Source organism: Rugamonas apoptosis (genome assembly GCF_014042355.1).
Taxonomy (GTDB): Bacteria; Pseudomonadota; Gammaproteobacteria; order Burkholderiales; family Burkholderiaceae_D; genus Rugamonas; species Rugamonas apoptosis.
In genome coordinates this window covers 1-113,151 of sequence record NZ_JACEZU010000016.1, presented here as the reverse complement: position 1 = coordinate 113,151, position 113,151 = coordinate 1, and the positions used below count along the sequence as shown (strand labels likewise).

Here is a 113,151-nt window from a genome sequence, read left to right as displayed (position 1 = left end):
GAACAGGACCGTGAAACAACTCTGCGCCGATGATAGTGCTGCAACCAGTGTGAAAGTAGGTTATCGTCAAGCTAGTTATCCGAAAAAACCCCGCCGACTCTTGTGTTGGCGGGGTTTTTTTTCGTCTTCAGCCATTGATTTGCCGAGCAAGGCGGGGTTGGCATGACGCTGATGTGATGCAATGCAACGTCTAGCCACAATTGCTGGGCAGGCCGGGCTGAGCGGTTGTATCATGCAGCAGGGCACCGTGGGTGTGCGTACTTTCTACAAAGGGTCATTTCATGTCAGCTGAAGCAAAAAAATTTCGTCTGGTAACCCGTAGCGACTTCGACGGGCTGGTATGCGCCGTGTTGTTGAAACACTTGGACATGATCGATGACATCCTGTTCGTGCATCCCAAGGATATGCAGGACGGGAAGATTGCCATCAGCGCCAACGATATCACCACCAATCTGCCTTTCGTGGCCGGCGTCCACCTGGCGTTCGACCACCACCTGTCCGAGACGATCCGCAACACAGGCGAGCGCCCCAATCATGTGATCCACCCCGAGGCGCCGTCGGCGGCGCGCGTGGTGTACGACTATTACGGCGGCACCAAGGCCTTCCCGGCCAGCTGGGGCGACATGATGGCGGCCGTGGACAAGGGCGACGCGGCCCGCTTCAACGAGCAGGAAGTGCTCAATCCGGAAGGCTGGGACTTGCTCAACTTCCTGATGGACGCGCGTACCGGCCTGGGCCGCTTCCGCGAGTTCCGCATCTCGAACTACAACCTGATGATGGACTTGATCGATTACTGCAAGAACCACACGATAGACCAGATCATGGCGCTGCCCGACGTCAAGGAGCGCAAGGACCTGTACTTCGAGCACAGCGAGAAGTGCAAGCAGCAAATCCGCCGCTGCGCCACCGTACATGGCAACCTGGTGGTGCTGGACTTGCGCAAGGAAGACGTGATTTACGCGGGCAACCGTTTCATCATCTACGCGCTGTTCCCGCAGACGAATATCTCGATCCACGTGCTGTGGGGCCTGAAGAACCAGAACACCGTGTTCGCCACCGGCAAGTCGATCCTGAACCGCACGTCCCGCACCAACATTGGCGCGCTGATGCTGGAATACGGTGGCGGCGGACATGAGAACGCCGGCACCTGCCAGGTCGACAACGAGCGGGCCGACGAGGTACTGGGCGCGCTGACGGCACGCATCAATAAGGACGGCTGAGCGGCCTGACCGCGCTCTAATGCAAAACGGCGCAGCCCGCGAGGACTGCGCCGTTTTCTATTTCCACTTGGAAAATGTCAAGCCCGATTAGAATTCTTTCTCAGGTAAGGCAATTTCATTGTTGACGCTGAACTGATAGTCCTTGAACACATGTTCCGCGCTCAGCAACTGGTACTCGCCGTTCGGCATCTTGTGGGTGGTGTCCTTCAGGCGGTAGGTGTAGTGGCCGCAGGTCCAGCAGTTGAAGTTGCGCATGTGGGTGCACAGACAAGTCTTGTCCATCACCACGATGTTCTTTTCGTCCGGATGGGCCGACACTTCACGGTTGTAGGCGTTGATGTAGGCGCAGTTGCCGGTCGCGTCCAGCAGGTAGCCGTACGATTCGCAGCCGGGACGGATGCCCGAGCCGATGGCTGGGGTGCTCTTGAGCATGCGCATCGGGTAGCCGGTGGGTGAGATGCCGTTGACGATGATGTCGTCCTCGGTGGCCTTGATGTATTCCTGCTTGACCTTGTCCGGCAAGCCGCATTCCTTGGCGATGGTGAAGCGGGTCGCCACTTGCACGCCCGCGCAGCCCGCTTCCAGGAAGCTGACGGCGTCCGAGCCGGTGAAGATGCCGCCGGCCGCGATCAGGGGAATGTCGAGCTGCTCGGTCTTCAGGTAAGCCAGGATCTCGGCCGTGATGGTGTGCAGGTCGTACTCGGCCCAGTCCATGCCGAAGCCCAGGTGGCCGCCGGCCAGCGGGCCTTCGACGATGATGTAGTCGGGCAGGCGGTCCAGCTTGGCGTTCTTGCGCAGGAAGATCTGCAGCGCGCGCACGGACGAGACGATGATGCCCAGCTTGGCGTCACGGAAACGGGGATGGTCGGCCATCAGCGCGAACGAGCCGAAGTGCAGGCCGGCCGACAGCGTGATCCCGTCCACGCCCGCGTCCAGCGCCGCGTTCAGGCGCACGCGTAAGGTTTCGCGCGGACCATTCATGGTCAGCTTTTCCATGCAGTTCACAAAGATCAGGCCGGGACCTTTCTTCGCTTCCATGGTCTTGCCCACGTGCAGGCGCTGGGCCTCGGCCAGGCGGCCCAGGTCGAACTGGACCACGGCCTTGTCCATGTTGTTAATGTTGAACTTGTACAGCTTGGTCTTTTCCTTGACGAAGCTGGTATCGAAGCGGCGGTCGGAGACGTCCTCCACCATCGCGTCCGAAATGTGGCCGATGCCACCGAGGCGGGCCGCCTCCAACGCCAGTTCCGAAGTCGAAATATCGACACCCATTCCGCCGACCATGATGGGCACATACTCGTTTTTGCCAAATCGCAGGCGGAAATCATCAACACGTTTCATTGCTATCCTTAGACTACCGAGGTTGGTCGCTGGGCTGGAGCGCCCAGGGCTGTTGCGGTCGCGCGGCAGTACCGGCATGGAGCTCCATCCATTCTACTCCATGCGTACTACAGCTTTGTGACGGCGCGCGCGGGCGCCGGAAGGCAGGGATCAGTCGCGGAAGTTATTGAACTCGAGCGGCATGTCGGGCACATCCTTGCGTAGCAGGGCCATGGCCGCTTGCAGGTCGTCGCGCTTGGCGCCCGTCACGCGTACCGCTTCACCCTGTATACTAGCCTGCACCTTCATCTTGCTGTCCTTGATGACACGCACGATTTTCTTCGCGGCATCAGATTCAATGCCATTCTTGATCTTGATCACTTGTTTGACCTTGTCGCCGCCGATTTTCTTGATGTCGCCTTCCTCCAGGAAGCGCACGTCTACCTTGCGTTTGGCCAGTTTGTTGGTGAGTACATCGCGCACCTGGCTCAGCTGGAACTCGGAATCGGCGAACGCCGTCAACTCGTTTTCCTTGTGCTCGACGCGCGCGTCGCTGCCCTTGAAGTCGAAACGGGTGGTGATTTCCTTGTTGGATTGCTCGACAGCGTTCTTCACTTCGATCATATCGGCTTCGGAGACTACATCAAACGACGGCATGGTTCATTCCTCAATGGTGTGGCGGGCCGCGGGCGGCCGCAAAGACTGATATTTTAACGGACAAAGTGGGGCGCGCCCCCATACAGGCGGTGGTTTTTTGTCCGTTTCGCTCTATAATCGATCAAATTCTTTGGTTTTCTTCATGCATCCACATCCCGCCCTCCAGCACCAGTTTCCCCTGCAGTCCCTCAACACCTTCCGCATCGCCGCCCGCGCCCAGGCTTACCTGCGCGTGGTCGCGCTGGACCAGTTGCGCGCCGCGCTGGCCGATCCGGCCCTGGCCGCGTTGCCGCGGCTGGTGCTGGGGGGCGGCAGCAACGTGTTGCTGACGGGCGATGTGGCCGGGCTGGTGCTGCACATCGCGCTGGCTGGACGGGAATTGCTGCACAGCGACGCCGGGCACCATTACGTGAAGGCGGCGGCCGGCGAGAACTGGCATGACTTCGTGCAGTGGACGCTGGAGCAGGGCATGGGCGGGCTGGAAAACCTGTCGCTGATTCCCGGTACGGTGGGCGCGGCGCCGATCCAGAATATCGGCGCCTATGGCGCGGAGACCAAAGACCTGTTCCACAGCCTGACGGTGTTCGACCCGGCCACGGGCCAGACCCGCAGCATGGACGCGGCCGCATGCCGCTTCGGCTACCGCGACAGCGTGTTCAAGCATGCGGCGGGGCGGGACTTGATCATCGTGGATGTGACGTTCGCGCTGCCGCGTGCGTGGCAGCCCAATCTGCGCTACGCGGAACTGGCCCAGGCCGTGGCGGAACAAGGCTGGGTGTCGCCCACGGCGCGCCAGGTGGCCGACACCGTGATCGCGATCCGGCGCCGCAAGTTGCCGGACCCGGCCGAGATCGGCAACGCCGGCAGTTTTTTCAAGAATCCCGTGGTCGACGCGGCGCAGTGCGCGGACTTGCTGGTCCGCTTTCCCACGCTGGTGCACCACCGCCAGCCCGACGGCAGCGAGAAGCTGGCGGCCGGCTGGTTGATCGATCAATGCGGCTGGAAAGGGCGCAGCCTGGGGGCGGCCGGCGTGTACGCCAAGCAGGCGCTGGTACTGGTCAACCATGGCGGCGCCACAGGGGCCGACGTGGTGCGGCTGGCGCAGGCGATCCAGGCCGACGTGCAGGCCCGCTATGGGGTGCGGCTGGAGCCGGAGCCCGTGTTCGTGTGACGCTGTGGCCCGGCGTGGGCCGGGCCAGCGACGATCAGCCGAAGTGGCAGACGTAGTCCAGCGTTTCCACCGTTTCGATATCGAAGTGGGTGTTGGCGCCCACCTGGAACTGCTGGCCAGCGCCATAGGTGACCCATTCCGTGGCGCCGGCCTGGCGCACCTTGCACACGCCGCCGATCACTTCCATGGTTTCGGGCGCGCCCGTGTTGAAGGTCAGGCTGGACGGGAAGATTACGCCGATGGTCTTCTTGCTGCCGTCGGCGAACAGCACCGTGTGCGATACGCACTTGCCATCGAAGTAGATATTGGATTTCTTGGTGACGCTGACCTGGTCGAATTGTGCACTCATGTTTCGGACTTCCTTAAACGTTGGGGGAGGTGCCTTGCAGGTCGGCCGCGCTCATGACACGGTTGCGGCCGGCGCGCTTGGCGGCGTACAGGGCCTGGTCGGCCAGCTCCAGCAAACCCTCGACGCTGCCCAGCGGCGACGGCACCACGCAGGCCACACCGGCCGACAGGGTGACGCGGCCGTATTGGGGCGCTTGCGGGCTGGGGATGGCCAGCTGTTCCAGGTGGCGGCGGCATGATTCGGCGACGGTCAGTGCGCCGGTCAAATCCGTTTCGGGCAGGATAATGGCGAATTCTTCGCCGCCGTAGCGCGCGACCAGGTCGGCCGGGCGCTTCAAATGTTCGGTCAGGACAGCGGCCACCTTCTTCAGGCACAAGTCGCCGGCGGGATGGCCATGGCTGTCGTTATAAATCTTGAAGTGGTCCACGTCGCACATCATCAGCGCCACGGGCTGGCGGTCGCGCTGGCTGCGCAGCCACTCCAGCGCCAGGGCCTCGTCGAAGCGGCGCCGGTTGGCGATGCCCGTCAAACCGTCCAGCGCGGCCAGCTTCTGCAGCTCGATATTGGCCGCGGCCAGTTGGCGCTGGCTCTCGCGCAGGAAGCGGAACGCCTGGTCGCGCTGCAGACGGCTGATATAGCCGCTGGCGTGGTAGCGCACACGGGCCTGCAATTCCAGCCGGTCCGGCAGCTTGACCATGTAATCGTTGGCGCCGGTGGTGAAGCTGTGAGCCTTCAGTTTCGGGTCTTCCTTGGCTGACAACACGATCACGGGAACATGGCGCAGCGTGTCGTCCTCGCGGTATTGGCGGATCAGGCTGAAACCGTCGGTGTCGGGCATCACCAGGTCTTGCAGGATCACGGTCGGCTGCAACTGGCGCGCCGTTTCCAGCGCGCGCGCGGCGCTGGTCTCGTGGTGGAATTCCACGTCGGGCTGGTCGCCCAGCATGCGCCGCACGGCTTCCGCGATGATCAGCTGGTCGTCCACCAGCAGCACCCGCACCTTGTAGGCGGTGAGCGCCGGGTCCTGGTCGGCGGGAGGATTTATCAGATCGGACATCGCATATCTCTGGGCTGAACGGGTTGCTGATCGTGGGTGGCGCTTATGGTTTGGCGCCGGTGGTGCTGCGCAACAGCGTGCCGATCCGGTCCAGCGGCAGCACCAGCTGGGCCGCCTCCAGTTCGGCCGCCGCACGCGGCATGCCATACACGGCGCTGCTGGCCTGGTCCTGGGCGATGGTGGCGTGGCCGGCACGGCGCAGGGCCAGCAAGCCTTCGGCGCCATCGCGCCCCATGCCGGTCAGCAGTACGCCAATCGCCGCGCCGCGCCAGTGCTGGGCCACGCAGTGGAAAAACACATCCACCGAGGGCCGGTAGGCATAGTCGCGTGGAGCTGCATCGTACCCCAAGCGTCCATTTTGATCCAGCGTTAAGTGGTCGTTGCTCTTGGCGATGAGCACCGCGCCGGGCTGCAGCTCGTCGCCGTCGGCAATCACCCGCACCGGCATGGCCAGCTGCTCGCCCAGCCATTTGGCGAAGTTGTCGGCGAAATTCTGGTCGATGTGCTGCACCACCACGATGGCGCAGTTGGGGGGCGCCGTCCACCCGGCCAGCATCGCGGCCACGGCCGCCGGGCCGCCCGTGGAGGCGCCGATGGCCACCAGCGTGGTGATGGCGGCCGGCGCGGCCGGCTGGCCGTTGCCGGTTTTCGGCTGCATGGCCTGGCTGCCGCCGCTGTGGCGGATCAGCTTGTCCATGGTGTGGATCTTGGCCAGCAGTTGGGCATCGCCGCCGGCGCCGCCCTGCAGCACGGGGGTGGCCGTGACATCCAGCGCACCCGCGCCCAGCGCGCGGAACACCTGGTTGACGTTGTCCTGTGGCTGGCCCGTCACCACCAGGATGGCGCACGGCGACTGCTCCATGATCTGGCGCGTGGCTTCCACACCGTCGAGCTCCGGCATGTTCAAGTCCATCAGGATCAGGTCGGGACGGTGGGCGGCGCACAGACGCACCGCCTCCAGGCCGGTACGGGCGATCCACAGCACCTGATGTTCGGCCGTGCTGGCCACCACGCGGCGCAGCGCCTCGGCCGCCATCGGCACGTCGTTGGCGATCCCGATTTTCATAGTGACGCCTCCCCGATCAGGTCGGAGACGGCGTCCAGCAGCGTCTCGTCGTGGAAGCTGCCCTTGGTCAGGTAATAGTCGGCGCCGGCCGACAGGCCGCGCGCGCGGTCTTCCGGCCGGTCCTTGTAGGACACGATCATCACCGGCAGCTTGTGCAGGTGGACGTCCTTCTTGATCAGCGTGACCAGCTCGATGCCGTCCATGCGCGGCATGTCGACGTCGGTGATGACCAGGTCGTATTCGCCGCTGCGCACCACGTTCCAGCCGTCGATGCCGTCGATGGCCACGTCCACCAGGAAGCCGCGTCCCAGCAGCAGCTTGCGTTCCATCTCGCGCACGGTGAGCGAATCGTCCACCACCAGGATGCGCTTCATGCGGCGCCGGCCCGCGTGGTCGGTCCGCGCCAGCTGGTGCAGGCCGCCTTCGTGCAGCAGCTTGTCGATCGATAGCAGCAGGTCCGGCACGTCCAGGATCAGCGCCGGCTCGCCGTCGTCGAGCAGGGCGGCGGCCGAGATGTCGCGCATCTTGCCGAAAATGGGATCGATGGCTTGCACGGCCAGGCTTTGTTCGCCACGGATGGCGTCCACCACCAGCGCGTAACGGCGCGCGCCGCCGCCGATGACCACCACCGGCAGGTCCTCGCCGCCCGCTTCCATTTCGCCCAGCTCCAGCACCTGCGCCGCCGACACCAGCCCCAGATGCTCGCCGCCGAAGTCGAAGAACTGCTTGTTTTCCAGTGTGTGGATGGCCGCCGGCGGCACCTTGAGCACGCGTTCGACCTTGACGATGGGAATAGCGTAGGCCTCGCCCTTGATGTCGGTCACCAGCGCGCGCACGATCGATTGCGTGAGCGGCAGCGTGATCGAGGTGTGGAAGCCCTGGCCCAGTTCCGATTCCAGCCTGACGGTGCCATTCTGCTCGCGGATGGTTTCGTGCACGATGTCCAGGCCGACGCCGCGGCCGGAGATCTCGTTGGCGCTTTCCTTGAGGCTGAAGGCGGGCAGGAACAGGAATTCCAGCAGTTCGGACGGCGACAGGGCGGCCGCCATCTGCGGCGCGGCCATCTTGCGGGCGATGACGGTGGCGCGGATCTTTTCCAGGTCCACGCCGCGCCCGTCGTCGTGGATTTCGATGCTGAGCATGCCGGCGCGGTGGCGCGCCTCCAGCACGATGGTGCCCAGGCCGGGCTTGCCGGCGGCGATGCGTTCGGCCGGCGTTTGCATGCCGTGGTCGACGGCGTTGCGCAGGATGTGGTTGAGCGGGCTTTCGATGCGGGCCAGGATGTCGCGGTCCACCAGCGTGTCCTCGCCGACGATTTCCAGGTGCACCTCCTTGCCCATGCCGCGCGCCAGGTCGCGCACCATGCGCGGGAACGCCTGCACACCGTCGCGGAACGGTCGCATGCGCAGCGTGAGCACTTCGTCCACCATGTTCTGCGACACGGCCAGCATGCGCCGCTCGTAGGCTTCGATGTCGGCGATGTGTTCGAGCAGGAATTGCTTGAGCGGGTGGGTCTTTTGCAGCGCCAGCAGCGACTTCTCCTTCAGGCTGGCGTCGGTGCTGTTGGCGATGGCTTCGTGCAGCTGTTCCACCAGCGAGAACAGGCTGCTCTGGTTGCGCTTGAAGCGCTGCAGGTCCTGGATGAAGGGATGCAGCTGGTGCGCGTTGATGCGGGCCTCGCTGGCCAGTGACAGCAGGCGGTCGAAATTCTGGGTTGCCTTGAGCGGGGCGGGCAGTCGCGGGGCGGCGTGGGTGGCGCCATCGTCGGACGCTGCCACGGCCGGGGAGAGCGGGGCGGCTGCGGCGGGAGCCTCCGTTGCGGGAGGCGCGATCACGGCCGCCGGTGCTTCCTGCGTCATCGGCGTCGTTGGCGCGTGCGGCGCCGTCGACGCGACGGTGGCGGCTGGTGCGATGGGCGCAGGCTCCGGCAGGAAGGCGAGGTTGGCGATCAGTTCCATGGTGGTCTGGATCGGCGCGCCGTTGGCGGCCAGCCAGGCGTCGGCGTTGCTGTCGTCGAGCCGCGCGATCTGCAGGATCAGGTCCACCCCGGCCAGCAGCGCGTCGACCCGGTTCGGTGTCAACTGCAACCGGCCCTGCTGGGCGGCCACGAAACTGTCCTCCATGCCGTGCGCCAGTTGCACCACCAGGTCCAGCCCCACGATGGCGGCCGCGCCCTTGATCGAGTGGGCCGCGCGCATCATCGCCTCCAGCGCGCCGGCGTCGCCCTTCAGGCGCTCCGTCGCCAGCAGGCCGTCCGTCAGGATCTGGGTCTGGCTGTCGGCCTCCATGCGGAACAGGTCGCGCATGGAGAACTGGCTCAAATCGCCATGCTGGTCCTGGCTCATCGTAAGGTCCTCGCAAGTTGGTGGCCGATCAGGGCCGCGTCCAGGCAGCCGATGTGCATCTCGGCGTGCGACAGCACACCGGACAGGTAACGCTGCAAGCCCTTGTTGATGGTGGCGGCCGGCGGCTGCACGCTGGCCGATGCGTAGCGCACGATGCCGTGCAGGTCCGCCACCGGCAGCGCGTACGATTGTTCATCCCAGCGCACCACCAGCAGGCGGGCGAAGATGTGGCGGCCGTTGGCTGCCAGGCTTTCCGTTTCGTCGATGCCCAGCAGGGCGGCCAGCGACATGCAGGGGTAGATCGTGCCACCGACATTGACGATGCCGCGCAGTTCGGGCGCGTGACGGTGCGGCAGCCGGTGCGGCGCGGCCTGCGGCGCCACCGATTGCAGGATGGCGGTGGGCAGCGACAGCCATTCGCGGCCGATGCGGAACACCAGGCAGGAGGCGTCGAGCAGGACGCTGTCGTCGTCCACGCGGCGGAAGTGGTCGGCCCATTCGCGTTTGTAACTGTCGCCCACGGCGCGCCGCATGTTGGTCTGGGCCGCGTCGGCATACACGTCGCAATTGCGGCAGTGGATGTGGCGCGCCAGTTTGTCGCAGCTCTGGTCGCCGCTGACGCCGATGCGGTTCCAGCAGTTGACCAGGATAGGGCTGTCCAGTGTCGTCATCGGTTCTCCTTCAGGATGGCTGCTGGCGCTGGTAGACACGCGCCGCGCGTGCCTTCAGCGCGGCGGCAGCCGGGTCGCCGTTGTGTTCGGCCAGCAGGGCCAGGTGGCACAGCGCTTCGTAATGGTCGGGGCGCAGGTAGATGCAGCGCCGCCAGTGCTGTTCCGCCTTGGCCTGCTGGCCCGCCTGCTCGTCCAGCAGGCCGAGGATGAAATAGGCGTCGGCCGCATCGGGCGCTTGCGCCAGGCAGGTCTGGCATGCGCTGGCGGCTTCCTCGAAGTGGCCCTGGTCGGCCAGCTTGCGGGCCTGTTCCAGCAAGGCGGCCGTGGTGGCGGCCGGCGCGGGCACCGTCGTCGTCGTTGTCGCCGCCGCTGTCGTCGCCGCTTTCGTTGCCGTCGCCGCCGGGGCGGCGGGGCGGCTCGTGGCTGGCGGCTTGGCGGTGGCCGGCGTGCGGGCCGTGGTCGCGCGCCGCGCGTGCGTTACCGCCATGCGCGCGGCCGCGCTGGCCGGCGTATCCGGCGCCGCCGCGCCTTCCTTCTTCAAGCCGAAGGCGCGCGGAAACTGCAGCGGTGCGAAGCCGTGCTGGCAGAATGCCGGCACTTCCGCGTAACCGGCGAACAGCAGGCCGTCGTCCGCCAGCAGGGCGCTCAGACGGGTGGCGGCGTCCTGGGTGGTGGGCTTGTCGAAATAGATCAGCAGGTTGCGGCAGAAGATGATGTCGTAGCGCGGCAAACTGCCCGCGTCGAGCGCGAACAGGCTGCCCTGGCGGAAGCGCACCTTGTTGCGTAAGGCGTCGTCGATGCCATACTCCTCGTTCTCGCCAACGCGGGTGAAGTGGCGTTCGCGAAAACGCAGGTCGTCGCTGCGGAAGGCGTTGCGGCCATAGACGCCGGCCTGGGCGCGCGCCACGCAGGCCGGGCTGATGTCCCAGGCGTCGATGGTGTAACGCTGCGGCGGCACGCCGGCGTCGCTGAGCGCCATGGCCATCGAATACGGTTCCTCGCCGCCGGCGCAGGGCACCGACAGGATGCGCGCGATCCGTCCTTCGTCCGCGCCCGACAGGATCGCCTTGACGTGGATAACGGCGGCCTGGAACGCCACCGGGTCGCGGAACAACCACGATTCCGGCACCACCACCAGTTCCACCAGCTGCGTCAGCTCTTCCTGCGACAGGGCGGCCAGATAGGCCTCGCGCTCGGCCACGCCGAGCCGCTCCATGCGGCTGGCCATGGCCCGCTCGGCCACCGCCTTTGTCAGGTTCAGGCCGGTGGCCTGGCGCAGGATGGTCTGCGGGTTCATGGCGCGGCGGCCTCCGGCTGGAACAGGATGGCGCGCAGTGCGGGCGACAGCAATTGGTCCGGCTCCACCAGTTGCACGATGCCGGTGGTGTCGCTGGCCACTTGGCCCAGGAAGGGCGCAGCGCGCACGCCGCTGTCGGCCAGCGCCGCCGGATCCACCTCGGCGATGCCCAACACCCGTTCGGCCAGCAATCCCAGCGCATGGGGGGCGCCGTCCGGCGCGTGGTAGTGGACCAGCAGGATGCGGGTATCGAAATGCTGCTGGCCCGGCGCCATGCCGGCCAGCAGGCTCAAGTCGATCACGGGCACGGACTGGCCGTGGAAATCCATCAGGCCGGCCACGGCTTCCGGCGCCAGTGGCAGCCGCTTGAGTTCGAGCAGCGGCAGCACCCGCACCACGTCGCGCAGGCGCAGCGCGTAGCGGTCGGCGCCGATGTGAAAGAGCAGCTGTTTCATGATCGCGCCACCTTATGCCGCCAGCGTGAAGTTGCCCACGCCGGATTGCAGGTCGCCGGCCGCGTACTGCAACTTGCGCACCGCCTCGCTGGTGGCCTTCAGCGATTCGACGGTCTGCTGGGTGGCGTCGTTGAGCTGGCCCATGGTGCTGGATATCTGCTCGGCGCCCACGGCTTGCGACTGCATGCCCTGCAACACGGCGTCGAACTGGGGCGCCAGCTTTTGCACCTGGTCCATCACGCCCGACAACTGCTCCGTCACCTGGCGCACTTCGCCCACGCTGCGGCGGATCTCTTCGGAGAATTTATCCATGCCCATCACGCTGGCCGAGACGGCCGACTGCATCTCCTTGAGCATCTGTTCGATGTCCCAGGTGGAGACGGAGGTCTGGTCGGCCAGGCGGCGGATTTCGGTGGCCACCACGGAGAAGCCGCGGCCGGCCTCGCCCGCCTTTTCCGCCTCGATGGCCGCGTTCAGCGACAGGATGTTGGTCTGGTCGGCCACCTTGGTGATGGTCACCAGCACGCTGTTGATGTTGCTGGCCTTCTCGGACAGGGCGGCCAGCTTGGCGTTGATGGAGTCGGTGGCGGCCACCATGTGCTGCATGGTGCCGTCCATGCGCTGCAAATTGGCCTGGGCGTCGGCGGTGGCGCTGGTGGTGTAGTCGGCCACGGCGGTGGCTTGCTCCATGGTCTTGAGCAGGGCGCTGGTGTTGGCCGAGATTTCCTTGGTGGTCGACAGGATCTCGACGCTGGTCTGGGCCTGTTCCACGCCCGTCACCTCCTGCTGGCGCGACGAGGCGGCGATTTCCGTGGCCGAACTGGCGACCTGGATGCCGGCCTTCTGCACGTTGTTGATCAAGGCGCGCAGGTTGGCCAGCATGGCGGCCACGCCATGGCCCAGCTGGCCCACGGCGTCCTCGCCGGTCACCGTGACCTGGCCCGTCAGGTCGCCGGCGGCGGCCTTGGATACCACGCCCAGCAGCGCGTCCACCTTGGCGCGCAGGGTGTTGGTGGCGGCCAGTTCGCGCGCCAGGTTATCTTCGATGGCTTGCGCCATGCGGTTGAATTCCTGCGTCACCAGTCCCAGTTCGTCGCGCCCCAGCACGGGCGCACGCGCGCCTGATTCACCGGCCGCGATGCGGCCCACGGCCGCCGTCAACCCGCCCAGTGGCGTGAGCAGGGCGCGCGCCAGCAGCCAGGCCACCAGCATGGAGGACGCCAGGCAGAGCAAGCCGCCCACCGTCAACACCAGCACCATCGTTTGCTGCTGCTGAGCCGCCACTTGCGAGCGCTCTCCCAGCAGGCGCTTTTCCTCGGCGCGGGCGTCGTCGAGCATCGCGTTCAGCCTGGCCGTGAGGGGACTGCCGTGCGCCAGCTCCGGCATGCGCGCAAGGGTGAACGCGGCGTCGGGCCGGTCGCCCAGGCTGCGGCGCCGCTCCAGTTGCGGTTCCAGCACGTCCTTGATCCACGTCCGCAGGCCGGCGTCGAACTGGTCCAGGTGGGAGCGCTGGTTGGGGTTGTCGGCTGTCAGTGTCCGCAGGCGTTGCACGGAGGCGGGCAGGTCGGCCAGTTCCGCGTTGGTGCGCACCAGCCGCTGCTCGGTGCCCGTCAGGTAGTAGCCGCGCGCTTCCACCTGCACTTGCAGCAGGTCCGTGTGCAGCCGGTCCAGCGCCTGCAGTACTTCCATCGAGTGCCGGTCCAGCCGGCTCGCTTCGGACAGGCGCGCGAAATTGATATAGGCCGTGGTCAACAGCACCAGGACGATGGCGAGGATGGCGCCCACGCTGAAAAACAGTTTTTTGCGAACGCTCAGGTTACTCAGCATGGAATGCTCCGGCAGGAAGGGGACGCCACGTCAGGCGGCGACGGTAAAACTGGCGACGCTGGACTGCAGGTCGCCGGCCGCGTACTGCAACTGGCGCACCGCCTCGCTGGTGGCCTTCAGCGATTCGACGGTCTGCTGGGTGGCGTCGTTGAGCTGGCCCATGGTGCTGGAAATCTGCTCGGCGCCCACGGCTTGCGACTGCATGCCCTGCAACACGGCGTCGAACTGGGGCGCCAGCTTTTGCACCTGGTCCATCACGCCCGACAACTGCTCCGTCACCTGGCGCACTTCGCCCACGCTGCGGCGGATCTCCTCGGAGAATTTATCCATGCCCATCACGCTGGCCGAGACGGCCGACTGCATCTCCTTGAGCATCTGTTCGATGTCCCAGGTGGAGACGGAGGTCTGGTCGGCCAGGCGGCGGATCTCGGTGGCCACCACGGAGAAGCCGCGGCCGGCCTCGCCCGCCTTTTCCGCCTCGATGGCCGCGTTCAGCGACAGGATGTTGGTCTGGTCGGCCACCTTGGTGATGGTCACCAGCACGCTGTTGATGTTGCTGGCCTTTTCGGACAGGGCGGCCAGCTTGGCGTTGATGGAGTCGGTGGCGGCCACCATGTGCTGCATGGTGCCATCCATGCGCCGCAAATTGGCCTGGGCGTCGGCGGTGGCGCTGGTGGTGTAGTCGGCCACGGCGGTGGCTTGTTCCATGGTCTTGAGCAGGGCGCTGGTGTTGGCCGAGATTTCCTTGGTGGTCGACAGGATCTCGACGCTGGTCTGGGCCTGTTCCACGCCCGTTGCCTCCTGCTGACGCGACGAGGCGGCGATTTCCGTGGCCGAACTGGCGACCTGGATGCCGGCCTTCTGCACGTTGTTGATCAAGGCGCGCAGGTTGGCCAGCATGGCGGCCACGCCATGGCCCAGCTGGCCCACGGCGTCCTCGCCGGTCACCGTGACCTGGCCCGTCAGGTCGCCGGCGGCGGCCTTGGATACCACGCCCAGCAGCGCGTCCACCTTGGCGCGCAGGGTGTTGGTGGCGGCCAGTTCGCGCGCCAGGTTATCTTCGATGGCTTGCGCCATGCGGTTGAATTCCCGGCCCACTTCGCTGTATTCATCCTTGCCGCTGACGTCGGCGCGCACGCCGGCCTGGCCGGCCGCGATGGCGCTCACGGCCTGTATCAGGCGCGCCAGCGGATCGAGCACGGCGCGCGCCAGCAGCCACGCCACGATGAAGGCGGCGGCCACGCACAGCACGCCGCCGGCCGTCAGGGTCAGCTGCATGTTCTGCTGCAGCTGGGCCGACTGGCGGGCGCGCACGGCCAGCAGCTTTTCCTCCTCGCCGCTGATCTCGGTCAGCAAGCCTTCGATGGCGGTCACGTGGCTCAAGCCGGTGGCGATCAAGGGCGCGATCTGGTTCAGGTCCATGGTCGCGCCGCGCTTGTCGGCCTCGGCGCGGCGTGCCACCACCGGCCGCACCACCTCCGTCAACCAGCCGTCGAACAGCTTGCCCAGTTTGGCGATGCGCTCCTGCTGGGCCGGATTATCGGCCGTCAGTGAGCGCAGCTTGTCGACATGCTGGCGCAACAGCGTTTCGTTGGCCGCGCTGTCGCGAAAACGCTGTTCGCCCGTCAGCAGGTAGCCCCGCTCATTGGCCTGGATTTCCAGCGCCACGATGTCGACCTGGTCGCTTTCATGCAGCACTTCGAGCGTGTGGCGGTCCCATCCGCTCGCTTCGGACAGGCGCTGGAAATTGGCGTAGGAAATGATCAGCAGGATCAGGATCAGGCCCAGGATGGCGGCAAAGGCCAGATACAGTTTGCTTTTGATGCTCAGGTCTTTGGTCACGGTGGCTCCGGTGCGCGGCAGAGGGAAGATGATGGCAATGTAACATTTTGCCGGGCGCGGCGCGAGGGGCGTGTTGCGGCGTAGGCGCGCGCCGCCCCCAAAAAGAAACGGGCCGCTACGAGAGCGGCCCGTGGTGGCGGGAGCGCGTGGCTCCCGCTGCCTGCTGGCGGATTACTGGCCGCGCTTGAGACGGGCGTTGGCGGCGATGCGCATGCGCAGCGCGTTCAGCTTGATGAAGCCGCCGGCGTCGGCCTGGTTGTAGGCGCCGCCGTCTTCGTCGAAGGTGGCGATGTTCATATCAAACAGGGAGTCGGTCTTGGAATCGCGCGACACGACGATCACATTGCCCTTGTACAGCTTGACGCGCACCCAGCCATTGACGGTCGATTGGGTGTGGTCGATCAGGGTCTGCAGCGCCACGCGCTCAGGCGCCCACCAGTAGCCGTTGTAGATCATGGAGGCGTAACGAGGCATCAGGTCGTCCTTCAGGTGCGCCACTTCGCGGTCCAGCGTGATCGATTCGATCGCGCGGTGGGCCTTCAGCATGATGGCGCCGCCCGGCGTTTCATAGCAGCCGCGCGACTTCATGCCGACGTAGCGGTTTTCCACCAGGTCCAGGCGGCCGATGCCATGCTTGCCGCCCAGGCGGTTCAGTTCCGTCAGTACGGCGGCCGGCGACAGGCGCACGCCGTTCAGGGCCACGATGTCGCCCTTTTCGTATTCGATATCCAGGTATTCGGCCGCGTCGGGCGCCGCTTCCGGGCTGACGGTCCAGCGCCACATCGATTCTTCCGCTTCCGCGCTGGGGTTTTCCAGGTGGCGGCCTTCGAACGAGATGTGCAGCAGGTTGGCGTCCATCGAGTAGGGCGCGCCGCCGTTCTTGTGCTTCATGTCGATCTCGATGCCGGCGTCTTCCGCGTATTTCAGCAGCTTCTCGCGCGACAGCAGATCCCATTCACGCCATGGAGCGATGATCTTCACGCCTGGTTTCAGTGCGTAGGCGCCCAGCTCGAAGCGCACCTGGTCGTTGCCCTTGCCGGTGGCGCCGTGCGAGATGGCGTCGGCGCCGGTCTCGTTGGCGATCTCAATCAGGCGCTTGGCGATCAGCGGACGGGCGATCGAGGTGCCCAGCAGGTATTCACCTTCGTACACGGTGTTGGCGCGGAACATGGGGAACACGAAGTCGCGCACGAATTCCTCGCGCACGTCGTTGATGTAGATGTTCTCCGGCTTGATACCGAACTTGAGCGCCTTGGCGCGGGCCGGTTCCAGTTCTTCGCCCTGGCCCAGGTCGGCCGTGAAGGTGACGATTTCACATTGGTAGTTATCCTGCAGCCACTTGAGGATAACGGAGGTATCCAGTCCGCCCGAATAGGCCAGGACCACTTTTTTGATGTCGCTCATTTTCGATTCCAATCTACGGTTCTACGGTTATTCTTTGCTGTCCAGGCGGCCCAGCAGCAGGTATTCGATCAGCGCCTTCTGGATGTGCAGGCGGTTCTCAGCCTCGTCCCACACCACCGACTGCGGGCCGTCGATCACTTCGGCCGCCACTTCCTCGCCGCGGTGGGCCGGCAGGCAGTGCATGAACAGGGCGTCGGGCGCGGCGCGCGCCATCTTGGCGCCATCCACGATCCAGCCGTCGAAGGCGGCGATGCGGGCCGCGTTTTCGGCCTCGTAACCCATGCTGGTCCACACGTCCGTGTTGACCAGGTGCGCGCCCTGGCAGGCGTCGGACGGGTTGGCGAAGAAGGTATAGCGGTCGGTCGACACCAGCGACATGTCCATGTCGTAGCCCTTGGGGGTGGACACGTTGACGTGGAAGCCGAACACTTCGGCCGCCTGCAGCCAGGAGTACAGCATGTTGTTGGCGTCGCCGATCCAGGCCACGGTCTTGCCGGCGATCGGGCCGCGGTGTTCGTAGAAGGTGAAGATGTCGGCGAACACCTGGCACGGGTGGTGTTCGTTGGTCAGGCCGTTAATCACCGGCACGCGCGAATTGGCGGCGAAACGCTCGATGATGTCCTGGCCGAAGGTGCGCACCATGATGATGTCGCACATGCGGCTCATCACCTGGCCGGCGTCTTCCACCGGCTCGCCGCGGCCCAGTTGCGAGTCGCGCGTGTTGAGGTAGATGGCCGCACCGCCCAGCTGGTGCATGCCGGCTTCGAACGAGAGGCGGGTGCGGGTCGAATTTTTCTCGAACACCATCACCAGCGTACGGTCGATCAGGGGATGGTAGATCTCGTAGTTCTTGAATTTCCGTTTGATCAGGTGCGCCCGCTCGATGACGTACTCGTATTCGGCCAGCGTAAAGTCGGAAAACTGCAGATAGTGTTTGATCGGTTTTTGGATAGACATGGTCACAACGAATAGGGGGCGTGGGCGCGTGGCGGTGTGCCCGGGCGGCCAGCATAGCCGATCCATTATAAAGGGAATTTGGTGTAACGGTCTAACGATGGCAGATTATGCTGTCTATACAGGTTCGACCGCTGTCCCGCCCCGTGGTGGCGCGCGGGCAGCTCAATGGTAGATGCGCTGGGCGCTGGCCGCGTCGTGCTGGGGGGCCGTCAGGGGTAAATCGAGGCTGAACACGGTGCCGTCGGCGCCGCTGGCCACGCTGATCTGGCCGCCGAGCAGCGAGGTGACAATGTTGTAACTGATTGACAAGCCCAGGCCGCTGCCGCCCTGGCCCAGTTTGGTGGTGAAGAACGGGTCGAAGATGCGCGACAGGTGCTCGGGCGCGATGCCGTTGCCGTTGTCGCCGAAGGTGACCAGCACCCGGCCCTCGGCCGGGGTGGCCGCGCGCAGCCACATGGCGCCCGTCTGGTCGGGCTTGAACGCGTGCAGCAGGGCGTTGTTGATGAGGTTGGCGATCACCTGGCCGAACGGGCCGGGGTAGCTGTCGAGCGCGATGTGCTCGGCCACGTCCGATGCGATGCCGTGGTTGGAGGCGCGGATGCGGTTCATCATGGTGGCGATCAGCTCGTGCGCGACCTGGTGCAGGTTGAAGGTGCGGCGCTGCTCGGTGGTGCGGTCCACGGCCACCTGCTTGAAGCTGTTGACCAGGTCGGCTGCGCTGGTCAGGCCCCGCATCACCAGCTCCGACGCTTTTTTCGCGTCCGTCACGTAGGCGCCCAGGTCGGAGCGGCGCAGGCCGGGGCCGTTCACGCGGCGCTCCAGCTCCTCCGTCTTCTGGGCCAGGGTGCTGGCGATCAGCAGGCTGTTGCCGATCGGCGTGTTCAGTTCGTGCGCCACACCGGCCATCAAGGAACCCAGCGCGGCCAGCTTTTCCTGTGACAGCAACTGGGCCTGCGCGTCCTTGAGCTGGCGGTAGGCCTGGGCGTTGTCGATGGCGATGGCGCCATACGCGCACAGGGTGCGGAAGATCAATCGTTCCCGTTCGCCGTAGGCGCCTGGGCGCAGCGCCTGCACCGTCATCACACCCAGCGCCCGCTCGCCCACCAGCATGGGCGAGAACAGGGCCGACAGGTTGGTCAGCGTGCCCGGCGTGAACGTGCTGGGGCCTGCGCTGGGCGCGTGTTCCACGTACACTTCGCGCCGTTCGCGCAGGCTGCGCACGGAGTGGGCGTGCGGGTGGTCGAGCGGGATGGTGTTGACGGCCAGCGGCCGGCCCGATTCCACCCCGAACGCGCGGCTCAGCGAGGCGCCGCCCGGATCGGTCAGGTAGATGGCGAAGGTGTCGGCCGGCAGCAGCGCCTGCACATGGCGGTCCAGCGCCTGGAACACGGCCTCCGCATCCAGGTGGGTGGTGATCTCCTGGCCGATGGCTGACAGGCGCTCCAGCGTGTCGCTGGTCTGCTGCAGCACCGCGGCCCGGCGCGCCTCGGAGGCGGCCAGTTCGCGGTGGTGCTGGCCCTCGGCCCGCGCGTGTTCGGTCTGGTGATGCACCTGCATGGCGATGGCGCGGTTGGTGGCCTCCTGGCTGTGGGTCTTGTCGCGCGCGGCGCTGGCCGCCAGCGCCGTCTCGTACGCCTGGGCGTAGTCGCCCACCTGGGCGTACTCGCGCGCCAGCGCGTCGAGCAGGTCGCCAGGCAGGGTGTAGCCTTCGATGGTGGCGGCCACGGCCAGCGCCTGGTGCAGATAGTGCAGGGTGGCGTTGCGCTCGGTCATGCCGTCCGGCGCGGGCAGGTGGTGTTGGCCGTGGATCAGCGCCAGTACCCGCAGCGCGGCGATGTGATGGTACGTGTTGGCCTGCGCGGCGGCCAGCGCCACGGCCTGTTGCGCCATGCCCAGGGCTGCCTCCCCCTGGCCGAGGAAACACAGCGCGTGGGCCTGGCCGCGCCGGGCCACGGTCTGGAAGTCGGCCTGCTGCAGGGCATCGGCCCGTTGTTCGAGCTGGCCGAAGGTCTCCAGCGCCTGTTCGTAGCGGCCTTGGTCGAGCGCCAGTTCACCCCGGTACAGCAGCGCCACCGCGTAGCTGCGCGCGCCCGACAGGGGTGCCAGGATGGTCAGCGCCTCGCGCAGCAATTCCTCGGCCGCGTCCAGCCGGCCCAGGCGGCGCATGGTGTCGGCCGTGTGCATCATGCAGGCGCCCACACTGCGCGGCCAGCCGGTGGGGCGGGCCAGGTCGAGCGCGCACTGCATCCATTCCAGCGCCGCGTGGTGGTCGTTCAGGTTGGTGAAATCCTCGCCGATATTGGTGGCCGCCGTGATGGCGGCGCGCAGCTGGCCCGTGCCCAGGGCCGCCTCGTAGCACTGGATGTGGTGGCTTGCGGCCGTGCCGAACTGGCTCAGCAAGCTGGCCGACAGGCCCTGGAAGTCGCTGATCCAGGCGGCGGCAGCCGGCGCCGCGCCGGCGCCCAGTTGTTCCATGCGCTGGCCCCAGCGTTGTTGGGCGGCGCGGGCATCGTGCAGCACGTCCCAGCGGGCCATGGTGGCCTCCAGCACCGCGGCGCGCAGCGGGTCGCCGGCGCCTTGGGCCGCTTCCAGTCCCAGCTGCAGTTCTTCGTCGCGGCGCTGGTGGTCGCCGCGGTCGATGGCGATCCAGGCCCGCAGCCAGTGGGCGTCGGCGCAACCGGCCAGGTCGTGCAGAGCGCACAGCGTGGCATGGGCGGCGTCGGCCAGGGCGGCCGCGCCATCAAGGTCGCCTTGCAGCCACAGGCTTTCGCCGCGCACCAGCTGCAGCCGGGCCAGTGGGGCGCACGTTTGTTCGGCCGCGGCGCCGGCCAGCAGGGCCTGGGCTTCGTCGCCCAAGGCGGCGGCGCGGGCCGGATCGCGCTGGCGCAGATGCCAGGCCAGCCACAGCAGCGGCGGCAGGCGCGCTTGGCCACGCAGGGGCAGCAGGGCCACTTCCCATTGCGCTACCGCTTCGTCGACCGCGAACATTTCCATCGTTTGCCTCGGACAGGTGGGACCGGCGCCGGCGAACCGGCGAGGATTTATTGCCTCAAAGCATTGTAATACCTCATGACGGCGTTTGCGCGACCGGCGGCGGTGATATTTTTCAATCGCTCAGGCATCGCACTGTGAGGATGCGTAGACGGTGACTTTTTGCGGATCTACAATGTATCGACATTGGGAGGGGCCATGGAATTATCAGTCCAGAAATGGGGAAATAGCGCGGCGGTTCGTTTGCCTGCTGAACTGCCTGGCTTGCTCAAGGTTTCCCTGGGCGACAAACTCAGCGTCAATGTGCTACCCGAGGGCGTTTTATTGAAGGCGGCCAAGCCTTCATATGCGCTGGCCGATTTGGTCGCACAGTGCGACCCGTCCGCGCCGGCGCCATGCCGACATGGCTGCCTGGTCTGACGCCAAGCCAGTGGGGCGTGATGCACGCAAGGCCAAACGTGTCGAGGCGGCGCCGGAATTCGTTGTCGAGGACGCCCTTGCGCGCTTGCGGGCAATTACTGACTAGGTGGTCAAGCATTTCACGCGGGCCGCATCCGTGCTGGCACGCATCTATGAAAAGAATCGCTGTGAATTCATCTAAATCTATATATTCGATACAAACCGAACGACTTATTCTTCGGCCATTTACGCTGGACGATGCCGAGGAGTATTTCCCGCTCGTTTCTCATCCTGATATTTTGCGTCATACCGGGGAACAGCCAGTGGCATCGCTGGACGATGCTCGCCACCTTCTGTTGACTCGGCCGCTGCGTGATTATGCGGTGCATGGATTTGGACGCATGGCCTGTATAGAAAAACAGACCGGGCGTTTGATTGGATTCAGTGGCCTGAAATATCTGGAAGACCTGGAAGAAGTGGACATTGGCTATCGCTTTCTTCCGGAATGCTGGGGCAAGGGCTTTGCGACCGAGAGCGCAGCGGCGCTCATGCGGCAAGGGGTTGGCGCGCACGGTATTCAGCGCATCGTCGGATTGGTGGAGCCCGCCAACATCGCGTCAGCTAGCGTGCTGAAAAAGCTGGGGCTGCGGTTCGAACGAAAAATAGACCTGGACGGAGACGATGCGGGTATGGATTTATACGCCCGTCAGTACCAGGGGAACTGACCCCCAAACCGCCGAGTCGGATTCGATAGGGTACGCATGGTCGGACAGCGGCGCCGCGCTCGCCGGGCCGTCCATTGCAGCTCTCCGCTGTTGACAGTGAATATCAGAAATGGCTATTCTGGCCTTTGCGTTTGCCGGTATTTCCGCGCTGTACGCAAAAGGTTGGCGATGAGCAAGCCATTGTGATGGTCAGCTGGATCGCACCGAATGTCGGATTGCTCCAACAGTCACTTCTACAGGAGGGTGTTCCATGGATGCGCAACAACTTTTTTCGGAATTTCTGGCGTCGGGCCATGGGGCGCAGGCTACCCAGGCGTTGACGGACCAAGGTATCAGCGCGGAGGACGCGCAGCAAATGCTGAGCCACGCGGTCGATACCACCCATGCGCACGTTGAAGAACAGGCCAGCGCGACGGGCGCGCATACGGGGCGGAATTTCTTTGCCGCGTTTGCCGCCGGACTGGTCCGGGGCGACGGGTTTTTCCATTCGCTGGTGGAAGGCGGCGAGGGTATCTTGACCGGTAAAGTGACGGCGGCCTTGGCTGAGCGCATGGGCATCGATCCGTCCATGGCCTCGACGGCGGCCGCAGCGGCGACGCCCTTCATTGCCGCATTTCTGAAGGAAAAGCTCGGCTGAGCATGTCTTCCTGAGCATACTGCGACTGCGGGGGCATACGACGGCTGTAGGGGGCACGCGACTGTGGGGGCAGAGCCGGCATCATGCCAATTTGGCGGGTTGCCGGATCCGCCCCCAACCTTCTTCAACTTCAAACTTGCTTAACCCTTGACGGTGTTACTTGGCGCAGGCCTTGCCGTGGTCGCCGCGGTTGCCTTTTGCTTGCGCGTCCGCTTCGCTCATGTATTCACCGCTCTTGGTCTTGCCGTAGTAGCGGTCACCGGGGCAGTGGTACACCTTCGACGAGGAGTTGACCCAGACCTTGCCCGCGCCGCCACCTGCCGCCGCCTGGGCTGGTGGCGCTGATTTCGCCGGTTTTGCAGCCGCCGCCGCTGGCGCCGCAGCCGGTGCTGGCGCTGCTGCCGGTGCGGATGCCGACGCCGGCGCAGGCGCAGATGCGGCCGCCGCTTTCTTATCCACGCCGCCATGTCCGCGGCAGGCGCCTTTCAAGGTGGCGCCACTGTAGGGCGTGCCATCTTTGCATACGGCGTTGACCGACGCCGCAGCGGCGGGGGCCGCCGTCTGTGCGTGGGCCGAGAATGAGAACGCGGCAACAAGAGCTACTGAAATCAGAATTTTTTTCATGACCAACTCCCCAGCAGACACGAAAATACGTGCGTGTTTCGATAGTATTTCAATTTCGAAACTATTGAAAGAATTTGGTCATGATGCCCGCCAGCGCCCTGTCAAGCGCGCGGGCGCCATGTGGTCAATACAAGGTCTGCGACGATTCGTGCAACAGTTGGCCGTACAGCGTATGCCGCATGCGGGCGATCTTGCCTTCCTCCACAGCGGCCAGCACGGCGCATTGCGGCTCAATCAAGTGCCGGCAGTTGTAGAACTTGCAGTGGCCCAGATAGGGCGCGAAGTCGACGAAAGCCCGCTCAAGCATGCCTTCGCTCAAATGGTATAAACCGAATTCCTGGAAACCGGGCGAGTCGATGATGGCCGAACCCTCGCCCAGCGCCGGCAACTTGTACAGCCGCGTGAAGGTGGTGGTGTGCTTGCCCGTGTCGAGCGCGGCGGAGATTTCGCGCACAGCGATGTCGGCATCCGGCACCAGCAGGTTGATCAGCGACGACTTGCCCATGCCCGACTGGCCGATCAGGATCGACGACTGCCCCGCCAGCAGCGGCGTGAGCATGGCCACCGTTTCCTCGGGCCGGCCCTTGGCCGATACTTCATGCACCGGGTAGCCCAGCGCCGCGTAAGGCTGCAAGCGCGCGCGGGTCTTGGCCAGCGATTCCGTCACATCCGTCTTGTTGAGGATGAGGCGGACCGTGATGCCGGCCGCTTCGGCCGCCACCAGCGCGCGCGACACCAGATCGTCGGTGAAGCCCGGTTCCGTGGCCACCACGATGAACAGCTGGCTCACATTGGCCGCCAGCAGTTTGGACTTGTACTGGTCGGAGCGGTAGAGCAGGGTGTCGCGTTCATCAATGCTGTCGATCACACCCTGGTCGGGCGAAGTCAGCGTGACCTGCACCCGGTCGCCCACGGCCACATTGGTCTTCTTCCCACGGGTGACGCATTGCAGCCGCAAGCCGTCCGCGTCGGCCAGGTAGTGGCGGCCGTGGGCGGCGATGATGGTGGCGCGGACGGTGGTGCCGCGGCTCATGCTGGCACCGCCATGTCCTGAGCCTGCGCCAGGGCGCTGGCCTTGGCCGCGCAAATGAAGTCGTTGTGGGACAGGCCGCCGCGCCCGCCGTTGACGGAATGCGTGTGGTAGCGTACCCGGCAGTTGTTATAGGTCACGGTCAATTCGGGATGATGGTCTTCTTGGTGGCTGATCCAGGCCAGCGCGTTGACGAAGGCCATGGTGCGGTAATAGTCGGCGCATGGGAAGTCGCGGCACAGCCGGCCGTCCTCCAGGCGCCAGCCGGGGATCTGGGCCAGCAGGCCGGTGACGCCGGCCTCGTCCAGCGCGGTCGTGGCGTGGGCGCAGCGTGCCTGCAGCAGGTCGGCGGTGGTGGTCATGGCGCGCTCCATCATGCCGCCAGTTTCAGTTGGCGGATACGCACGCTGGCCGGCGGGTGCGAATCGTAGAAGGCCGAGTGCAGCGGGTCCGGCGTCAGCGTGGAGGCGTTGTCCTCGTACATCTTGACCAGCGCCGTCACCAGGTCGTTGGCGTCGGTGTGGCGGGCCGCGAACGCGTCCGCTTCGAATTCATGCTTGCGCGAGCTGAGCGAGGTCAACGGCCCCAGCAGGAAGGTGAACACGGGCAGCACCAGCATGAACAGCAGCAGCACCATGGCGTCGCTGTTCTGGCCCGGCAGCAGCAGCGGGTCCACGCCCAGGCCCGTGTAGAACCACAGCTGGGTTTTCAGGTAGCCCAGCAGGGCCAGGAAGGCCAGCGACAATGCGAACATGATGGCGATGCGTTTGATGATGTGCTTGAGCTTGAAGTGCCCCAGCTCATGCGCCAGCACCGCTTCGATTTCCTGCGGCGCCAGCCGGGCCAGCAGGGTGTCGAAGAACACGATGCGCTTGTTGGCGCCAAAGCCGGAGAAGTAAGCGTTGCCGTGCGCGCTGCGCTTGGAGCCGTCCATCACGAACAGGCCCTTGGAAGCGAAGCCCACGCGCGCCATCAAGCCTTCGATGCGCGCTTTCAGGGCTTCGTCGGCCAGCGGCGTGAATTTGTTGAACAGCGGTGCGATCACGGTGGGGAACAGCACCATCATCAGCAGCTGGAAGCCGCTCCACACGAACCACGCGTACAGCCACCACAGGCCGCCGGCCTTGTCCATCAAGGTCAGCACCACCCACACCAGCGGCAGGCCGATCACGGCGCCCAGCGCCACGCCCTTGAGCAGGTCGGCGAAGAACAGGCCGGGTGTCATCTTGTTGAAACCGAAACGCTGCTCCATGCCGAATTGCTTGTAGTAGTCGAACGGCAGGTCGATCAGGCCCGTGATGAGGGCGAAGCCGGCCATCAGGGCCAGCTGGTACGTCATGCCGGGGCCGGTGTACTGGTACACGGCCACCGACAGCCACTGCAGGCCGCCCAGCAGGGTGAAGCCGACCAGCACCACCGTGTTGATCAGCAGGCCCAGCAGGCCGAATTTGGTCTTGGCCACCGTGTAATCGGCCGCTTTCTGGTGGGCCGCCAGCGGGATGGTCTGCGCGAATTCGGCCGGCACGGCGGCGCGGTGGCGCAGCACGTGGCGGATATGGCGCGAGGCGAGCCAGAAGCGCACCAGCAGCGTCAAAATGAGGAAGGAGACAAACAAAATCGAAAACGCGAGTGAATACATGCTGGGCCTGTGAGAAAATGGCGGATTGATTTCGCCAAGAGAGAATTATGTCACAAGCTACCGACTTCGCAGCAACCCAAGGTGTCGCCCCCGCGCCCCAGCGTCCCAATGAACTCAACCTGGTGTGGGTGGACATGGAAATGACGGGCCTGGAGCCGGATACCGACCGCATCATCGAAGTGGCCGTGGTCGTCACCGACATGCACCTGAACGTGCTGGCCGAAGGCCCCGTGTTCGCCATCCACCAGAGCGACGAGACGCTCGACAAGATGGATGCCTGGAACAAGGGCACCCACGGCCGTTCCGGCCTGACCGAGCGCGTCAAGGCCTCCACCGTGACGGAAGCCCAGGCCGAAGTGGAGCTGATCGCCTTCCTCAAACAGTGGGTACCGGCTGGCAAGTCGCCTATGTGCGGCAACACCATCGGCCAGGATCGCCGCTTCATGGTACGCTACATGCCAAAACTGGAAGCGTTCTTCCACTATCGGAACGTCGATGTGTCGACCCTGAAAGAGCTGTGCAAGCGCTGGAAGCCTGAGATCGTGTCCGGCTTCAAGAAGCACCAGAAGCACACGGCCATGGCCGACATCATCGAATCGATCGAAGAACTCAAATACTACCGCGAGCACTTCATCAAGCTGTAAGCGGACCTCAACCCAAGGAGCGCCATGCACGCAGAGAACTTCGTATTGCAGGATTATCTGGACCGGATCGGCTACACCGGCGAGGCCAGGGCCGACCTGGCCACGGTGACTGCCATGATGCGGCAGCAGTTGTTCACGGTGCCGTTCGAGAACCTGGACGTCCAGGCCGGCAAGATCGTGTCGCTGGTCCCGGAAGAAATCGTGGACAAGATCGTGGCGCGCCGCCGCGGCGGCTACTGCTACGAAGTCAATGGCATCTTCGCCATGGCGCTGCAGGCGCTGGGCGTGCCCTACCAGCTGGTGGCGGCGCGGCCCATGTTCTATCCGGCGCGGCGGCCGCGCACCCACATGGTCATCGTCGTCACGCTCGATGGCGTGCGCTGGTTGTGCGACCTCGGGTTCGGCAGCTACGGCATCCGCGCGCCCGTGCGGCTGGACCTGCTCGACGCGGAGCTGGCGCAGGATGACGATGTGTTCATGCTGAGCATGCCCAATGAGCGGGAATACCTGCTGCAAGCCAAGGTGGGCGGGGAGTGGCAGAACCAGTTCGGCTTCGACCTGTCGCCGCAGGAGTGGATCGACTTCATGCCGGCCAACTACCTGAACTCGACCCATCCTGACTCCATCTTCGTCAAGACGCTGCTGCTGGTGCAGCATCGGGGCGATGGTCGTGCCATCCTGCTGGGTGATACGCTCAAGACCATCAGCCGTGGCCGGGTCGAGCAGCGCAGCGTGGCGCCCGAGGAACGGGCCGCCGTGGTGCGCGAAGTATTCGGATTGACGTTGCCGGCGTCAGGCGCGACGGCCTGAGTCGTTGCGGGGCGGGGCGTGCATGCTGCGCCCCTGCCGTGCCCGCTATTGCGGTCAGCCCGAGCGGGCTGACCTTATTCCCGCTTACTCGGCGCCCGATTCGGCGGCGCCATGGCACTTCTTGTACTTCTTGCCGCTGCCGCAAGGGCAATCGTCGTTGCGGCCCACTTTCGGCTCCTCGCGCTTGACGGTGGTGACCGGCGCTTTACGGCGCGGTACCCAGAACTTGTGGATGGCTGGCAGGTTCGCTTCCAGTTCCAGCGCCAGCTTGTGCGCCAGCGCGGGGTCTTCCACCAGCGGCAGTTCCTCTTCCTCGATCTCGTCGGCGCCCAGCAGGTAGATCGGGCGCATCAGGTCGCCCACTTCCGAATCCCAGATCTCGTTCCACGAACCGGGGCGCAGTTCCATGCCTTCCCAGAAGCCCCAGCACCATGCTTCGGCGTCGATCAGGGTCTGGCCTTCGTGCTCGTGCTCGACGAACAGCGGCTCGAATTCCTTGGGCGCCACTTCGAACGTCACCAGTACTTCGTTCATGAAGCGCATGATCAGGTTGACGATGCGTTCCTCTTCCTTGGCGTGCTTGAACTTGGGCACGTCCTTGCCATCCTGGCCCCAGATCTTGGGCAGCCATTCGGCCGGCATGATGGTTTCCGGTCCGATCGCGATGGCCGTCAGGAAGCCGTGCAGGGTGTCCATCGTCATCGCGTCCTCGGGGGCGCGGTCGGACAGCAGGAAGTTATCCAGTTCGTCGAATTCTTTTTCGCTCAGTGGCTGATCGAGTTGCATATTTAGCTCTTTTTATCGGGTTGAAGGCGACAGTATACGCTGCGTGGCGGTGTGCTGCCCACTTGTTTGCGCCGGGCAGGGCGCGGCCACGTACAATGGCGGCATGCATAACGATGAACTTTCCGGCGCCCCTGGCGACCATCCTCACCATCCCTTTTCCGATTTGAGCCCGGATTGCGTGCTCGATGCGCTCGACAGCGTGGGCTTGCGCGGCGATGGCCGCCTGCTGGCGCTGAACAGCTACGAGAACCGGGTCTATCAAGTCGGCATCGAGGACAGCGCGCCGCTGGTGGCCAAGTTCTACCGGCCCGCGCGCTGGAGTGACGCGGCCATCCTGGAGGAACACGCGTTCACGGCCGAACTGGCCGAGCGCGAAATTCCCGTGGTGCCGGCGCTGGCGCTGGATGGCAATACGCTGCACCAATACCAGGGCTTCCGCTTCGCCGTGTTCGCGCGCCACGGCGGCCGCGCGCCCGAGCTGGATGATCCGGCCGTGCTGGAGTGGACCGGGCGCTTCATCGGCCGCATCCACGCCGTGGGCGCGCTCAAGCCGTACACAGAGCGGCCCAGCCTCGACCCCGACACCTTCGGCATCGAGCCGCGCGACTACCTGCTGGCCAACGGTTTCATCCCGCCCGAACTGCTGGCCGCTTACAGCAGCGTGGTCGATCAGGCGCTGGACGGTGTGCGCCGCTGCTATGCGCGGGCCGGCACGGTGGCCCAGTTGCGCCTGCACGGCGACTGCCACGGCGGCAATGTGCTGTGGACCGACGCCGGCCCCCATTTCGTCGACTTCGACGACAGCCGCATGGGCCCGGCCGTGCAGGACTTGTGGATGATGTTGTCGGGCGAGCGCCACGAGCAGGTGCGCCAGTTGAGCGACATCCTGGCCGGCTACGAGGACTTCAGTGAATTCGATCCGCGCCAGTTGTACCTGGTGGAAGCGCTGCGCACGCTGCGCCTGATCCATTACTCGGCCTGGCTGGCGCGGCGCTGGGACGACCCGGCGTTTCCCGTCGCCTTCCCCTGGTTTAACACCCAGCGCTACTGGCAGGACCGCATCCTGGAGTTGCGCGAGCAGGTGGCGCTGATGGACGAGCCGCCCCTGTGGCCCGTGTAGGACCTGGCGCGGCCGGCTGCACGTTTCATGCGCCGCGCGCGGCAGCGGCCAACTCGGCCCAGTCCCGGCAGAATTTCTGCAATATGTCGCTGACCTTGTTGACCGTGTAGGGCTTGACGATAAAGCCGCGCGCGCCGCTGCGGATGGCGGCCATCACGTTCGACACGTCGCTGTTGCCGCTGACGACCACGCAATAGCACTGCGGCCGCAGCGTCTTGGCCAGCGCCAGCACTTCCAGGCCGCTCAGTCCTGGCATGTGCAGGTCGATGAACGCCAGGTCGATCCGGCAGTCGTCCTTGGCCAGCATGTCGGCCGCCTGCTGGCCGTTGCTGGCCAGCTGGATGTTGCGCAAGCCATGGCTGTGCAGCACCGATTGCAGCAGGTTGCGCATGGCCGGTTCGTCGTCGGCGATCAGGATGTTGCCGAGGTCAGGAAGTCGCATGGGAAGCTCCCGCGGCGCGCCATTGGCGCACCGTCACCAGTTGATTGATTTGATCCAGCGCGTGCTGCGCGCGCGCGGCGTCGCCATGCCCTGCCGCGCGTTCGATGGCGCCGGCCAGCGTGCCTGCGTCGGCCAGGCCGAAGGCGCCGGCCGAGCCCTTGAGCATGTGGGCCAGCCTGGCCGCTTCTTCCAGCATACCGGCGGCCAGGGCATGCTGCAAGGCGTCCAGCCGGGCCGGCAAGTCCTGGCCGTAAGCCTCGCACTGCGCGGCGTAGCCGGCCACGGGGGGCGCGTCGGCCGCCGGCGGGGCGGCCGCCAGCCACTGCGCGAGCTGCTGCGCCAGCAGCCGGAAATCGATGGGCTTGGCCAGGTGGCCGTTGCAGCCGCTGTCGCGGTAGCGGGCCACGTCCTCGCGCATCACGTTGGCCGTCAGCGCCACGATCGGGCCGCCGTAGCCGGCCGCGCGCAACAGCGAGGTCGCCTCCAGCCCGTCGAGCACCGGCATCTGGATGTCCATCAGGATCAGGTCGTAGCCGTCGCGCAGCGCCGACTCGACGGCCTCCTGGCCGTTTTCGACCATGGTGACGGCCAGCCCGCAACGTTCGAGGAAGACGCCGATCAGCTTGCGGTTGTCGGCGCCATCCTCGGCCAGCAGGACCCGGCCATGCAGATGCGGCACGTCCAGTTGCGGCGGCGCGGCCGGCGGATGGGGCGCGCACGCCAGCCAGGCGGCCGCTGCCGGGGCGGCCGGCACGCTGACGGTGAAGCTGGTGCCTTGTCCCAGCGTGCTGGCCACCTGCACGGTGCCCTGCATCCTGGTGGCCAGCTGCTGCACCAGGTACAGGCCCAGGCCGGTGCCCCCGTACTTGCGGGCGGTCGAGGCGTCGGCCTGCTTGAAGGGCTGGAACAGCGTCGCCAGGTGTTCGCCCGACATGCCGATGCCGGTGTCCTGCACGCCGCAGACCAGTAGTTCGCGGGCCGCGTCGTAGCTGAGCGTCAGGGTGATGGTGCCCAATTCGGTGAACTTGACGGCATTGCCGCACAGGTTGTACAGGATCTGGCGCCAGCGGGTCGGATCGCCCAGGACCTGCCCGGGCAGCGGGTAGTGGACGGTGCAGATGAAGGCGATGCCTTTGCTGTGGGCCTGCGGCTCCAGGGCGGTGCGGATGCCGGCCACGATGTCATACGGCGAAAACGGCACCTGCTCCAGTTGCAGCCGTCCGGCTTCGACCTTGGACAGGTCGAGCATGTCGTTCAGGATGGCCAGCAGGTGCTGGCCGCTGCGGGCGATGATCTTGCCCGCGTCGTGCGCCTCGGGCAGCTGCTGGGCCGTCTGCAGCAGGTCGGCAAAGCCGATGATGGCCGTCAGCGGGGTGCGGAGTTCATGGCTCATCATCGCCAGGAAGTCCGACTTGGTGCGGCTGGCCGCTTCGGCCTCCGTCTGCAGGCGCTGCATCAGGGCCATGTCCTGCTCGCGCCGGCGTACGGCCCGGAGCAGGAAGGCGAAGGCCAGGCCGACGGCGGCCATGCCCAGCCCGCCCATGGCACCGAGCCTGAACGCGTACTGGCGCCACTGGCCCAGGAACAGCTGGTCGGTGATGGTGATGTTGATGATCAGCGGGTAGGGCTCGACCCGCCGCGGCGCGCCCATGCGCAGCACCGGCGCGCCACCCTGGGAAAAACGGGGCTGGGACGTCACCAGCACGCCATGGTCCAGGCCCATCTTTTCGAGTAGCGTGTAGCTGCTGCCGGTGCGGTTGACCTTGCCCATGTTGGCATCGACGTGGGGCCAGCTGGCCAGCAGCGTGAAATCGCGCCGGTACAGCGAGATGCTGGCATCCGGCCCCAGGCTGATCTTCTTGTAGAAGTCGCTCACGAAGGTGCTGGAAAAGCCGACCAGGGCGATGCCGATCAGCTTGCCCTGGCGGTTGGCCAGGCGCTTGCTCAGGTAGAAGGTCCAGGCGCCGTTGCCCTTGTTGCGCACGGGCGCGCTGATGAACACGCCCAGCGCGGGATCGTGCAGGTGGGCCTGGAAATAGTCGCGGTCGGCCAGGTTGATGGGCGGCGCCGGATGGGATCGGGTGAAGTTGATGACGTCGCCGTTGTCGGCCACCAGGGTGGCCACGTCGATCTGCGGCGCGGCCCGCTTCTTGTCGCGCATGCTGGCGTAGACGGTGGCCGTGCCCATGCGCTCGCGCAGTTCGGCCGGGCTGTCCACCTCGGCCGTCTGCACGGCTTCGGCGATGCTGTCGAGCACCAGGTAGGCGGCCGTCACTTCCTGTGACGTCTGCTCGGCCAGCACCAGCGACAGGTTGCTCAGGTGGACGCGCCACTCGTCGATCGCCTGCTGGCGCGCCAGCCAGATCAGGGCCGCGCAGCCGGCCAGCATGGCGCCGATCAGGACCGCGCCGGCGGCGATGACGACGCGGCTGGCGCGCGGGTAGCGGTTGGACATGGTGGCGGGCCCGCTCAGCGGCCGGCGGCAGCGCCGGCCCAGATCTGCTCCAGGTCGTCGAACGCCCACTGTTCACGCGGCTCGCGGCCGCTGATGGCGTCCTTGGCCGTGGCCAGCGACAGGTCGATACGCACCGGCTCGATGCGGCTCTTGGTGCGCAGCGAGTAGAAGGCCTTGACGATGGGCTTGGTGAGCGCCCCGCTGTTCTGCTCCGTGACGATGGCCAGCCGCTGCGAGTTGAGCCGCACCAGCGTGCCGACCGGATAGATGCCCAGCAGCTTGACGAATGCGGCCAGCACGACGGGATCGAAGTGGCCTTGCCATTCGAGCATGCGGGCCACCGATTCCGACGGGTCCCAGCCCGCCTTGTAGGGACGGTTGGAGGTGATGGCGTCGTACACGTCGCACACGGCGCCCATGCGCGCGAGCAGGGAAATGTCGCTGCCGGGCAGCCGGTCCGGATAGCCGCTGCCGTCCATCTTCTCGTGATGGTGCAGGCAGACGTCGCCGACGCCGGCGCTGACGGCGCCGCCTTCGCGCAGCAAGTCGTAGCCGTGGCGCGGATGGCTGCGCATGGCCGCGAATTCCTCGTCGGTCAGCTTGCCCGGCTTGTTCAGGATCTCGAGCGGGATGCCGGCCTTGCCCAGGTCGTGCAGCAGGCCGGCCAGGCCCGCTTCGCGGCAGGCCGCCTCATCCAGACCGAGGTGCTGGCCCAGGCCGATCATCAGGGCGCACACGGCGACCGAATGCATATAGGTGTAGTCGTCCTTGTTCTTCAGCCGGGCCAGGCTGATCAGCGCGCCCGGGTTGCGGGTCACGGACCGCGCCAACTCGTCGACCAGGTCGGTGCACTGGCCCACGTCGATGGCGTTGCCCAGCCGCGCTTCGCGGAACATCGAGCGCGTCGCCTCGCGCGCCTGCGCGCACAGGGCGGCCGCTTGCTGCAGTTCGCGCTCGAAAGGGGTCGGCTCTGGCGCCGGGGGCGGGGCGGGTGGGGCAGGCGGGGCTTCATCGTCGCCCCGCGCCAGGTCGATCCAGCAGGTCGTGATGCCGCTGTCATGGGCCTGTTTCAGCACGGCGGGATCGTCGAGCAGGAATTTGCTGCGCCAGAAGGGCGTGGACAGCCAGGAACTGTCGAAGGCATGCAGGAACATGCCGAGCCGGAGGTCGATCACCTGAATTTTCTTAAGCTTTACCGCCATATACATTCATCTCACTCAAACAGCGTCGAATTACTCGAGCGTGCGCAGGTGGCGTTTGCTAGGCCAGGTGTCTAGACGAGGCGGCGAATGGGGCCTGTCCCGTTGTGCTCAGCCATCTTAGCAGACTGGGGGGGCGGGATGAGGCATGTTGCAGTCGGGAATTTGACGCGCCCATCGTCTGTCATGGACGAGCGCAGCCGGATGGGGCGAACGGCGGCCTCTGTAATTCATATTTAATATCGAAAATAGCGGGTGATATATTTTTCGTCTGATACTCATAAGCATGAAATAGCGGGTATTTCCCGCTCTCCTTGCCGCTCTGCTTGTCTGGGCCATGTTTGATAATGGCAACTCAGAAGTCCCGGTTGGTGCCGGGACGCAGCGGAAAGCGAGAACTCTCATGCAAGCACAACTGGCTCAGCGCGAAGGCGCCAATCTCACCGTCGCATTTTCGGCCGATGACGCCGCAACGCCGGCGCATGACCAGGATCAGATGAGCGCCTCGCCGCAGCCGCCGCGCGCCGCGCTGGAAATGCGCGCCATCCAGGAAGCCATCGCCCGCGTGGAAGCGGAAGCGAAAGCCGCCTGCGCCGCCGAGAGCCGGGCCCACGCCGAAGCGCGCGCCCGCGCCCTGGCTGAAGACCGCGCCGCCATGGATGCCGCCGCCGCCGCCGTCGCGCTGCAAAACGCCCAGGCATCGGAAGAAGCCATCGCCGCCAACCGCGACCGCCTCGAATCGCTGCGCGCCGCCGCCCAGGCCAACGTGGCCCGCCTGGACGCCGTCAAGCAGGAGACGGCCGAACTGCGCGCCCGCGTCGAAGCGGACAACGCGATCCGCCAGGCCGCCGAACAGCGCGCCAAGGCCGAGGAAGAAACCCGCAAGCGTGCCGCCGAACAAATGGCCGCCGAATCGGAACTGGCCGCGCAAGCTGCCCGCGCCGCCGAAGAACTGCAAGCGCAAACGGAACAAGCCCGCCTGCAAGCCGTGGAACGCGTGGCCGCCGTGCAGGCCGCGAAAGAAGAAGTGGTGGGCATCGCTGAAGCGGACGCCCGCATGGCCACGCTGGCCCGCGAGCGCGAGCGCCACGCCTACGCCGCCCGCCAGACGGCCCAGAATCTGGCCAAGGCCGAAGCGGAAGCGCTGGAGCTGACCATCGAACGTGAACGGGCCGACAAGATCGCGCTGGAATCGGCCTTCAACCGCGCCGCCGCCGAAGTGCGCGCGCTGGAGGAAGCCCGCGCCCTGGCCCACCTGGAGCAGGAACGCGAACAGATCGCGCTGGCCCAGGCCGAATCGGAACGCAGCGCCGCCCAGTCGCTGCACCTGCGCCTGCAAACGGAAAAGGAAATCCGCGACGCCGCCATCCAGCGCGAACGCCTGGAAATGATGGCCACCACCACCGCCCAGGCTCGCCGCGACGCCGAGGCGCGCATCCTGCAAGCGACTGAAGCGCGTATCGCCGTCGACCGCCAACTGCGCACCGTGGCCGAAGCGCGCGTGCAGGCCGAGGAGGAAGCGGAACTGAAAACACTGGCCAAGGTGGAAGCGGAAGCCCACGCGCTGGACCAGGCCAAGCTGCGCCAGGCGGCCGACGAAGCGGCGGCCGACGCGGCCCGCGCCGATAGCCTGGAACAGCAGCGCGCCGCGCAGCTGGCCGAGGAACGTGCCGCGCTGGCGCGCGCCGCCGCCGAACTGGCCGCCGGCCAGAACGCCGCCGAGCAACGCGAGATCGCGCTGCTGGCCGAACACGTGGAAGCGCGCAGCCAGGCCCAGGCCCTGGCCGAACAGAGCGCGGCCCGCGCCGCCGAACTACTGGCCGCCGAACAGGCCCGCGCCATCGCCGAACAACAAGCGCTGGCCGCCATGAAGGACAAGATGGAGACCGAGCGCATCGCCACGGCAGCCGCCGAGCACCGCATCGCCGCCGAGCAAGCCCAGGCCGCCGCGCTGCGCCAGCAGCATGAAGCCGAACAGCGCCTGGCCGCTGCCGCCGAACAGGAAACGGCGGCCGCCCGCATGATGGCAGAGCAGACGGCGATCGAAGCGGAGCAGAAAGCCGCCGCCGCCACCGCACTGACGGCGCAAGCGCGCCTGGCTGTGGAGCTGGGCGTGGTGCAGGCCGAACGGGCCCGCGTGGAGCAGGAAAAAGCCGCCGCCGCCGAAGCGCTGCTGCAGGCCGAACGTGAATTCGTGGAAGCGGAGCGCCAGTCGCTGGCGCTGATCGACCAGAAACTGGCCCAGCAGCGCCAGACCACGGCCGCCGAAGCGCGCGCCACCAAGGCCATCGCCGGCCGCCTGGAAACGGAACAGCGGATCGCCGCCGAAGCCCGCGCCCGCGCCGAAGCGGAGCAGGCGGAACTGGATGCGCTGCGTCAGCGCGAGCAGGCCGAGCAAGCGGCCCGCGTGGCCGCCGCCGACAAGGCGCAAGCGCAGCAAGCGTTGCTGGCCGCCGCCATGGAGCACGCCGCCATGCAGCGCAAGGTAGCCGACACCACGGCCGCCATGACGACCGCCAAGCGTCAACTGCTGGACCTGGAAACCCGCCGCCAGCAAGCCGCGCGCAACGCGCTGGCCGCGCTGCAAGCGAAGGTGGAAGCGGAGCAGGGCGTTTGCCAGCAGGCCGAAGCCCAAGCCCGCGTCGCCTCGCTGGACGCCGCCCGCGCCCGCAAGGACCGCGAGCAATCGGCTACCATCGCCCGTGACGTCATCGGCCGTCTGACCCAGGGCGTGGAAACGGTCGGCGCCGTGTGGCGCTCCCGCTAAGGTACAAAAGAAAACCGGGGTCAGGTCATGCCCGCATCTTGCGTGAGGGCATGACCTGACCCCGGTTTTGTTTGCGTTATTGGCTGATCTGTACTTTGGCGATGTAGTACTCCGTCTCGCCGAAGCAGGCCGTGGGCACGCCCTTGTGCTGTTCGTAGGTGAGCAGCACGCGCTTGCCGGTGGCGGCCAGCAGTTGCTGGGCCACGGCGTCGTCGCGCACGCTGAATTCAAACTTTTCTGGAATGGCGCCCGGCATGGACGTCAACAGCACTTCGCCTTCCCATGTCTTGCACACCCAGCCCCGCTTGGAGAATTTTTGCAGATAGCCGGCCCGTTCGCCTTCCGAATAGGTCAGGTGCAGCGTGATCCACGTGTAGGCGCAGAACAGCAGCACGGCGGCGGCCACCAGGGCGGTGAGGGACAGCAGGATGCGTTTGGATGTGGTCATGTAGTTCGCGTTAGGGTGACGGCAAGGTTTGCAATCTTATCACCGGATGGCCGCCGCGGCGATCAACCGTCCCGCCGCAGCTGGTTCAACCGCCCGCCGCCGCTGGTTCAACCCTCGTGCCGCCGCTTGTACAGGATCGACGACCACAGCGAGATGGCGATGAAGGCCACGCCCGACAACCCCGTGAACCATTCCGGAATGTCGTATTTCACACTGGCCAGCATGATCAGCGCCAGGATGCCGATCGCGTAATGGGCGCCGTGTTCGAGGTAGACGAATTCGTCCAGCGTGCCCTTGTGCACCAGGAACACGGTGAGCGAACGCACGAACATGGCGCCGATGGCCAGCCCCAGCATGATCACCACCACGTCGCTGGTGATGGCGAACGCGCCGATCACGCCGTCGAAGCTGAACGAGGCATCCAGCACTTCCAGGTACAGGAAGGCGCCAATGCCGCCCCGGGTGGCCGCCGACAGGGCCAGCGCGGCCGCGCCGGCGCCTACCGCTTCCACGCCCGTCTCGGTGGCGTCGCTGTCGTCGTCCGGCTGCGGGTCTTCTTCCAGCAGGGTGCTGATCCAGTGCACCGCCAGATAGGTGGCCACGCCTGTCACGCCGGCCGTCAGGACGCCGAATTGTTCTTCCTTGCCGGCCACCCCCATGCAGGCGAACACGGCCAGCAAGGCCAGCAGCACGGCCAGGCTGTCGGTGCCGTGCTGGCCCATTTTCTTTTCCAGCCAGCCCAGCCAGTGCAATTCCTTTTCCTCGTCGAACAGGAAGTTGAGGAACACCAGCAGCAGGAAGGCGCCGCCGAACGCGGCCACCTGGGCGTGCGAGGCCGTCAGGTGGGCGGCGTACACGTCGGGCGTCGTGGTGGCCATGTGCCACACTTCCACCAGCCCCAGCCCGGTGGCGAAGGCGACGATCAGCAGCGGGAACAGCAGCCGCATGCCGAATACGGCCACCACGATGCCCACCGTCAGGAATAAACGTTGCCAGAACGGGTTCCAGTGCCGCAGCACGGAGGCGTTGACGACCGCGTTGTCGAACGACAGCGACACTTCCATCACCCCCAGCACGGTCGCGATCCACACGGCTTGCAGCACCCCGGCCGCGCCGGCGTGGTGGTAGCCCCACCAGGCGGCCAGGCCCAGCAGCACGGCGGTGACGGCGAACGAGAATTTGAAATGCTGCATGGCTTTCCTGGGCTGTGAAGGGTGGAGGTGGCCCGATTTTATAATACTTGCTTGGGAGACAGCATGGCGTTCTGCGATAATGGCCGCCAATTTGCCCGGACGGGCACCCCCACGCCACGTTTTTCATGAAGGACACGCTGATGGACCTCGCTTACCTCGTTACCCCCTTGCTGACCTGGACCATCGTTGGCCCGATCAAGTTCCTGATCAACAGCGCGCGCGCCCGCAAATGGGCGTTCAACCTGGTGGGCAACGGTGGCTTCCCCAGCAACCACAGCGCCGTCGTGTCCAGCATGGCGACCCTGATCGCGCTGCGCGAGGGTATCGGCCATCCGGCGTTTGGCGTGGCCGTCACGCTGTGCTTCATCGTCATCATTGATGCCAACAGCCTGCGCCAGCACGTGGGCAAGCAGGCGGCCGCCATCAACCGGCTGGCCAAGGGCGATGCCGGCCACACCTGGCTGCGCGAGCGCATGGGCCACACGCTGGTGGAGATCGGCGGCGGCCTGGCCACCGGTATCGCCATGGGCCACCTGATCTTCGCACTGTTCGCGCGCGGCTGATCGCCCCGACGTTCGCCGCCCGCGCCCTGCGGGCGGCCGCCACACTCTCTCCAATTCTCACTTCCAGCCCCCGTTTATCCGCCGATTCCGCGTTCCAGGCACGGAAACCGGCAGTCCAGCCATTGTGCGATTGACGCGCGGGCGGCGCTGGTTGATACTCTGCGCCTTGCAGTTTTAACAAATATTCCAACCGCACCGACGTTCATCTATTTCGGAGATTTTTTATGTTGCGCAAAACCTTAGTTGCTCTCGCCGTCGCCTCGGCCCTGGTCGCCTGCGGCAAGTCCACCAAGGCACCGGATAAAGCGGGCAAAGACGGCAAGGGTGCGGTGACCTTGCAGGTCGCGCCGGAAGACTTGCTGACGGTGGAGTCCAACGCGCTCGCGTCCGGCCCCGTCATCACCGGCTCGATCCAGCCCGAGCGCCGCGCCGACCTGCGCGCCGAGGTGAGCGCCGTGGTGCTGCAAGTATTGAAGGAGAACGGTGAGGCCGTGCACAAGGGCGACGTGCTGGTGCGCCTGGACGAGACGGCCATCCGCGACAGCCTCAATTCGGCCGAGGAAGCCACCCGCGCCGCCGCCCAGAGCCTGGAGCAGGCCGAGCGCGCGTTCCAGCGCCAGAAGACGCTGCGCGCGTCCGGCATGGTGTCGACCCAGGCCCTGGAAGACTCGGAAATCCGCCGCAACAACCTGCAAAGCGAACTGGCCGCCGCGCGCGCCAAGTCCGTCTCGGCCCGCCAGCAATTGAGCCGCACCAGCGTACGCGCGCCGTTCGACGGCATCGTCAGCGACCGCAAGGTGTCCAACGGCGACACGGCCGCCGTTGGCAAGGAATTGATCAAGGTGATCGACCCGGCCAGCATGCGCTTCGAAGGCCTGGTGTCGGCCGACAAGATCGGTGTGGTCAAGGTGGGGCAGCCGGTGCGCTTCCGCGTCAACGGCTATGCCAACCAGGACTTCACGGGCCGCGTCAAGCGGGTCGACCCATCGGCCAACGCCGTCACGCGCCAGGTTGAAGTGCTGGTGGAATTCGCCGACAAGCGCCTGCCCGGCGTGTCCGGCCTGTATGCGGAAGGGCGCGTCGAATCCGACGTGACGGACGCGCTGATGATCGCCGATTCGGCCCTGGTGCGCTCGGGCGACCAGTCGTACGCATGGCGCCTGAACGGCAAGGCCCTGAGCAAGGCCGCCCTCAACATCGGCGTGCGCGACCCGCGCACCGGCCAGTGGGAAGTGCGTTCCGGCCTGGCCGCCGGCGACCGCGTGCTGCGCGTGCCCAATTCCAGCTACGCCAATGGCCAGGTGGTGGAGCTGACGGTGCCCAAGGTGGTGGCGTCGGCCGGCAATCCGGCGCAGGCTTCGTCCGCCACCGCGCCTTCCGCGACGAAAGGGAACTGATCCATGTTCTTATCCGATTTTAGTATCAAGCGGCCGATCGCCACGCTGGTGCTGATCGTGGCCATGATGTGCCTGGGCCTGCTGGCGCTGAAGAAGCTGCGCGTGAACCAGAACCCGGACGTGGAAGTGCCGTTCATCATCGTCAACGTGCCGTATCCGGGCGCCTCGCCCGACACGGTGGAGCGCGAGATCGTCAACCGGCTGGAAAAACCGCTGCTGGCCATTTCCGGCGCCACCAAGCTGGAAAGCACGGCCAATGAAGGTTCGGCTACCATCTTCATCGAGTTCAGTTTCAAGAAGAATTTGATCGAAGCGTCCGACGAGATCCGCAACGCGATCGGTTCCGTGCGCTACAAGCTGCCCACGGAAATGCGCGAACCGATCCTGCAACGCATCGATCCGGCCTCCGATCCCGTGATGCAGGTGGCGCTGTCGTCCACCAGCCAGAGCCACGCGGAAATCTCGCGCCTGGCCGAGGATACCCTGTCGGACCGCTTCCGCGCCGTTGACGGCGTGTCGCAGGTGAAAGTCAACGGTTCGCTCAAGCGCGAACTGTCGGTGCTGCTCAAGGCCGAGAAGCTGCGTGAATATAACGTGTCGGTGGGCGAGGTGGTCAACGCGCTGCGCAACCAGAACACCAATGCGCCGGTGGGCAAGGTGCGCGGCACGCTGGACGAGAAGAGCATCCGCCTGGTGGGCCGGATCGAAACCCCGCGCGAATTCGAGCAGGTGGTGGTCAAGCGCAGTGGCGACGAGATCGTGCGCCTGGCGCAAGTGGCCACCATTGAGGATGGCTTCGCGGAAGTGAATGGCCTCAGCATCCGCAGCGGCAAGCCCAACGTGGGGATCGCCGTGTCCCGCTCGCGCGACGCATCCACCGTCTCCGTGGCGGCCCGGCTGCGCGACGAGATCAAGGCCATCAACGCCACCCTGCCGGCCGGCACCAAGCTGGAAATCACGCGCGACGGCGGCGACGAATCGCAGCGCAGCCTGAATAACGTGATCGAGTCGCTGGTGTTCGGCGCCGTGCTGACCATCTTCGTGGTGTACGCCTTCCTCAATTCCTGGCGCTCGACCATGATCACGGCGCTCAGCCTGCCCACTTCGGTGGTGGCGGCCTTCATCGCCGTGTGGCTGTGCGGCTTCACGCTCAACTTCATGACGCTGCTGGGCCTGTCGCTGGCGATCGGCGTATTGATCGACGACGCCATCGTGGTGCGGGAAAACATCGTGCGCCACATGCAGATGGGGTCGGACCGCCGCACGGCGGCCCTGAACGGCACGGCTGAAATCGGCCTGGCCGTGGCTGCCACCACCTTCTCCATCATCGCCGTGTTCATCCCCGTGGCCTTCATGCCCGGTATTTCCGGCGAGTGGTTCCGGCCGTTCGCGCTCACCGTCACCTGCTCGGTGCTGGTCAGCCTCGGCATCTCGTTCACGCTCGACCCCATGCTGTCGGCCTACTGGGGCGACCCGGCCGACCACCACACGGCGCCGAAAAAAGGCCTGGGCAAAGTGCTGCAGCGCTTTAACGACTGGTTCGACCACCAGTCCGACCGCTATGGCAACGTGATCGCGTGGGCGCTGCATCACCGCCGCTGGATGGCCGTGATCGCGCTGGGCACTTTCGTGGGCGCCATCGTGCTGCACGTGAAGTTCGGCGGCTCCTCGTTCCTGCCGGCGGCCGACCGCAGCACCATCGCCATCGACGTGCGCACGCCGCCGTCGAGCAGCGTGGAATATGCGCGCCTGAAAATGGAGCGGGCCGCCGAACTGGCGCGCGCCATTCCGGAAGTGAAGGACACCAATTCCAACATCAGCGCCAACGGTGGCCGGATCTACCTCGACATCGGCAAGCGCAACACCCGCAAGCGCACTGCGTTCCAGATCGGCGCCGAATTGCGTGAAAAACTGGGCCATGTGGTGGGCGCCGAGATTTCCGTGGTCGACGACCTGGGCAACCAGGGCAAGCCGGTGCAGATCGAGTTCACCGGCCCCGATTCGCGCCGCCTGATGGAGATCACGAGCGCCTACATGGACAAGCTGCGCCTGGTACCGGGCGCGGTGGACGTGGGCCTGTCGCAGCAGGATCCGAAGAACGAGCTGCAGATTGAACTGAATCGCGGCCTGGCCAACTCGATGGGCATTTCCGTCAACGACGCGGCGCAATCGCTGCGGGTGGCCTTCGCCGGCGTGGAAGTGGGCGACTGGGTCGACCCCACGGGCGAGTCGCGCGACGTGGCCGTGCGGCTGGCGCCGGAAGACCGCGTCAACGCGGAAAACATCGAACGCCTGCCAATCTCCGTGACGGGCACCAACCAGATGGTGCCGCTGGACCAGATCGCCACCATCACCATGGGCAAGGGTCCGTCCACCATCGAGCACAAGAACGGCAAGCGCACGGTGACGGTATCGGCCAACGTGCAGGGCCGCTCGCCGGGCGAAGTGACGGACGACGCCATGAAACTGGCCAAGGCCATCGACTTCCCTCCGGGCTATGGCCTGGACCTGGGCGGCGCCGGCAAGGACCAGGCTGAACTGTTCACGGAAATGGCGATCGCGCTGGTGATGGGCATCGGCTTGATGTACCTGATCCTGGTGATGCAGTTCGGCTCGTTCACGGCGCCGGTGGCCGTGATGCTGTCGCTGCCGCTGTCCCTGATCGGCGTGGTGCTGGCGCTGATGATCACGGGCAGCACCTTGAACCTGATGAGCTTCATCGGCGTGATCATGCTGATGGGCCTGGTGGCCAAGAACGCCATCCTGCTGCTGGACGCAGCCCGCAAGCGCGAACAGGAAGGCTTTGGCCGCGAGGATGCGCTGATGTACGCGGGCCGCATGCGGTTGCGCCCGATCCTGATGACCACCTTCGCCCTGATCGCCGGCATGTTCCCGGTGGCGCTGGGGCTGGGCGAGGGCGGCGAGTTCTACCGTCCGCTGGCGATCGCCATCATCGGCGGCACCATCACCTCGACCATTTTGACCCTGCTGGTGGTGCCCACCTTCTACGACAGCATCGAGATCGCCCGCGACCGCGCGCTGGCCAAGTTCCGCCGCCGCGAACTGCGCTGGACCACGGTGCCGGCGTTGTTGATGACGCTGGTGGAGGCGCTGCTGACGCTGGTGTTCGTGCGGCTGCTGTTCCGCCTCGTGATGTGGGTCATCAACAAGGCGCGGGGACGGGGCGGCAAGGGCTTGCCGCCAGGCCCGGCGCTCGACGCGCACTGATGCAATAAGGAAAAGGACCCGCGGGTCCTTTTCTTTTTACAACAGCTTTTCGCTTAGTTTGGGTAAAGAACGTACGGAAATGGCAATCTTGCTGAGGTCGTAGCATAATTAGAACCGTTACTCTACTTTAATGTTTTATGGCTGGTGTATCCTTCTTGCCACCCAGCATCATGCCCGCCGCGCAGGCCAGCGCGATGCCGGCCCCACAGAATAATCTGACGTCGATCAGCCATTACCTACAAAGCGAGACCACCTTGAATCAAAAATATCTTCCCCTCATCATCGCCGTTGCCCTGAGCTCCCTGTCCGCCAGCGCACTGGCATCCGGTTACCGCTTTGGTTCGCAAAGCGTGGCTGCTCAAGGTACGGCTGACGCCAACGCGGCCGAAGCGAACGACGCTTCGACCATCTTCTACAATCCAGCCGGCTTGTCGCGCCTGGATGGCACGCAAGTGAACTTCGGCGCCACCGTGGTGGTGCCGCACTCGACCTTCCAGGACACCGGTTCCACCCACTTCACTGGCGCCCCCACGGGCGGCACCGCGGCCCACGGCTACGCGCCGGACTCGGTGACGGCGCCGTCGCTGTACGCCAGCAAGAAACTGAACGACCAGTGGGCCGTCGGCCTGGGCCTGTTCGTGCCGTACGGCGCCAAGCTCAACTACAGCAATACCTGGACCGGCCGTTACGCGCTGACGGACGTGAAACTGGAAGCCGTCACGCTGAACCCATCGGCCTCGTTCAAGCTCAATGAGCACCACGCTTTCGGTTTCGGCATCATGGCCGAACACTTCAACGCCGACCTGGGCCAGGCCGTCGACGTGCCGGGCACGGTCGCCGCGCTGTCCAGCCCGGCCGCCGCCGCCACCCGCGCCCAACTGATCGGCACCATCGTCGCGCTGGGCGGCAACCCGGCCGTGCTGGGTTCGGTCAATGATGCGCACGCCTCCATCAACGGCAAGGACTGGGGCTACGGCTTCAACCTGGGCTATATGTACACGCTGGACCAGAACACCCGCTTCGGCTTCGCCTACCGCTCGTCGGTGGCGCACGGCCTGAAGGGCGACGCGGTGTGGGACTTCTCGATGGTGACGACCGACCAGATCACCAACAAGGTGCTGGCCGCCAGCGGCCACCGCCTGAACTCGGCCTCGATGGTCAAGCTGCGCACGCCGGAAACGTTGTCGATGAACGTGTTCCACCAGTTCGATGCGAAATGGGACGGCATGGCCGACCTGACCTGGAGCCGTCACTCGCGCTTGAGCGACCTGCACATCCAGTTCCCCAACACGGCCGAAGGCGACCTGGTGATCAACCAGCAGTGGAAGAACAGCGTGCGCCTGGCGCTGGGCGCCAACTATCGCTATGACGACAAGGTGACGCTGCGCGGTGGCGTGGCCTACGACCAGTCGCCGGTGCCGAGCGCCCAGCTGCGCGATCCGGCCCTGCCAGACAGCGACCGCTACCAGTTCTCGCTGGGCGCCGCGTATAAGCTGAGCCCGCAATCGACCATCGACCTGGCCTACAGCTTCCTGAGCTTCAAGGATGCGGACACCACCTACAAGAACAGCTGCAGCCCGCTGATCCCGACCTGCACCGGTAACGGCGAAACCACGCGCGGCACCTACAAGACCCATCTGCAACTGCTGGGCGTGGCGTACAACTACAAGTTCTGACCGCTGTTCCGGCGGTACGGATGAGAAATACCCGCGTGCTGCACGCGGGTATTTTTTTGCCCGTGCGGCATGCTGTACGCGCTGTTTCGTTCCAGGCATCCTGGCTGGCCATGGAGTATGATCGGCATGCTGGCCGCCTGCGGCGGTGATCGACCGGGAGAGGGAATGAAGCGTAGGCGTCCGTGGTGGCTGTGGCTGTCGAGCATCGCGCTGCTGCTGCTGCCGCTGGCGGCGCGGGCGGACGAGCTGGTCATCGCCATCAACGACTGGTGCCCCTACAGCTGCTCGGCGCAGGGCGCGCACCGCGGCATCCTGGTCGACATCGTCAACGACATCTTCACGGCGGCGGGCACCAAGCCCCGTTTCGTGCAACTGCCGTTCACGCGCGCCTTGTCTTCGGTGCGCTCGGGGCAGGCGCAAGCCATCGTCGGCGTCACCCATGCCGTCGCGCCCGATCTGCAATTTCCCGACGAACCCATCGTCACCACCCAGTTTTGCTTTTTCACGCGTCCGGAGTTGGCGTGGCGCTATGGCGGGGCGGGCGGCGATGCGGCGGGCATCAGGATAGGCGTCGGCAGCGGCAAGAAATTTCCGGCGGACGTGGAACTGTTCCTGCAGGACGCGACCCGGGTGCCGGGCGGCGCGGACCTGATCTGGCGCATGGCGCGCATGCTCGATATCGGGCGGCTGGACGCCGTGCTGGAGGAACGCCGGACCTTGCCGCTGGAGCTGGTCCAGCGCGGCCATGCGGCCTTGCGCAACGCTGGCTGCATCGACAGCAACAACGAATACGTCGCCTTCCAGCCAGGCAGCGCCTACGCCAAGACCTTCTCCGAAGGCATGCGCCATTTGCGCAAGAGCGGGCGGGTGGCGCAGATCTTCGCCCAATATGGCCTGGGCAAACCGGACGAACCTTAAAATAAATCGGGACGTAACACCATTTGAAATGTGTTACGTCCCGATTTACCTATGTCCCGATTGTTCGGGGTCAGGCGGCAATGCGGTCGTCGTCGCCCGGTTCGTCGTCGCGCTGGAAGACGGCCATGTCGGTCTGGCCCAGCACGCGGCTGGTGACGGTGCCGGCCGTGATGGCGCCGCTCACGTTGAGGGCGGTGCGGCCCATGTCGATCAGTGGTTCGACCGAGATCAGGAGTCCGGCCAGCGCCACCGGCAAGTCCATGGCCGACAGCACGATCAGGGCCGCGAACGTGGCGCCGCCACCGACCCCGGCCACGCCCACCGAACCGACCGTGACGATGGCCAGCAGCGAGGCGATAAAGTGCGGCGTGAACGGGTCGATACCCACCGTGGGCGCGATCATCACGGCCAGCATGGCCGGATAGATGCCGGCGCAGCCGTTCTGGCCGATGGTGGCGCCGAACGAGGCGGCGAAGTTGGCGATGCCTTCCTGCGTGCCCAGGCGCTGGGTCTGGGTCTGGACGTTCATGGGAATGGCGCCGGCGCTGGAGCGCGAGGTGAAGGCGAAGGTCAGCACCGGCAGCACTTTCTTCAGGTAGCGCAGCGGATGCAGGCCGGCCGCCGTGATGATGGCCAGGTGCACGCAGAACATCAGGATCAGCGCGCTGTACGAGGCGACCACGAAGCTGATCAGCTTGAGGATGTCGGCATAGCTGGAGGTGGACACCACTTGCGCCATCAGCGCGAACACGCCGTACGGCGTCAGGCGCAGCACCAGCGACACCATGCGCATCACGACGGCGTGCGCGACCTCGATGAAATGCTCGAACGCGGCGAACGCTTCCGGTTTCTGGCTGTGGATGCCCGTCGCGGACACGCCGATGAAGATGGAGAAGATGACCACCGCGATGGTGGAAGTCTTGCGCCCGCCCGTCATGTCCAGGAAGGGATTGGTGGGGATGAAGCTGAGCACCATGCCGGGCAGGCTGAGGGCCTTGGCCGCGCCCAGCTTGGCCTGCAGGTATTCGCCGCGCGCCACTTCGGCCGCGCTGGAAGTGAGGCCGACGGCGCTCAGGCCGTACAGCTTGGCCATCAGGATGCCGATGCTGGCGGCCACCAGCGTGGTCAGCATCAGGGTGCCGATGGTCAGCACGCTGATCTTGCCCAGCGAGGCGGCCCCTTGCAGCTTGAGGATGGCGGCGATGATGGACACCATGATCAAAGGCATGACGATCATCTGCAGCAGGTTGACGTAGCCGCTGCCGACGATGTCCAGGTATTCGCTGGTGGTGTGCAGGGCCGGCGCGCTGGCGCCGTAGATCGCTTGCAGGGTGGCGCCCAGCAGCACGCCCAGGCCCAGGCCGGTGAACACGCGCACCGTGAACGTGGCGCCGCGCCGCTGCTGGCGGGTCATGAAGCCGAGCAGGGCCAGCGCGGCCAGCAGATTGAGAATAACGTTCAGTGCCATGGACAGCCTTTAAATCGCGGTGGGGTAGGGGACCGATGGCGCCATCATCGTTCCAGGCGCCGGCTGGTCGCCGCGCCCGCTGCGACGGCGCACAGCAAACGGCCATTTTATCGGGCTTTGGCGCGCGCTGCACGGCAGGCGCCGCTGGATCGATCCCGCCGCGCGCATGCACGCCTGGAACGGGCGGGCGCGGCGCCCTGGTGGCCTCGCCGTTTTGTCAATAACCGTCGATGGCATCCGGCGCGCCGCACCAGATGACGCGGCCGCCGCCAGCCTCGTTGAGCCGGGCGATGAGGGCCGGGGCGGCGTCGGCGGGCAGGCTGAAGGCGAAGTCGACGGCGTCGCCATGGCCCACCTCCAGCAATTGCGCCTGGGCGCCGGCCAGCTCGCGCCGCAGCCAGCCTTCCAGCGCGTAAGGCACGGCGCAGCGCAGCGTGCGCGACTTGATGATGGCCACCTTGGTCGCCGTCAGCAACGCTTGCGCCACGCTGTCCGTGTAAGCGCGCACCAGCCCGCCCGCGCCCAGCTTCACGCCGCCGAAGTAGCGCACCACGGTGGCCAACACCCCCTCCAGATCCTGGTGGCGCAGCACGTCCAGCATGGGACGGCCGGCCGTGCCGCTCGGTTCACCATCATCGACAGCCGCCGACTGGCCGCCGGCCAGCAAGGCCCAGCACACATGGGCGGCGGCCGGATGCTGCGCCTTCAAGTCCGCCACCACCTGTTGCGCCGCCGTCCGGTCCGTCATCGGCTGGACGCAGGCGATGAAGCGGCTTTTCTTGATCAGCAGTTCGCTGTGGGCGGGGGCGGCGAGGGTGGCGGGCATGGGGGGCGCAGGGGGGCGGAATGGGTGCCGCATTATAGACGCTGCCGCGATGCCGGATGGGGCGGGTGGGATAGATGGGCGGCGCACATCGGTGCCAAATGCCCGATTGAATCGCATCTTTTTGTGCCAATATTTCTCATTTACAAATTGCAATTAAACCAATATCATCATCCGTTTTTGCTCCCGAGGATGACGATATGAAGACGCTCACAGCCCGTTACGGACGACGCGCGCCCGTTTGGATGGCCGCTGTCATGCTGGCGCTGGCTGGTTGTGGCGGCGGCGCGGCGGCGCCCAATACGCCACCGAAGGCGGCCATCGCGCTGGCGGCGGAAACGGCCGCCCCATCGTTGGGCGCGGACGTGGTGCTGAGCGGTGCGGGCAGCAGCGACGCCCAGGCCGGTGCGCTCAGCTATGCCTGGAGTTTGCAGTCGAAACCGGCCGACAGCGCCGCCGTGCTGAGCGGCCCGCAGACGGCCGACGTGCGCTTCACGCCCGACCGTGCCGGTACTTATGTGGTCCGGCTGCGGGTGACCGACGCGGCCGGTGCCACGAGCGAGCAGGACATGACGGTCGCCGTCGCCAACCATGTGCCGGTGCCCGTCATCGACAAGAACGCCCTCACCGTGCTGGCGGGGGGCGTGGTGACGGCCTCGGCCGGCCTCAGCTACGACGTCGATGGCGATACGCTCAGCTACAGCTGGTCGCTCGACAGCAAGCCCGCCGATTCCAGCGCCGCCATCGGCGCCGCCGGCGCGGCCGATGTGGCTTTCACGCCTGACCGTCCCGGCAATTATTCCCTGCTGGTCAAGGTCAGCGATGGCAAGCATCCCGTCATGAGCCGGCTCGACGTGCGGGTGCTGGCGCAAAGCGCCGGTACGCTCGCGCTGCCGTTCACGCCGCTGGACGCGCGCTACAGCAAGTCGCTGGACCAGGTGGTGATGGTGTCGGCCGCGCCGGACGCGCTGAAGATCGCCGATCCCTTCGGCGCCACCATCAAGACGGTGCTGCTGCCGGCGCCCAGCAAGGCGCTCACGCTGAGCCCGGACGGCAGGCTGGCCGCCGTGCTGCACGAGGGCGTGCTGACCCTGGTCGACCTGGTCAAGGCCGCCGTGGTGCGCAGTTCCGCCACCAATGGCGCCCAGACGGAGGTGTTCCTCACCAACAGCGGCATCGCCTATTTGATCGGGCAAACGGGCGGGCAGTGGGCCAATCCGGACGTGCTGGTGCTGGACGCCCGCAGCGGCGCCGTCTTGCCGGCCGGGGGCGTCAACCTGGGCGGCTATTTCTACGGCACCATGCACGGCGTGTATTCGTCCGTCTACAACAAGGCACTGGCCGTGTCGGCGGGCTTGTCGCCGGTTGATATCACCTACGTCAGCATCAATCCCGACACCAACGCGGTGGCGGAAGTGGGCGATTCGCCTTACCACGGCGACTATCCGATCGGCCTGCAGCTGTTCCTGTCGAACAAGGAGGAGGTGGTGTTCACCTCGGCCGGCACCTATTTCCGCACCGATAAGCTGACCTATATGGGCAAGCTGAACCTGAACGGCGCGTTGATTTCCCTGAGCCAGTCGAGCGGCCAGGAAACGCTGGTGCTGGCCGCCAGCGCCGGCGGCTATCCCGACTACGCCTCTATTTACCCGGCCGCCTACCAGCGCTACACGGGGGCGCTGATGCAGGCCAGCGGCGAGTTGACGCTGCCCGTCATAAATGGTTTGCCCAGCTATGGCCGCAACATCTTCCACAGCGCCGCCGGCTACCATGTGGCCCTGGTGCAGACGGGCGGGGCGGGGCAAAACGCGGCCGGCCTGAAGTTTTACCTGACCTATCGCTGATGGGGCGGGGTGGTGTCCCGCCAACAGTGGCGGGCGCCGGCTTTGCCCGCCGCGCTGGTTGGACATACAATCACGGCCTGCCGGGACTTTACCCTCGCAATTACAATAAAGGAAAGTAATGTCATTACCTCAATACATCAACATCAACGGCACGTCCTACGCATCGGACAAGCTGAGCGCTGAAGCAAAGGCGCAGGCCGCCAACATCCTGGTCGTGGACGCCGAACTGGGCCGTCTGCAACAGCAAATGGCGATCGCCCAGACCGCCCGTAACGCCTACAGCGCCGCCCTGATTGAAGCGGTCAAAGGCCGTAGCGATGCCGCCACCGAAGAGAAACCCAAGAAACCGCGCGCCCCACGCAAGGCCAAGGCCAAGGCGGAGGCGTAATCAGTACCGATCGCCATGCATGGCGCGACAATGGTCGTCCATGCGTGGATGCGCGCGCAGCGCGCCTATGGCTGTGGTGGCACCGCAGGCCAGGCGCACTGCCCGGCGCTGAAATAGCGACCCGGCGACTCGCCAAAGGCATGCCGGAACATCGCGATGAAATGACTGGGCGTGGCATACCCTAGCGCATCGGCGACGGCAGCGACCGCTTGGCCTTGCGCCAGGCATTCCAATGCATACACCAGGCCCGCCTGCCGACACCATTGCCCAAAGCTGAAGCCGGTTTCGGCACGGAACAAGCGGCTCAGCGTGCGCGCCGACATCCCGCCCCAAGCGGCCCATTCCACCAGCTTGCGTTGCGTGCCAGGCTGCGCCAGCACGGCGCGCGCGACGCGCAGCAAGCGCCGGTCGGCCGGCATGGGCAAATGCAATGGCTGGCGTGGCGCCTGGCGCAGTTCGTCGAACAGCACGGCCATCACGCGTTCCTGCTGCGGTTCCAGGGCCGTGCGCGGATTCCAGGCGGCCGCACGCCGCACCAGCGCGCGCATCAATTCGCTGACCCCGGTCACGCAGGGCAGGGCGGGCAGGCTGGCGCAGGCCGCCGGCGCGACCAGGATGCTCCAGCCGCTCAACGCCCCCACCACGCGCACCTGATGCGCCACCGCCGGTGGGATCCACCCGGCCCGGTGCGGCGGCAACAGCCAGGAACCGTGATGGGTGCGCACTTCCATCAGGCCACTTTCGATACAAAACATCTGGCCCCGCACATGCTGGTGCCAGGCGTATTCCCGCGTGCCCAGCGCGAACTGGCTGGCCGGCCCGGCATCGCTCAACAAGGCGATCAGCGGCGCGCCATCGGATTGTTCGCTGAAGTCGGACATGGATTGCGTCATGGCTGGATTTCGATAGTTAACTGCCAAACAACGTTATCATGCCATCACGCCTTTGTCGAATAATGGGGACTCCACCATGTGACGAGGAAACACCATGACGAATACACCGTTACGCGTCGCCGTGATCGGCGCTGGCCTGGGAGGGCTGTGCCTGGCCCACGGGCTCTGCAAGCACGGCATCGCGGTCCAGGTCTACGAACGGGACGCATCGTTGGACGCGCGCGACCAGGGCTATCGCCTGCGTATCGACCAGCAGGGGCGGGCGGCGCTGGCGGCCTGTCTGCCGGACGCCTTGTTCGCGCGGTTTGTGCAAACCTGCGCCGTGCCCGCTCCCACGCTCAATCTGCTCGACGCCCGGCTCGAACGCGCCAGCGACCATGGTGTCGATGGCTGGCAGGCTGGCGCGTCCGACGCCGACGCCGACTTGCGTGCCGACCGCCAGCGCATGCGCGCCGTGCTGCTGACGGGCTTGGCCGAGCGGGTGCATTTCGGCAAGGCGCTGACGCGGTATGAGGCCGTGGACGACCGGGCCGTCATCGCCCGTTTCGATGACGGCAGCGCGGTCGAAGCGGATGTGCTCATCGGCGCCGATGGCATCCATTCCCGGCTGCGGGCGCAGCGCTTTCCCGACATGGCGCCGATCGATACGGGCACGGTTTGCTGCTACGGCAAGACCTGGTTGACGGCGGTCCATCGTGACGCCATCGCGGCGCAATTGCAGACCGGTACTTCGGTGATTTTCCAGCCCGGATGGGCCGCCATCATCGATGCCATGGTGTTCCGGCCGGAGCACGGCGCTGGCCAGACCATCGGCCAGGTGGACGACTACGTGTACTGGGCGCTGATCGGCCAGCGTGGCGCGCTCGGCATCGCCGGGGCGGACGATCTGGGCTGGACTGAGGCGGCCCTGCGGGGCTGGCTCAGCGAGCGGGTAGGAGCGTGGCCGGAGCCGATCCGGGCCTTGTTTGAACGGACGGCGCCGCAAGCGGCGACGTTGTTGCCGGTGCGTCGTTCGCCGTTGCCGGCGGCGTGGCCCGCCAGCAGGATCAGTGCCCTGGGCGATGCGTTGCATGCCATGAGCCCGGCGGGCGGCAAGGGCGCGAACTGCGCGCTGTACGACGCCCAGGCGCTGACGGAGGCCTTGCGGCAGGTCCGTGGCCCCGCGATGGCCGTGGCCGCCATTGCCGCCTATGAAACGCAGGTGCGCGAGCACAGCTTCGCCGCCGCCCGCGCGTCACGCGATGCGGAGCGGCAGCTGTTTTCCCTGCCGGATGACTAGCACGTGCCGGGATTTTTTATCGCACCGCCAGCGCATAGAGCTGCGTGCTGGTTTTCGGCTGGTTGTACACGCCGAAATCGCAACTGAAAATCGACCACGCCTGGGTGGGATCGGCGGCGTCCGTGGTGGAGGTCCAGTAGAAGAAGAACGCCTTGAAATTGCTGAACATGACGGGGTTCTTCACGGTCACGCCATCGCTGCCGGGGATGCCGTTGAAATAATCGGCTTGAGGGAAGGTCGGCGCGCGGTCCGACAGGCTGAGCATCTCGGCCCGGTTTGGCATGCGCCACTGGCCCGCCTTGGAGCCGTCGCTCAAGCCGCATTGGCCGCTCGCCAGCCCCTGGATGGTGCTCAGTGCGGCCGACCAGGACTGATTGATGCAATCGGCTTTTCGCAGCCAGGTCAGGCCGGTCACGGTGTCGGCCACGGTGCCGTCGCCGTTGTCGATGAAGCGCGGCGACGGGAATTGCACGCCCAGTTGCAGGCTGGCGTCGTCCGCCGTGCCGAAGGTTTGCCCCCCGCCGCCGCCGGGACCGAAATAGGCGCCGGTGGCCAGCAGTTGTATCGCCCCCGCGCCGCCCGATCTGACCGGCCATACGGCGTTGAGGGAACTGGCCTTGTTGTTGTTGAAACCGCCGTCCGCATCGACGGCGCCGTTGACCCAGCGGCCATCGGTGAAGCGGATCGCCATCGCGTTGGAGGTCAGGGCCATGTAAGTGGTCGACGACCAATAGGCGCTGGTCAGGCGCACACCCGCGAAGCCGCTACCGGTGGAGACGGCCGGATTGGCGCGCCCCGCATCGACCAGGCTTTCCAGTTCATTCGCGTTGGGCATGCGCCATTGGCCGGCCTTGGAGCCGTCCGTCAGGCCGCAGGCGCCGCTGGCCAGCTGATTGGCGGCCGTGAGCGCGGTGGCCCAGTTCGAGGCGCCGACACAGCCCGCGTCCTTCAGCCAGACCAGGCCCGTCAACTGATCGGTGATGGTGCCATCGGCGTTGTCCGTATAGCGTTTGGTGGGCCAGCTGACGCCGCGTTGCGCGGCGGCGTCGTCGCCGCTGGCGTAGCTGACGGTTTGGCCGGTGCGCGGCAGGCTGGCCAGTTTGTCGCCGGCCCGTGAGGCGGTGAAGTTGGCACCCGCGACGTTGCGCGCCGGCATGGGCAGGAAGCGGATGACGGTGCGGTAGTAGCCGTTGAAGTCTTCGCGGCGCACGGCGCCAGCCGGATCGGCCACAGTGGGAGAGAAGCCGTATCCAGGCTTGTTCGCGTAGATCGCGTAGTCGGACGATTGGCCGGACGTGAAAGTTCCCGTGTACAGGTCGGCGACGGAATAGGCGCCGTTGGCGTCGGTGGTGGTGGTGACGGCGGTATTGTTATTGTTGGAGTAGACCGTGATGGTGACGCCGGCCACGGGTAGCTTTTGCTGGTCGACCACGGTGCCGGAGACGGTGGCCTTCACGGGGGCGTTTGGACTGGACGGGTTCGTAACGCTGGCGTTGCCACCCGCGCTGCCCGTGCTCCCGCCTCCGCCTCCGCCACAGGCGCTGAGCACGCAAAGGAAAAGCAGCGTCGTGCATTGGTTGGCGTTGTTCATTTACTCACCCCACTGGGGCGTGCAGCCACCCCGACATATTCAGTTTTCGAACGCGAGTCGCGTGCCTGCCCAAATGGTAATACAAGCTTATACGCTACTCGCGATTTGCCACTGAGAATTAACTTTTACGTGAGGGTAATACAACAGTGCTATCCGAACGTACCATATCGCTGAGGCGCGCCAGACTTGAACGTGCGCCGGCCACGGCTTGCAAGCGTTCTTGCAGGTAGTCGCTCAGGCGTGGGTGCTGACTGAATGCCACGTTGAAACGGATGTGTTGGTCAGGCGTGCTATTGGCCGAGAAGGCGGCGCCACGCGTGAGCAGGATCTTGTTGCGGTAAGCGTCTTGCACCAACAAGTCCACGTCCACCCCTGCCGGCATCGTGCCCCACAAGAAAATACCGGCGTCGCCAGGATGCTCGAACAGCACGCCCGCCTCGGTCAGTTGGCGCGTGCTGGCGTTGCGCGCCGCCATGATCTTGCGTTGCAGCCGGTCCAGATGCTTGCGCAAGTTACCTGCCCTGAGCACTTCCAGCAGCACATATTCATTCAACGCGGGCGTCGTCATGATGGAATGGATCTTGGTCCGCATCAGCACTTTGAGCAGGGCGGGGGCGGCGGCGAGATAGCCCATGCGCAAGGCGGGGCTGAGCGCCTTGCAAAAGCTGGAATAGTAAATCACGCCATCGAGGCCGGCCAAAGATGCCAGGCGTGTGCTGTGGGCATGCTGGAAATGGCCATGCACGTCGTCTTCAGCGATCAGGAAACCGTGTTGCTGCGCCAATAGCAAGACCTTGTGCAAATTGGCGGCGCTGCTGCTCCAGCCCGTGGGATTGTGCAAGGCCGTCTGCATGAACAGCAGGCGCGGACGGTGCTCGCGGCAGGCGGCCTCCAATGCGTCGAGGTCGAGGCCATCGGGGCGGCGCTTGATGGGCACCAGGCGTATGCCATCCTGGCGCATGCGGCCAAACATCAGGAAATAGCCGGGGTCTTCCACCAGCACGGTGTCGCCGGGTTGCAGGAAACAACGGCAAATCAAGTCGATCGCATGGGTGCCGCCAAAGGTGGTGAGGATGTGGCTGGCGTCGGCGGCGATGCCGATGCCGCGCAACAGCAGCGCGATGTGCTCGCGTAGTTCCGGCAGCCCCTGGGGCGGACAGCGCGACGCCATGCCGGCGGCGCTACGGGCCAGGGCTTTCTGCACGGCGGTGGCAGGTACCGCGTCTTGCATCCAGGTCGGCGGCAATGCGCCACAGCTGGCCAATAGTATGCCGGCGCGCTGATCGTTGACCTGTTGAGCCAACCAGACGGGTTCCTGTTCCTCGCCAGCCTCCAGCGTGGCCTCGTCGGGAATCGAACGGCTAGTGTCGTTCCTGGTGCAAACGAAAAATCCTGCAGTGCCATTGGTGTCGATGATGCCGGCCGCGACCAGCCGGTCATAGGCCAGCACGACGGTATTGGTACTGACCGCCAACTGGGTCGCGAGCTGGCGTATCGACGGTAATTTGGTACCGCCGGGCAGGGCACGGTTCTCGACCATGTGCCGCAGCGTGGTTTCGATCTGCTTGGACAGGGCAATGGGGGAGGAGCGGTCTATGGCGAACATGGTGAAAGTCTAGCGTAAAAACGTCACGGCCAGGATGAGCAGGGTGGCGCCCATGGTCAAATTGAATATGCGCCGCGTCTTTGGATCCAGCAGCAGGCGACGGATCGAGACGCCAAACAACGCCCATGTGATGTTGCAGGGGGCTCCCACCAGGGCACCGATCACCGCCACCTGCAGCGCGCTGACGACCGTGTTTTGGCCCGCAGGCATGAATACCGATGCCACCGTAATGGCCTTCAACCAGCTCTTGGGATTCAGCGATTGAAATACCGTGGCTTGGGCGAAGGACACCGCTTTGGGCGCTTGAGTCCCCGCCACCGATGCGCCGCTGAGCTTCCAGGCCAGATAGGCCAGATACGCCGAGCCCGCGATGCGCAGCCCTTGCTGCGCCCATGGGTAGGCCACAAACACGCTTCCCAGCCCTACGCACATGAGCATGGTCTGCACGAACATGCCAGCCTGGATGCCCAGGATGGCAGGCGCCGCGCCGCGCGCCCCGAAATTGGCGCCGGTAATGGCGAGCATGACGTTGTTCGGTCCAGGCGTGGCCGACATCACAAGGCAATAGCTGATCAAGGGGAGCAGGTCGGTCATGGTGTGCATCTCGTAACGTGGAAATGACACCAGTCTAGGAGTGCACTGCGGCATCAACAAGGCACAAGGCGAGGGGGCGCGATCCATGCTGTATCAGTCGGTCGACGGTTACAGTGGTTCGCGTTATGTCATGTATGGCGTGGCTGGGAAACATCACGTCCAGCATCGCAGGATCGGCGCCGTGGCTCAGTATGCCCGGTATCCTGCGCTGGCTGCGGGACCGCGCGAAGATTAACCGTTGACCGATGGTACTTCAACAGTTTCGAAGTCCGCAGGAAAGACGATTTCCAGCAGTTCCAGGTCGGCACTGTGGCCCAGTTCCTGGTGGCGGATTTCCGGCGGCTGATGCGCGCAGGAACCGGCCTCCAGGCGTACCTTGCCTTGTCCTTCATAATCGAATTCAATCCAGCCTTTGAGCACGTAGATCATCTGGAAGGTGGTCTTGTGGAAGTGCGGGTGGCTTAGAAAATCGCCATCGGTCGCGCGGATGACGTGGGCGACGACGCGCCCCTCGGTTGCACGCGCGATGCCAAGATCGCGATATTCGAAGAAAGCGCGTAGCCCCCGTTCGAAGCGGGCATCGCGTGCATGGGAGACGACGAATCCTCGTGTGGTCATGATTCCTCCGGCAATCAGTTTGCACGCCCGGGTGCTTGGCATCGGCAGCCGGTTGGCTGTAGATAGGTGGCGGGCCAATGCCGTGGCGCGCTGCTCCATGGTGTCAGGCCGCGGCGATTATTTTTTCATCATAGATGGGCGGCGCAGGGAGAAATACACTAATTGTCACGGTTCATCTGAGGTTGAAGCGGGGCGGGCACACCTGCCGCCGCTGACGAAGCAGCAACAGGCCGAGTTACAGGCGCTGGCCGCCGCACCAGACAGTACGATCGACACTAGCGACCTGCCGCAGCTTGATGATGCCATCTGGCAGAACGCTATTCGCAACTCCCTCAGCTCGCCAACCCTTTTTGCAACAGCGCGGCGACGACCTCGTTCAGATCGGCGCCTTGTTCGGCCGCCAGCGCTTTGATCTGAGCGACCAGGTCGCTATTGAGTTTGACGGCGAACGGTACCAGGCCCAGCGCCTGGTCGCGACGGCGCTGCTCGCGGCGATCGACCACCTCGGCTACCTTGCCGAACTCGGCGCCACCTGGAACGGCCATTTTGCCCATCAGTTTTTTGGCATCGAATTTCGCCAGATCGGTCTTTCTCATGGTGTTACTTTCGTGGGTGCGTGCGGTGGAGGGGGAAGTAAAAAAAGGCTATGCGCCGAAACGCATAACCTTTTTTTGTACTGCTGAATTCTTGGTAGGCCGTGCGGGATTCGAACCTGCGACCAACGGATTAAAAGTCCGCTGCTCTACCAGCTGAGCTAACGACCCAAAGGTATAAACCTTGGTTTCTTTCGAGTGGTAGGCCGTGCGGGATTCGAACCTGCGACCAACGGATTAAAAGTCCGCTGCTCTACCAGCTGAGCTAACGACCCCCGAAAGAAGCAAGATTATAGGGAACCGCAGCGCTCCTGTCAAATGCCTGATGGACTTTTATATTGATATACCGCCATGCCAGGGCAGGGGGCGGTCCATCCCCCGCCTCACCATCACTTGCCCTTCAAGCGTTCCTTGGCCGTGGCGGCCGCGTTGGAGTCGGGGTATTCCTTGATCAAATCCTGCAACGTCTTCTTGGCGGCCTTGTCCTTGAGCTCGGTCTGGCAGCTGGCGATGTTGAGCATGGCGTCGGCCGCCTTGGGGCTGTCCGGATAGGTCTTCAGCACCACCTGCTGCGCGGCGATGGCGTTCTTGCAGTCGCGCAGGGCGTAGTAGGCGTTGCCCAGCCAGTATTGGGCGTTGGCCGCGTAGCCCGATTCCGGGTAGCGGTGCACGAAATCGTTCAGCGCCGCGCCAGCCGTCTTGTAGTCGCCCGACTTGAACAGTTGCATGGCCGCTTCGTACGTTTTCTGTTCGTTCGGATCCACCTGCGAAGCCTTGCCGTCGATGGTCACTTCGTGCGGTTCCAGCTTGCGCAGGCGCGCGTCCAGGTCGACGTAGAAGTCCTTCTGGCGCTTCTGGGCGTTGGCCAGTTCGTTGGCCAGCACTTCGATCTGGCCGCGCAGCTTGGCGATCTCCTGCGCCGTCAGCTCGTTCTGGCTGACCAGGTCCAGCGTGCTCGACTTGTCGGATTTGGTGTCGATGCGTGCGTTCAGGTCGCGCGCCAGTGTATCGACCTTGGCGCGCAGGTCCAGGATGGCTTTGCGCGCCTCGTCGTCGTCGAACACGCCGGCGCCGGCGTGCAGGGGCAGGAAGGCGAACGCGGCCAGCAGCGCGGCGGCCAGGCTGGATTTGGTTGGTTTGATCATGTGGGCGCTTTCAATTCGGTCGGACAAATGGAAACGGGGCGGGCACAGTATTCTGCGCGCCGCCCCGTATTATGCCTGCGACCCGCTGGGGTCAGGCATCAATTTGATTACTTGTAGACGATGTCGGCACGGCGGTTTTGCGACCATGCGGCTTCGTCGTGGCCTTCGGCCTTAGGCTTTTCCTTGCCCAGCGAAACGGCTTCGATTTGCGCTTCTGGCACGCCCAGGGCGCCCATGGCTTTACGCACGGCTTCGGCGCGTTTCTGGCCCAGGGCCAGGTTGTACTCGGCGCCGCCGCGTTCGTCGGTGTTACCTTGGATCAGGATGTTGCGCTGCTTGTTCTTGCCCAGGTAAGCGGCGTGGTTTTCCACCACTGGCTTGCCATCGGCGCGCACGACGTAGCTGTCGAAGTCGAAGTAGACGCTGCGGTTAGCCAGCACGCCCTTAGGATCGTCCAGTGGATCGATCGATTTGGTTTCCACTGGGGCGACGGTACGGGTGTCGGCCACCGGTGCTGGTGCGGGCTTGCTCTCGACCACTGGTGCTGGTTCGGCCAGTTTGACTGGCGTGCTGCAAGCGGACAGAATCGCTGCGGTGGTGAGGGCGAAGGCTAAGCTGCTGAGTTTACGCATGTTGACTCTCCTAGTTGTGAGTGAAAGATTTTACTGCATGAAAGGACCCCAGGTGGGCTCCTTGATATTACCCACCTGTGTGGTCAGGCGTTGCTTGACACGGCCGTCAACCGAAACCACGGCCAGCGACTTGCGCCGGCCCGATTCGGTGGCGTACATGATGTACTTACCATTGGGCGCGAAGCTTGGTGCTTCGTCGCTGGTGGTGTCGGACAGGCGCTGCTCCTGGCCCGAGGCCAGGTCCAGCACGTACAGCTGGAAATTGCCGTCACGGCGAGAGATGTAGGCCAGCGTCTTGCCGTCGGGCGAGATGCGCGGGCTGATGTTGTAGCTGCCGCCGAAAGTGATGCGCTGGGCGTCGCCGCCCGACGAACTCATGCGGTAGATCTGCGGGCCGCCGCTGCGGTCGCTGGTGAAGTAGATGCTCTGGCCATCGGCCGACCATTTCGGTTCCGTGTCGATGCCGGCGCTGTTGGAGACGCGGCGCAGGCCGCTGCCGTCGGCGTTGACAGTGTAGACCTGGGTGTGGCCATCTTTCGATAGCGCCACGGCCAGCTTGCTGCCGTCCGGCGCCCAGGCGGGAGCCGAGTTGCTGCCTTTTTCATTGGCCACCACGGTGCGGGCGCGGGTGATCAGGTTCTGCACGTAGACCACCGGCTTGCGCTGCTCGAACGACACATAGGCCACCTTGGTGCCATCCGGCGACCAGGCCGGCGAGATGATGGGTTCGTTCGAACGCAGCGCCAGTTGCACGCCTTCGCCGTCGGCGTCGGCCACTTCCAGCCGGTAGCTGCGGCCTTCCTGGGTCACATAGGCGATGCGGGTCGAGAACGCGCCGCGCACGCCGGTCAGTTTCAGGAAGATGTCGTCGGCGATCTTGTGGGCCGCCAGGCGCGCGAACTGGGGCGGCGTAGCCTGGTCCAGTTGCGACATCTTGTTGGACTTGATGGTGTCGAGCAGCTTGTAGCGCACGTCGTAGCGGCCGTCGGCCAGTTGCTGTACCGTGCCCACCACCAGCGCATCGGCGCCGCGTGCCTTCCAGGCGCCGTAGTCGATGTTGTTGACGTCGTTGATGGTGCCGGCGTCGATCACCTTGAAGGCGCCGCTGCGCTCCAGGTCGGCCTTGATGATGGCCGACATCTGCTGGGGCGCCACGTTTTCGTCCGCGAAGGCGGCCACGGCCACCGGGATCTGGTTGCTGCCCACGCCGGAAATTTCAATCCGCATCTGGGCTTGCGCGCTGCCGGCGGCGATGGCCAGGCCGGCGTAGATGACGTAATGGGTCAGTTTTTTCATAATCAGTGTAAATCCTTCATATTGAAATCGGTGTCGAAGTCGCGCACCACCGTACCATCTTTTTTCTTCGGCAGCGGCGACGATTTCCAGATCGCGTTTTCCACCGCCGTGTCGTAGGCCGCGTTGCCGCTGCCCTTGGTCTTGCGCACCGAGATGATCTCACCGGTGGGCAGTTGCGAGATATGGAACGACGCTTTCAAGGTATCGTCCGTGCCGCTGTAGACCAGGTTGCTCTTGATCTTGCCGCGGATGGCCGCCTCGTAGCCGCCGTCCGAACGGGGACCGGTGGACTTGGCCGCCGTGCCGCTGGTGCCCGCGCCCACAGCGCCCGTGATGCGGCTCATTTCCGCCGCGCGCGCCTTCTCGGCCGCCTTGTCCAGCTTGGCCTTGGCTTCCTTGTCCGCTTTCAGCTTCTTGTCGGCCTGTTCCTTCTTGTCTTTCTTTTCCTGTTCTTCCTTGGCCTTTTGCTCTTCCAGCTTTTTCTTCTCGGCCTTTTCCTTGTCAGCCTTGATTTTCTCCAGCCTGAATTCTTCCCGCTTCTTATCTTCCTGCTTGATGCGTTCCTTGCGCAGCTCCTCCTGCTTTTCCTTCTCGGCCTTGAGCTTGGCCTTCAGACGTTCCAGTGCGATGTCCGGCGCCTTGGGCTCGGGCTTCACCTCGTCTGGCGGCGCCACGGGGGCGGGCGGCGGGGGCGGCTTCACTTCCGGCTCCGGTTCCGCTTCCGGCGCGGGCGGTGGCGGCGGGGCGGCCGACTGCACCTTCATGTCCCACACTTCCGCTTCCACTGCCACCGGCTCGTTGCTTTGCCAGCTCACGCCCACCCACAGGAACAGGATCAGCACCGCGTGCATGGCCACGGCCATGCCGGCCGAACGCAGGCCGTCATGTTGCTTGGGTACCTTGTACGGGCCGCCGGCCGTCGCTTGTTTCATGGTCTGCATTACTTGGTTGCCAGGCCCACGCGGTTGATGCCCATCTTCTTCGCTTCCGAAATCAGCTGGATCACGTCGTCGTACTTGCTTTCCTTGTCGCCGGCGATCAGCACGGGGAAGTCGGGGTGGTCGTCATGCAGCGTGCGCAGCTTGCGCACCAATGCTTCGCGGTTGGGCGCCGTTTCCGGCGCGTCCGCGTTCTTGCCTTGCACGCCGATCGACAGTGCGCCGTTGGGCTTGATCACGACCTGGATGTAGTCGTCCGGCGGACGGGTGGTCTTTTCCGCGTTGGGCAGGTTGACCACGCTCGGGTTGTTGGATGACGGCATCACCATGAAGATGATGAGCAGCACCAGCATCACGTCGATGTACGGTACGACGTTGATCTCGGACTTGAGCTTGCGGCCACGGCCGCCGCGCATGCCGCTGTTGAAAGAGGAGGCCATATCGCTGCTGCCTTAATTAACGCGACTGCCGTTGCAGGATGTTCGAGAATTCTTCCACGAAGCTCTCGAAGCGGATCGCCAAACGGTCGATGTCGTGCGAAAAACGGTTGTAGGCCACCACGGCTGGAATCGCCGCGAACAGGCCGATGGCGGTGGCGATCAGCGCTTCGGCGATGCCGGGCGCCACGGCGGCCAGCGTCGCTTGCTGCACGTTGGCCAGGCCGCGGAAGGCGTTCATGATGCCCCACACGGTACCGAGCAGGCCGATATACGGCGACACGGAACCGACGGAAGCGAGGAAGGCCAGGTGCGATTCGAGCGCGTCCATTTCGCGCTGGAAGGCGGCGCGCATGGCGCGGCGGGCGCCATCGAGCACGGCGCCCACGTCGAGCGCGTCGCGGGTGCCGTAGGAAGCCTTGCCCTTGATGAACTCGCCCATGCCCGCTTCGAAGATGCGCGCCAGCGCGCCGCTGTTGGCGCGGTCCTTGCCGGCGTTCTGGTGCAGCGCGTGCAGGTTGCCGCCGGCCCAGAAGGTCTTTTCGAATTCGATGGTCTGGCGGCGCGCGGCGCGCACGGCGTACATCTTGCGGAAGATATAGGTCCAGCTGGTCAGCGAAATGCCGAACAGCAGCGCCATGATCAGCTGCACGATCAGGTGGGCGTTGGTGATGAGGGACAGGAAGGACAGGTCTTGGGTGACGTTCATGGGCTTACGATCTGGGTGAGAAGAACGGCTTCAGGATGGCATGACGCCGCGCATGCGGGCGACGACTTCGGGCGGCACGGCGCGCGGACGCAGGGCGGAATCGACACAGCCCACCTTGACGCGGGCCGTGTTGAGCAATTGCTCGCCGCACCAGACTTGTTGTTCAAACAGGATGGAGGCGCGGCCCATTTTTTCTATCCTGAGCGTTAATTTTAGTACATCGTCGAGTTTGGCTGGCGCGTGGTAGTCGGCGCTGACGTTCTTGACCACGAACATGGCGTCGTGCTCTTGCAGCAGCGCGTGCTGGCCCACGTCGATGGCGCGCAGCCATTCCGTGCGGGCGCGTTCGTAGAACTTCAGGTAATTCGCGTAATAGACAATACCGCCGGCGTCCGTGTCTTCGTAGTAGACACGGACATTCCAGGTGAACTCTGCAGACATGTTGGATTTACTACTAGTGAGATTGAGCAACATTTTACGCGACTTTGTTGTCGGGATTGAAGCGGACAGCCGATTTTCGTGGAATCGCCGTCCATTTTGTCGTTTCTGTCATCCCGGCGCGCAAAGGTTGCGCCGCCAGCAGTTAAGCTGACGGCGGGCAAATTGCCAAGCCTTGTAACAACCGCTTACGTTTTGAGCCGTTTTTGGCAGCTTTTGTAGGCAGTTTACTTAAATTTCCTAAGAAATGCGCTCTGTAAGCGAGGGTATCGTACAGCTTGTCAGGTGTTGCGCTTAATGGCGAATGGCCCAAAGCCCTGGCAGGTCGGCATGATTTCGATGTTATTAATATTCACATGCGGCGGCAGGGTGGCGATCCAGTAGGCCGTGTTGGCGATGTCGTCCGCCGTCAGCGGCGTCGTCCCTTCGTAGACTTTGGCGGCGGCCGCGTCGTCGCCCTTCATGCGCACGTTGGAGAACTCGGTGCCGCCGCACAGGCCAGGCGCCAGGTTGGTGGCGCGCACGCCCGTGCCCACCAGGTCGGCGCGCAGGTTGAGGGTGAACTGTTCCACGAAGGCTTTGGTGGCGCCGTACACGTTGCCGCCCGGATAAGGATACGAGCCAGCCGTGGAGCCGATATTGATCACGGTGCCCGCGCCGCGCGCCACCATGGATGGCAAAATGGCGCGGGTCATGGCCACCAGGCCGGCGCAGTTGGTGGCGATCATGGTGTTCCAGTCGGCCAGCGACGATTCGTGGGCCGGCGTGGTGCCCAAGGCCAGACCGGCATTGTTGATCAGCACGTCGATCGGCTGCCAGTCGGCCGGCAGGGCGGCCAGCGCGGCGTCGATCGAGGCCTGGTCCGTCACGTCCAGTTCGACGGGCAGGGCGGCCGCGCCCAGTTCGGCGGCCAGCGCTTGCAGCCGCTCGACCCGGCGGCCGCTGATGATGACGCGGTGGCCGTGGCCGGCGAAGGTGCGGGCCATGGCGGCGCCAAAGCCGGCCGTCGCGCCCGTGATGAATACGATCATGTTCTGTCCTTGTGGGTGGAAGGGGAGGGGTGGCCAAAATTGTAGCCGAAATGCCCGCCGCGCCAGCCTATCACGCAAAAATGACAGCTTGATTGCCATTTAAATAACATTTGCCTTGCCCAATTCCTGCCTTTAACTTACAATTTGCGTTCCATTACGTCTCACGTAACTGGCGAAAAGCTGCGATGATCCCCAGGTCGGTGCACCCGGCAGGCGGGTTGCTCCGTTGGCGAAAGGTGGGCATCCACCGGGGAACGTGAGATTTCAATAGCCGTTCGCCTGGGCAGCCCACCGATGGTAATTGCACGAAGAGGCTGCCTTTCCGCTATCGGCTCCCCTCATTCGATCCAACCTGCCAGAAACAAGTTACTCATACCGATTGGAGTTTTTACATGTTCGCAAAAGATCACACCCTCGCCAACGTAGACCCTGAGCTGTTCGGCGCTATCCAGAATGAAAACCGCCGCCAGCACGACCACATCGAGCTGATCGCCTCGGAAAACTACACCTCGCCAGCCGTCATGGAAGCGCAAGGCTCGCAACTGACCAACAAATACGCCGAAGGCTATCCAGGCAAGCGCTACTACGGTGGCTGCGAATACGTGGACGTCGTCGAGCAACTGGCGATCGACCGTGTCAAGCAACTGTTCGGCGCCGAAGCGGCCAACGTGCAGCCTAACTCGGGCTCGCAAGCCAACCAGGGCGTGTTCTTCGCCGTGCTGAAACCAGGCGACACCATCATGGGCATGTCGCTGGCCGAAGGCGGCCACCTGACCCACGGCATGCCACTGAACATGTCCGGCAAATGGTTCAACGTTGTCTCCTACGGCCTGACCGCCGCTGAAGACATCGACTACGACGCCATGGAAGCGCTGGCCAAGGAACACAAGCCCAAGCTGATCATCGCTGGCGCCTCCGCGTTCTCGAAAAAGATCGACTTCGAACGTTTCGCCGCCGTGGCCAAGGCCGTGGGCGCGTACTTCATGGTCGACATGGCCCACTACGCCGGCCTGATCGCCGCTGGCCTGTACCCGAACCCAGTGCCGCACGCCGACTTCGTCACCTCGACCACGCACAAATCGCTGCGCGGCCCACGCGGTGGCATCATCCTGATGAAGGCTGAACACGAGAAGATCATCAACTCGGCCATCTTCCCTGGCATCCAGGGTGGCCCGCTGATGCACGTGATCGCCGGCAAGGCTGTCGCCTTCAAGGAAGCGCTGACGCCTGAATTCAAGGCTTACCAGCAACAAGTGGTGAAGAACGCCGACGTGCTGGCCAAGACCCTGATCGCACGCGGCCTGCGTATCGTCTCCGGCGGCACCGAGTCGCACGTGATGCTGGTGGACCTGCGCGCCAAGAACCTGACCGGCAAGGAAGCGGAAGCCATCCTGGGTTCGGCCCACATCACCACCAACAAGAACGGCATCCCTAACGATCCGCAGAAGCCATTCGTGACTTCCGGCATCCGCCTGGGCAGCCCGGCCATGACCACCCGCGGTTTCAAGGAAGCGGAAGCGGAAAAGGTCGCGCACCTGATCGCCGACGTGCTGGATAACCCGCATGACGCCGCCACCATCGAGCGCGTGAAGGCAGCGGTCAAAGTGCTGGCTGACGCGTTCCCTGTGTACGCCGCCTGACAGGTGTAGTATCAACAGGACGCCGGCCCCGGCTGGCGTCCTGACACAACAATCGCAAGCGAAGCCGCCGCCCACATGAAATGTCCATTCTGTCAGCATGAAGAGACTCAGGTCCTCGATACCCGCGTATCGGAGGAGGGCGACGCCATTCGCCGGCGCCGGCGTTGTGCCAAATGTGATAAACGATTTACCACGTATGAGCGGATCGAGCTGGTGATGCCGTTCGTGGTCAAGAAGAACGGCAGCCGCACGGAATATGCCGCCGCCAAGTTGCGCGGCAGTTTGATGCTGGCCTTGCGCAAGCGCCCCGTTGCCGCGGCAGCGGTTGATACGGCGGTGCAGTCGATCGAGGAAAAGCTGCTCACCAGCGGACAGCGCGAAGTCGATTCCGGCTACATCGGTGAACTGGTGATGCAGGAGCTCAAGCGGCTCGACAAGATCGCCTACATCCGTTTCGCCTCCGTCTACAAGAATTTCGAAGACCTGGCCGAGTTCCAGGACGCCATCGCCGAAGTGGGGCAGGAACGCAAGCCCCGCAAGGGCTGACGCCACCCACATGCTTGCGGCGCGCTGGCGCCACCTCATCGCTGCTCTCCTTTCCACACGTCAGCGCGCTTTGGCGCACGGTTGACACATCTCATGCGTTGAAGCGCCTGCGCTGCTAACTTCATCTTCAGCCGCCATAGTGGGCGGCCGTGAGGACGGAGGTGCGGCATGCGGTGGACACGGTCACGCGGCTTTACCATGCTGGAAATCATGGTGGCCTTGCTGGTGCTGGCGTTGGGCATATTCTGCGGAACAGGGATGCAACTGGCGGCGTTGCGTACGCGCCATCAATCGGCGCTGCTCACGCAATCGCTGCACCTGGCCAACAGTCTGGCCGAGCGCATGCGTGCCAACAGCATCGCGCCGCCGCTGCCGGATGCGGCCAATCCCTATCTCTCCTTCAACTACGATGCGCTGGCCGAGCCATCGCCCGCGCCGCCGTCGCCGCTGTGCTATGCGCTGGGCGCCCATTGCGATCGTGGTCAGCTGGCGCAATTCGATCTGTACGACATCAAGCAGCAAGTACACAGCAGCCTTCCCGCCGGGCGCGCGCTGGTGTGCCGCGACGCGGGCCTGTGGCAGGGCGGGCGCTTGCGCTGGGACTGTACCGGTGGCGCGGGCGCGCCGCTGGTGGTCAAGGTGGGCTGGCGCGGCAAGCGTCCGGACGGCACGGCAGCGCGCGATGCGGACGGCGCATTCGTGCCCGGCGTGGCGGTGGTGGTGGGAGCGCTGCCATGAAGCGTTGCGCGCGGCATCAGCATGGTGTGGCGCTGGCCGAAGTGATGGTGGCGATGGCGCTGGGCATGCTGGTGGTGCTGTTGGCGTGCGGCATGCTGGTGCTGGCCAATGGTGCTTACCGCATGCACAGCGAACATGTGTGGCTCAATGATGGCGGCCATTACGCAATGGATATCATCGGCCAGGCCGTGCGCCAGGGCGCCTTCATCAACTGGGATGGCGAGATGGCGCCTGGTGCTTATGATGCTACCGCCAGCGCCGCCATCGGCGGACTCGATGCGAGCAGTCTCACTCGCGGCGGCGCCGGCATCGAGCATCCGCTGGCGCCCGTGGCCCATGGCAGCGACGTGCTGATGTTGCGGTTCGGCGGATCGGGCGGCACGGCCAATGGTGATGGTTCCGCCATCAATTGCGCCGGATTTGGCGTGGCGGACAATCAAGGTGCCGATGCGCGGGGCTGGAGCATTTTCTATGTCGCCAACGACGCCGAAGGTGAACCTGAGTTGCGCTGCAAATACCGCAGTGCCAGCGGCTGGGGTGCCGATGCCATCGTGCGTGGCGTGGATAGCTTCCAGGTGCTGTATGGCGTTGATCTCGATACGCCGCCGGATGGCGTGCCAGATACCTATTTGAACGCCAGCGCCGTCAACGCGCTGGACGCAAGTCTGACGTTGGCGGGCGCTACGCCGGACGAACAGCGGCGCGACCTGAATCGCAAGACGTATTGGAAGCGGGTGCACACCGTCAAGGTCGCCCTGTTGTTGCACGGCGATGTGCATACACGGCCCGATGGCACACCGGTTGTCTATGACCTGTTCGGCACGGCCTATGCGGATGCGCATGCTGGTGATGATCCGGGTGTGCGGGTGGCCGAGCAAACGATGGAGCCAGCGCAGCAGCGGCGGGCGCGGCGCCTGTTCGTCGCGTTGTTCCAGTTGCGTAACCGGAGCATCTGATGCGCTGGCCACCTGCATGCATAGGACGGCAATGTGGCGTCACGCTGCTGGTGACGATGTTGATTCTGGTCGCCGTGATGCTGGTGGGAGCGTCCGCGGCCCGCATGGCGCTGCAAGGGGAACAGGCCGCGCGGGCAGGGCGGGACAGGCAAGTGGCGTTTCAGGCTGCGGAGGATGCGCTCATGGACGGGGAACGCGAGGTGGCACGAACGGTGGCGGGCGAGGCCGCTGCCGGCGGCGCCGGCACTGGGGGGAGTGCCGATACCGGCGCCAGTGGCGGCATAGGGAGCGCACGTAGCGCGCTGTTTGGTGGTGAGATGGGAATCGGCTTTGTCGATGGCTGCGGCACCGGGCCGGTCAACGTCGGCTTGTGCGGGCGGGCGGGAGGCGGGGCCGCCCCGGTGTGGCAGGCGGTCGACTTGAGCGGCGCGGAAGATGGTGGTGGACACACCGTGCAATTTGGCGACTTCAGCGGTGCGGCCATGCAGACCGGCAGTGGCTTCCTGCCATTCCGGCGTCCCCGCTACCTGATCGAGCGCCTGCCTTGCCACCAGCCGGGCGACGAAGTGGGTGCGCCTGGCGGCGCCTGCTACCGCGTGACGGCGATCGGCTTTGGCGCCAGGCCGCAGATGGAAGTGGTGCTGCAATCCGTCTACCGCAAGGCTGATTGAGGCGGGAGTGACCAAATGGCCCATGCTGCATACCGAATGTTGCCGCGCCTGCTGTCGCTGCCGTGGCCGGCTATCTTCTCCACCTTGATCACCTGCCAACCCGCGCTTGCCCGCGCCACTCCGCCGGCATTGGATATCGCCAGTGATCCCTTGTTGGCCGGTTGCGTCGCGGCCGATGGCGGTCCGCCCGTGCGTGGCACGCCATTGGTGTTGCCGGCAATGGCCGCGACGTCCACGTCCACCGCTTTTCAGGCCAGCTACAGCCGGGGCGACTGGAGCGGCCACTTTGAGCGCTACGCCGTGCAGGCAGGCTCCGTTACGTCGCTGACAGCAAGTACCCCACAGTGGGACGCCGGCGCAATCCTCACCGGTGCTGCTGGACGAGCGCCCCGGCCCGCACCCTTGGCCCGCAATATCTATACGGCCATTGTGCAGCCCGATGGCGCGCTGACCACAGTGCCGTTCGCGTGGGACGCCATCAGCGACGCTCAGCGGGCCTTACTCGACCGGACGCCATCGACAAGCGTGCGCAGCCGTCCTGACGGCATGGGGCCGCAACGGCTGGACTACCTGCGCGGCGTACGCGCATTGGAAGGCAGTGTGTTTCGTAGCCGGAGCAGCGTGCTGGGGGATGCCGTTAACAGCACGCCTGTTTATGTGGGCGCAGCGCCAGCGCTGGAGCGGGGTGTCGCGTACGCCGATTTTTACGCGCGCAGCAAGACGCGCCGGCCCGCCATCTACCTGGGCGCGAACGACGGCATGCTGCACGCGTTCGATGCGGCCGATGGCGGCGAACTATTCGCCTATGTGCCGGACGCGCTGTTCGGCAAATTGAACCGCCTGACCAGTCCCGCTTACGTGCACACCGCCTACGTCGACGGGCCTGCCAGCGCGGGCGAAGCCCACGCGAACAGCGCGTGGAAAACGGTGCTGGTATCGGCCATGGGCGGCGGCGCGCAAGGCGTGTTCGCACTCGACGTGACCGACCCGCTGCACTTCGATGCATCCGGCGCGCTGTGGGAATTCACGGACCGCGACGATCCCATGATGGGCAATGTGACCACCCGTCCGCAGATCGCACGCGTGCGCACCGGCGGCGGAGGTAGCGGCGGCAGCGGGGCAGCCGTGCTGCGTGACGTGGCCGTCGTGGCCAGTGGCCTCAATAATTACGCGGCCGATGGCCATGCCAACGCCAGCGGCAACGGCGCCTTGTTCCTGCTGGCGTTGGACAAACCACCATCGCAGCCGTGGCGGCTCAACGACAATTATTTTCGCCTCATCACGCCGATCGCCGATCCGATGCGAGCGAACGGACTCAGTGCACCAGCGCTCGCTGTGGATGCGGAAGGCGTGCTGCGTTACGCCTATGCCGGCGATCTGCAAGGCAATCTGTGGCGTTTCGACCTGACCGGCAACGCGCCGTGGCCGGGTGCGGTGGGGCCGGGGCCGACGAAGACGCCGCTGTTCGTGGCGCGCGACGCCAGCGGCGCGCGGCAAGCCATCGCGCAGCAGCCCAGGCTGGTGTATGCGACCGGTGGCGGCTACCTGATCCTGTTCGGCACGGGACGCATGGTGGAGGCCGCTGACCGGCTGCCCACGCACAACGCGCCGCAATCGTACTACGCCATCCTCGATACCTTGGCCGATCCGCCGCAACTGGTGTCCGGTCGCGGCGAGCTGACGCCGCGCTCGCTCAGCGGCGCAGACGATGCCGCCGCCCTGACGCTGACGGGCGCCGACCTGCCCGCCGGCAGCAAGGGTTGGTATGTCGATTTTCTCCACGCCGGCACCACGGGCGAGCGCAGCCTGGATAGCGGCGTGCTCGCCAACGGACAACTGGTGTTCAATACCGTGCTGCCGGGAAGCTCGCCTTGTGTCGCTACACGCAGCCGTACCTACGCACTCGATGCCCTGACCGGCTTGCCGTCCATGTTGATGACGGCGGCTGCCGGCGACGGCGATGCCCGCGTGACCGGCCGCCTTGCACCGGACTATGCCATACGCCCGATTGTGCTGCGCTTGCCGGGGGTGACGATGGCCGGCGGTACGGCGCCAGCCATCGTCCCGTCGGCTAGTCCTGCGACCACTACCCGGACTGTCGCCATCACGATATTCAGCACCGTCGGCGACGCCCCCGTGCGTTCTGCTGGCGGCTTGTCGGTGGCCGCGCCAACCGGCCGCCTGAGCTGGCGCGAGGTGGTGAACTGGCGTGAACTGCACGCGGCGGCCCGGCGCTAGCGCGGGATCTGGCCTGGGCGTCGGGACGAGGGCATCGAAAGGAGGCGAACATGAAACGGTCAGGCGGCTTCAGCATGGTGGAAGCCTTGGTCACGCTGGTCATCTTCGGGGCGCTGGCGGCGCAAGCCTATCCCAGTCTTCAACACCATGTGACACGGGTGCGGCGCAATGAAGGGGAGGCGGCCCTGATGCGGCTGATGCAGCAGCAGGAGCGCTACTATTCACAATACAACAGCTACATCGCGTTTTCATCCAGCAGCACCGATCCGGAAGCCATGCTGTTTCGCTGGTGGACCGGCAGCGACGCCCACACCAGCGCCTACGAGGTGGAGGGCAAGGCTTGCGAAGGCGAGTTGATCAGCCAATGCGTGCGGTTGATCGCCCGGCCAGGCACTGGCATGGTGGACGTCAAGTTCCACGACGAGGAATGCCAGGAGCTGACGCTGACCAGCGCCGGCTTGCGGCTGGCTTCCGGGCCCGGCGCCCGCTGCTGGCCATGAGCGGGCATTATCGTGGCCGACTGGCCGGCGTGATCCTGCGCCCGCGCCTGCGTGCCCGCGCCTTCAGCCTGGTCGAAGCGCTGGTGGTGCTGGCGCTGGCTGGCGTCCTGGCCGGCACGGCCGCGCCGGGCCTGCAGCAATTGCTGCAGGCGGCGCGCCTGCGCGCGGCCGTCAACGACCTGTGCAGCGCCATCGACCTGACCCGTTCCCAGGCCATCGCCCGTGGCCGCATCGTCACGCTGGCGCCGCTGGAGCCGGGCGGCGTCGACTGGCGGCGCGGCTGGGTTGTGTTTGTCGATGCCAATGGCAACGCCCGCCCCGATGGTGGCGAGCCCGTGCTGTATCGGCAGGAGGCCTTATCGGACGAGATCGTGATCCGGTCGGCCTTCACTTCCGGTGCGGTCCCGCTCTACCTTGCTTATAATGCTGCTGGACGCAGTTGCAGCGCCGGCAATAGCCTGGTGGCGCACTGGGGCACGCTGTCGCTGTTGCAGGGACAGCAGGCGCGTCACATCAAGATCAACATGCTGGGCCGGATGCGCGTATGCGATCCGCTGGTGCAACCGGTGGGCTGCACGGCGGCGGCCGAGGCGGACTAGGCCGCCGGCGCTGAGCCGGCGCCGGGAAGACTATGGAAATACGCAACGACCTCGACGGCATGACCCTGGCCCTGGAATGGGCCGCCAAAGGCTTGTACACCACCTCGCCCAATCCGCGCATTGGTTGCGTGATCGTGCGCGACGGCCACGTGATCGGCGCCGGTGTGACCCAGGCGGCCGGTTTCGACCATGCGGAAATCCAGGCGCTCAAGGATGCCCAGGCCCGTGGCCATGACGTGCGCGGCGCCACCGCCTATGTCACGCTGGAGCCCTGCAACCATTACGGCCGCACGCCGCCCTGTTCCGATGCGCTGGTGCGCGCCGGCCTGGGCCGTGTGGTGGCCGCCATGGAAGACCCCAACCCGCTGGTGGCGGGGCAGGGCCTGGCCAAGCTGGCGGCAGCCGGCATCGCCGTCTCGTCCGGCGTGCTGGCCGAGGCGGCCCATGAAATGAATATCGGCTTCTTTTCGCGCATGCAGCGCGGCCTGCCGTGGGTGCGCATGAAGTCGGCCGCCAGCCTGGATGGCATGACGGCCCTGCACAACGGCCAGAGCCAGTGGATCACGGGGCCGGAAGCGCGCGCCGACGGCCACGCGTGGCGTGCCCGCGCATGCGCGATCCTGACCGGCATCGGCACCGTCAAAGCGGACGATCCCCAGCTCAATGTGCGGGCCGTGGACACGCCGCGCCAGCCGCGCCGCATCGTCGTCGATAGCAAGCTCGACATCGATCCCAAGGCCCGCGTGCTGGAAGGCGGCGGCACCTGGATCGTGGCCGCCGTGTCCGATCCGGAGAAGGAGGCGGCGTTGCGCGCGGCCGGCGCCGAGATCATCATGCTGCCCAACGCGGCCGGCAAGGTCGACTTGCCTGAACTGATGCGCGAGCTGGGCCGGCGCCAGATCAACGAGTTGCATGTGGAGGCCGGCGGCAAGCTCAACGGTTCGCTGATACGGGAAGGCTGCGTCGACGAATTGCTGGTCTACCTGGCGCCCGTGCTGCTGGGCGATGCGCAAGGCATGTTCGCCTTGCCGGCGCTGACGGACTTGTCGCGCAAGCACACGCTCAAATTTCACGAGGTTAAGCAAGTCGGTGCCGATTTGCGTATCCTTGCCCGATTCAACCCACTTTAAGATTGGTATCGCATGTTTACTGGAATCGTCGCCGCCATCGGCAAAATTGAATCCGTACAGCCGCTGGCTGGCGGCCTGGAGGCGGGTGTGCGCCTGCACGTCAACGCGGGCGGCCTGCCGCTGGCCGACGTCGCGCTGGGCGACTCGATCGCCATTAACGGCGCCTGCATGACGGTGGTGGAAAAGACCGCTGACAGCTTCGTGGTCGATGTCTCGCGCGAAAGTCTGAACTGCACCGTGGGCCTGGATACGACCACGGAAGTGAACCTGGAAAAAGCGCTGACCTTGGCCGAGCGCCTGGGCGGTCACCTGGTGTCGGGCCACGTCGATGGTCTGGGTGTGGTGCGCAAGTTCGAAGCCGTGGGCGAATCCTGGGAACTGGTGATCGAAGCGCCGCACGACTTGGCCAAATATCTGGCGTTCAAAGGTTCCATCGTTGTCAACGGCGTGTCGCTGACAGTCAATCGCGTGACCGACATCGGCAGCGGCGAGCAACTGGTGTGCCAGTTCTCCATCAACCTGATCCCGCACACGATCGCCATGACCACGCTCAAGCATTTGAAGCCTGGCGCCAAGGTCAACCTGGAAATCGACCTGATCGCCCGCTACGTGGAACGCATGCTGTCGGTGACGCAGACGGCGAACTGAGTGGTGGGGCACGCTGTGCCCGCCAGCTAACGACATCGGGGACGTAACACATCTAATTGTGTTACGTCCCCGATTGTTTTGTATGGCCGAAAAGGGAAGTTCAGTCGTCGCTGACGAGGACGCCCTTGATTTTGCTCTTGGTCGCGTAGGACACGCCATGCTTGTCCAGATAGCCACGGATCAGCTGGCGCACCACTTGCGACGGCGTCAGGTCCTGTGCCGCGCACAATTCTTCAAACGCTTTCTTCTTCACTGGATCGATCAATATCGTCAGGCGGGCGGATTTGGTTTCCATGGCGCGGAGATGGGCGAGTCAAAAGCTGCATTGTAATCGAATTATCATGCTGGCCTGCTCATGAAATGATCAGATAAGTCCGCACCATGCTCGTTAGATGTTAATATCATGTGCATACGGTGTGCGTGTTTTTGTGGCGCAGAATAAGTAAATTTGCCACAAAAGCTGATTTTCCCAGCAGTTAGGCTGCGGATGTCGTATGTTGTTCCTGTTGGTATTCAAGCTGCGGCCTTGCCGACAGCGCAATGTTGACGATCGATTATGGCCATCCTGTTTCTTCGCCGCCTGTCCGGCAGAAAGCGCACCTCCGAGGCGAACCAGTTGCTGGGCCTGGTGTTGACCTTCGTCGCGGGGGCCACCAACGCGGGCGGCTTTCTCGCCGTGCGCACCTATACCTCACACATGACGGGTGTGGTGTCGTCGATGGCCGACGATCTGGCGCTGGGCAATGTGACGCTGGCCTTGTCCGGCCTGGGCGCTATTGTCTCCTTCCTGTCCGGCGCGGCCAGTTCGGCCATCCTGATCAACTGGGCCCGGCGCCAGCATTTGCACAGTGAGTACGCGCTGTCGCTGCTGCTGGAAGCGGCTCTGTTGCTGGGTTTCGGTTTGCTGGGCGCGAATCTATCGCTGCAGATGGGGCTGTTCGTGCCTGTCACCGTCATGCTGCTGTGCTACATCATGGGGCTGCAGAACGCCATCATCACCAAGATTTCCAAGTCCGAGATCCGCACCACCCACGTCACCGGTCTGGTGACGGACCTGGGCATTGAGTTGGGCAAGCTGGTCTACTGGAATATGGAACAGGACCATACGGCCATGCCCAAGGTGATGGCCAACCGCGAACGGTTGAAACTGCTGATCGCACTGTTGAGCATGTTCTTCGTGGGTGGCGTGGTGGGCGCGCTGGGCTTCAAACACATCGGTTTCGCCTCGACCGTGCCACTGTCGGCGTTATTGCTGGCGCTGGCCATCATCCCCGTGTTGGATGACGTGCTGGTGCGCTGGCGCCGCTTTCGCAAGCACGCCTGAGGCGGCAAAATAGGGTGGGATTGTCAACCTCCCGCAAGCCGCGAGCCCCAAGCCCCAAGCTCGCAAGCCGCAAGCCCGTCCTTCAGCCGGCGGCGTGATCGCCCATGTAGGCGGCGTACATGTCATTGCCGGCGATGGCGTCGAAATCGGCCTGGCTGCGGCCAGCCGAGGTGGACAGGTTCTGCGCCACATGGCACAGCCCCAGTTCGCTGTGCCGTAAATCTTGCTGCACGGCGCGGCGCGCCAGGTTGGACTGGAACGCGTCGACATCGATGTCCTTGCAGGAGAAGACGATGCGGTTCAGGCAGTGCTGGGCGTGGCACCACCACAATTTGGCGTCGAACACACTGTGCAGCCGCTGCATGGCCGGCAGCAAGTCCAGGTCCTCGCCCCACAGGTTCGATACCAGTACGCCGCCGGGCGTGAGTGCTTTCAGGCACTGGCGGTAGAAAGGCGTGGCGCTGAGCGGGGCGGGCAGGCCGTCGGGGCCGTAGCCATCGTGCACCAAGACGTCGACCGATTCCCGCAGCGTGGCCACATAATCGACGGCATCGGCCTGGATCACCTGGAAGCGTTCATTGTTGTCGGGCACATGGAAGCGGTCGCGCAGGGCGATAATGGCCGGGTCCAGTTCCACCACGGTGATGCGGCTGTCGGGCAAATGGCGGTAGCAATATTTGGCCAGCGAACCGCCGCCCAGGCCTATCATGAGGATGTGGCGCGGTTGCGGCTGGAACAACAAAAAGCCCATCATGGCGCGCGTGTAGCTCAGCAGTAGTTCGTCGGGCTGGGAGATGCGCATGGCGCTCTGGATGAAGCGCTCGTCGAAATGCAGCGTGCGCATGTCGCCGTAATCGTAGGTGAATGGCAGGCCGGCACTGTCCGCGATCACGTCTTCAAAGCGGGGTGGCAGGGTAATTTCGTCGTCGCGCTGGGGATTATGCATGGATGAGATACTTCGGCGGGCTGCCCTGATGTTACTCGGGCTGCCATTTTACCTGCTTTTTATGATGTTCCTATTATCATAGGATGATAATGATTTTTGTCTCACGCCAGCCATGAACGACCGCGTCTACGCATTGCGCTTCCTGCGCCGCCGCATCCCTGCCTTCGAATGTGTGCCTGGTTGCCATGACTGTTGCGGCCCCGTCACCGCGTCCAGCGAGGAAATGGCGCGCCTGCCTGAACGTAGTGCCGCCGAGCGCGAGCGGGCGCTGGCCGAGTGGAGTTGTCCGCATTTGCAACCGTCCGGCTGCGGCGCTTACGCCGAGCGGCCCCTGATCTGCCGCCTGTTCGGCACCACGCCCAGCCTGCCGTGCCCGCACGGGCGGCGCCCGGTGACGATGGTGGAACCAGCCATCGAGGCGCAAGTGCACGCGTTTTTGCGCCAGACCCGGCAGGTGCTGGTGTGAAAGCCGGAAAATGCGGCCCGAAGACAGCGAATTGGTGGGTAGGCGGCGTGCTAAAACTGAAGAAGCACACCATTAGAGCGGGATAAAAGGCAGTTTGGCCGGATGGATGGGGCCAAAATCCTTTAAAATAGCAGGTTAAGAAAAGTTCTTGCTCAGCTACTAAGGATTAAAAATGTCAATTTCCAGCACCGAAGAAATCGTCGCCGAACTGCGCGCTGGCCGCATGGTGATACTGGTGGATGAAGAAGACCGCGAAAACGAGGGCGACCTGGTGCTCGCGGCCGATTTCGTCACGCCGGAGGCGATCAACTTCATGGTCAAGCACGCGCGCGGCCTGGTTTGCCTGACCCTGACCGAAGAACGCTGCGACCAGCTGAACCTGTCGATGATGTCGACCCGTAACGGCACCGCGTTCGGCACCAACTTCACCGTTTCCATTGAAGCGGCCGAAGGCGTGACGACCGGCATTTCCGCCGCCGACCGCGCCAAGACCATCCAGGTGGCCGTGGCCAAGGACACGCTGCCGACCGATATCGTGCAGCCCGGCCACATCTTCCCGTTGAAAGCCCAAAAGGGTGGCGTGCTGATGCGCGCCGGCCATACGGAAGCCGGTTGCGACCTGACGGCCATGGCCGGCCTGACCCCGGCCTCCGTGATCTGCGAGATCATGAAGGACGACGGCACCATGGCGCGCCTGCCGGACTTGCTGGAATTCGCCAAGGAACACGGCCTGAAGATCGGCACCATCGCCGACCTGATCCACTACCGCAGCCAGAACGAAAGCCTGGTCGAGCGCATCGCCGAGCGTCCGTTGCACACGGCGCAGGGCAGCTTCCGCATGATCGCGTTCCGCGACAAGCCGAGCGGTTCGGCCCACCTGGCGCTGGTGCATGGCGAAATGGGCCCGGGCAAGGAAGCGCTGGTGCGCGTGCACCAGCCGGTTTCCATCCTGGACTTGCTGGAATCGGAAGCCACCACCCACTCGTGGAACATCTCGTCCTCGCTGGCCGCCATCAAGGCCGCCGACCGTGGCGTGATCGTGCTGCTGAACTGCGAGGAGACGGCCGACCAGCTGTTCGCCCAGTTCGCGGCGCTGGACCAGCCGGAAACCAAGCCGAAAGGCCGTGCTGCCAGCATGGACTTGCGCAGCTACGGCATCGGCGCTCAGATCCTGCGCGACCTGGGTGTGTGCAAGATGCAGCTGCTGGCCAGCCCACGCAAGATGCCGTCGATGACAGGCTTCAACCTGGAAGTGACCGGCTACATGACCAAGCCGCAGCAATAACACCCCAGCTATATCACCCAACATCAAGAAGAGGTATGCCATGACCGTAGGTAGCTACGAAACCAATATGTCCGGCGACGGTTTGCGCGTCGGTATCGTCCAGGCCCGTTTCAACGAAGACGTGTGCCACGGCTTGCTGTCGGCCTGCCTGGCCGAGCTCAAGCACCTGGGCGTCGCCGATGAAGACGTGCTGCACGTGACCGTGCCGGGCGCGCTGGAAATCCCGCTGATCCTGCAAAAGATGGCGGAATCCCAGCAGTTCGACGCCCTGATCGCCCTGGGCGCCGTGATTCGCGGTGAAACCTACCACTTCGAGCTGGTCTCGAATGAGTCGGGCGCCGGCATCACCCGCATCGGCCTGGACTATGGCATCCCCATCGCCAACGCCGTGCTGACCACCGAGAACGACGAGCAGGCGGAAGTGCGTATGGCCGTCAAGGGCGCCGACGCGGCCCGCGTGGCCGTCGAGATGGCCAACCTGGCCATCGCGCTGGAAGAACTGAACCAGGACGGCGACGAAGAAGAGTAAGAACGGCACGCCGCGCCTGCCACAAGCGGGCGCGGGGCCGCATTTGTAGTTTGTAGTGTAAGTAATGAGAACAGGTAGGAAACCATGACAGAGAAAACTTTGCACGCCAACCCTAGCAAGAACCGTACGCCGCGCCACCGCGCGCGCGAGTTTGCGTTGCAGGGTCTGTATCAGTGGCTGCTGAACAATGAAGACGCGACCACCATCGTCAACAACATCCGCGGCGCGCATGGCTTCGACAAGGCCGATGGCGACCATTTCAGCGCACTGCTGTATGGCGCGATCAAGGATTCCGTGGCGCTGCGCGACACGTTCGCCCCGCTGGTCGACCGCGGCATCAATGAATTGTCGCCCGTGGAGCACGCTGTGCTGCTGATCGGCGCGTTCGAGCTGAAGAACAACCTGGAAATCCCGTACCGCGTCGTCATCAACGAGGCGGTGGAGCTGACCAAGTCGTTCGGCGGTATCGACGGCCACAAGTATGTCAACGGCGTGCTGGACAAGCTGGCCGCCAAGATCCGTCCCGACGAAGTGGCGGCGGACAAGAAGCGCTAAGCAGTACGGGCCAGCCCGTCAGACGAGAGCCACCCCAGGGCAACCTGCGGTGGCTTTTTTCATGGGCCGCCCCACGCTAAGACGGTGCGGGGAGGGCGCTTCCAATATCTAAGACTGCAACCTAAATAATCGTCCAACTTATTGGTCTAATTTTTATAAAAAAGAAATATTGTTAAAATAAAATTACAATATAAACAAGTACTTAAAAGAAAATTATGATTCATTTTCGCGCAGGCATGCGCCTTGCTATTTTGATTTTACTGCGGATCCAGGCTGGCAGCATGGTAGCGAAGCAGCTTTTTTACGGTTAGATAATTTTAAAAATAGGCGAGAAAATGAAATTTGATCTATTGGTGGTTGGCGAGGGACTGGCTGCATTAACATTATTATTGAATATTCCCGTCAGTATTAAAGTCGGTGTTATCTCACGTAATAAATTCGACGAGCCGTCCAGTTATTGGGCGCAGGGCGGCATATCGGCGGTCTTCTCAGAAGAGGATGATTTCGACAAACACGTCAAGGACACGCTCGCCGCCGGCGATGGACTGTGCAACGAACAAGTCGTGCGTGACATCGTTAGCGCGGGTACCTCCGTTCTGCAATGGCTCATCGATATGGGGGTGCCCTTTACCCGTGAAAACAACGATATACATTTAACGCGCGAAGGCGGCCATTCGGAACGTCGGGTGGCCCACGTCGATGACATGACGGGACGGGGCATCATGCAGACACTGCAGGCCAAAGTGGCCTTGCTGCCCAATGTGACCTGGATCCGTCAATATGAGGCGGTGGAACTGATTTCGGACGGTGACCGTGTCACGGGGCTGATTGCGCAAAGCCTCTCGGACGGCGACGTCGCCGTATTCAACGCATCGAACGTGGTGTTGGCTGCCGGCGGCATCACCGGCTTGTATCCCTATGCGACGAATCCGCACGCCAGCAAAGGCGAAGCGATCGCTATGGCCTGGCGTGCCGGCGCGACGGTGGAAAACCTGGAATTCGTGCAGTTCCATCCAACCGCGTTTCAGGTCGACCAGCAAGTCGTCAGCCTGATCACCGAAGCGGTGCGTGGCGAAGGCGGGCATTTATACAATATCGCCAATGAGCGCTTCATGGCGAAATATTCGTCCCAGGAAGAGTTGGCGCCGCGCGACATCGTCGCGCGCGCCATCTATTCGGAAATGGCTGCGCACCAATCGCCTTATGTCTGGCTCGACATCTCTTATAAGGGAAGGCAGTTTGTCGAGCATCACTTCCCCAATCTAGTGGAGTTGACGCGGCGCTACCAGCGTGACATGTCGAGCACCCGAGTGCCGGTGTCGCCGGCCGCCCATTACACCTGTGGCGGCATCGCGGCCGATCTGCATGGGCAAACCAGCGTTGCCGGTCTGTTCGCTATTGGGGAGGTGGCCAACTGTGGCCTGCATGGCGCCAATCGCCTTGCCAGCAATTCTCTGCTTGAATGCGTGGTGATGGGCAAGGCCTGCGCCGAGGCGCTCTCCGGCGCCATCGTGACGGACAGTAAGCAAGCCTCGATCCGCTTGCCGGCCGTCATAGAAACGCGTTTGTCGTTGTCAATGCTGCCAGCCCTGCGCGCAACGCTGTGGGATCATGCCGGCATCGTCCGCAGTCGCGATGGCATCGCAGCCGGCCTGCGCCAGCTGGAAACCATGCAGTTGGCACCGAGTCTGCTGCCCTACGGACAAGCCTTGCGCGCCCAGAATATCCACGACGCCGCCTACCTGATACTGCATAGCGCTTCGCTGCGTAAAGAATCGCGTGGCGGGCACTTTAATACGGATTACCGTGCCAGGACACTGCCCCTCCCCACCATCGTCAATGGCGTCTACAAGAAATGTTGGCATCCCTCCCGGCGCAGCGGCATCCAGGCCGAAGAATTCATCCCGGCCTGAAGTCGTGCTGGCGCGACGCGCCGGCCCGGAGGTCTGATTATTATTGGAGGCGAAAGTTTAGATGCTAGTTCATTTGATTTTAGTAGGGAGTGCGGCTGGTTTCTTGGCTGGCATGTTTGGCATCGGTGGCGGTGCCATCGTTATCCCGGTGCTTATCTATATGTACAAGAGTGGAGGCGTGGAGGCCACCGAAGCGATACGGCTGGCCTTTGGCACCTCGTTGGCGACGATGGCGTTCACCGGCCTCTCCTCCTTCCTCAGCCATTGGCAGCGGGACAACGTTGATCTGCCCTGGCTGAAGAAGCTGTTTTTCCCCGCCGGGGTGGGGGCCACCATCGGCGCGTTGCTGGCCACCCGTATCCCGGGAGCCTGGCTTGCTCTGGGTTTGTCGCTGATGCTGGCGTACTTCGGCGCCAAATTGCTGATGCAGAAGGAACAATCGACAACGGAGTCACCGCGCTTTCTGCGCTTTCATATCCTGGCGGGCTTGCTATCGGGCGTAGCGTATTCCTTGGCCGGCATGGGGGGGGCGTCCGTGATCACGTTCTACCTGAGCCATGTCGGTCTGTCGCTGCGCAAGGCCATCGGCACCGCGACCGGCGTGATCTTGCCTATCTCGCTGGGCGCCATCATCGGCTTCGGCATTACCGCCGGCTCGCCACATGACTGGCGCTGGGGTTATATCGACCTGTATGCGCTGCTGGTCATGAGCGTCTGCTCGATCGTCGCGTCCAAGTTGGGGGTCAAGGCGGCGACACTGCTGCCGACGCCCCTGCTGCGGAAAATATTTGGGATGTTCATGGTGGGACTGGCGGCCAAGACCATCTACACGGTGTTGGCCTGAAGGGGATCAGCGAGAGGGCGTCCACGTCCTCGTCTGCATTCAGGACGCTCTATTGCCCGGCCAGGTGATCTCCAGTTCATAGCCGATTGAACGGGCCAAACCGTCAAGGTCGGGGAACAGCGTCGCGTGCGTGATGTTCATCCGGTACAGCGACAGCATCGCTTCTTCCCGGATCGACGGGGGCAGGATGAATTTCTTGATCAGCGCGCCACCGGATTCGTAGCGCTGGATGATGTCGTCCAGTGGCTTGTCGAGCACGCCCGGCATCACAAAGGTGCCGGACTGTGCCACCAAGCGGCGATCCATTTCCTCCGGTTCACCGACCCAGATCACGTCCTTGTCGTTGCTGGCGAAGTAGCGCTCAAAATTGCCATTGATGCGCGGGTCGATTAATTCGCGCCGCAAGCTCACATCATTCGATGGCGCGGCGCGCCACAGCGTCGGTGTATCGAGGGCGAACACCGCCGAGCTCTTGGTGGTCCGATACAGTGCGAAAAAGGCCGCGACAAACGGCGACTTGGTGAAATCCAGCAGGCGGGTGGGGGCGCCATGGTGTTGCATCAGGGCCAGGCAACGGAAATCGTCGATCAGCACGCCGGCGTCGGGTAGATAGATATGGGCCTTGCGCCGGAATATCCGCAGCGCGCGCTCTTCGCGTTGGCGCCACGATGCCGTATCCGGCACAAAACTTTGCAGATAGCGCGAAAGCGAACTCTTCAATTGCCAGTCGGCGTCAGGCAAGCCGCGAAAGGCCCAGCCGTCGCATTCGGACGTCAATGATACGAATTCGTTCCAGTTGGTGATGTGGACAATTTTCATAGAAATACAATCATAGCAATAAACTAATCATGAGGGATGGTCGCCGTCCCCAATTCTATGCGTCGCCCATTCTATCAGGCGAAAAAAAGCCACCTGAACGGTGGCTTCGGATGCTGCAGGGCAGGGCGGGCGCTTACAGGCCGGCGATCTGCGTGTCGGCCTTGCCGAGCTTGTCGTTGCTGGCCACGGCCGGGTCTTTCTGGACCGCAGGGGCGGCGGCCATCATTGGGGTGATGGTCGGCACTTTCTTGCCGGCCGAAACCTGCTTCAGGCGGTTGTACTCGGCCAGCACGCGCGAACCGTAGCCGTCGTCCGTTTCGAAGGCGGCGGCGCCCACGTAGGTCTTCAGGCCCGCTTCCACGGAGCCGCCACGGGTCACGTAATCCTTCAGGATCAGCGAGCCGACGCGGATGTTGGCCACCGGATTGAGCGCCGCTTGCACGCCGCCCATTTCCTGGAATTTGTCGTGATGCACTTTCGACATCACCTGCATCAGGCCTTGCGCGCCGACCGGGCTTTCCGCGAACGGGTTCAGGCCCGATTCGATGGCCATCACGGCCAGGATCAGCAGCGGGTCCAGCTTGATCTCACGGGCCGTCAAATAAGCTGTCGATACCAGCATGTTGGCGGCGTCGCCGGCCACGCGGTAGCGCTTGGACAACCAAGAGGTCACCCATTGTTGTTGCTTCTTCGTGCCCAGCAGGGCCTTTTCCTCGGCCGTCAGCGGCGCGTTGTTGACCACGGGCGTGGCGGCGGGCGCTTCCATCAGTTCCGACAGCGGTGGGGCGACCACGGCGGCCACTTCGACGGCCGGTTCTTGCAGGAAGCTCTGGCTCAGTTGTTTGGCCAGTTCAGGACGTGCGAACAGTACAGCGACGACCACCAGGGCCGAAATACCCAATACAGTCAAAGTGTGTTGTGCGGTCGTGAGCACACCACGGGCCGATACGCGCGTCGTGGCGAACCACGCGGCTGGCTGGCTGGCCAGTTGTTGGGCAAGCTTTGTTGCCTCGGTAAAACGATTAGTCATAGAATTCCCCTGAAATGTCCGTAACGAGCGCTCCCCCGCCGCGTTGAACGCAGCCATAGGGTCGCCAATGCCGTGCATCAGAAATAGCCTTCGTCCGTCGCCGCTGGGAGCGCGCGTTGGACGCCGTCATTGCTTGCTTGAGCTGATCTTTCCCTGTGGTATTCGATCAGTGGCAATACAACTTTTTTCGGGGGTAAGGCAGACGCCTTTTGAAAACACTCCTTAAAATGTCATGTGGAGCCCCGACTCCGTGAATGATTGAGTGACAACTAAAAAGGGCCAAGGGGCCGTGTCCTCATCAAGTAGGGCAAATTGTAGAAGGCGTTTTATATCACGTCAATACTAAAGAACTTTTCTCTTATAACTTATAAATCTTACTTTTTTGCTTGCATTACGCGGAAAACCAATAAAATCAATCACTTGTCCTGGATTTTTGAGCAATGTGGTTCACTGTCAAAAAAAATTAAAAAAACATGAAATATTCGGATCTACGAGATTTTATTTCTCAGCTTCAACAAATAGGCGAACTTAGGCCTGTTTCCGTACCCGTTTCGCCGATGTTGGAGATGACGGAGGTGTGCGACCGCACTTTGCGGGCCGGCGGACCGGCCTTGCTGTTCCAGAATCCGACCGGCCACAGCATGCCGGTGCTGGCCAATCTGTTCGGTACCACGCGCCGCGTGGCGCTGGGCATGGGCGCGGAGGATATCAGTGAGTTGCGCAAGATCGGCCACGTGCTGGCGCGCCTGAAGGAGCCGGAACCGCCGCGCGATTTCAAGGATCTGCTGGGCCTGGGCTCGCTGGTCAAGGCCGTGTGGGATATGTCGCCCAAGGAAATGCGGGGCGCGCCGTGCCAGGAGATCGTTTGGGAGGGCGCCGACGTGGACTTGAGTCGCCTGCCGATCCAGCACTGCTGGCCCGGCGATGTGGCGCCGCTCATCACATGGGGGCTGGTGATCACCAAGGGGCCTAATAAGAAGCGCCAGAACCTGGGCATCTATCGCCAGCAGGTGCTGGGGCCGAACAAGGTCATCATGCGCTGGCTGGCGCACCGGGGCGGGGCGCTGGACTTCCGCGAGCACGCCATCCAGAGCAAGGGCAAGCCCTATCCCGTGTGCGTGGCGCTGGGCGCCGACCCGGCCACCATCCTGGGCGCCGTCACGCCCGTGCCAGACAGCTTGTCGGAATATCAATTCGCGGGCCTGCTGCGCGGCAGCCGCACGGCGCTGGTGAAAGCCATCGGCAGCGAGTTGCGCGTGCCGGCGTCGGCCGAGATCGTGCTGGAAGGCCATATCTATCCGGATGAGAACCATCCGTCCGGCTACGAACACGCGCTGGAAGGGCCGTATGGCGACCACACCGGCTATTACAATGAGCAGGATTCCTTCCCCGTGTTCACGATCGACCGCATCACCATGCGCCGTGATCCCATCTATCACTCGACCTACACGGGCAAGCCGCCTGATGAGCCGGCTGTGCTGGGCCTGGCGTTGAATGAAGTGTTCGTGCCGTTGCTGCAAAAGCAGTTCACGGAAATCACGGACTTCTATCTGCCGCCGGAAGGCTGCAGCTATCGCATGGCCGTGGTGCAGATCAAGAAACAGTACGCGGGCCACGCCAAACGCGTGATGTTCGGTGTGTGGAGTTTCCTGCGCCAGTTCATGTATACCAAGTTCATCGTGGTGGTGGACGAGGATGTCGATATCCGCGACTGGAAGGAAGTGATCTGGGCCATCACCACCCGCGTCGATCCTACGCGCGATACCACGCTGGTCGATAACACGCCCATCGATTACCTGGATTTCGCTTCCCCCGTGAGTGGCCTGGGCAGCAAGATGGGGATTGACGCCACCAACAAGTGGCCAGGCGAGACCAGCCGCGAATGGGGCACCACCATCACCATGACGCCGGCCGTGAAGGCGCGGGTGGATGACATCTGGCAGCAGTTGGGGCTGTAATTTCGGGCCTGTCAGCCATCCCTTCCCACGAGGGCGATGGGTCGGGTATAATGGCGGCTGGCGGGCCCCTGCGCATTGTGGCATGGCTAACCTGGTCAGGTCGGGAACGAAGCAGCCACGGCCGTTCACCATAAGTGCCGCAGATCAGGCTCGCCTCCTTCGTATTCATATTTGTATTGATATGTGCGTCATCAAAAAGCTGCTGCGGCAGCTTTTTTTGCGTCCGTCGCCACCGTAGACGGGCCGCGCAGGCCGGCGCGCCGTCATCGTGTCAAAATAAATGACCGCCCTGGCCCGGGCCGTGAACCAAGCTGTTAGCCAAGCCGGTAGCGGCTTGTTACAATTGCCCCTTTGGTGCGCCCGCTGACGCGGCGCATGTTCCCGGCGTGCAGGCGGCGCCGGACCGCCCGCACCCCAGCTATCTACGGTAAAATTCCAGCATGTCCTATCAAGTCCTCGCCCGTAAATACCGCCCCCGGAACTTCGAAACGCTCGTCGGCCAGGAGCACGTCGTGCGCGCGCTCACGCATGCGCTGCACAGCGGCCGCCTGCACCATGCGTATCTGTTCACCGGCACCCGTGGCGTGGGCAAGACCACGCTGTCGCGCATCCTGGCCAAATCGCTCAATTGCATCGGCCCGGACGGCAACGGCGGCATCACCGCCACCCCGTGCGGCGTGTGCGAGGCGTGCACCGCGATCGACGCCGGCCGCTTCGTTGACTATATAGAGATGGATGCGGCATCCAACCGTGGCGTCGATGAGATGGCGCAGTTGCTGGAGCAGGCCGTGTACGCGCCGTCCAATGCCCGCTTCAAGGTCTACATGATCGACGAGGTGCACATGCTGACCAACCACGCCTTCAACTCGATGCTGAAGACGCTGGAGGAACCGCCCGAGCACGTCAAGTTCATCCTGGCCACCACCGACCCGCAAAAAATTCCCGTGACGGTGCTGTCGCGCTGCCTGCAGTTCAACCTCAAGCAGATGCCGCCCGGCCACATCATCAGCCACCTGGACAATATCCTCGGCCAGGAAGGTATCAGCTTTGAACAGCCGGCCTTGCGTCTGCTGGCGCAGGGCGCCCACGGTTCCATGCGCGACGCGCTGTCGCTGACGGATCAAGCCATCGCCTACGCGGCCGGCGAAGTGACGCTGGACGCCGTGCAAGGCATGCTGGGCGCGCTCGACCAATCCTACCTGGTGCGCCTGCTCGACGCGCTGGCCAACCAGGATGGCGCCGACCTGTTGGCCGTGGCCGATGAAATGGCTACCCGCAGCCTGTCCTACAACGGCGCCTTGCAGGACCTGGGCACCTTGCTGCACCGGATCGCGCTGGCGCAAACGGTGCCGGCCGCGTTGCCGTCGGATTTGCCCGAGTATGCCGACATTACCCGCCTGGCCGCCGCCTTCGACGCGGAAGAAGTGCAGTTGTATTACCAGATCGCTGTCCACGGCCGTAATGAACTGGGCCTGGCGCCCGATGAATACGCGGGCTTCTCGATGACGCTGCTGCGCATGCTGGCCTTTCGGCCCGGCGTAGGCGGCGCCGAAGGTGTGCCCGCCGCCGCGCCGGCCATGTCGCGTCCGGCCGCCGTGGCCGCGGCCCGTGCTGCCGCCGCACCGGCCGCGCGCGCGGCCGCGCATGTCAACGCCAGCCATGCCAGCGTGACGCCGCCTGCCGTCGTGGCCGGTGCTGCCGCCGCCATGGCGCGCGCCGACGCCACCATGGCCCGCGCCGACGCGGTCGCGCCAATGGCGCAGCCGTCCGCGCCGGCACAACAATTCGCTCCGCAGGCCGCACCAGCGTCCACCGCGCCGCAAGCCGCACCTGCGCCATCGGCCGATCATCCGGCCGCCGCCGCGTGGACGGAGCAGGGCGCAGGCGACGCGACCGCATTTGCGGCAGCGCCGCCCGCAGCCATGCCGTCCGCCGTGCCGGTGCCGCAGCCCGCCGCTGTGCCACCGGCCGCCGCGATGCCGCAGGCCGTCACGCATGCGCCTGCGCCGGCCGCGTCGAGCGGGCCTGTCAGCCCGGCCCGCGCCGCCATCAACGCGGCGCTGGAAGCGGCGCGCGCCGCCTCCAAGGCAGCCTCGGGCGGAGGTCGTCCGCTGCCACCAGCCAGCGCGCCTGCTCCAGCTGCAGCGGCGCCGGCCGCAGCGCCCGCGGCCGTGCCAGTAGCTGCCGCGCCGTCCGCAACCGCATCGGCCGCACCAACTGTTGGCGCACCGTCCGCATCCGCACCGTCCGCATTCGCGCCAGCCGCCTCTGCGCCGTCGGCTCCGGCAGCGCCCGCGTCTTATTTGCCAGCTGTGCCATCAGCCGCGGCATCGTCAGCCCCTTATTCATCGACCGCATCGTCGGCCGCCGCGTCGCCCGCACCTTACGCTTCGATCGGGGCGGCCGCGTCAGCCACGGCGATGACGCCGCAGGCGGCAGCGACGCCTGCAGCCACCACGCCTGCCGCCACGCGCGGCCCGGCGCCGTGGGAAGACATGCCGCCATCCATGGCCGCCGATGGCAACACGGCCGTACTGGAAGCGCCAGTACGTCAGATCGCGCCGCAACAGGCTGCACCGCGTCCGCAGCAACCATACGCGCAGCCGGCACCGCAACAATACGCGCCGCCAGCCGCCAAGCAGGCCGATCCTGAGGACGACCTGCCACCCTGGGTAACGGAGTTTTCCGACGATACGGCCGTGGCCATGAATGGGCCGGCCGATGCCGGTGAGATGGCCGCAGCCAGCGCACCAAGCGGCCCCGGCGGCCAGCAGCAGCAGGCGGCGCCGTCGGCCCGTCCCGCGCCGCAGCCCGCCAAGGCGCCTTATGCCTACGTGATCACGCCGGTGCCGGAACTGAACTGGGACGGCAACTGGCCGGCCGTGGCGGCCGCCTTGCCATTGCGCGGTGTGGCCCAACAACTGGCCATGCAAGCCGAACTGATCAGCTGCACCATCGATGGCAACGCCGCCGTGTTCAAGCTGAAAGTGCCGATTGAAACCTGGCGCACGCCCGGCAACGTGGAAAAACTGACGGTGGCGTTGACGGAACGCTTCGGGCGTGCCGTACGCGTGGACGCGGAACTGGGTCCGGCCTGGTACACGGCCAGCGCGGAAGCGCAGGCCTTCCGCGAGGCGTGCCAGCGCGCCGCCGAGGAAACCGTCGCCAACGATCCCTTTGTAAACAACATGATCCGCGAGTTCGGCGCCTTCGTCGTGCCGGGCTCGATTGTGCCGCCGCCGCAAACGGCGCCGGCCGCGAATTGACTAATCTAACATCCCTTAATTGACGGAGCATTCCACCATGATGAAGAACCAACTGGCCGGCCTGATGAAACAGGCGCAAGCGATGCAGGACAACATGAAGAAGGCCCAGGACCAACTGGCGCTGATCGAAGTGGAAGGCCAGTCCGGTGCCGGCCTGGTCAAGGTCGTGATGACCTGCAAGAACGACGTGAAGCGCGTCTCGATCGACCCGTCGCTGCTGGCCGACGACAAGGACATGCTGGAAGACCTGGTGGCGGCCGCCTTCAATGACGCCGTGCGCAAGGCCGAAGCGACTTCCGCCGAGAAAATGGGTGGCTTGACGGCGGGCATGAACCTGCCGGCCGGCTTCAAGATGCCTTTCTAAGCCATACCGACTGCCATGTTCATCATCACGCTCACGTATTTGAAGCCGGCGGATCAGATCGATGCGCTGCTCGGTGCTCACCGGGAGTATTTGCGTGAGCAGTACGACAATGGCATGTTCCTCATGTCGGGCCGCATGGTGCCGCGCACCGGCGGCGTGATCCTGGCCACGGCCGACAGCCGGGCCGACATCGAGGCCGTGATCGAACTCGATCCGTTCAACGAGGCCGGCATGGCCAGCTACCAGATCACGGAATTCGTGCCCACCATGACGGTCGATGCCCTGAGCGCGTTCCGCCAGGCGTGACGCGATGTCCAAGTCGCTTGAATTTCTGACGGAAGCGTTGCGCCGCCTGCCGGGCATCGGCCCCAAGTCGGCCCAGCGCATGGCCTTTCACTTGCTGCAGCACGACCGCGAAGGGGCCGACATGCTGTCGCGCGCCTTGCACCAGGCGGTGGAGGCGGTACACCACTGCGCCTTGTGCAACACGTTCACGGAAGAGGACGTGTGCGACACCTGCGACGATGAGCAGCGCGACCGCCGCCTGCTGTGCGTGGTGGAAACCCCGGCCGACCAGCTGATGATCGAACAGACCCTGACCTACAAGGGCTTGTACTTTGTGCTGATGGGCCGGCTGTCGCCGCTGGACGGCATCGGCCCCAAGGACATCCATTTGGAAAAGCTGGTGGCGCGCGCCAACGATGGCGTCGTCAGCGAAGTGGTGCTGGCCACCAATTTCACCAATGAAGGCGAGGCGACCGCGCACTACATCAGCGAAATGCTGAAGGCGCGCGGCCTGAAAGTGAGCCGTCTGGCGCGCGGCGTGCCCGTCGGCGGCGAGCTGGAGTACGTCGATGCGGGCACCATCGCGCGCGCCATGCTGGACCGCCGCAGTACCTGACGCCACCTGAGCCAACCTGACCCCCACACCACCTCATGACGACATCCGCACCGAACCTGGCCGGGCCGCTGGCCGGCATCAAAGTCCTGGAATTGGGCACCCTGATCGCGGGACCGTTCTGCGCCCGCATGCTGGCCGAGTTCGGTGCCGAAGTAATCAAGATCGAAGCGCCCGATGGCGGTGACCCGATCCGCCAGTGGCGCGTGCTCAAGGATGGCACTTCGCTGTGGTGGTCGGTGCAGGCGCGCAACAAGAAAAGCGTCACGCTCAACATGAAGGATGAGCGCGGCCGCGCCATCGCCCGCCAGTTGGCGCTGGAGGCGGACATCATCATCGAGAATTACCGGCCCGGCGTGCTGGAGAAGTGGGAGCTCGGCTACGAGCAGCTCAAGGCCGTCAACCCGGCCACCATCATGGTGCGCCTGTCCGGCTTTGGCCAGACCGGACCCATGAAGGACTTGCCCGGCTTTGGCGCCGTGGGCGAATCGATGGGCGGGCTGCGCTACGTGTCCGGCTTCCCGGACCGGCCGCCGTTGCGGGTGGGCATCTCGATCGGCGATTCCGTGGCCGCCTTGCATGGCGTGATCGGCGCCATGATGGCGCTGCGCCACCGCGACGCCACCGGCGGGCGCGAGCGCGGCGAGGGCCAGATGGTGGACGTGGCGCTGTACGAATCCGTGTTCAACCTGATGGAATCGCTGGTGCCGGAATACGACCAGGCTGGCGTGATCCGCGAGCGCACGGGCGGCGCGCTGCCCGGCATCGTGCCATCGAACACCTACACCACGCGCGACGGCGACAACATCGTCATCGCCGGCAATGGCGACGCCATCTTCAAGCGCTTGATGCTGGCCATCGGCCGCATCGACATGGCGGGCGACCCGCAACTGGCCCGCAACGATGGCCGCGTGCCGCGCACGGCCGAGATCGACCACGCCATCCAGTCCTGGTGCGACACCCAGGATATCGACGGCGCACTGGCCGTGCTGAAAGCGGCCGACGTCCCGGCCAGCAAGATCTATTCGGTGCGCGACATGATGAGCGACCCGCAATTCCTGGCGCGCGATATGTTCGAGCAGCACCATTTCCCGGACGGCACGCCCGTCAAGTTACCGGCCATCTCGCCCAAACTGTCGGCCACGCCGGGCCACACCAAATGGATGGGCCCGGCGCTGGGCCAGCACAACGCGGAAGTGCTGGCCGCGCTCGGCTACAGCGAGCAGCAGATCGCCGCCTTCAGGCAGGACAAGGTGTTGTAAGCGCCATGGCGCCGCCTTAGTTGGCGGCCAGCGCGCCAAGCAGGGCGCTGGCTCTGGCGGGCGCCAGCGGCTGGTGCAGCGCGGGGTTGGCGAGCTCATGAATGATGGCCGTAATCCTGTGCTCGCTGGCAGGCGCAGTGGCGATGTCGTCGCGCCCCTCCACGCCGTTGGCCCAGGTTTCGACATCCATGTGCGACAAGCCACCGGCCAGGAAACGGCGCAGCACGGCGGCGATATGATCTTCCGTCAACAGAACGGGCAGACCTTCATAGTCCCAGCCCATGGCGGCCAGCGCGGACAGGGTTGCCTGGACCGGCAGGGCGCAGGCCAGCAGCCGCCGCACCAGTTCCAACCGTTCATTTTCCACTGCGATCATGGGAACACCCCTCCCGCCAGTTTGTCCTTGACGTTGATGATAATCCCAAACGGATCGTAGGTGCTCTTGCTGTACTGGACTGTCACCCCGTCGGCGTCGATCTGCTTTTCATAGACGGCGAACGAACCGGTCACGCGGCCGGCGGAGGTAGCCTGTGCGGCAATGCCACCGTTGGGCAGCGGCCGGAATTGCACGCTCAGCCGGGCGTTGGTGGGCAGCTTGCCGACGAAGCGTGCGATATTCGCGGCCTGCGCCAGCCGGTTCATAAAGTGGCCGGGCTGGCCAGCGCATACTGGTTGCGCAGCATGAGCGTGATGGACTCGGGCGGTGAGGGGTGGCCCAGGTAATAGCCCTGGGCCAGGTCGCAGCCGTAATGTTCCAGCATCACCAGTTGTTCATCCGTTTCCACGCCTTCGGCCACCACCGCCATTTTCAAGCCATGCGCCATGGCGATGATGGCGCGCGTGATGGCGGCGTTTTCCGAATCCTGCGGCAGGCCGCTGATGAAACTCTTGTCGATCTTGAGCGCCCGCACGTCGAAGCGCTTGAGGTAGTTCATCGACGAGTAACCGGTGCCGAAGTCGTCGATCGACAAATACACGCCGATGGCCCGTAACTGGTCCAGCGTGATCATGGTGGCGCGCGCGTCGTCCATCAGCGTGCCTTCCGTCAGTTCCAGTTCCAGCAGGCCGGGCGCCAGCCCCGTCTCCTGCAGCGTGGACATCACCACCTGGGTCAGGTTGTCGTCCTTGAATTGCTTGGCCGATAGGTTGACGGCCATGCGTACCGGCTGCGGCCCCATGTCGGCCCAGCAGCGGGCCTGGGCGCAGGCCGTGCGCAACACCCATTCGCCGATCGGCACGATCAAGCCCGTTTCCTCGGCCAGCGGGATGAACTCGGTGGGCGAGATGATGCCCCGTTCCGGATGGCGCCAGCGGATCAGCGCCTCCACGCCCACGATCTGGCCGCTGGGCACGTCGATCTGGGGCTGGTAGAGCAAGTACAACTCGTTGTTCTGCAAGGCCCGCCGCAAGCCCACTTCCAGCTTGACGTGGCTCATGATCTGCATGGTCAGCGAAGAACTGTAGAGCTTGGCGTTGTTCTTGCCGCAGTTCTTGGCGTGGTACATGGCCGTGTCGGCGTATTTGAGCAGGGAGTTGCAATCCTCCCCATCCTCCGGATACAGCGAGATGCCGATGCTGGCCGTGACGAAGATTTCGTGGGCGTCGATCAGGAACGGCCGGCGCATGGCTTCCTTGACCCGGTGCGCCACGTTGAGCGCGTTCTCCACCCGCTCCAGGTCGGGGATCAGGATAGTGAATTCATCGCCGCCCAGGCGGGCCAGGTTGTTGCCATGCTGCTCGGTGCGCGATACCAGGTCGCTGGGCCGTGTCGTATCGCGCAGCCGTTCCGAGACGGCTTTCAGCAAATGGTCGCCCACGTTGTGGCCCAGCGTGTCGTTGATGCGCTTGAACGAATCGAGATCCATGAACAGCACGGCGAATTTCTTGCCGCCGTGGCGCGAGCGGGCCAGTTCGCGTTCCAGCGTTTCCAGGAACGCTTGCCGGTTGGGGATGCCGGTCAGGCTGTCGCAATAGGCCAGGCGCCGGATCTGTTCCTCGGTGCGCTTGCGCTCGCTGATGTCGCGCACCAGGCCCAGCACTTCGTCCGGCCCGGTGGCCACCAGCCGCGCTTCGAAATGGTGGATGCTGCCGTGCCGCACCAGTTCATAGTCGACGGAGCGGATCTGCTGGTGCTCCAGCACGGCCTGGGCCTGTTCCAGCAAGCGTTGGGCGATGTCTTCCGGCAGCACGTCGCGCAAATGGTGGCCCGCGCATTGTTCGACGCTGAGGCCGCTGTGGGCGTCGTGCCCCTGTTCGTAGTCGAGGTAGTAGCCATTCTTGTCGAGCCGGAAGAAGGTGTCGGGGATGGCGGCCAGCACGGCGCGGTTGTGGGCGTCGGCGATGCGCAGGCGGGCGATGGCGTCGCTGGCGCGCAGCACGTACAGCACCCGATGGCCGAGGATGGGCCAGTTGATGGGCTTGGACACGAAGTCGGTCGCCCCTTCCTCGTAGGCCAGGGTAACGGCTTCCAGGTCGTCGCTGCCGGTGACCATGATGATGGGGATGGCAGCTTGCGTTTCGCCGGCCCGGATCGCGCGGCACACGGCGTAGCCATCCATGACCGGCATGTCCACGTCCAGCAACACCAGGTCCGGCGCCATGCTGCGGTAGCAGGCCAGCGCCTGGGCGCCGTCTTCCGCTTCCAGCGTGTCGAGGCCGACCTGGTCCAGCATTTCCCGCATCAGCAGGCGCATCACGGGATCGTCGTCCGCGACCAGGACCAGACCGCGTTTGGGGGAGAGAGACGGTGCCATATCAGGTTTCCTTTTCCAGGATGGTGTTCAGCGACTGGTGCACGGCCTGGAACTCCCGTTCCATGCCGGCCAGCAGGTCGGCCGCGCCTGCCGTGCTGCCGTTGCGCCCCAGTAGTTCCATTTCCTTGCACGCTAGCGCCAGCGCTTCCGCGCCGACATTGGCGCTGCTGGCCTTGAGGCTGTGGGCCGCCTTGCGCAGGTTGTCGGCGTCGGCCGCCGCGATGGCCTGGCGCAGCGTCAGCAGATGGGTGGGGGTGTCGTTGACGTAGGCTTGCAGCACCCGTTCCAGCAAGGCGTTGCCGTTGGTGGGGCTTAAGGCGCGGATGTTGTCCAGCGCTTGGCGGTTGATGCTGTCGCGCGCGGCCGTGGCCGCCGCCGCTTCGGATGCTGCGAACGCCACAGACGCCACAGACGTTTTGGGCGCTGGCGGGATGGGCGCGGCGGGAGCGGCGGAGGCGGCGGGGGAGGAGGGCGGCGCGGTGGGCCGTGCCGGCGGCGGCAGCGGCCCTGGCGCCTGCAGCACGGCGCGCGGCAGCTTGAGCCAGCGGGCGATGGTCTGGCCCAGCGATTGCTGGGTGAACGGCTTGCTCAGGTAGTCGTCCATACCAGCCGCCAGGCACGATTCGCGGTCGCCTTGCAGCGCGTTGGCCGTGATGGCGATGATGGGCAGGCTGCGGGTCCGTCCTTGCTGCTGTTCGTGGCGGCGGATCTCCGACGTGGCGGCGAAGCCGTCCATGACAGGCATCTGGCAATCCATCAGCACCAGGTCGAAGTGTTCCGTCTGCACCGAGCGCAGCGCTTCCTCGCCATTGCCGGCGCGGCGCACGTCCAGGCCCAATCCTTCCAGCATGGCGCTGGCCACTTCCACGTTGACCGGGTTGTCCTCCGCCAGCAGCACCTTGCGCCGCTTGCGCGCGCGCGGCGTGGCAGATAGGGCGGCGTCGGCAACGGTTGCGGGCGCGGGCCGGGCGTCGTCCGCCGCGCTGGCGGGCGGCGGCGCGGCGTCGCTGTGGACCGGGGCGCTGCGCAATGCTTCGCTGCGCGTGGGGGGCGGTGGCGCTTGGGGCGGGTCGGCGCCGTTGGGGGCGGCGATGATGCAATCGTACAGGTCGCACACACGGGCCGGCTTGATCAACTGGAAGGCGACGCCGGCCTCGCGCCGCTGCACGCTGTCGGCCGCCTCCCGTTCGGTACTCAGCAGCAGTACCTTGAGGCCGGCCAGCGCCGCATCGGCCCGGATGGCGGCCGCCAGCGCCAGGCCGCTGGTGCGCGGCAAGGCCATGTCGAGAATGGCGACATCGTAGGGCTGGCCGCTGGCCAGCGCTTGCCGCAGCCGGTCCAGGCCGGCGTCGGCACCGCTGCTGTCGCACTGCATGTGCCAGCTCGTCAGCAAGCGTTCCAGCTCGGCGCGGCTGGCGAGATGTTCGTCAATAATCAAAGCCCGGAGCCCCTGTGTGAGTTTGCGGTTGAACGCGGGATCGTCGGCATCGACGCGGCGTTGATCAAAATTTACTGTGAACCAAAAAACAGAACCTTGCGTTTGCGCATTGTCGATGCCAATTTTTCCACCCATTAATTCAACCAGTTGCCGGGAGATGGCCAGCCCCAGCCCGGTTCCCCCATGCTTGCGGGTGGTGGAACCGTCGGCTTGGGAGAAGGAATCGAAGATGCGGGCCCGCGCTTCGCCCGACACGCCGATGCCCGTGTCGTGCACTTCGAAGCGCAGGCGCACGGCTTGCGCGTCCTCGTCCGTGACGGCCACCTTGAGCGTGATCTTGCCCGTCTCCGTGAATTTGACGGCATTGCCCACCAGGTTGACGATGACCTGGCGCAGCCGGTTGGGGTCGCCATACACGCCGATGGGAATGTGCAGGTCGGTCACCAGTTCCAGCCGCAAGCCCTTGGCCTGCGCTTGCGGCGCGAACACGTTGTCGATGTCGTCCAGCAGTTCGCGCAAATTGAAGTGGATGTATTCCACCGTCAGCTTGCCGGCCTCGATCTTGGAAAAGTCGAGGATGTCGTTGATGATGACCAACAAATGTTCACCCGAGCGCTGCACCATGGTCGTGTAGTGGCGCTGCTGTTCCGTCAGCGGCGTGGCCAGCAGTAATTCCGTCATGCCCAGTACGCCGTTCATGGGGGTGCGGATCTCATGGCTCATGGTGGCCAGGAAGGCGCTCTTGGCCTGGCTGGCCGCCTCGGCCGCGTTCTTGGCTTTCTCCAGCTGCTCCGTGCGCACCCCCACCTGGCGCTCCAGTTGATCGCGGTACTGGGCCAGCTTGGCGTCCCGGCCTTCGACCTGAACCAGCATGTTGTTGAAGCTGTCGATCAGCACACCCAGTTCGTCGTTGCGCTGGTGTTGCACGCGGTGGGCGTAGGTCTGGCTGCTGGTGACGCGCTGGGCGGCGGCGATCAGGCTGGCGACCGGTTCGGCGATGTCGGCGCGCCAACGGACCGCCAACGCCAGCGCCGCCAGCAACGCGGCCAGCGCGGCCGCGCCGCCCGCGGCCATCTCCTTGGCGATGGCGAGCCACATGGCGGTCTGGGCAGCTTCTATCATCACGGCGCCCACTGACAGGCCGTTGTTGACAATGGGCAGGTAGACGCGCATGGCGGGCGCACCCAGGGAGCCGCTGTCCTCGGTGTGCGCTGTGTCGCCCAGCGCGGCCAGGCCCGCCGCGCCCAGTTCCGGCGCTGCCGGGGGCGCGGCGCCGGGATGCTCGTAGCTGGCCAGCGGCGCGCCGTCGGCGTCGTACAGGACGGCCTGCACGATGTCTGGCCACGCGGCCAGCGCGGCCAGCGTCTGGCCGGCGCGGCGGCGGTCGGCCGCCTTCAGCGCGTCGCCCCCGCTGGCGCCGATCACGGCCGCCAGTGACGACAGCTGGCGCTGCTCGCTGGCCCTGTGGCCGAGCACACTGGTGACGGCGAACACGGCGCACACCAGCAGCAGCGCGCCGCCGCTCGACAGCATGGCGATCATGGTCAGTTTTCGGCTCAGGCTGGAGCGTTCGACATCGAACATGGCGGTTTATCCAGTCTCGGTGGAGTTGGTGACACTGTGGCGTGCTGTTCGCATGGGCGGTTGGCTCAAACGCCAGGATGGCGGCGCGTCGTCCGTGGGAGAACGATGTCGGACAGTGCTACGAAGAAAAATATATGCCCGGGAAAGTTGCGTACATTGATCTGTATCTAATCCTGGTAGGCCAGTGTGTGCCTAGCGTTTTGCCATTCTCCGCACGAGCGGCACCCGTGGCTGGCCGCAGGCCGGCCGCCACCCGGCGCACGATTGAGCCAGATCAAGCCGCCTGGCGCCGGGCGCCGCAAGCTGGCAGCTGGGAATCGGCTGGAAGGGTGGTGGCGGCATGCAGCGCAAGCGGATATTGTTTGTGGCCGAAGCGGTGACGCTGGCCCATGTGGGGCGGCCATTGGCGCTGGCCGGCGCGCTCGATACGCGCCAGTACGAGTTGCATTTCGCGTGCGCGCCCGGCCACCAGGCCATGCTGGCCGGCACTACGCTGACCTACTGGCCCATTGCCAGCATCCCGGGCGCGCAATTCCTGGCGGCGCTGGCGGCGGGCCGGCCCGTGTATGACGAGCCGACACTGCGCCGTTACGTGGAGGACGACCGGCGCCTGCTCGCGGAAGTGCGGCCCGACCTGGTGGTGGGCGACTTTCGTTTGTCGTTGTCCATCAGCGCGCGGCTGGCCCGGGTGCCCTATGTGACGGTGAGCAACGCTTACTGGAGTCCGTATGTGCGCCAGCACTACCGCGTACCCGCCATTCCCCTGGCCCGCCACTTGCCGCTGGCGCTGGCCGACGGCTTGTTCCGGCTGGTGCGCCCGCTGGCGTTCGCCGCGCATACGGTGCCGCTGAACCGGGTGCGGCGGCTGCATGGCTTGCCGTCGCTGGGCTGGGACTTGCGTCGCGTCTATACGGACGCCGACTGGACCGCCTACGCCGACATTCCCGAGCTGTTCCCACCCGAGGCCATGCCGTCCAACCACCGCTACCTGGGGCCGGTGACGTGGTCGCCGCCCGTCGCGCCGCCGCCGTGGTGGGATAGCTTGCCGGCCGTGACGCCGCTGGTCTATGTCACGCTGGGCAGTTCGGGCCAGGGGACCTTGCTGCCCATGGTGCTGGAAGGCTTGGCCGACTTGCCGGTGACGGTGATGGCCGCCACAGCGGGCAAGGCCATGCCCGCGGCCATCCCGGACAACGCGCGGGTGGCCAGCTATCTGCCCGGCGACGAGGCGGCCCGGCGCGCCAGCCTGGTGGTGTGCAATGGCGGCAGTCCCACCAGCCAGCAAGGCTTGACGGCCGCCGTGCCGGTGCTGGGCATCGCCGGCAACCTGGATCAGTTCCTGAACATGCAAGGGGTCGTGGCGGCCGGCGCCGGCGCCTTGCTGCGGGCCGACCGGCTCACAGCCGGCGCCGTGCGCCGTGCGGCGGCGGACTTGCTGAACCAGCCGCAAGCGTGCGCTGCGGCGCTGCGGGTCGCCCAGCAATGTCGCCGCTATCCGGCCGGCGAACGGTTCGCCGCGCTGCTGGCCAGCGCGCTGGCCACGCCCGCCGGGCCGCTGCCTTGAGCGGGCGGCCTGCAGTCCGCTCGCTACGCTGACTGCGCTGACTGCGGATTTTTCACCGCCTTGCCAGCGCGAGCCGATGCCCGCTTACGTGCCAGGGCGGCGGCGCGTGCCCAGCGCCAGGCCCGCGAAGCCCAGGCCCATCAAGGCCAGCGTGGCCGGTTCCGGCACGGCCGAGAAGCTGACCGAGCCGTCCACCTTCAGTTCCGGCACGGTGGTGGGCGCCGTGCCGTCCCACATCACGTTCGGCGTGAAGAACGACGGTACGTTGGTGGTGCCCGTTTCCTTGTCGCTTACGATGGAGCCGGTCACCACGTCGAGGAACAGGGGATTGACGTAGTCGATCATGAAGCGCGAATCGAAGGACCCGGTGCCGATCGGGCCGGTGGCCGTGAAGCTGGCGTCGTTGAAGATCAGGTGGGCCGACATGATCAGCGTGCCGTCGCCGTCCGTGTCGCCGGCGCCGGTGCAGCCGGCCGAGGTGATGCCGGTGCCGTAGCAGCGCACGGTGCCCGTGCCGTTGCCGGGCACGGCCTTGCTGTTGGGGCCACCCACCGGCGCCAGGCGGTCGAAGTAGACGGCGAAGTTCTGTACCCCTGCATGCAGCGGGTCCACGTCCATGGCGGCCGATTGCGTGGCTGGCATGGTGAAGTGGGCCGTGGTCGGCGTTTGGGCATCGACCAGTTCCTGGAAGCGCACCACGGTGCTCAGTTCAAAGTTCGTGTTCAGTCCGGCTGGCGTGACGATGGCGGGGATGTTGCTGTTGCTCATGGTGCCGGTGACGTTTTGCGTGCGCAGTTCCGTCAGGTATGGCGCCGCGCCGCCGGGACCGACTGTGAGGCCGGGAACGAAGCCCGTGGCCACGGCCGTGTCGGTCACGTTGGTCCACAGGTCGGCATAGGTGTTGTAGACGCCGTTGCCCAAGGTGGACAGGCCGATGGTGGCGCCCGCGTGCGCCACCGAGGGCATGGCCAGCGTGGCGGCGATGGCCAGGGCGCTCAGCGTGAGTGAAGTGTGTTTCATGGCTACTCCCAAAGTAAGTGAAGTACTGCGGTGAAAGACTGCGATGGGTTGCTGCTGCATGGATCCCGGCAGGGGATCGTAGCCAGATCAATGCAAGTTCCAAGCCAGGACTTATTTTCCTATGTAAAACAAGGACTTGAATTGCGTTTGGTGTAGCGGGACGAAAATTTCGGCGGGCAATGTAAAAAAATCCGGCATGGAATGCCGGATCAAAACAGCAAGGAGAAGTCGGGGCCGCGTGTCAGCCGGCCGCGTTGCGGCGCCGGCCCAGCGCCAGGCCGGCGAAACCCAGTCCCAGCAGGGTCAGCGTGGCCGGCTCGGGCACGGCGATGAAGCTTTGCGAGGAATCCACTTTCAGGAAAGGCACGCCTCCCGCGTCGGGTGCCGTGCCGTCCCACATGGTGGCGGGCACGAAGAACGACGGCACGTTGGTGGTGCCCGTGAATTTGTCGCGGAAGATGCCGGCGGTGTTGATGTCCAGGTACAGGGAATTCACATAGTCGAGCGAGAAGCGCGAATCGAACGAGCCTGTACCGACCCCGCCGCTGGCCGTGAAGCTGGCGTCGTTGAACACCAGGTGGCCGGACATGATCAGGACGCCGTCGCCATCGGGGTCGCCGGCGGCACCGCAACCGGTCGAGGTGACGCCCGCGCCATAGCAGCGTACCGTGCCGGCGCCGTTGCCGGGCACGGCCTTGCTGGTGCCGAGCCGGTCGAAGTAGACGGCGAAGTTCTGTACGCCGGCATGCAGCGGATCCACGTCCATGGCCGCCGACTGGCTGCCGGGCAGGGTGAAGTGGGCGGTGGTGGGGGTCTGGGCGTCGACCAGTTCCTGGAAGCGCACAATCTTGCTGAGCTCGAACGTGGAGTTCAGGCCAGGCGGCGTGACCAGGGCCGGGATATTGCTGTTGGTCATGGTGCCGACCACCATCTGGGTCCGCAATTCCGTCAGGTAGGGCGCGGCGCCACCGGGGCCGACCGTCAGGCCGGGGATGAAGCCGGTCGCCAGGCCGGTGTCGGTGACGTTGGTCCACAAGTCGGCATAGGTGTCGTAGATGCCGTTGCCGGCGGTGGACAGGCCGATGACGGGATCGGCCATGGCGACGGCCGGTGCCGCCAGGGCGGCGGCCAGGGCCGTCGCCATGAGGGCGCCCGGTAGTGCGGCTGGATGCAGTTTCATGAGAGTCTCCAGGGAAAGTAGAACAGCTTGTCTTATCGCAAAACCCATGCGCGGGCTTTGTGCAATGTTCTGAGCAAATTCCCTGCCATCGGCGTTTTTACCTGTCCAAACAGGCACTTGCGACGGCTGCTTGGATGGGGCCGCCGGTGGTGGATGGGACCACTGTCAAGAACGCCGACAAGCGTTAGTCGGCGCCGGCCGGCCCCTTCAAGCGCCGCGCCGGTATCCCGCCCCACACTTCGCCGGCGCCGATCTGGCTATCCTTGACCACCACCGCGCCGGCCGAGACGATGGCGCCGTCGCCGATCGACACCCCGGCCATCACGACGGCCGTGGCGCCGATGGTGGCGCCGTCGCCGATCGTGACGGCCTTCAGCTCCATGCGCTGGCCTTCGATCACGTGGGCGAAGATGGCCGCGTCATGGCCGATGATGGTGTTGGCGCCGATGCGCGTGAGTGGCGGATCGAGCAGCACGCCGGCGCTGTAGGTGTTGGCGCCCAGCCGCGCGCCCAGCGCCAGATACACTAGCCGCAGCAGGGGCACCGGCAGGAAGTGGGTGCGGATCAGCGAGTTGAACAGCATCAGGTAGAACAGGATGTTGACGTTGGCGGCGAACTCGTCGCGCGTGCCGGGCGCCACCGGCCCTTCGCGCAGCGGCATCGCCAGCAGGAACAAACGGTAGACGAGGAAGGCCCACAGATAGCTCAGCACCACCCCGGCCAGCAGCAGCAGCACGCCGCGAAAATCCCCCAGCGGCAGGCGGCCCAGCAGCAGCGCCGTGCTGCCCACGCCGGCCAGCAGGATCAGCGCCAGCAGCGACAGGAAGCACGCGATTTCTCGACCCTTGATGGTACGCATGGTTCACTCCTGGCCCGGCGCGGCCGGTACGATCAGCGTGCTCAGCGGCAGGCGCAGCGAGCGTGCCCGGGCCGGGGCGCCGGCGCCGATGCGGCCCATGAACACGGCATGGTCGAACTCGTGCTTGCCGATCAGCAGCTGGGCTTGCCGGGCCAGCGCGCGGGCGCGCGCCTGCATGCCGGGCGCGCGCGAGAACGGCCGGTTGTCGCGCACATAGCGCGCGAAGATCAGCGGCGTCAGTTCCGGCTGCAACTGCAGGCCGACGCGGGCCGCCGCCAGCCAGAAACGCTGCATGGCGCGTCCGGCCGCCACGTAGTCGTCCACCGATTGCGGCCGTTGATCGGCCACCAGCACGAAGTGGGCGGCGCAGGCCAGGGCCGGGAGCAAGTCCATTTGCAATCGTGGCGCCACGGTGCCGGCCAGCCAGGTGTTGAAGAATTCCACCCGGCCCCAGCTTTGCATCACCCACTGCATCAGGCGCGCCGTCAGCGGGTCCACGCCCAGCGCCTGCTCGGGGATGCGGTCCTCGCTGTAGCGGGCCTTCCATTCGATCACGGCGCGGTGTACCTGATGCGCTTCGGGCATGGTCAGGCGCAGCCCGGCGTTGCGGTACAGCAGCCTGGCCATGGCCCACCGCTGGCCCTGGCCTTCCAGCCACAGCACGCGATAGCCGGCCGGCAAGGCCGCTTGCAGTTCCAGGCGCTCGCGCTGCGTCAGCGCGCGCGTACTGAGCGGGCGGCGCTGCACGCTGCGCTGTTCGATGGCCGTGGCCAGCGGGTCGGCCTCGCTGTCGGGCGCGTTGCTGAAGCGGACGTCGAAAGTGGGGCGGTTGTCCGGCAGGCCGGGCCGGCGCCGCGCCTGCATGGACAGGCGGAACAGGCTGGCGGCGCAGGCCATGGTTTCCAGCAGGGCGCCCAGCGACATCTGGCTGGGGTGGCCGTCGAGGTCGTAGACGCAGTGGTCGCGCGTGTCGAAACCGTGTACCACGAGATGGCGGGCATCGATGATTTCAAAGCGCCACGGCTGCGTGTTGTCGCCGCTGGGAGCCCAGCGGGCCAGTTCGAGCACGCGTTCCAGCGTGGGGTCGAGCGCCATCATGGCTGGCCTCCCGGCATGCCGCGGCGCGCCATCAGCATGGCCAGCTGTTGCAAGGGATGGCGGTTGCCGCCGGGACGCCAGGTGCGCACCAGCCGGTTGCGGTAGGCGTCGAACTGCCAGCCGTGAGGCGCGGCCAGCACGGGACCGCGCCCCAGCAGGACCTTGAGCGCCTCGGTGGCGGCCGCGCCCGCGCACAATTCGCAGGCCATGATGGTGGACGGCCCGCGCCGCTGGGCCAGGTTGATGCTGGACGGGTCGACCAGATAGGCGCGGTGCAAGCCGGCCGGCGCCAGGCCCACCAGGAAGCGCAGGGCTTTTTCCGTCTCGTCGTGCTGGCCCCAGCCGAAATACTCCTCGAACGTCATGCGGCCGGGCAGGAACGTGAGCACGGCCGTGCCCATGCCCAGCGGCGCGGCCGTGATGGCCGGTATGCGCAGCCGGGCGCAGGCGGCGAAAGTGGCCTGGCGTGCCGCGAAGGCGAAGAAGTCGAGGCCGTCCACATACAGGTCCACGCCATCGAGGAAGGCGGCCAGGTTGTCGTCGTGTACGCCGCCGGGAAAGCGGGTCAGCGTCAGTTTGGGGTTGATGTCACGCGCCATGGCGGCCAGCACCTCGACCTTGGGCTGGCCCACGGTGGACATGGCGGCGCCGGCCTGGCGGTTGAAGTTGGCGATGTCGAACCGGTCGAAGTCGGCGATGTGGAAGGTGCCCACACCGAGCCGGGTCAGCGTCAGCAGGTGGCGCCCGCCCACGCCGCCCATGCCGGCGATGGCGACGCGCTTGTTGCGCAGTACGGCCTGTTCGGCTGGCGTGACCCAGCCCAGGTTGCGGGAAAATGCTTCTTGATAGGAAAAAGTATCGCTCATGTCGCCCTTGCTCGTGAGTATGCGCCGAGTCTGGTTGCACGGCAGGATAAGGTTAGACCGTGGGCGCATAAAAAAGTTCCGCACGGCCGGTAAGGGCGGTGCGGAACAAGGGCAGAAGCAGGGTGGGACAGGTCAGCAGCAGCCGCCGCGCTTGCCGGCCCCGCCGTAGCGGGCTTCCTGGCGTTCGCGGAAGAATTCCTCGTAGCTCATCATGGGCTCGCCCGGGTGGGTCGCTTCCCGGTGCGACACATAGGTATCATATTCGGGCAGGCCCACCATCAGGCGCACGCTCTGGCCCAGGTAGCGGCCCGCCTTGACCAGTTCGCCAAACATCACTGCACCGTCGGCATCAGCACCAGCGGGCTTTCCTGGGTGCTGGGGTGGGCAGTGGCGCGGGCCGCCAGCACGGTGCGCACACCGAACACCAGCACCGACAGCACCACCACCATGAAGAAACCAGCCAGCGATGCGTCCAGGTAATCGTTGAAGATCACTTGCTGCATCTGCGCCACCGACTTGGCCGGCGCCAGCAACTTGCCGCCGTCCAGCGCACCCTGGTATTTGGCGGCGTGGGCCAGGAAGCCGATGCGGGGGCTGGCGTCGAAAATCTTCTGCCAGCCGGCCGTCAGCGTGCACAGCAGCAGCCAGGCCGTGGGCGCCAGCGTGACCCAGGCGTATTGACCCCGTTTCATCTTGAACAGCACGCAAGTGCCCAGGATCAGCGCGATCGCGGCCAGCATCTGGTTGGCGATGCCGAACAGCGGCCACAAGGTATTGATGCCGCCCAGCGGATCGACCACACCCTGGTACAGGAAGTAGCCCCAGGCCGCCACGCACAGGCCGGTGGCCAGCAGGTTGGCGTACACGTTTTCCGTTTTCTTCAGGGCTGGCACGAAGCTGCCCAGCAAGTCCTGCAGCATGAAGCGGCCGGCGCGGGTGCCGGCATCCACGGCCGTCAGGATGAACAGGGCTTCGAACAGGATGGCGAAGTGGTACCAGAACGCCATCATGGTCTTGCCGCCGATTACGCCCGACAGGATGTTGGCCATGCCCACGGCCAAGGTGGGGGCGCCGCCGGCGCGCGAGATGATGGACAGCTCGCCCACGTCCTTGGCGGTCTGGGTCAGCATCTCGGGGGTGATGTAGAAGCCCCATTGCGACACGGCATGGGCGGCCGTCTCGGCCGAGGTGCCGATCAGGGCGGCCGGGCTGTTCATGGCGAAGTACACGCCCGGTTCGATGGTGGAGGCGGCCACCAGGGCCATGACGGCGACGAACGATTCCATCAGCATGGCGCCGTAGCCGATGAAGCGGGCATGGCGTTCATTCTCGATCATCTTGGGCGTGGTGCCGGAGGCGATCAGCGCGTGGAAGCCGGACACGGCGCCGCAGGCGATGGTGATGAACAGGAACGGGAACAGGCTGCCCGACCAGACCGGGCCGCTGCCGTCGATGAACTTGGTCATGGCCGGCATTTTCAGGTAGGGGGCCACCAGCACGATGCCCAGCGCCAGGCCGACGATGGTGCCGATCTTGAGGAAGGTGGACAGGTAATCGCGCGGCGCCAGCAGCAGCCACACGGGCAGCACGGAGGCGATGAAGCCGTAGCCGATCAGCATCCACGTCAGTTCGGTGCCGGTGAAGGTGAACATGGGCGCCAGCGCCGGGTTCTCCTGCACGTACTGGCCGCCGAAGATGGCGCCCATCAGCAGGATGAAGCCGATCACGGAAATCTCGCCGATGCGGCCGACCCGGATGTAGCGCGAATAGACGCCCATGAACAGGGCGATGGGGATGGTGGCCATCACGGTGAAGCTGCCCCATGGCGAGCCGGTGAGGGCCTTGACCACGATCAGGGCCAGCACGGCCAGGATGATGACCATGATCATGAAGGTGCCCAGCAGCGCGATCATGCCGGGCACCTGGCCCAGTTCGGACTTGATCAGGTCGCCCAGCGAGCGGCCGTCGCGGCGCATGGAGATGAACAGCACGATGAAATCCTGCACGGCGCCGGCGAACACGACGCCGGCCAGGATCCACAGCATGCCGGGCAGGTAGCCCATCTGCGCGGCCAGCACCGGGCCGACCAGCGGGCCGGCGCCGGCGATGGCGGCGAAGTGGTGCCCGAACAGCACGTATTTGTTGGTGGGGACGTGGTCGAGGCCGTCGTTATGCTTGTTGGCCGGCGTCATGCGGCGGCCATCGAGGCCCAGCACCTTGTCGGCGATGAACAGGCTGTAGAAGCGGTAGGCGATCAGGTAAACGCAGACGGCGGCGATGACGATCCAGATGGCGCTGATCGCTTCGCCCCGCTTGAGGCCGATCACGCCCAGCGCGCTGGCGCCAGCCAGGGACAGGGCTAGCCAGCCCAGCCGGCTCAACAGCCGGTTTGGTGTGTGTTGCATACTTCCCTCCAGAGGTAGTGGAACGCTGCGTTGTGCTCCTGCCAGGAGTTGTGTTTTGGCATGCCCGCAGCTTATGGATAGTATTCAGGATCGCAATATCTGGAACAAGCGCAGCACTACGCAGCTTTGCTACGTGGAACTACGTAGCTGGCGGGGGCTGCTCCGGCGTAGAATGCTGCACGGAAACCCATGCGTGGACGCGACATGAAACTGCGGCAAAAAGTCATCTTCCTGGCCATCACGCCGCTGATCCTGGCGTTGTGCGCGATCGCGCTGGCCGTGCTGCACCAGGCCAGCGCGCTGGCCGGACAGCAGCGCGCCACCTTCCAGCAAGCGTACTTGGCCAGCAAGGAAGCCGAACTCAAGCATTACGTGGCCCTGGCCCAGCACTCCATGGCCCACCTGGCCGGGCGCGAGGACGTGGCCGCGCTGGACGAGGCCAAGCGCATCCTGTCCTCGCTCAGCTACGGCGACGATGGCTACTTTTTTCTGTACGACATGCAAGGCAAGTCCCTGATGCACCCGCGCCAGCCGGAGCTGGTGGGCCAGAATTTGTTCGAGCTGCGCGACGAGCAGGGCAATCCCACCATCCAGCGCCTGCTGGCGCGGGCCAAGGCCGGAGGCGGGCTGGTACGTTACTCGTGGGTCAAACCGTCCACCCACAAGGCCGCGCCCAAGCTGGGCTACGTGGTGGCGCTGCCGGACTGGGGCTGGATGCTGGGCACCGGCATCTACCTGGACGACGTGGACCAGGCCCTGGCCCGCATCGACGCCCAGCAATCGGCCAATATCCGCAGCACCATGTTGTGGATCGCCGCCATCGCCATCGCCGCCGCGCTGGTGGTGGGCGGCTCCGGGCTGGCGCTCAACATCAGCGAATCGCGGGTGGCCGACGCCAAGCTCAAGGTCCTGGCCCAGCGCGTGGTGGAATCGCAGGAGGAGGAGCGGGCCCGGCTGTCGCGCGACTTACACGACGGCATCAGCCAGTGGCTGGTGTCGATCAAGCTGCAGATCGAGGCCGGCATCATCCGGCTGGGCGGCGACGTGGCCCAGCGCCAGGCGGCCCAGGCCGCGTTCGAGCACACGGCCGAACAGCTCAACAATGTGCTGGGCGAAGTGCGCCGCATCTCGCACAACCTGCGCCCGGCCATCCTGGACGACCTGGGCCTGGCCGCCGCGCTCGACCACCTGGCCCATGAAGTGACGCTCAGCAGCGCCATCCCCATCCACTTCGCGACCGACGGCGCCACCGATGGCTTGCCCGACGTGGCCAACACCGTGCTGTTCCGGGTGGCCCAGGAAGCGCTCACCAATATCGGCCGCCACGCGGGCGCGCGCCGCATCGATCTCGACCTGGTGGGTGACGGCGCCGGCGTCACGCTCACCATCCGCGACGATGGCGTCGGCTTCGACGCGGACAGTATCGCGCTCCATCCCAAGCACGGAATCGGTTTGCGCAATATGATGGAGCGCATGGAAGCGATCGGCGGCCAGTTCGCCATCAGCTCGTCGCCGGCCGGCACGCTGGTGACGGCGCGGGCTCTGAATAATAGTTGAGTACTCAAGTAAACGCATGAACGACGTCATCAAAATTCTGCTGGTCGACGACCACCCGCTGGTGCGCGACGGGCTGCGCGCCCGGCTGGAGGCCATGCCCCAGTTCCAGGTGGTGGCCGAGGCGGGCGGGGCGGCCGAAGCGCTGGAGCAGGCCGGGCTGCACCGGCCCGATTTGGTGCTGATGGACATCAACATGCGCGGCAGCAACGGCATCGAGGCGACGGCCCAGTTCAAGCTGGCCTATCCCGCCATCGCGGTGCTGATCCTGTCCATGCACGACAAGCTCGAATACGTGACCCAGGCCATGCAGGCCGGCGCCCGCGGCTACGTGCTCAAGGACGCGCCCGGCAAGGATATCGTGGTGGCGATCGAGACGGTGATGTCGGGCGGCATCTACTACAGCGCCGGCCTGGCGCGCCAGCTGGCCAAGCCGCAGACCCAGGACAACCAGCTGACGGTGCGCGAGCATGAAGTGTTGCGCCACATCGCCAACGGCGAATCGAACAAGCAGATCGCCCGCGCGCTGGACTTGAGCGTGCGCACGGTGGAAACCCACCGCCTCAACATCAAGCGTAAACTGGGCATTGAAGGGCAGGCTGAACTGATCCGTTTCGCGGTCCAGCATGCCCAGTTCGGACGGGGCGGCCAGTAAGAAGTCGCCCAAAAAGCCCATGGCGTTGTGATGGTCCTTTGCCGCGCCAGCGCACTGTCTGCGGCGCCACGCTTGGTCACGCCCATTCTGAAACAACTTCTAAGACGAACTGGTCTGTGGCGAAAAAGTTGAAGACCGCTACTAATACCATTGAGCATTATTCAACTGTGTCCGGTTAGCGCGTCAATATCTGCTATATTTCCGTTCCCATAGGGAAAATTGTTACTTGCAAAAAATAGAATGTTGCACGCGTAAAAATTGGTCTGTAAGTGGTTTTGGCGGATATGTTGCAAAGCAACTGATTGCCCTCCAACAATACTTGAACTAAGATAACGCGCACGACCCAACCGAGATTCCGATGTCCGCGCCTCAACCCAGTCCGTTTCCGCTCGTGCGATTGCATGCCGTTTCCAACGCTCATAACGAGTGGGTGGCGCTGGCGTGGGAATGGTCGCCCGGCACCGACAACGTGCTGCAAGCGGCGCTGACGCTGCTCAACTATCCCGAAGCGCTGACGGCGCTGGCCCCGCTCGACTGCATCCTGCCGCTGCCCGACCCGCGCGTGCTGGAAGCGAACCACCTGTCCTCACTGCCGCCGCACCGCGTGATCCTGCGCGTGCCGGCCGTGGCCTGCCTCGACGAGGCCGTGCAAAAGAAGTGCGGTGCGCTGGCCGAGGCCGGCTATCGCATCATGGTGGACGGCGTGGCCGGTCCCGCCGCCACCAAGTCCGGCGCACGGGCGCTGCTGTTCAACTGCGCCACCGAACTGCCGCCGGCGCTGGCGCTGGTGGCCCAGCCGGGGCCGCACCTGGCCAGCCACGTGGACACCCAACAACGCCAGGCCGAATGCCGCGCGGCCGGTTTCAGCTGGTTCAAGGGCGACTTCGCCCGCCATCCGGCCGAGGATGCGGCCGCTGGCGACGGCACCTCGCGCAAGCGCCTGCTGGCGCTGCTGGGCATGCTGGCGCGCGACGCCGATTCGCGCGAACTGGAACAACTGCTCAAACAAGACCCGGCCCTGTCCTACCACCTGCTCAAGCTGGTGAACTCGGCCGCGTTCGCGCTGAGCTCACCGATCCATAGTTTTGGCCAGGCCATCAACGTGCTGGGCCGGCGTCAACTGCAGCGCTGGCTGCAATTGCTGCTGTACGCGCGCCAGCAGGACGAAGGCGGCGTCAACCCCTTGCTGCCGCTGGCGGCCGTGCGCGCCTCGCAAATGGAAACGCTGAGCAAGGCCCGTGGCGGCGACCGCGACCAGCAGGACATGGCTTTCGTGGCCGGCGTGTTCTCGCTGCTGGACGTACTGCTGGGCATGCCCATGGCCGACATCGTCAGCGCGCTGAACCTGGACCTGGACGTCGTGCGCGCCTTGCTCGAACGCAGCGGCCCGCTGGGCGAATTGCTGACCCTGGCCGAACAGGCCGACCCCGCCGCGCTGGATGCGGCCGGCATCGATCACGAAACCTACTGGCAAGGCCAGCTACATGCCTACCACTGGGCGATCCAGGTGAGCAGGAACTTATAGCCATGCTGGCCCATCCCGTCTCCAACTTCCTGCACCACAGCGCCGCCCTCTGCGACGCGGTCTTGCGTTTGCGGGGCCAGGCATTGGCACAGGAGTTGGGACGCATCGCACGCGAAGTGCTCGACAGCCCGGCCGGCTACTACCTGCCGGCCGACGAGCAGGCGGGCGAGGGCGGGGCGCCGGTCAGCGGCCTGGTGCAGGAAGTGCGTTTCGAACAGCAATTGTTCGGCCGCTTCGTGGTGAGCGGGCGCGACAACTACAGCGCGCTCGATGAACAGCACCTGGCCAGCCTGGCCAGCCTGGCCGGCAGCGTGCTGCAAGTGCACTCGCTAGCGCAGCGCTCCACCCACGCCTACGTGCAGGTGGAAGCCCAGTTGCAGCACCAGTCGCAGATCCTGGACCAGATGCACGAATCGGTGCTGACCATGGATTTGAACGGTTTCATCACCAGCTGGAACAAGGGCGCCGAACGGCTGTTCGGCTACAGCGGGGTGGAAGCCGTGGGCCGCAACATCCTGTTCCTGTACGACGACGAAGACACCGGTTTCCGCGACGCCTTCCTGGAGCAGGGCGGGCGCCTGATGGAAGTGCGGCGCAAGAAAAAGAATGGCGAAGTATTCTGGGCCAGCCTGTCGCTGTCGCCGCTGTGCGACGTCAACGACCGCTCGATCGGCCTGATCGCCTACCTGACCGACATCACCGAGCGCAAGCTGGCCGAGGAACGTATCCACCACCTGGCCTATTACGACGCGCTCACGGGCCTGCCCAACCGCAGCCTGCTGACCAAGCTGGTGGACCAGGCGCTGACGGTGGCCCAGCGCAGCAAGCTGCAAGGCTGCGTGCTGTTCATCGACCTCAACCGGTTCAAGCTGATCAACGACACCCTGGGCCGGCACGCCGGCGACGAACTGCTGCGCGAAGCGGCGCGCCGTTTCCGCAGCGTGTTGCGCGACCAGGACCTGGTGGCGCGGCTGGGCGGCGACGAGTTCGCCGTCGGCCTGTTCGACATCAGCCAGCATTACGAAGCGAGCATGGTGGCGCACAAGCTGCTGACGGCGCTCGGTGCACCATTCCTGATCGACGGCCACGACTTGCGGGTGGGCGGCAGCATCGGCATCAGCGTCTATCCGCAGGATGGCGCGGATGGCGAAACCTTGTTGCGGCTGGCCGACATCGCCATGTACCGCGCCAAGCAGCAGGGCGAGGCCGATGGCGACCATGTGGCGTTCTACAGCCAGGACATGAACCAGGGCATGCAGGACCGCATGCGCATCGAAACGGGACTGCGGCACGCGCTGGGCAATGGGCAGTTGCTGCTGCATTACCAGCCCAAGTTCTCCATCAGCAGCGGCAAGATCATCGGCGCCGAGGCGCTGGTGCGCTGGCATCATCCGGAACGGGGGCTGGTGCCGCCGGCCGAGTTCATTCCGTTGGCGGAAGCGACCGGGTTGGTGGTGCAGGTGGGCGAGTGGGTGCTGGAGGCGGCGTGTGCGCAGGCGCAGCAGTGGAAGGAGGCGGGCTTGCCGCCGATCCGGCTGGCGGTGAATGTGTCGGCGCGGGAGTTCACGTCGGCGCTGCCGGGACGGGTGATGGAGACGCTCAAGCGCTATGGCCTGGAACCGTCGTGGCTGGAGCTGGAGATCACGGAAAGCACGCTGATGCACAATATCGACCGCGTGATCGGCATCATGGACCGCATCACGGCGCTGGGCGTGACCTTGTCGCTCGATGATTTCGGGACCGGGTATTCCAGTTTGTCTTACCTGAAGCGTTTTCCTATCGATACGCTCAAGATCGACCGCTCGTTTACCACTGGGATTCCGACCGATGCGAATGACTGTGCGATCGCCAGTACCATCATCAGCATCGCCCAGCAGCTCAAGCACAAGGTGATCGCGGAGGGCGTGGAGACGGTGGAGCAACTGGCTTTCCTCAAGTCGTCCGGTTGCGATGAAGTGCAGGGGTATCTGTTTTCCAAGCCGTTGCCGGCGGCCCAGTTCGAACAGGCGCTGCGCGAAAATTGGCGGCCGGCGCAGGCGGATAAGGCGGCTTGACGTGGTGGAAGGGCGGGATTAGCTGGCAAGGTGTCGCTGATTCTGTATAATGCTGCCACTCAGGAAGCGTGGCCGAGCGGTTGAAGGCAGCAGTCTTGAAAACTGCCGACGGGGGAACCCGTTCGTGAGTTCGAATCTCACCGCTTCCGCCAGGAATGAAATCAAACCCCAGTGATGGGGTTTTTTTTCGTCCATTCTCATAGAGGGGAATTGAAAAAGATTGTCCACATTGCTCCATACATATGCGATAGAATCCATGCTATTCATGTGGGTAGGCATGGGGGTAGATTATGGCAATTGTTTTGGAGAAGTTGAAAGCATTGTCAGTGGCCAAGCTGGAGGCGCCTGGCTATTACGGCGATGGCGGGGGCTTGTGGTTACAGGTTTCCAAGACCAAAACCAAGAGTTGGATATTTCGCTACACTTTAAATAAGAAACAGAGGGAGATGGGGCTGGGCTCATTGCTGACTGTTAGTTTGGCCGAAGCGCGCGAAAAAGCGAAGGCGTGCCGGCTCCTGGTCTTGGATGGTATTGATCCGCTGGCAGAGCGCGAAGCTCGGAAGCAGCGACTGGCCGTGACCAAGGCCAAGCTGATCACTTTCGATCAATGCGCCAAACGCTATATTGCTGCCCATCGTGCAAGCTGGAAGAATTTGAAGCATGCCAGTCAATGGGAAAATACGCTGGCGACGTATGCTTCACCCGTCATTGGGTGCCTGCCAGTGGCCGAAGTTGATACAGCCTTGATCGTCAAGCTCTTGTCCCAGATTTGGGAGGAAAAGACGGAAACAGCGACGCGCCTGCGCGGGCGTATCGAGTGTATACTCGACTGGGCTGCGGTCAATAAATTTCGCCAGGGAGACAATCCGGCACGTTGGCGCGGGCATCTTGACCATCTGCTCGCAAATCCCAACAAGATCGCCCCCGTAAAAAATCACCCCGCATTGCCTTGGCAAGAAATCGGTGCATTCATGACGAAGCTGCGCGAGCGAGACGGTATAGCAGCGCGTGCAGTTGAATTTGCAATTCTCACTGCATGTCGATCGGGCGAGGTGCGCGGCGCAAAGTGGTGCGAGTTTGATCTGCTCTCTGCGATTTGGACGATTCCTGCTGCGCGCATGAAGGCTGGAAAAGAGCATCGTGTTCCATTATCATCGGCGGCCATTCAAGTTCTAGAGTCGCTACCCAAGGAGGGAGAAGTGGTTTTTCACGGTCGAAACGTGGAGTCACATTTGTCGGACATGAGTCTGACGGCTGTTCTGCGCCGTATGGATCGAGCAGACATTACCATCCATGGATTTCGCTCAACTTTTAGGGACTGGTGCGCAGAGTCGCCCTCGAATTCTTTCTCACGCGAAGTTTGCGAGCACGCACTTGCCCACAGTCTGCCTGATAAGGTCGAGGCAGCATATCGGAGGGGAGATCTTTTAGAGAAGAGGGTGCTTCTCATGAGCGCGTGGGCAAAATACTGCTCAACGCATTGACCGCATCAGAAATCGGGGTATAAGAAGGGAGCATTTATGCTCCCTTCTTTGTTTTTATATCGGAACGCAATTGCATCCGACAACACGTTGAAAGAGATAGATGATTACGCACGACAGTTTTTGTGCCTTAGGCGTTCCAAATGATGAGCCATATCAAAAAGAAGCGTTGGACCTGTTGGTAGAAATGTCCGCCAATGCGGAATCCCTATGAGGTAGCCTGACATTTTCGGACACTTCCATTTGATAAACTTGTCAAAGGGAGTGAAATCATGAGATCAACAACATACACGCCGGAATTCCGGGCCGAGGCGGTCAAACTGGTGCTGGCACAAGGG

General features: G+C 64.8%; 99 protein-coding genes, 3 tRNA genes, 1 other RNA gene, 2 pseudogenes and 1 riboswitch. Of the genes and pseudogenes, 48 read left to right on the top strand and 57 right to left on the bottom strand.

Annotated features, from left to right (window positions below):
- Nucleotides 1-281: 281 nt before the first annotated feature.
- A complete protein-coding gene (locus H3H39_RS25370) occupies nt 282-1,220 on the top strand; it encodes an exopolyphosphatase (RefSeq protein WP_182157181.1) in 939 nt (312 codons plus the stop codon).
- An 87-nt stretch (nt 1,221-1,307) separates the two neighbouring features.
- Here the strand turns inward: H3H39_RS25370 and H3H39_RS25365 are convergent, their stop codons facing one another.
- Together H3H39_RS25365 and H3H39_RS25360 are read right to left on the bottom strand one after the other, a co-directional pair.
- Complete coding sequence (locus H3H39_RS25365; RefSeq protein WP_182157180.1) at nt 1,308-2,561, bottom strand: nitronate monooxygenase; 1,254 nt, start codon at nt 2,559-2,561, stop codon at nt 1,308-1,310.
- 150 nt (nt 2,562-2,711) lie between these two features.
- Complete coding sequence (locus tag H3H39_RS25360) at nt 2,712-3,197, bottom strand: YajQ family cyclic di-GMP-binding protein (RefSeq protein ID WP_182157179.1); 486 nt, start codon at nt 3,195-3,197, stop codon at nt 2,712-2,714.
- A 142-nt stretch (nt 3,198-3,339) separates the two neighbouring features.
- Here H3H39_RS25360 and murB point away from each other — a divergent pair, with 142 nt between their 5' ends.
- Nucleotides 3,340-4,368 (top strand): UDP-N-acetylmuramate dehydrogenase, encoded by a 1,029-nt coding sequence (gene murB / locus H3H39_RS25355; RefSeq protein ID WP_182157178.1) that lies wholly within the window; start codon nt 3,340-3,342, stop codon nt 4,366-4,368.
- Nucleotides 4,369-4,402: 34 nt separating this feature from the next.
- On the opposite strand, the gene ppnP is transcribed toward murB, so the two are convergent.
- The 12 genes from ppnP to H3H39_RS25295 form a co-directional block, all read right to left on the bottom strand.
- Complete coding sequence (gene ppnP / locus H3H39_RS25350; protein ID WP_182157177.1) at nt 4,403-4,717, bottom strand: pyrimidine/purine nucleoside phosphorylase; 315 nt, start codon at nt 4,715-4,717, stop codon at nt 4,403-4,405.
- A gap of 13 nt (nt 4,718-4,730) precedes the next feature.
- On the bottom strand, nt 4,731-5,774 hold the full coding sequence (locus H3H39_RS25345; RefSeq protein ID WP_182157176.1) for a diguanylate cyclase domain-containing protein: 1,044 nt from the start codon (nt 5,772-5,774) through the stop codon (nt 4,731-4,733).
- Nucleotides 5,775-5,817: 43 nt separating this feature from the next.
- Nucleotides 5,818-6,840, bottom strand: a complete 1,023-nt coding sequence (gene cheB / locus H3H39_RS25340) for a chemotaxis-specific protein-glutamate methyltransferase CheB (RefSeq protein WP_182157175.1) — start codon at nt 6,838-6,840, stop codon at nt 5,818-5,820.
- Nucleotides 6,837-9,185 carry a hybrid sensor histidine kinase/response regulator gene (locus H3H39_RS25335; protein WP_182157174.1) on the bottom strand — a complete coding sequence of 783 codons (2,349 nt, stop codon included), beginning with the start codon at nt 9,183-9,185 and terminating at the stop codon, nt 6,837-6,839. Before H3H39_RS25335 ends, cheB begins: the two co-directional genes overlap by 4 nt.
- A complete protein-coding gene (locus H3H39_RS25330; protein ID WP_182157173.1) occupies nt 9,182-9,856 on the bottom strand; it encodes a chemotaxis protein CheW in 675 nt (224 codons plus the stop codon). Before H3H39_RS25330 ends, H3H39_RS25335 begins: the two co-directional genes overlap by 4 nt.
- 10 nt (nt 9,857-9,866) lie before the next feature.
- Nucleotides 9,867-11,153, bottom strand: coding sequence for a CheR family methyltransferase (locus H3H39_RS25325; RefSeq protein ID WP_182157172.1), 1,287 nt, complete (start codon nt 11,151-11,153; stop codon nt 9,867-9,869).
- Nucleotides 11,150-11,608 (bottom strand): chemotaxis protein CheW, encoded by a 459-nt coding sequence (locus tag H3H39_RS25320; RefSeq protein ID WP_182157171.1) that lies wholly within the window; start codon nt 11,606-11,608, stop codon nt 11,150-11,152. Before H3H39_RS25320 ends, H3H39_RS25325 begins: the two co-directional genes overlap by 4 nt.
- 12 nt (nt 11,609-11,620) lie before the next feature.
- Nucleotides 11,621-13,435 carry a methyl-accepting chemotaxis protein gene (locus tag H3H39_RS25315; protein ID WP_182157170.1) on the bottom strand — a complete coding sequence of 605 codons (1,815 nt, stop codon included), beginning with the start codon at nt 13,433-13,435 and terminating at the stop codon, nt 11,621-11,623.
- Nucleotides 13,436-13,465: 30 nt separating this feature from the next.
- A complete protein-coding gene (locus H3H39_RS25310; RefSeq protein WP_182157169.1) occupies nt 13,466-15,277 on the bottom strand; it encodes a methyl-accepting chemotaxis protein in 1,812 nt (603 codons plus the stop codon).
- Between the two features lie 171 nt (nt 15,278-15,448).
- The gene (locus H3H39_RS25305) at nt 15,449-16,681 is read right to left on the bottom strand and encodes an argininosuccinate synthase (RefSeq protein WP_182157168.1); all 1,233 of its coding nucleotides are present in this window, start codon (nt 16,679-16,681) and stop codon (nt 15,449-15,451) included.
- Between the two features lie 27 nt (nt 16,682-16,708).
- Nucleotides 16,709-17,638, bottom strand: coding sequence for an ornithine carbamoyltransferase (gene argF, locus H3H39_RS25300; protein WP_182157167.1), 930 nt, complete (start codon nt 17,636-17,638; stop codon nt 16,709-16,711).
- 162 nt (nt 17,639-17,800) lie between these two features.
- Nucleotides 17,801-20,632, bottom strand: coding sequence for an ATP-binding protein (locus H3H39_RS25295; RefSeq protein ID WP_182157166.1), 2,832 nt, complete (start codon nt 20,630-20,632; stop codon nt 17,801-17,803).
- Nucleotides 20,633-20,827: 195 nt separating this feature from the next.
- Between H3H39_RS25295 and H3H39_RS25290 the strand changes: the two are divergent.
- The 3 genes and pseudogenes from H3H39_RS25290 to H3H39_RS25280 all read left to right on the top strand — a co-directional run.
- A pseudogene (locus H3H39_RS25290) lies at nt 20,828-21,074 on the top strand (AbrB/MazE/SpoVT family DNA-binding domain-containing protein); the annotation flags it as partial.
- A 127-nt stretch (nt 21,075-21,201) separates the two neighbouring features.
- Nucleotides 21,202-21,753: a GNAT family N-acetyltransferase gene (locus tag H3H39_RS25285; protein WP_182157165.1), complete on the top strand. Its 552-nt coding sequence runs from the start codon at nt 21,202-21,204 to the stop codon at nt 21,751-21,753.
- Nucleotides 21,754-22,003: 250 nt separating this feature from the next.
- The gene (locus H3H39_RS25280) at nt 22,004-22,390 is read left to right on the top strand and encodes a hypothetical protein (protein ID WP_182157164.1); all 387 of its coding nucleotides are present in this window, start codon (nt 22,004-22,006) and stop codon (nt 22,388-22,390) included.
- 156 nt (nt 22,391-22,546) lie between these two features.
- On the opposite strand, the gene H3H39_RS25275 is transcribed toward H3H39_RS25280, so the two are convergent.
- From H3H39_RS25275 to H3H39_RS25260, 4 genes are all read right to left on the bottom strand, one after another.
- Nucleotides 22,547-23,014 (bottom strand): DUF3761 domain-containing protein, encoded by a 468-nt coding sequence (locus H3H39_RS25275; protein WP_182157163.1) that lies wholly within the window; start codon nt 23,012-23,014, stop codon nt 22,547-22,549.
- Nucleotides 23,015-23,138: 124 nt separating this feature from the next.
- Nucleotides 23,139-24,047 (bottom strand): ribosome small subunit-dependent GTPase A, encoded by a 909-nt coding sequence (gene rsgA, locus H3H39_RS25270; protein WP_182157162.1) that lies wholly within the window; start codon nt 24,045-24,047, stop codon nt 23,139-23,141.
- A complete protein-coding gene (locus H3H39_RS25265) occupies nt 24,044-24,406 on the bottom strand; it encodes a 4a-hydroxytetrahydrobiopterin dehydratase (protein ID WP_182157161.1) in 363 nt (120 codons plus the stop codon). The genes rsgA and H3H39_RS25265 overlap by 4 nt, the downstream gene beginning before the upstream one ends.
- Nucleotides 24,407-24,417: 11 nt before the next feature.
- Nucleotides 24,418-25,683, bottom strand: a complete 1,266-nt coding sequence (locus H3H39_RS25260; RefSeq protein WP_182157160.1) for a M48 family metallopeptidase — start codon at nt 25,681-25,683, stop codon at nt 24,418-24,420.
- Between the two features lie 47 nt (nt 25,684-25,730).
- Between H3H39_RS25260 and orn the strand changes: the two genes are divergently transcribed.
- Nucleotides 25,731-26,327 (top strand): oligoribonuclease, encoded by a 597-nt coding sequence (gene orn / locus H3H39_RS25255; protein WP_182157159.1) that lies wholly within the window; start codon nt 25,731-25,733, stop codon nt 26,325-26,327.
- Nucleotides 26,328-26,351: 24 nt separating this feature from the next.
- Entirely contained in the window at nt 26,352-27,137 is a 786-nt protein-coding gene (locus H3H39_RS25250; protein ID WP_182157158.1) for an arylamine N-acetyltransferase family protein, read from the top strand.
- 84 nt (nt 27,138-27,221) lie between these two features.
- Here the strand turns inward: H3H39_RS25250 and H3H39_RS25245 are convergent, their stop codons facing one another.
- On the bottom strand, nt 27,222-27,923 hold the full coding sequence (locus H3H39_RS25245) for a UPF0149 family protein (RefSeq protein ID WP_182157157.1): 702 nt from the start codon (nt 27,921-27,923) through the stop codon (nt 27,222-27,224).
- A gap of 103 nt (nt 27,924-28,026) precedes the next feature.
- Here H3H39_RS25245 and H3H39_RS25240 point away from each other — a divergent pair, with 103 nt between their 5' ends.
- A complete protein-coding gene (locus H3H39_RS25240) occupies nt 28,027-29,043 on the top strand; it encodes an SrkA family protein kinase (RefSeq protein WP_182157156.1) in 1,017 nt (338 codons plus the stop codon).
- Between the two features lie 25 nt (nt 29,044-29,068).
- On the opposite strand, the gene H3H39_RS25235 is transcribed toward H3H39_RS25240, so the two are convergent.
- From H3H39_RS25235 to H3H39_RS25225, 3 genes are read right to left on the bottom strand one after another with little or no spacing between them, the layout of a single operon-like run.
- Nucleotides 29,069-29,485: a response regulator transcription factor gene (locus H3H39_RS25235; RefSeq protein ID WP_182157155.1), complete on the bottom strand. Its 417-nt coding sequence runs from the start codon at nt 29,483-29,485 to the stop codon at nt 29,069-29,071.
- Nucleotides 29,472-31,940, bottom strand: a complete 2,469-nt coding sequence (locus H3H39_RS25230) for a hybrid sensor histidine kinase/response regulator (RefSeq protein ID WP_182157154.1) — start codon at nt 31,938-31,940, stop codon at nt 29,472-29,474. Before H3H39_RS25230 ends, H3H39_RS25235 begins: the two co-directional genes overlap by 14 nt.
- A 14-nt stretch (nt 31,941-31,954) precedes the next feature.
- Nucleotides 31,955-33,142 carry a cyclic di-GMP phosphodiesterase gene (locus tag H3H39_RS25225; protein ID WP_182157153.1) on the bottom strand — a complete coding sequence of 396 codons (1,188 nt, stop codon included), beginning with the start codon at nt 33,140-33,142 and terminating at the stop codon, nt 31,955-31,957.
- A 400-nt stretch (nt 33,143-33,542) separates the two neighbouring features.
- Between H3H39_RS25225 and H3H39_RS25220 the strand changes: the two genes are divergently transcribed.
- Entirely contained in the window at nt 33,543-35,906 is a 2,364-nt protein-coding gene (locus tag H3H39_RS25220) for a coiled-coil domain-containing protein (RefSeq protein ID WP_182157152.1), read from the top strand.
- A gap of 76 nt (nt 35,907-35,982) precedes the next feature.
- Here the strand turns inward: H3H39_RS25220 and H3H39_RS25215 are convergent, their stop codons facing one another.
- A complete protein-coding gene (locus H3H39_RS25215) occupies nt 35,983-36,354 on the bottom strand; it encodes a DUF8785 domain-containing protein (protein ID WP_182157151.1) in 372 nt (123 codons plus the stop codon).
- A gap of 107 nt (nt 36,355-36,461) precedes the next feature.
- Nucleotides 36,462-37,547: a DUF475 domain-containing protein gene (locus tag H3H39_RS25210; protein ID WP_182157150.1), complete on the bottom strand. Its 1,086-nt coding sequence runs from the start codon at nt 37,545-37,547 to the stop codon at nt 36,462-36,464.
- A 140-nt stretch (nt 37,548-37,687) separates the two neighbouring features.
- On the opposite strand from H3H39_RS25210, the gene H3H39_RS25205 reads away from it, so the two are divergent.
- The 5 genes from H3H39_RS25205 to H3H39_RS25185 all read left to right on the top strand — a co-directional run bounded on the left by H3H39_RS25205 (nt 37,688) and on the right by H3H39_RS25185 (nt 45,329).
- Nucleotides 37,688-38,110 carry a divergent PAP2 family protein gene (locus H3H39_RS25205; RefSeq protein WP_182157149.1) on the top strand — a complete coding sequence of 141 codons (423 nt, stop codon included), beginning with the start codon at nt 37,688-37,690 and terminating at the stop codon, nt 38,108-38,110.
- A gap of 224 nt (nt 38,111-38,334) precedes the next feature.
- Nucleotides 38,335-39,507 (top strand): efflux RND transporter periplasmic adaptor subunit, encoded by a 1,173-nt coding sequence (locus H3H39_RS25200; protein ID WP_182157148.1) that lies wholly within the window; start codon nt 38,335-38,337, stop codon nt 39,505-39,507.
- 3 nt (nt 39,508-39,510) lie between these two features.
- Complete coding sequence (locus H3H39_RS25195) at nt 39,511-42,735, top strand: efflux RND transporter permease subunit (protein ID WP_182157147.1); 3,225 nt, start codon at nt 39,511-39,513, stop codon at nt 42,733-42,735.
- 254 nt (nt 42,736-42,989) lie between these two features.
- The gene (locus H3H39_RS25190; protein ID WP_182157146.1) at nt 42,990-44,411 is read left to right on the top strand and encodes an OmpP1/FadL family transporter; all 1,422 of its coding nucleotides are present in this window, start codon (nt 42,990-42,992) and stop codon (nt 44,409-44,411) included.
- 165 nt (nt 44,412-44,576) lie between these two features.
- Nucleotides 44,577-45,329 carry a substrate-binding periplasmic protein gene (locus H3H39_RS25185; RefSeq protein ID WP_182157145.1) on the top strand — a complete coding sequence of 251 codons (753 nt, stop codon included), beginning with the start codon at nt 44,577-44,579 and terminating at the stop codon, nt 45,327-45,329.
- A gap of 70 nt (nt 45,330-45,399) precedes the next feature.
- Here H3H39_RS25185 and H3H39_RS25180 read toward each other — a convergent pair whose 3' ends face one another.
- Together H3H39_RS25180 and H3H39_RS25175 are read right to left on the bottom strand one after the other, a co-directional pair.
- Nucleotides 45,400-46,797, bottom strand: a complete 1,398-nt coding sequence (locus tag H3H39_RS25180) for an L-cystine transporter (RefSeq protein ID WP_182157144.1) — start codon at nt 46,795-46,797, stop codon at nt 45,400-45,402.
- 217 nt (nt 46,798-47,014) lie between these two features.
- Entirely contained in the window at nt 47,015-47,623 is a 609-nt protein-coding gene (locus H3H39_RS25175; RefSeq protein WP_182157143.1) for an IMPACT family protein, read from the bottom strand.
- A gap of 197 nt (nt 47,624-47,820) precedes the next feature.
- Between H3H39_RS25175 and H3H39_RS25170 the strand changes: the two genes are divergently transcribed.
- Nucleotides 47,821-49,464: a PKD domain-containing protein gene (locus H3H39_RS25170; protein ID WP_182157142.1), complete on the top strand. Its 1,644-nt coding sequence runs from the start codon at nt 47,821-47,823 to the stop codon at nt 49,462-49,464.
- A gap of 118 nt (nt 49,465-49,582) precedes the next feature.
- Nucleotides 49,583-49,852 (top strand): DUF6447 family protein, encoded by a 270-nt coding sequence (locus H3H39_RS25165; RefSeq protein ID WP_220461676.1) that lies wholly within the window; start codon nt 49,583-49,585, stop codon nt 49,850-49,852.
- Nucleotides 49,853-49,917: 65 nt separating this feature from the next.
- Here the strand turns inward: H3H39_RS25165 and H3H39_RS25160 are convergent, their stop codons facing one another.
- Nucleotides 49,918-50,745, bottom strand: a complete 828-nt coding sequence (locus H3H39_RS25160) for an AraC family transcriptional regulator (protein ID WP_182157141.1) — start codon at nt 50,743-50,745, stop codon at nt 49,918-49,920.
- A 94-nt stretch (nt 50,746-50,839) separates the two neighbouring features.
- Here H3H39_RS25160 and H3H39_RS25155 point away from each other — a divergent pair, with 94 nt between their 5' ends.
- A complete protein-coding gene (locus H3H39_RS25155) occupies nt 50,840-52,024 on the top strand; it encodes an FAD-dependent oxidoreductase (RefSeq protein WP_182157140.1) in 1,185 nt (394 codons plus the stop codon).
- A gap of 16 nt (nt 52,025-52,040) precedes the next feature.
- Here the strand turns inward: H3H39_RS25155 and H3H39_RS25150 are convergent, their stop codons facing one another.
- The 15 genes from H3H39_RS25150 to H3H39_RS25080 all read right to left on the bottom strand — a co-directional run bounded on the left by H3H39_RS25150 (nt 52,041) and on the right by H3H39_RS25080 (nt 63,652).
- The gene (locus H3H39_RS25150; RefSeq protein WP_182157139.1) at nt 52,041-53,480 is read right to left on the bottom strand and encodes an Lcl domain-containing protein; all 1,440 of its coding nucleotides are present in this window, start codon (nt 53,478-53,480) and stop codon (nt 52,041-52,043) included.
- A 253-nt stretch (nt 53,481-53,733) separates the two neighbouring features.
- Nucleotides 53,734-55,221: an aminotransferase-like domain-containing protein gene (locus H3H39_RS25145; protein ID WP_182157138.1), complete on the bottom strand. Its 1,488-nt coding sequence runs from the start codon at nt 55,219-55,221 to the stop codon at nt 53,734-53,736.
- 9 nt (nt 55,222-55,230) lie between these two features.
- The gene (locus H3H39_RS25140; protein ID WP_182157137.1) at nt 55,231-55,815 is read right to left on the bottom strand and encodes a LysE family translocator; all 585 of its coding nucleotides are present in this window, start codon (nt 55,813-55,815) and stop codon (nt 55,231-55,233) included.
- A 231-nt stretch (nt 55,816-56,046) separates the two neighbouring features.
- The gene (locus tag H3H39_RS25135) at nt 56,047-56,532 is read right to left on the bottom strand and encodes a cupin domain-containing protein (protein WP_229218281.1); all 486 of its coding nucleotides are present in this window, start codon (nt 56,530-56,532) and stop codon (nt 56,047-56,049) included.
- A gap of 233 nt (nt 56,533-56,765) precedes the next feature.
- Complete coding sequence (locus tag H3H39_RS25130; RefSeq protein WP_182157136.1) at nt 56,766-57,029, bottom strand: hypothetical protein; 264 nt, start codon at nt 57,027-57,029, stop codon at nt 56,766-56,768.
- A gap of 92 nt (nt 57,030-57,121) precedes the next feature.
- Nucleotides 57,122-57,197: transfer RNA gene (locus H3H39_RS25125), tRNA-Lys, on the bottom strand.
- Nucleotides 57,198-57,225: 28 nt separating this feature from the next.
- A tRNA-Lys gene (locus tag H3H39_RS25120) sits at nt 57,226-57,301 on the bottom strand.
- A gap of 114 nt (nt 57,302-57,415) precedes the next feature.
- On the bottom strand, nt 57,416-58,171 hold the full coding sequence (ybgF, locus tag H3H39_RS25115; RefSeq protein ID WP_182157135.1) for a tol-pal system protein YbgF: 756 nt from the start codon (nt 58,169-58,171) through the stop codon (nt 57,416-57,418).
- Between the two features lie 107 nt (nt 58,172-58,278).
- Nucleotides 58,279-58,803: a peptidoglycan-associated lipoprotein Pal gene (gene pal / locus H3H39_RS25110; RefSeq protein WP_182157134.1), complete on the bottom strand. Its 525-nt coding sequence runs from the start codon at nt 58,801-58,803 to the stop codon at nt 58,279-58,281.
- 30 nt (nt 58,804-58,833) lie between these two features.
- Nucleotides 58,834-60,099 (bottom strand): Tol-Pal system beta propeller repeat protein TolB, encoded by a 1,266-nt coding sequence (tolB, locus tag H3H39_RS25105; protein WP_182157133.1) that lies wholly within the window; start codon nt 60,097-60,099, stop codon nt 58,834-58,836.
- A 2-nt stretch (nt 60,100-60,101) separates the two neighbouring features.
- Entirely contained in the window at nt 60,102-61,040 is a 939-nt protein-coding gene (gene tolA / locus H3H39_RS25100) for a cell envelope integrity protein TolA (protein ID WP_311196987.1), read from the bottom strand.
- A complete protein-coding gene (locus H3H39_RS25095) occupies nt 61,040-61,477 on the bottom strand; it encodes an ExbD/TolR family protein (RefSeq protein WP_229218280.1) in 438 nt (145 codons plus the stop codon). Before H3H39_RS25095 ends, tolA begins: the two co-directional genes overlap by 1 nt.
- 16 nt (nt 61,478-61,493) lie before the next feature.
- A complete protein-coding gene (gene tolQ / locus H3H39_RS25090; protein WP_182157132.1) occupies nt 61,494-62,183 on the bottom strand; it encodes a protein TolQ in 690 nt (229 codons plus the stop codon).
- Between the two features lie 30 nt (nt 62,184-62,213).
- On the bottom strand, nt 62,214-62,624 hold the full coding sequence (gene ybgC, locus H3H39_RS25085; protein ID WP_182157131.1) for a tol-pal system-associated acyl-CoA thioesterase: 411 nt from the start codon (nt 62,622-62,624) through the stop codon (nt 62,214-62,216).
- Between the two features lie 278 nt (nt 62,625-62,902).
- Nucleotides 62,903-63,652 (bottom strand): SDR family NAD(P)-dependent oxidoreductase, encoded by a 750-nt coding sequence (locus H3H39_RS25080; protein ID WP_182157130.1) that lies wholly within the window; start codon nt 63,650-63,652, stop codon nt 62,903-62,905.
- Nucleotides 63,653-63,807: 155 nt separating this feature from the next.
- A riboswitch (ZMP/ZTP riboswitch) is annotated at nt 63,808-63,944 on the top strand.
- Nucleotides 63,945-64,044: 100 nt separating this feature from the next.
- Here H3H39_RS25080 and glyA point away from each other — a divergent pair.
- From glyA to H3H39_RS25025, 10 genes are all read left to right on the top strand, one after another.
- A complete protein-coding gene (gene glyA / locus H3H39_RS25075; protein WP_182157129.1) occupies nt 64,045-65,292 on the top strand; it encodes a serine hydroxymethyltransferase in 1,248 nt (415 codons plus the stop codon).
- Between the two features lie 75 nt (nt 65,293-65,367).
- Nucleotides 65,368-65,838: a transcriptional regulator NrdR gene (gene nrdR / locus H3H39_RS25070; protein WP_182157128.1), complete on the top strand. Its 471-nt coding sequence runs from the start codon at nt 65,368-65,370 to the stop codon at nt 65,836-65,838.
- Between the two features lie 168 nt (nt 65,839-66,006).
- Entirely contained in the window at nt 66,007-66,576 is a 570-nt protein-coding gene (pilV, locus tag H3H39_RS25065; RefSeq protein WP_182157127.1) for a type IV pilus modification protein PilV, read from the top strand.
- Entirely contained in the window at nt 66,573-67,532 is a 960-nt protein-coding gene (locus H3H39_RS25060) for a PilW family protein (RefSeq protein ID WP_182157126.1), read from the top strand. Before pilV ends, H3H39_RS25060 begins: the two co-directional genes overlap by 4 nt.
- Nucleotides 67,532-68,203 (top strand): pilus assembly PilX family protein, encoded by a 672-nt coding sequence (locus H3H39_RS25050; RefSeq protein ID WP_229218279.1) that lies wholly within the window; start codon nt 67,532-67,534, stop codon nt 68,201-68,203. The genes H3H39_RS25060 and H3H39_RS25050 overlap by 1 nt, the downstream gene beginning before the upstream one ends.
- Before the next feature lie 36 nt (nt 68,204-68,239).
- Nucleotides 68,240-70,441, top strand: coding sequence for a pilus assembly protein (locus H3H39_RS25045; protein WP_182157125.1), 2,202 nt, complete (start codon nt 68,240-68,242; stop codon nt 70,439-70,441).
- Nucleotides 70,442-70,491: 50 nt separating this feature from the next.
- Nucleotides 70,492-70,941, top strand: coding sequence for a type IV pilin protein (locus H3H39_RS25040; protein WP_182157124.1), 450 nt, complete (start codon nt 70,492-70,494; stop codon nt 70,939-70,941).
- Nucleotides 70,938-71,540, top strand: a complete 603-nt coding sequence (locus tag H3H39_RS25035; protein WP_182157123.1) for a GspH/FimT family pseudopilin — start codon at nt 70,938-70,940, stop codon at nt 71,538-71,540. The genes H3H39_RS25040 and H3H39_RS25035 overlap by 4 nt, the downstream gene beginning before the upstream one ends.
- A 32-nt stretch (nt 71,541-71,572) precedes the next feature.
- Complete coding sequence (gene ribD, locus H3H39_RS25030; RefSeq protein WP_182157122.1) at nt 71,573-72,670, top strand: bifunctional diaminohydroxyphosphoribosylaminopyrimidine deaminase/5-amino-6-(5-phosphoribosylamino)uracil reductase RibD; 1,098 nt, start codon at nt 71,573-71,575, stop codon at nt 72,668-72,670.
- Nucleotides 72,671-72,682: 12 nt separating this feature from the next.
- A complete protein-coding gene (locus H3H39_RS25025) occupies nt 72,683-73,318 on the top strand; it encodes a riboflavin synthase (RefSeq protein WP_182157121.1) in 636 nt (211 codons plus the stop codon).
- 100 nt (nt 73,319-73,418) lie between these two features.
- Here H3H39_RS25025 and H3H39_RS25020 read toward each other — a convergent pair whose 3' ends face one another.
- Nucleotides 73,419-73,613 (bottom strand): ribbon-helix-helix protein, encoded by a 195-nt coding sequence (locus H3H39_RS25020; RefSeq protein WP_182157120.1) that lies wholly within the window; start codon nt 73,611-73,613, stop codon nt 73,419-73,421.
- 261 nt (nt 73,614-73,874) lie between these two features.
- Between H3H39_RS25020 and H3H39_RS25015 the strand changes: the two are divergent.
- Nucleotides 73,875-74,624: pseudogene (locus tag H3H39_RS25015) on the top strand (YoaK family protein); the annotation flags it as partial.
- A 100-nt stretch (nt 74,625-74,724) separates the two neighbouring features.
- On the opposite strand, the gene H3H39_RS25010 reads toward H3H39_RS25015, so the two are convergent.
- Nucleotides 74,725-75,588 carry a fused MFS/spermidine synthase gene (locus H3H39_RS25010; protein ID WP_182157118.1) on the bottom strand — a complete coding sequence of 288 codons (864 nt, stop codon included), beginning with the start codon at nt 75,586-75,588 and terminating at the stop codon, nt 74,725-74,727.
- A 112-nt stretch (nt 75,589-75,700) separates the two neighbouring features.
- Here H3H39_RS25010 and H3H39_RS25005 point away from each other — a divergent pair, with 112 nt between their 5' ends.
- The 6 genes from H3H39_RS25005 (at nt 75,701) to H3H39_RS24980 (ending at nt 81,180) form a co-directional block, all read left to right on the top strand.
- On the top strand, nt 75,701-76,054 hold the full coding sequence (locus tag H3H39_RS25005) for a YkgJ family cysteine cluster protein (protein WP_182157117.1): 354 nt from the start codon (nt 75,701-75,703) through the stop codon (nt 76,052-76,054).
- A gap of 172 nt (nt 76,055-76,226) precedes the next feature.
- Nucleotides 76,227-77,339 carry a bifunctional 3,4-dihydroxy-2-butanone-4-phosphate synthase/GTP cyclohydrolase II gene (gene ribBA, locus H3H39_RS25000; RefSeq protein ID WP_182157116.1) on the top strand — a complete coding sequence of 371 codons (1,113 nt, stop codon included), beginning with the start codon at nt 76,227-76,229 and terminating at the stop codon, nt 77,337-77,339.
- Nucleotides 77,340-77,379: 40 nt separating this feature from the next.
- Nucleotides 77,380-77,868, top strand: a complete 489-nt coding sequence (gene ribH, locus H3H39_RS24995) for a 6,7-dimethyl-8-ribityllumazine synthase (protein WP_182157115.1) — start codon at nt 77,380-77,382, stop codon at nt 77,866-77,868.
- 84 nt (nt 77,869-77,952) lie between these two features.
- Entirely contained in the window at nt 77,953-78,423 is a 471-nt protein-coding gene (gene nusB, locus H3H39_RS24990; RefSeq protein WP_182157114.1) for a transcription antitermination factor NusB, read from the top strand.
- Between the two features lie 335 nt (nt 78,424-78,758).
- Complete coding sequence (nadB, locus tag H3H39_RS24985; protein WP_182157113.1) at nt 78,759-80,336, top strand: L-aspartate oxidase; 1,578 nt, start codon at nt 78,759-78,761, stop codon at nt 80,334-80,336.
- A 61-nt stretch (nt 80,337-80,397) separates the two neighbouring features.
- The gene (locus H3H39_RS24980; protein WP_182157112.1) at nt 80,398-81,180 is read left to right on the top strand and encodes a sulfite exporter TauE/SafE family protein; all 783 of its coding nucleotides are present in this window, start codon (nt 80,398-80,400) and stop codon (nt 81,178-81,180) included.
- Nucleotides 81,181-81,219: 39 nt separating this feature from the next.
- Here H3H39_RS24980 and H3H39_RS24975 read toward each other — a convergent pair whose 3' ends face one another.
- Nucleotides 81,220-81,999, bottom strand: a complete 780-nt coding sequence (locus H3H39_RS24975) for an FRG domain-containing protein (protein ID WP_182157111.1) — start codon at nt 81,997-81,999, stop codon at nt 81,220-81,222.
- A 133-nt stretch (nt 82,000-82,132) separates the two neighbouring features.
- Nucleotides 82,133-83,029 (bottom strand): lytic transglycosylase domain-containing protein, encoded by an 897-nt coding sequence (locus H3H39_RS24970; RefSeq protein ID WP_182157110.1) that lies wholly within the window; start codon nt 83,027-83,029, stop codon nt 82,133-82,135.
- A gap of 473 nt (nt 83,030-83,502) precedes the next feature.
- On the opposite strand from H3H39_RS24970, the gene ubiD reads away from it, so the two are divergent.
- The 7 genes from ubiD to H3H39_RS24935 all read left to right on the top strand — a co-directional run bounded on the left by ubiD (nt 83,503) and on the right by H3H39_RS24935 (nt 90,777).
- A complete protein-coding gene (ubiD, locus tag H3H39_RS24965; protein WP_182157109.1) occupies nt 83,503-84,987 on the top strand; it encodes a 4-hydroxy-3-polyprenylbenzoate decarboxylase in 1,485 nt (494 codons plus the stop codon).
- A gap of 59 nt (nt 84,988-85,046) precedes the next feature.
- Nucleotides 85,047-85,145: signal recognition particle sRNA small type (gene ffs, locus H3H39_RS24960), an RNA gene on the top strand.
- A 282-nt stretch (nt 85,146-85,427) separates the two neighbouring features.
- Complete coding sequence (gene dnaX, locus H3H39_RS24955; protein ID WP_182157108.1) at nt 85,428-88,253, top strand: DNA polymerase III subunit gamma/tau; 2,826 nt, start codon at nt 85,428-85,430, stop codon at nt 88,251-88,253.
- Nucleotides 88,254-88,290: 37 nt separating this feature from the next.
- The gene (locus H3H39_RS24950) at nt 88,291-88,617 is read left to right on the top strand and encodes a YbaB/EbfC family nucleoid-associated protein (protein WP_182157107.1); all 327 of its coding nucleotides are present in this window, start codon (nt 88,291-88,293) and stop codon (nt 88,615-88,617) included.
- A 15-nt stretch (nt 88,618-88,632) separates the two neighbouring features.
- Nucleotides 88,633-88,923 carry a YciI family protein gene (locus tag H3H39_RS24945; protein ID WP_182157106.1) on the top strand — a complete coding sequence of 97 codons (291 nt, stop codon included), beginning with the start codon at nt 88,633-88,635 and terminating at the stop codon, nt 88,921-88,923.
- A 4-nt stretch (nt 88,924-88,927) separates the two neighbouring features.
- On the top strand, nt 88,928-89,518 hold the full coding sequence (gene recR / locus H3H39_RS24940) for a recombination mediator RecR (RefSeq protein WP_182157105.1): 591 nt from the start codon (nt 88,928-88,930) through the stop codon (nt 89,516-89,518).
- 35 nt (nt 89,519-89,553) lie between these two features.
- On the top strand, nt 89,554-90,777 hold the full coding sequence (locus tag H3H39_RS24935; RefSeq protein ID WP_182157104.1) for a CaiB/BaiF CoA transferase family protein: 1,224 nt from the start codon (nt 89,554-89,556) through the stop codon (nt 90,775-90,777).
- Between the two features lie 16 nt (nt 90,778-90,793).
- Here the strand turns inward: H3H39_RS24935 and H3H39_RS24930 are convergent, their stop codons facing one another.
- Genes H3H39_RS24930 through H3H39_RS24915 form a run of 4 tightly spaced genes read right to left on the bottom strand, consistent with a single transcriptional unit; the run spans nt 90,794 to nt 96,552 of the window.
- A complete protein-coding gene (locus tag H3H39_RS24930; protein ID WP_182157103.1) occupies nt 90,794-91,153 on the bottom strand; it encodes a hypothetical protein in 360 nt (119 codons plus the stop codon).
- Nucleotides 91,150-91,419, bottom strand: a complete 270-nt coding sequence (locus H3H39_RS24925; RefSeq protein ID WP_182157102.1) for a hypothetical protein — start codon at nt 91,417-91,419, stop codon at nt 91,150-91,152. Before H3H39_RS24925 ends, H3H39_RS24930 begins: the two co-directional genes overlap by 4 nt.
- Nucleotides 91,416-93,530 (bottom strand): putative bifunctional diguanylate cyclase/phosphodiesterase, encoded by a 2,115-nt coding sequence (locus H3H39_RS24920; RefSeq protein ID WP_182157101.1) that lies wholly within the window; start codon nt 93,528-93,530, stop codon nt 91,416-91,418. Before H3H39_RS24920 ends, H3H39_RS24925 begins: the two co-directional genes overlap by 4 nt.
- A 1-nt stretch (nt 93,531) precedes the next feature.
- Complete coding sequence (locus tag H3H39_RS24915; protein WP_182157100.1) at nt 93,532-96,552, bottom strand: hybrid sensor histidine kinase/response regulator; 3,021 nt, start codon at nt 96,550-96,552, stop codon at nt 93,532-93,534.
- Nucleotides 96,553-96,892: 340 nt separating this feature from the next.
- On the opposite strand from H3H39_RS24915, the gene H3H39_RS24910 reads away from it, so the two are divergent.
- Complete coding sequence (locus tag H3H39_RS24910; RefSeq protein WP_182157099.1) at nt 96,893-98,116, top strand: glycosyltransferase; 1,224 nt, start codon at nt 96,893-96,895, stop codon at nt 98,114-98,116.
- Nucleotides 98,117-98,200: 84 nt separating this feature from the next.
- On the opposite strand, the gene H3H39_RS24905 is transcribed toward H3H39_RS24910, so the two are convergent.
- The 7 genes from H3H39_RS24905 to H3H39_RS24875 all read right to left on the bottom strand — a co-directional run bounded on the left by H3H39_RS24905 (nt 98,201) and on the right by H3H39_RS24875 (nt 105,544).
- Nucleotides 98,201-99,136 (bottom strand): PEP-CTERM sorting domain-containing protein, encoded by a 936-nt coding sequence (locus H3H39_RS24905; protein WP_182157098.1) that lies wholly within the window; start codon nt 99,134-99,136, stop codon nt 98,201-98,203.
- Nucleotides 99,137-99,377: 241 nt separating this feature from the next.
- Nucleotides 99,378-100,316, bottom strand: coding sequence for a PEP-CTERM sorting domain-containing protein (locus tag H3H39_RS24900; RefSeq protein ID WP_182157097.1), 939 nt, complete (start codon nt 100,314-100,316; stop codon nt 99,378-99,380).
- Nucleotides 100,317-100,500: 184 nt separating this feature from the next.
- Entirely contained in the window at nt 100,501-101,175 is a 675-nt protein-coding gene (locus H3H39_RS24895; RefSeq protein ID WP_182157096.1) for an acyltransferase, read from the bottom strand.
- Between the two features lie 3 nt (nt 101,176-101,178).
- On the bottom strand, nt 101,179-102,273 hold the full coding sequence (locus H3H39_RS24890; protein WP_182157095.1) for a nitroreductase family protein: 1,095 nt from the start codon (nt 102,271-102,273) through the stop codon (nt 101,179-101,181).
- Complete coding sequence (locus H3H39_RS24885; RefSeq protein ID WP_182157094.1) at nt 102,270-103,139, bottom strand: ThiF family adenylyltransferase; 870 nt, start codon at nt 103,137-103,139, stop codon at nt 102,270-102,272. The genes H3H39_RS24890 and H3H39_RS24885 overlap by 4 nt, the downstream gene beginning before the upstream one ends.
- 132 nt (nt 103,140-103,271) lie before the next feature.
- Nucleotides 103,272-103,472: a YbdD/YjiX family protein gene (locus H3H39_RS24880; RefSeq protein ID WP_182157093.1), complete on the bottom strand. Its 201-nt coding sequence runs from the start codon at nt 103,470-103,472 to the stop codon at nt 103,272-103,274.
- On the bottom strand, nt 103,472-105,544 hold the full coding sequence (locus tag H3H39_RS24875; RefSeq protein ID WP_182157092.1) for a carbon starvation CstA family protein: 2,073 nt from the start codon (nt 105,542-105,544) through the stop codon (nt 103,472-103,474). The genes H3H39_RS24880 and H3H39_RS24875 overlap by 1 nt, the downstream gene beginning before the upstream one ends.
- Before the next feature lie 204 nt (nt 105,545-105,748).
- On the opposite strand from H3H39_RS24875, the gene H3H39_RS24870 reads away from it, so the two are divergent.
- The 6 genes from H3H39_RS24870 (at nt 105,749) to H3H39_RS24845 (ending at nt 112,816) form a co-directional block, all read left to right on the top strand.
- Nucleotides 105,749-107,101: a cache domain-containing protein gene (locus tag H3H39_RS24870; protein WP_182157091.1), complete on the top strand. Its 1,353-nt coding sequence runs from the start codon at nt 105,749-105,751 to the stop codon at nt 107,099-107,101.
- A gap of 16 nt (nt 107,102-107,117) precedes the next feature.
- The gene (locus tag H3H39_RS24865) at nt 107,118-107,753 is read left to right on the top strand and encodes a response regulator (protein ID WP_182157090.1); all 636 of its coding nucleotides are present in this window, start codon (nt 107,118-107,120) and stop codon (nt 107,751-107,753) included.
- Nucleotides 107,754-108,111: 358 nt separating this feature from the next.
- Nucleotides 108,112-109,278 (top strand): EAL and HDOD domain-containing protein, encoded by a 1,167-nt coding sequence (locus tag H3H39_RS24860; protein ID WP_182157089.1) that lies wholly within the window; start codon nt 108,112-108,114, stop codon nt 109,276-109,278.
- Between the two features lie 2 nt (nt 109,279-109,280).
- Nucleotides 109,281-111,332: a putative bifunctional diguanylate cyclase/phosphodiesterase gene (locus H3H39_RS24855; RefSeq protein ID WP_182157088.1), complete on the top strand. Its 2,052-nt coding sequence runs from the start codon at nt 109,281-109,283 to the stop codon at nt 111,330-111,332.
- A gap of 62 nt (nt 111,333-111,394) precedes the next feature.
- A tRNA-Ser gene (locus H3H39_RS24850) sits at nt 111,395-111,484 on the top strand.
- A gap of 138 nt (nt 111,485-111,622) precedes the next feature.
- The gene (locus tag H3H39_RS24845; RefSeq protein ID WP_182157087.1) at nt 111,623-112,816 is read left to right on the top strand and encodes a tyrosine-type recombinase/integrase; all 1,194 of its coding nucleotides are present in this window, start codon (nt 111,623-111,625) and stop codon (nt 112,814-112,816) included.
- The last annotated feature ends 335 nt before the right edge of the window (nt 112,817-113,151 follow it).

Bases quoted from the DNA above. Each gene is read 5' to 3' on its own strand.
- dnaX (WP_182157108.1), top strand. From the start codon at position 85,428: ATGTCCTATCAAGTCCTCGCCCGTAAATACCGCCCCCGGAACTTCGAA.
- H3H39_RS25295 (WP_182157166.1), bottom strand. From the start codon at position 20,632: ATGGAAATGTTCGCGGTCGACGAAGCGGTAGCGCAATGGGAAGTGGCC.
- ribH (WP_182157115.1), top strand. From the start codon at position 77,380: ATGACCGTAGGTAGCTACGAAACCAATATGTCCGGCGACGGTTTGCGC.
- H3H39_RS25020 (WP_182157120.1), bottom strand. From the start codon at position 73,613: ATGGAAACCAAATCCGCCCGCCTGACGATATTGATCGATCCAGTGAAG.
- H3H39_RS25360 (WP_182157179.1), bottom strand. From the start codon at position 3,197: ATGCCGTCGTTTGATGTAGTCTCCGAAGCCGATATGATCGAAGTGAAG.
- ybgC (WP_182157131.1), bottom strand. From the start codon at position 62,624: ATGTCTGCAGAGTTCACCTGGAATGTCCGTGTCTACTACGAAGACACG.
- H3H39_RS25145 (WP_182157138.1), bottom strand. From the start codon at position 55,221: ATGTTCGCCATAGACCGCTCCTCCCCCATTGCCCTGTCCAAGCAGATC.
- H3H39_RS25225 (WP_182157153.1), bottom strand. From the start codon at position 33,142: ATGGCGGTAAAGCTTAAGAAAATTCAGGTGATCGACCTCCGGCTCGGC.
- H3H39_RS24975 (WP_182157111.1), bottom strand. From the start codon at position 81,999: ATGAAAATTGTCCACATCACCAACTGGAACGAATTCGTATCATTGACG.
- H3H39_RS25050 (WP_229218279.1), top strand. From the start codon at position 67,532: ATGCGCTGGCCACCTGCATGCATAGGACGGCAATGTGGCGTCACGCTG.
- H3H39_RS24845 (WP_182157087.1), top strand. From the start codon at position 111,623: ATGGCAATTGTTTTGGAGAAGTTGAAAGCATTGTCAGTGGCCAAGCTG.
- H3H39_RS24900 (WP_182157097.1), bottom strand. From the start codon at position 100,316: ATGAAACTGCATCCAGCCGCACTACCGGGCGCCCTCATGGCGACGGCC.
- H3H39_RS24910 (WP_182157099.1), top strand. From the start codon at position 96,893: ATGCAGCGCAAGCGGATATTGTTTGTGGCCGAAGCGGTGACGCTGGCC.
- H3H39_RS24950 (WP_182157107.1), top strand. From the start codon at position 88,291: ATGATGAAGAACCAACTGGCCGGCCTGATGAAACAGGCGCAAGCGATG.
- H3H39_RS25195 (WP_182157147.1), top strand. From the start codon at position 39,511: ATGTTCTTATCCGATTTTAGTATCAAGCGGCCGATCGCCACGCTGGTG.
- H3H39_RS25285 (WP_182157165.1), top strand. From the start codon at position 21,202: ATGAAAAGAATCGCTGTGAATTCATCTAAATCTATATATTCGATACAA.
- H3H39_RS25200 (WP_182157148.1), top strand. From the start codon at position 38,335: ATGTTGCGCAAAACCTTAGTTGCTCTCGCCGTCGCCTCGGCCCTGGTC.
- H3H39_RS25160 (WP_182157141.1), bottom strand. From the start codon at position 50,745: ATGACGCAATCCATGTCCGACTTCAGCGAACAATCCGATGGCGCGCCG.
- rsgA (WP_182157162.1), bottom strand. From the start codon at position 24,047: ATGAGCCGCGGCACCACCGTCCGCGCCACCATCATCGCCGCCCACGGC.
- H3H39_RS25245 (WP_182157157.1), bottom strand. From the start codon at position 27,923: ATGCAACTCGATCAGCCACTGAGCGAAAAAGAATTCGACGAACTGGAT.
- H3H39_RS25135 (WP_229218281.1), bottom strand. From the start codon at position 56,532: ATGGAGCAGCGCGCCACGGCATTGGCCCGCCACCTATCTACAGCCAAC.
- ribD (WP_182157122.1), top strand. From the start codon at position 71,573: ATGGAAATACGCAACGACCTCGACGGCATGACCCTGGCCCTGGAATGG.
- H3H39_RS25280 (WP_182157164.1), top strand. From the start codon at position 22,004: ATGGATGCGCAACAACTTTTTTCGGAATTTCTGGCGTCGGGCCATGGG.
- H3H39_RS24945 (WP_182157106.1), top strand. From the start codon at position 88,633: ATGTTCATCATCACGCTCACGTATTTGAAGCCGGCGGATCAGATCGAT.
- H3H39_RS24890 (WP_182157095.1), bottom strand. From the start codon at position 102,273: ATGATGGCGCTCGACCCCACGCTGGAACGCGTGCTCGAACTGGCCCGC.
- pilV (WP_182157127.1), top strand. From the start codon at position 66,007: ATGCGGTGGACACGGTCACGCGGCTTTACCATGCTGGAAATCATGGTG.
- H3H39_RS25250 (WP_182157158.1), top strand. From the start codon at position 26,352: ATGCACGCAGAGAACTTCGTATTGCAGGATTATCTGGACCGGATCGGC.
- H3H39_RS25345 (WP_182157176.1), bottom strand. From the start codon at position 5,774: ATGTCCGATCTGATAAATCCTCCCGCCGACCAGGACCCGGCGCTCACC.
- H3H39_RS24980 (WP_182157112.1), top strand. From the start codon at position 80,398: ATGCTAGTTCATTTGATTTTAGTAGGGAGTGCGGCTGGTTTCTTGGCT.
- H3H39_RS25155 (WP_182157140.1), top strand. From the start codon at position 50,840: ATGACGAATACACCGTTACGCGTCGCCGTGATCGGCGCTGGCCTGGGA.
- H3H39_RS25080 (WP_182157130.1), bottom strand. From the start codon at position 63,652: ATGATCGTATTCATCACGGGCGCGACGGCCGGCTTTGGCGCCGCCATG.
- H3H39_RS25220 (WP_182157152.1), top strand. From the start codon at position 33,543: ATGCAAGCACAACTGGCTCAGCGCGAAGGCGCCAATCTCACCGTCGCA.
- H3H39_RS25025 (WP_182157121.1), top strand. From the start codon at position 72,683: ATGTTTACTGGAATCGTCGCCGCCATCGGCAAAATTGAATCCGTACAG.
- H3H39_RS25235 (WP_182157155.1), bottom strand. From the start codon at position 29,485: ATGCGACTTCCTGACCTCGGCAACATCCTGATCGCCGACGACGAACCG.
- recR (WP_182157105.1), top strand. From the start codon at position 88,928: ATGTCCAAGTCGCTTGAATTTCTGACGGAAGCGTTGCGCCGCCTGCCG.
- H3H39_RS25210 (WP_182157150.1), bottom strand. From the start codon at position 37,547: ATGCAGCATTTCAAATTCTCGTTCGCCGTCACCGCCGTGCTGCTGGGC.
- H3H39_RS24925 (WP_182157102.1), bottom strand. From the start codon at position 91,419: ATGAACCGGCTGGCGCAGGCCGCGAATATCGCACGCTTCGTCGGCAAG.
- ppnP (WP_182157177.1), bottom strand. From the start codon at position 4,717: ATGAGTGCACAATTCGACCAGGTCAGCGTCACCAAGAAATCCAATATC.
- H3H39_RS24905 (WP_182157098.1), bottom strand. From the start codon at position 99,136: ATGAAACACACTTCACTCACGCTGAGCGCCCTGGCCATCGCCGCCACG.
- H3H39_RS25010 (WP_182157118.1), bottom strand. From the start codon at position 75,588: ATGCATAATCCCCAGCGCGACGACGAAATTACCCTGCCACCCCGCTTT.
- H3H39_RS25265 (WP_182157161.1), bottom strand. From the start codon at position 24,406: ATGACCACCACCGCCGACCTGCTGCAGGCACGCTGCGCCCACGCCACG.
- H3H39_RS25175 (WP_182157143.1), bottom strand. From the start codon at position 47,623: ATGCCCGCCACCCTCGCCGCCCCCGCCCACAGCGAACTGCTGATCAAG.
- murB (WP_182157178.1), top strand. From the start codon at position 3,340: ATGCATCCACATCCCGCCCTCCAGCACCAGTTTCCCCTGCAGTCCCTC.
- H3H39_RS25325 (WP_182157172.1), bottom strand. From the start codon at position 11,153: ATGAACCCGCAGACCATCCTGCGCCAGGCCACCGGCCTGAACCTGACA.
- H3H39_RS24880 (WP_182157093.1), bottom strand. From the start codon at position 103,472: ATGTTTGGCGAACTGGTCAAGGCGGGCCGCTACCTGGGCCAGAGCGTG.
- ubiD (WP_182157109.1), top strand. From the start codon at position 83,503: ATGAAATATTCGGATCTACGAGATTTTATTTCTCAGCTTCAACAAATA.
- H3H39_RS24935 (WP_182157104.1), top strand. From the start codon at position 89,554: ATGACGACATCCGCACCGAACCTGGCCGGGCCGCTGGCCGGCATCAAA.
- H3H39_RS25130 (WP_182157136.1), bottom strand. From the start codon at position 57,029: ATGAGAAAGACCGATCTGGCGAAATTCGATGCCAAAAAACTGATGGGC.
- H3H39_RS25315 (WP_182157170.1), bottom strand. From the start codon at position 13,435: ATGCTGAGTAACCTGAGCGTTCGCAAAAAACTGTTTTTCAGCGTGGGC.
- argF (WP_182157167.1), bottom strand. From the start codon at position 17,638: ATGTCTATCCAAAAACCGATCAAACACTATCTGCAGTTTTCCGACTTT.
- H3H39_RS24915 (WP_182157100.1), bottom strand. From the start codon at position 96,552: ATGTTCGATGTCGAACGCTCCAGCCTGAGCCGAAAACTGACCATGATC.
- ribBA (WP_182157116.1), top strand. From the start codon at position 76,227: ATGTCAATTTCCAGCACCGAAGAAATCGTCGCCGAACTGCGCGCTGGC.
- H3H39_RS25205 (WP_182157149.1), top strand. From the start codon at position 37,688: ATGGACCTCGCTTACCTCGTTACCCCCTTGCTGACCTGGACCATCGTT.
- H3H39_RS25140 (WP_182157137.1), bottom strand. From the start codon at position 55,815: ATGACCGACCTGCTCCCCTTGATCAGCTATTGCCTTGTGATGTCGGCC.
- H3H39_RS25185 (WP_182157145.1), top strand. From the start codon at position 44,577: ATGAAGCGTAGGCGTCCGTGGTGGCTGTGGCTGTCGAGCATCGCGCTG.
- H3H39_RS25305 (WP_182157168.1), bottom strand. From the start codon at position 16,681: ATGAGCGACATCAAAAAAGTGGTCCTGGCCTATTCGGGCGGACTGGAT.
- H3H39_RS25060 (WP_182157126.1), top strand. From the start codon at position 66,573: ATGAAGCGTTGCGCGCGGCATCAGCATGGTGTGGCGCTGGCCGAAGTG.
- H3H39_RS25335 (WP_182157174.1), bottom strand. From the start codon at position 9,185: ATGAGCCAGGACCAGCATGGCGATTTGAGCCAGTTCTCCATGCGCGAC.
- H3H39_RS24860 (WP_182157089.1), top strand. From the start codon at position 108,112: ATGTCCGCGCCTCAACCCAGTCCGTTTCCGCTCGTGCGATTGCATGCC.
- H3H39_RS25215 (WP_182157151.1), bottom strand. From the start codon at position 36,354: ATGACCACATCCAAACGCATCCTGCTGTCCCTCACCGCCCTGGTGGCC.
- H3H39_RS25095 (WP_229218280.1), bottom strand. From the start codon at position 61,477: ATGGCCTCCTCTTTCAACAGCGGCATGCGCGGCGGCCGTGGCCGCAAG.
- H3H39_RS24885 (WP_182157094.1), bottom strand. From the start codon at position 103,139: ATGAGCGATACTTTTTCCTATCAAGAAGCATTTTCCCGCAACCTGGGC.
- nusB (WP_182157114.1), top strand. From the start codon at position 77,953: ATGACAGAGAAAACTTTGCACGCCAACCCTAGCAAGAACCGTACGCCG.
- nadB (WP_182157113.1), top strand. From the start codon at position 78,759: ATGAAATTTGATCTATTGGTGGTTGGCGAGGGACTGGCTGCATTAACA.
- H3H39_RS25035 (WP_182157123.1), top strand. From the start codon at position 70,938: ATGAGCGGGCATTATCGTGGCCGACTGGCCGGCGTGATCCTGCGCCCG.
- H3H39_RS24855 (WP_182157088.1), top strand. From the start codon at position 109,281: ATGCTGGCCCATCCCGTCTCCAACTTCCTGCACCACAGCGCCGCCCTC.
- glyA (WP_182157129.1), top strand. From the start codon at position 64,045: ATGTTCGCAAAAGATCACACCCTCGCCAACGTAGACCCTGAGCTGTTC.
- H3H39_RS25230 (WP_182157154.1), bottom strand. From the start codon at position 31,940: ATGTCCAACCGCTACCCGCGCGCCAGCCGCGTCGTCATCGCCGCCGGC.
- H3H39_RS25005 (WP_182157117.1), top strand. From the start codon at position 75,701: ATGAACGACCGCGTCTACGCATTGCGCTTCCTGCGCCGCCGCATCCCT.
- H3H39_RS25260 (WP_182157160.1), bottom strand. From the start codon at position 25,683: ATGTATTCACTCGCGTTTTCGATTTTGTTTGTCTCCTTCCTCATTTTG.
- tolA (WP_311196987.1), bottom strand. From the start codon at position 61,040: ATGCAGACCATGAAACAAGCGACGGCCGGCGGCCCGTACAAGGTACCC.
- cheB (WP_182157175.1), bottom strand. From the start codon at position 6,840: ATGAAAATCGGGATCGCCAACGACGTGCCGATGGCGGCCGAGGCGCTG.
- H3H39_RS25165 (WP_220461676.1), top strand. From the start codon at position 49,583: ATGTCATTACCTCAATACATCAACATCAACGGCACGTCCTACGCATCG.
- H3H39_RS24895 (WP_182157096.1), bottom strand. From the start codon at position 101,175: ATGCGTACCATCAAGGGTCGAGAAATCGCGTGCTTCCTGTCGCTGCTG.
- ybgF (WP_182157135.1), bottom strand. From the start codon at position 58,171: ATGATCAAACCAACCAAATCCAGCCTGGCCGCCGCGCTGCTGGCCGCG.
- H3H39_RS24930 (WP_182157103.1), bottom strand. From the start codon at position 91,153: ATGATCGCAGTGGAAAATGAACGGTTGGAACTGGTGCGGCGGCTGCTG.
- H3H39_RS25370 (WP_182157181.1), top strand. From the start codon at position 282: ATGTCAGCTGAAGCAAAAAAATTTCGTCTGGTAACCCGTAGCGACTTC.
- H3H39_RS25040 (WP_182157124.1), top strand. From the start codon at position 70,492: ATGAAACGGTCAGGCGGCTTCAGCATGGTGGAAGCCTTGGTCACGCTG.
- H3H39_RS24875 (WP_182157092.1), bottom strand. From the start codon at position 105,544: ATGCAACACACACCAAACCGGCTGTTGAGCCGGCTGGGCTGGCTAGCC.
- H3H39_RS24920 (WP_182157101.1), bottom strand. From the start codon at position 93,530: ATGGCACCGTCTCTCTCCCCCAAACGCGGTCTGGTCCTGGTCGCGGAC.
- tolQ (WP_182157132.1), bottom strand. From the start codon at position 62,183: ATGAACGTCACCCAAGACCTGTCCTTCCTGTCCCTCATCACCAACGCC.
- H3H39_RS25365 (WP_182157180.1), bottom strand. From the start codon at position 2,561: ATGAAACGTGTTGATGATTTCCGCCTGCGATTTGGCAAAAACGAGTAT.
- pal (WP_182157134.1), bottom strand. From the start codon at position 58,803: ATGCGTAAACTCAGCAGCTTAGCCTTCGCCCTCACCACCGCAGCGATT.
- tolB (WP_182157133.1), bottom strand. From the start codon at position 60,099: ATGAAAAAACTGACCCATTACGTCATCTACGCCGGCCTGGCCATCGCC.
- H3H39_RS25180 (WP_182157144.1), bottom strand. From the start codon at position 46,797: ATGGCACTGAACGTTATTCTCAATCTGCTGGCCGCGCTGGCCCTGCTC.
- H3H39_RS24870 (WP_182157091.1), top strand. From the start codon at position 105,749: ATGAAACTGCGGCAAAAAGTCATCTTCCTGGCCATCACGCCGCTGATC.
- H3H39_RS24865 (WP_182157090.1), top strand. From the start codon at position 107,118: ATGAACGACGTCATCAAAATTCTGCTGGTCGACGACCACCCGCTGGTG.
- orn (WP_182157159.1), top strand. From the start codon at position 25,731: ATGTCACAAGCTACCGACTTCGCAGCAACCCAAGGTGTCGCCCCCGCG.
- H3H39_RS24970 (WP_182157110.1), bottom strand. From the start codon at position 83,029: ATGACTAATCGTTTTACCGAGGCAACAAAGCTTGCCCAACAACTGGCC.
- H3H39_RS25045 (WP_182157125.1), top strand. From the start codon at position 68,240: ATGTTGCCGCGCCTGCTGTCGCTGCCGTGGCCGGCTATCTTCTCCACC.
- H3H39_RS25275 (WP_182157163.1), bottom strand. From the start codon at position 23,014: ATGAAAAAAATTCTGATTTCAGTAGCTCTTGTTGCCGCGTTCTCATTC.
- H3H39_RS25320 (WP_182157171.1), bottom strand. From the start codon at position 11,608: ATGAAACAGCTGCTCTTTCACATCGGCGCCGACCGCTACGCGCTGCGC.
- H3H39_RS25330 (WP_182157173.1), bottom strand. From the start codon at position 9,856: ATGACGACACTGGACAGCCCTATCCTGGTCAACTGCTGGAACCGCATC.
- H3H39_RS25170 (WP_182157142.1), top strand. From the start codon at position 47,821: ATGAAGACGCTCACAGCCCGTTACGGACGACGCGCGCCCGTTTGGATG.
- nrdR (WP_182157128.1), top strand. From the start codon at position 65,368: ATGAAATGTCCATTCTGTCAGCATGAAGAGACTCAGGTCCTCGATACC.
- H3H39_RS25240 (WP_182157156.1), top strand. From the start codon at position 28,027: ATGCATAACGATGAACTTTCCGGCGCCCCTGGCGACCATCCTCACCAT.